The sequence below is a fragment of the Thermus tengchongensis genome, from assembly GCF_021462405.1.
GTDB classification, from domain to species: domain Bacteria; phylum Deinococcota; class Deinococci; order Deinococcales; family Thermaceae; genus Thermus; species Thermus tengchongensis.
The window spans coordinates 274,768-383,617 of sequence record NZ_JAKEDU010000001.1; the positions used below are offsets into that span (position 1 = coordinate 274,768).

Genomic DNA, 108,850 nt, shown 5'->3' on the forward strand with positions numbered 1-108,850 from the left:
GGCCTCGGGAGCCAGGCCCAGCCTGGGAGCCAGGTGCTCCTTCACTCCCACCCGCCGCCAAAGGGCCTCGAGGGCCCTTAGCCCCTCCGCCTGCAGAAGGGCCCTCTGCGCTTCCTTCAGGGCCTCGGGGTCAAAGGCCAGGGCCCGGCGGTCCCCTTCCAGCTGGACAAGCCGGGCGCGCACCCTTTGGAGCTCCCTCTCCGTGGCCGCCAGGGCTTCCTCCTTCCTTCTCAAGTCCTGCCACAGAGGCAGGGCAACCTCCGCCTCCAAGGCCTTCTTGAGCCTTTCCTCCACCTCCGCCATGCGGGAAGCCTCGGCCTCCAGGCGGCCCAGACGGCCTTCCAGCTCTCCCTTGCGAAGGAGAAGCGCCTGAAGGCCCTTGAGCTCCGCAATCCCCTCCTCCAGGCGCTTTTTCTCTCCCTGAAGGCGGGCGATCTCCCGGGTCAGGCCCGCCAGGGCCCTTTCCAACTCCTCCTTGGCCTCGAGGGTCACCCCGAGAAGCCCCGCAAGTTCCCCCTCCAGCCGGCCCTTCTCCTCCAGGAGGGCCGCCCTGCGGGAAGCCGCCTTTTCCCGGGCCCTTTCCAGCCGGGTAAGCTCAAAGAGGTCCAGGAGAATCCTGCGCCTCTCCTTGGCCTCTCCCTTAAGGAAGCGGTCAAACTCCCCCTGGGGAAGGAGGAGGGCCCGGGTGAAGGCCTCGTAGGTGAGGCCCAAAAGCTCCTCCAAGGCCCGGTTCAAGGCGTCCAGGGTCTCCAAGGGTAGAAGCCGCTCTCCCACCGGGCTTAGCTCAAAAAGCCGCCCCTCGCTCCGCTTCCCCCGCACCCGCTCCACCCTGTAGACCCTTCCCCCCACCTGGAAGGTGAGGCGCACCCGGGCCTCGCTGGCCCCCGGGTGGACCAGGCTGGCCACATTCCGCCCCACCCGGGGCACCACCCCATAGAGGGCAAAGGCCATGGCGTCCAGGAGGGTGCTCTTCCCACTGCCCGTGGGCCCGGTGATGGCGAAAAGCTCCACATCGGAGAAGTCCACCCCCTGCCGCTCCCGGTAGGGGCCAAACCCCTCAAGCTCCAGGCGCAAGGGCCTCAAGCTCCACCTCCTTAAGCACCTGGTTAAACCGCTCCAGAAGCCCTTCCTCCTCCCGCCCCCGTTCCTTCAGGTAGCGTTCGTAGGCCTCCACCAGACCCAGCTCTGGGGCCAAGGTCCCATTCCCCCCGTCCTCAGGCCCTCCCGTGGTTTCCACCGCCAGGAGATGGGGGAGCCCCTGGAAGAGCCTCTCCTTCACCGCCGGGGAAAGCCGGCCCTCCACCACCACCCTGAGGTACCCGGGAAAGTGCTCCAGCTCGGAAAGCCTGCCGTCCAGCTCCTCGGGCTTCAGGCGGAGGGTTTTAAGGGGCTTGCCCCAGCGCTCCCTTATGGGGTGGACCCGGACGGGCCCCCTCTCCGGCACCTCCACCAGCAAGGCTCCCCGCTCCGCCTCCTCTCCCTCACCGAAGTCCAGCTGGATGAGGCTTCCCGCATACCAGGCCACGGGGGCCTCGGATACCTGCTGCTGGCGGTGGATGTGGCCCAAGGCCACGTAGCGGGCCCCCAGGGGCAGGGTGGAAGGGGGTACGGCGTAGCTTCCCGTGAGGTGGAAGACGAACTCCCCCGCCCCGGGACGGACCCCCTCCAGGGCAAAGTGCCCCAGCATAAGGGGGCTTTCCAGGTTGGCGAGGATCCGCCGCATGGCCTCCGCGTAGGTGCGGTGGCGCTCCTCGGCCTCCTGCAGAACCTTTTTCACCAGGATGCGCTCGGATACAAAGGGGAGAAGGGCCGCCCTGAGCCCTCCCACCTCCACCACCCCCCCCTCCTCCCGGAAAAGGGGCCTTCCCCGCACCGCCGCCCCCGCCAGGGCGAAGAGGGGGGCAAGGGCCTCGAGGCGCTCCTTGGGGTCGTGGTTGCCGGCGATGACCAAGGCGGGAACCCCAAGCTCCCTAAGGCGCAGGAAAAACTCCACCGCCATGGCCTCGGCCTCGGCGGAAACCTGGGGGCGGTCAAAGAGGTCCCCGGAAACCACCACCAGGTCTACCCCCTCCTTGGCCACCATCTCCAGGAGGGTTTTCAACGCTTCCCCGATCTCGGGGGTGCGGTCCACGCCCTTTAATACCTTGCCCAGATGCCAGTCCGCGGTGTGCAATAAGCGCACGGCTCCCATTATGCCAGCCGCCAGCTCCCCACCTAGTGGGGATGGCCATGGCCCTCAGGAGGCCTGCCCCTTCCCCCCCGGAAGAACCAGGCCGCCATCAGGGTGGTGAGGGGTACCGCCAATAAAAGCCCCAAGGAGCCCAGCACCATGGAGGCGATCTCGGCGGCAAAGGGCTCGGTGTTGAGGAGGAAGCGCAAGGGGGTGGGGTCCTTGGTGAGGAGGAGGAAAAGGGGCAAGGAGCCCGCGGCGTAGGCCAGGACCAGGGTGTTCACCAGGCTGCCGATGTGGTCGTAGCCCACCTCCATCCCCCGGCGGTAGAGCTCCCCAAGGCCAAAGCGGGGGTTGGCGTGGGCCAGGGCCTGGACCACCGCCGCCTGGGTCACGCTCACATCGGTCAAGGCCCCCAGGGTGCCCACCACCACCCCCGCCAGAAAGAGGGAGAGGAGGTCCACACCCCCCCACTGCCGGAGGAGCAGGGCCTCCTCCGAGGCCAGGCCCGTAAACCCCATGCCCCGGGTGAAGAAGAGCGCCAGGAACAGGACGAAGGCCACCGAGGCCAGGGTGCCCAAGAGGGCCGCGGTGGTCTTGCGGTTTACCCCGTGGACCAGGTAGACGGTGAGAAGAAGCACCCCCACGCTTCCCAAGAAGGCGAAGAGAAGGGGATTCCCCCCCGCGGCCACCCGGGGAACCACGAAGTAGACCACCACCAGAAGGCTCAGGAAGGTGCCCAAAAGGCCCCTTACCCCCTTGCCCCGGCCCAGGAGGGCGGCTGATAGGGCGAAAAGGCCCAGAAGGCCTAGGAGCCAGGGGATGCGGTCGGGCTCGGTGACATAGGTCCTGCCGCCCTCTTGGTAGAGGACCACCCGTTGGCCCACGCGGTACCGGCCCCCGTCCACGGGCAGAAGGGCCTCCAGCCTCCTATCCCCCACCTCCACCAAGGCCACACCCCGGTTGGCCTCGAGGGCCAGGATCCTTCCCACCAGGTACCTCCCCTCCCCCTGGGCCAGAGCGGGGAGGAGAAGGAGGCCGAACCATATCCAAAGGCGCATATGGCTACTCTACACATCCCGGATGAAAACTTCTTCTCAAGTTGCTATCCTGGGGGCATGGAGCGCTCCACAAGGCAACGGCGGGCCATCCGGGAGGCCTTTTTGGAGGCGGGCCGCCCCCTTTCCCCCCAGGAGGTCCTGGAACTCGCCCGGAAGAAGGTGCCCTCCCTGGGCCTGGCCACCGTGTACCGCACCCTGAAGGGCCTGGTGGAGGAAGGCTTTCTCACCCCGGTGGCCCTTCCCGGCGAACCCTCCCGCTACGAGCCCGCGGGCCGGGAGCATCACCACCACTTCCTCTGCCGCCTCTGCGGCAGGGTCTTTGAGCTTTCCGGTTGCGACCTGGCCCTGGAAGGCCACCTCCCCCCCGGCTTCCAGGCCGAGGGGCACGAGGTCACGGTCTTCGGCCGCTGCCCGGAATGCGCCTAGGGAGGGCGTCCCCAAACCCCAACCCCCCGTGGGGCAGGACCCTCCCCCCACGGGACCCATCCCCAGGAGCACCGCCCTCAGGCCGGATAAGTACCCCGCCGTGGCCTGCGCCACCCCGGGGACTCCAGCCAGAAAGTCCTTGGGCATCGCCCTCCTCCCCCGCCTATCGCGGCAACCTCCGTGCATCGGCACTCGGTTCTTGCGAACCCCCACCGAAGGCCTACCGCTCCCAGGCGGGGTACAGATGCCAAGGTGCGCTCCAGCGGACCTCCTCGAGGGCCCCGTCAAAGCGCACGATGGCCGCCAGCCGGGCCCGGGAGTAGACCCGGTAAGGCTCCTTGGGGATGAAGGCGGTCACGATGTCCACGTGCCTCGGTGTGGCGTACTCCAGGACCACGTGCAGGGGGAGCTTCAACCGGGGAGGAAAGACCATGTAGCCCAGGACCAACATCCGTTGGTCCTCAGGGTAGATGGCCAGCTCCCGACCCCACTCCAGCGCCCTGAGGACATCCAACTCGGTAAAGCCCTCCTGAAGCATGTGCTTGGCCACGTGGGGCCCCAGGCGGTAGCGGCCTTCCCGGAGGTGGGGGAGAAGGTCGGCTAACCTACGCAGCTTCCTCACGCATACCCACCCCCCTTTGCCCCAGTCTAGGACCAAGGGCAGGGAGAAGTGTGGGCTTTAGCGGTAAGGACCCAGGGCCCCAGGGTCCCGCACCGCCAGGAAGGCCCCGTACACCCGGCCCGCCCCCGCCCTAAGGAGGGCTTCCTTGGCCCTCAAGAAGGTGGCCCCGCTGGTGAGCACATCGTCCACGAGAAGCCAGCCTCCCTCCACCCGCAGCACGGGAGCAAAAAGGTCCTGGGGCAGGTGCCGCCGGGCCCGGCCCCGGCTGGGCTGGCTCGGCGTGTAGCGCTCTCGGCGCAGGACCCTGAGGTAAGGAACCCCCAGGCGGGCCGCCACGGCCCGGCCCAAAAGCTCAGGGGGATTGTAGCCCCTAACCGCCAACCGGGGAAGCAGGGTGGGGACGGCGGTAACCCCGGCAAGCCGCCAACCCTGAGCTGAGACCGCCTCCGCCAAGGGCTCGGCCAGAAGGGGGGCAAGGCCGAACCGCTTGCCGTACTTCAAAGCCCGTACCACTCCCCCCACCCGGCCGTAAAGGCCCAGGTACACCATCTCCCCGGCGGCAAAGGCCCTTAGGCCTTGGCGGCACCCCCGGCAGAGAAGGGGTGCGTCCAACCGATTCCCACACCCGGGACAGGTGTGCCCCAATAGGCCCTCAAGCAATCCCCAAAGCATCCCGTAAGGCCTCGGCAAACGGGGGATAGAGGACCCCCTTCTCCGTGATGATGCCCGTCAGGTAACGGTGGGGGGTGAGGTCAAAGGCGGGGTGGTAGGCGGCTACCCCCATGGGGGCGATGCGCACCCCCCTTAGCTCCAAGACCTCCTCGGGGGAACGTTCCTCTATGGGGATCCCTTGCCCGCTTTCCAGGCTTGGGTCCACGGAGGAAAGGGGTAGGGCGGCATAGAAGGGAATCCCGTGGTGGTGGGCGAGAACCGCCAGGGTATAGGTGCCGATCTTGTTGGCAAAGTCCCCGTTTAAGGCCATGCGGTCCACCCCCACGATGACCGCATCCACCCGGCCCTGGGCCATGAGGAAGCCCGCCATGTTGTCGGTGATGAGGGTGGCGGGAACCCCCGCCTTCTTTAGCTCGTAGGCGGTGAGGCGGGCCCCCTGCAGGTAGGGCCTGGTCTCGTCCACCCAGACGTGGGCCACCCGCCCCTGGCGGTGGGCCTCCACGATGGCCCCCAAGGCGGTGCCGTACCCCCCGGTGGCCAGGGGGCCGGTGTTGCAGTGGGTGAGGACCTGGCCCCTTAGCACCTTGGCCCCATGGAGGCTGATGGCCCTTTCCGTGGCCTCCACCTCCCGCCAAAGGGCCCAGGCCTCCTCCAGGCTCCCCTCCAGGTTCCCCCAGTGGGCCCGCATGCGGTCCAGGGCATGGAAGAGGTTCACCGCCGTGGGCCGGCTCTGCCTTAGAAGGCGGTCCGACTCCTCAGGGTCCTCCCCGCTCAGATGGGCCAGCACCATGCCATAGGCAGCGGAGACCCCAATGGCCGGGGCCCCCCGCACCACCATGGCCCTTATGGCCTCGGCCATCTCCCTTGCGGTGCGCACCGGCACCCAAACTTCCTCCAAAGGGAGCTTTCTCTGGTCCAGGAGCCAGAACACTCCCTCCTTTTCGTCAAAGCGGAAGGGCAGGACGCGCTCCACGGCCACAAGCTTACCGGAGGCGGAGGACCTTGTCGTCATTGGGGCGCACCAGGCCGCGCCCGTCCCGGTTGGAGGTGGTGACCCAAAGGGCCCCGTCCGGGCCCAGCTGCACCTCCCTCAGGCGGCCATAGCCCGAAAGGGCGGTTTCCACCCGCACCACCCGCCAGCGGCCCTTTCCCCCCTCGAGGACCAGGCGCAAAAGAGCCTCGCCCCTCAGGCCCGCCACATAAAGCGCCCCCCGCCAAAAGGCCAGGTTTCCCGGGGGGAAGCCCTGGGGCCAGAGGTAGAGGGGGTCTTGGTAGCGGGGGTCGTTCCCCCGGCCCACCACCCTGGGCCAGCCGTAGTTCCCCCCAGGCAGGATGAGGTTCACCTCGTCGTGGCCGAAGCCCTGCTCCCCGCTCGGCCCGTGCTCGCTGGAAAATAGCTCCCCCGTTTCCGGGTGCCAAGCCAGGCCCTGGGGGTTGCGGTGGCCGTAGCTGTAGATCTCGGGCCGGGCGCCGGACCGCCCCAGGAAGGGGTTCCCGGGGGCTGGGGCCCCTTCGGGGGTGATCCGGAGGATCTTCCCCCCTAAGGAGGCGAGGTCTTGGGCCAGCTCCCGCTCGTACACCTCCCCCGTGGTCACGTAGAGCATGCCGTCGGGGCCGAAGGCGATGCGCCCCCCGGAGTGCAGGCCGTGGGCGCGGGCGGGGATGCCGTCCAGGACCACCCGGTCCAGAACGCCCCTTTCCCCCTGGTGCCTTAGGCGCACCACCTGGTTCCGGAGGCCCCCTTCCTCCACGGTGCGGTAGGCGTAGAGGTAGGGCTCCTGGGGGAAGCGGGGATGGAGGGCAATGCCCAGAAGCCCCGACTCCCCCCGGGCGTAGACGGAAAGCTCCGCATAAAGGGAAGCCCTTCCCCCCCGCACCAGGCGGATGCGCCCAGGCCGCTCGGAAACCAAAAAGCCGCCATCGGGCAGGAAGGCCAGGGCCCAGGGCACCTCGAGGCCCCCCACCACCTCCTCCGCCCTAAGGCCCTGCCCCTGGGCAAGCCCCAAGCCCAAGAGCCCCGCCAGCACCCGCCTCCGCGTGAGCATCCTTTCCCCCTTGCCCCCCAGGCTACCCCAGCTCCAGGCTTCTTCCCGGAATGGAAAGCACATTCGGGCCCCTGGCGGGGCCCGAGGGTGCCCAAGCGGCGTTAGGCCCTGGGGTCCAGGATCACCTTCACCCCCTGGCCGGAGGCAAGGAGGGCGAAAGCCTCCTGGTAGCGGCTCATGGGGAAGCGGTGGGTAATGAGGGGCCTCAGGTCCACCCGGCCCGAGTAGACCAGGGCGGTGCCCTGCATCCAGGTCTGCCAAAGCCTCCGGCCCGCGATGCCGTAGGCGGTGATCCCCCGCATGACCAGCTCCCCCGCCAGGTCAAAGCGAATGGGGTCCGAGGGAATGCCCAAAATCCTCGCCTCCCCCCCAGGGATGAGGGCCTGAAGGCCCTGGTGGATGGCCGTCTCGTTACCGGAAAACTCCAAAAGCACCTCTACCCCGCTCCCCGTGACCTCCCGCACCACCGCGAGCACGTCCTCCTCCCGGGGGTTGATGAGCCGGTCGGCGTAGGGTTTGGCGAAGGCCAGGCGGTAGGGGTTGGGGTCGGAGATGAGGATGGGGCCCGCGCCGCTGGCCCGGGCCACCATGGCCGCCATGAGGCCGATGGGCCCGGCCCCGGTGATGAGGACGCTTTTGCCGGAGACCCCGCTCCCCGCGTACACCGTGTGTACTGCGTTGCCGAAGGGCTCCAGGATGGCCCCCACCTCGAAGGGCAGGTCCACCGGGTTCACCCAAGCGTTCTCCGCGGGCACCACCACGTACTCGGCGAAGCCCCCGTCCCGGTCCACCCCCAGGATCTGGGTGTTCAGGCACACGTGGTAGTTGCCCGTGCGGCAGGCGGGGCAAGTGTGGCAGACGATGTGGCTCTCCAGGCTCACGTGGTCCCCCACCTGGGGCCTTTTGACCCCAGGCCCCACAGCCTCCACCACCCCGCTGAACTCGTGGCCGGTGATGAGGGGGGGGCGGATCCGCCCCTGGGCCCAGGTATCCCACTTCCAGATGTGCAGGTCGGTGCCGCAGATGCTCACCGCCTCCACCCGCACCAGGATCTCCCCCGGGCCCGGCTCGGGCACGGGGCGTTCCACCAGGGTCAGGCCCTCTTCCGGGGCCAGCTTGGCCAGCGCGCGCATACCTGGGCCATGCTACCACCGGTAAAGGGCGCCCACGCTGAAGCGGGTGGTGTCGGCGGCCTCGAGGCTGAAGCTCAAGCCCAAAGCCGGGGTGAGGTCGTACCCCAGGGTGAAGGTGAAGCGGGCAAGCCTGCCATCCCCTGGCAGGAAGGTGGAGCCCAGGGAAAAGGTCAGGCCATCCCGGCGGTACTGGGCGCTGAGGGTCTGCTCCCCTCTTAGGTCCAGCTCATAGCCCAAGAAGAGCTCAGGGCTCAGGTACTTGCCCACGGAAAAACGGGTTTCCTGCAGGTCCCCTCCCTGGAGCACGGGAAGCTGCACCTGGAATCGATCCAAACCCAGGGAACGGGCCAACTCCCTCTCCAGCTGGCCCAGCACCAGGTTCTCCAAAGCGGCCCCCAGGGCCGCCTGGGGCAAGGTTTCCGCTAGCCGGGTAACATCGGGGGTACCCAGGGTGAGGAGGGCGTAGATCTCGGGTTCGGTGAGGGGTGGGTCCGAGGTGAAGTGGGGCTCGAGGCGCACCTTAACCCGGCCGTTTTCCCGCAAAAACTCCCCCGCGGCCTCCAGGAAAACCTTGTGGCCCCGGGTTTCCGCCTGGGCCTTGAGTTGGAACTGAGGCAGGATGCCCCGGTCCGGGGAAAAGCGCAGGAAGCTCCCCGCGGGATCCAGGGCGAAGAGGGAATCCCACAGGCGGAAGTTACCCCATAAGGCCTCCACCTGTCCGGACAGGTAGGGGTCGGCGTAGCTCCCTCCCAGGAACACCTCCCCCTTAAGCTCCCCCTGGGCCAGGCTTTCCTGCACCAAAACCCCCCTTTCCGCATACACCCGCACCCCCTCGAAAACCAGGGGCACCGGGGCAGGCTTCTCCCCCGGGGCCTGCAAGGCCACCCCCTCCCGGGAAAGCTGCCGCGTCTGGGCCTCCGGCAGGGCCAGCCTTGCCCTCAGGACCTCGGCGTTGCCCGTGAGGTGGTAGGTGCCCTTGTCCTCGTAGAGGAAGAAGCTCTTCACGTCCAGAAGACCCTCTTGGAGGTAGTACTGGGGGTAGTAAAGGGGAAGCCGGCCGTAGCCGGCAAGGCGCAAGGGGAAGAGGGTTCCTTGGGCCTGGGCCTCCCCCAGGTGGATCTCCACCCCGTAACCGGGGTAGCGGAAGGCCACCTCCGCCGGGGTAGCCTCCTTGAGGCCGGGAAGGGAAACCTCCCCCTTGGCGGTGACCCGGAAGTCCTCCAGCTGGCCCTCGAGGCCCAGCCGGGCCCGTCCCGGGAAGGGGGCGGAAAGGAGGAGCTCCCCCTCCGCCTTGGCCCCCCCGTTCAGGGAGAGGAGGCCCTGGGGCAGGTACCCCGCCACCGGCCCCAAGCGGAAGCGGAAGTCCTTGAACTCCACTTGGAAGCCCTCCCCCCTAAGCCTCAGGAGGAGGCTCCCCGAACCCTCGGGCCGGTAGGGCTTCAAGGGAGGCACCACCTGGAGCACCGGGGTGAAGACCGTGTCCTTGAGGCTCAGGTAAAGGTCGCTGCCCTCCGGGCTCCAGTACCCTCCGCCCTCCCAGCTTCCCCGGCCCACAAGGCGGAGCCGGTCCACCAGGATCCGGCCTCCCTCCAGGCGGAAGACCGCCTGGCCCTTAAGCTCATCCCCCCCCCCCACGAAGCGCAGGGCCTCCCCCACCAGCACCCCCTCCCCCCGCAAGGGCTGGGAAAGGGGAAGCCTTAGGCGCACCGCCCCCGTCCAGTAGGCCTCCCCTTCCAAGGGCCCCGCCACCGCCATGAGGAGGAGATGGAGGGGAAAACCCCGGAGGGAGGCGGAAAGGTCCAGGCGATCCCCCCCCAGGTCCACCCGAAAGGGGCTTTGCCCAAACCGCCCCTCCCCTCGGACCAGCCCTGGCCCCACGGTGCCAGCAAAGAGGAAGGGCACCTGGACCCCGGCCACCTCCGCCTTCCCCTCCAGCTGGGCTTTGGCCTGCCCCCCCTTCAGGGCCAGCTCCCCGGAGACCTCCCCCTTCAGATAGGGGGCATAACGGCCCAAGAAGTCCTCCAAGCTGGCCCGCTCCAAGCGAAGCCCACCCTCCAGGGGAAGAAGCCTTCCCTCGGCAAGGATACGGCCCACCGCTCCCTCCAGAACGCCCTCCACCCGGTACCCCTCCCCAAAGACCCGGCCCCGAAAGCGGCTTTCCAGGGGAGGAAGGGGAAGGTCCACCCGGAGTTCCCCGGCGGGAGGATAGGAGAGGCTACCGGAAAGGTAGGGGCCCTGGGCCTCCAGGTGGGCCTGGGGTAGCTTCCCGGAAAGCTCCACCACCTGCTCCCCTGCCCGATAGAGAAGCCGGTAGGTTCCCAAAAGGTCCACCTCCCCCTCCAGCCTCCCCGCTCCCGCCACCCACCAGGGGAAGGCGGGGTGCGCCCCCGATAGGCGCACCCGGTCCCCCTCGCCCTGGAAGCGCACCGTCACCCCCAAGAGGTCCAGGGTCAGGGTCCCCTCCACCTTCGCCCCGGCGTAGCGCAGGGCGCCCTCCCCTTGGGGGCTGGTCAGGGTCAAGGCAAGCTCCTTGAGGTCCAGGCTTCCCTCCAGGGGCAGGCCTAGGCCAGGTACCTGGTAACCCAGCTGGAGGCTTTCCCCTTCACCCCGTAGGGCAAGCCCCCCGGGAAGCAAGGCCTTAAGGATCCTTCCCTCCCCTTCCGCCTGGCGGGCCGCCAGGTCCAGGCGCACCTCCCCCACCTGAAGAAGGGGCCAGGCCAGACGCACCCTCTCCCCCAAGACCTCTCCGGAAAGCTCGGGAAAGCCCCTTCCGGAAAGCTGCAGGCTTCCCTCCTTAAAGGCCACCCTCCCCCGCCAGGTTTCCTTCCAGGCCACCTCCCCCTCGAGGTCCCCGCGGAAGGCTAGGGAAAGCCCTTCCTCCCCGTAACGCCCCCGGGCCTGGGCCTGGCGGCCAAAGGCCTGGAGGAAAAGGTCCAGCCCCACCTCCCGCCAGGGGCCTGCTACCTTACCCGAAAGGCTCAGGGGACCGTAGGCAAATCCCTGAAGCACCAGATCCAGTCCCTCAGAGCCCAGCCTCCCCGACACCCCCTTTCCGGAAACCTCCACCTGGAATCCGGGAAGGCCCACCAAGGCAAGCTCCACCTCCCCGGAGCGGTACCGGCCCTGAAGCCACTCCCCGGGATACACCCCTTCGGCCCGAAGCTCCCCCAAGCCCTGGGGCAGGGGCCCGGCGTAGCGGTAGGCCAGGCGGAAGGGAGCGAGGTCCAACCGCCCCGAGAGGGGAAGCCCCTCCCCCACTAGGTCCAGGCCCAGCCCCGCTCCCCGGGCCAGGACCCCCCCATACGGGCTGGAAAGCCTACCCTCCCCCGTGACCCTTCCCCGGTACCCCTCTTCCGCCAGGTAACGGTACTGGCCCTGGAAGGCCACATCCTGGTACGCCAGGCTTCCTGAAACCCAGACCTCGAGGCCCGGGCACCTCCCCAAGGGCCCCGGCAGGCAGAACCCTCCCTCCAAACGCCCCTGCCAGGCCCCCTCCCCCTGGAGCTGGAAGAGACCCGCCCCGAGGTCCACCCTTCCGGCGAGCCCCCCCTGAGGCAAGGGGTAGCGGAGGGTGAGGAGGCCGGAAAGCCCCTTCCGGTAGCGGGCCTCCCCCAGGAGCCTGGGCCCCTGGAAATCCCCCAAAACCTCCCCATCCCGGTACCCCACCGCCACCCTTTCCCCCAATACCTCCCCCGCCAGCTCCGCCCGCAGGGGCCATAGCCACGCCTTTCCGGAAAGCCTTCCCTCGGGGCGCTCCAGGCTTACCCTAAGGGCCTCCTGCCAGGGCCCATCCGCCTGGGCCTTAAGGCGCACGGGGAGGCCAAAGGGGGTAAGGTCCCGGTCCAGCTCTAGAAGAAGGTGCCCCTCCGCTAACCTAAGGCGGTAGCCCTCGGCCTCCCCCGCCAGGAAAAGGGCTTCCACCCCAGGCGGCCCACCCCGGTAGCGGTAGGCGAAGCGGAAGGGCAAGGCTTCCCCCTTCCCCAAGAGGCTTCCCTGGCCCTCCAACTGGCCCAAGGGCTGACCCCGGGGAAGCCCAGACCACCCCGCTTGAAAACTGCCCTGGGCTTCCAGCTGGGCCTGGCCCAGCTCCAGGCGGTATTGGGCCTTTCCGGAAAGGAAGAGGTCCTCCAGGGTCGCTTCCGCCACCACCTCCCCCGGAAGGCCCTTGCCCTCCAGGGTAAGGTGCAAAGGCCCTTCCCCCTCCCCCTTTAGGAGAAGCCCATGCCCCTCCGCCCAAAGCCTTCCCCGGTACCCCTCCGGGCCCCAGGAAAGATCCACCCGAAGGGCCACTCCCTCCACCTCGCCCCCGCCCTGCGCCCAAAGGTGCCAGGCCCCGTCGTACCGGGCCCCCAAGGCCAGGGGCGCCTCCCAGGAGAGCTCCGCCCGGGTTCCTTCCCCCTCGAGGCGCAAGGGGCCCTCCTGCTCCAGGTAGCGGAGGCTCCTAAACCTTCCCTCCCCACGGTAGCGGCTCCCCTCAAAGGACCACGCCATCTCCCCTTCCCCGTAGGGCGAGGCGTGGCGCAGGCTACCCCGCCCCTTGAGGGCCAAGAGGTCCACTTGGCCCAAGAGCTCCGTTTCCCCAAACCCCTCCTGCCGGTAGCGGGCCTCCAAGGCGGCGCCCTCCAACGGGCCCTTCAGCCCAAGCTCCAGGGAGCCGTAGCGGAAGCCCCCCTCCACCACCCCCTGGAGCCCAGGCCCCAGGCGGAGCCTGCCCTCCCCGGCAAGCCCCCCTAGGCCCCAGAGCCTCCCTTCCCGGGGATTCCAGGCCAGGCCCGCATCCCTCTGGGGCAGGAACAGGCGGAGGATCCCTTCCCGGTAGTCCAGGGCCAAGGGCTCCGCTCCGTAGCTCACCCGCACCCAAGCCTCCCCCTCGCCGGAAAGGGTCAGCCTGCCCTCTGCTCTTCCCGAAAGGGGAAGGCCAAAAACCTTGGCCAAGGGAGCCACCTCCTCCAGGGCAAACCGCACCTCCTCCCCCTTTAGCTCCGCCCTCCCCCCCTCCCACCTTAGGGCCAGGAAGGGCCTACCCTGGTATCCCCCCTGGAAGGCGAAGGGCAGGCCGGCAAGGTTCCCCTCCCCTTCCCCTGCCACCCGAAGCCCCTGGCCCTGGAAGCTCCCCGCAATCCTCCCCTCCCTGCCCCAGGCCGTGAAGGGCAAGGCCAGGCTACCCCGGTAGCGAAGCCCCTCCCCCTCGAGGGACAAAGGGCCCTGCAACCGGTAGCGAAGCCCCCCCTCCCCGGTCCACACCCGGCCCGAAAGGGGCAAGGTCCCCAGGTAGGGAAGCCAAGCCTCGCCGGAAAGCCCAAGGTTTAAGGCCTCCCAGGGCCCTCCTCCCTCCACCTGCAGGCGCACCCCCAGCCCATGGGCCTCGTAACTCCCCCACGCCGCCAAGGAAAGCCCTTCCGGGGAGACCTGGCCCTCCCCCCAGAGGTAGGGCCCCAAAAGCTCGGCCCGGGCGGCCAGGAGTCCCTCCCCGCTCAACAGGGCCTCCCCGTAGGGGCTTACCAGCCGTAGCCTCCCTCCCCGGGTACCCCAGGTGCCGCTGACCTTGGCGGCAAGCCCCCAGGGGGAAAGGTCAAAACCCTCTGCCTGGAGCAGGAGGGTTAGACCCCCCTCATACCCCCCCAGGATCCTTAGGCCCGGAGCCTGGCCCTGCAGGCGAAGGTTGGCCCCCTTTCCCTCCAGGCGCACCCCCAATCCGACCCTTTCCGCACGGGCCTGGACCCGATAGGAAAGCCCTGGAAGATCCACTCCCCCCAAAAACCGAAGGCTCCCCAAGAGGGGTACCTCCCCCTGCCCCTCCACGGTCAAGGCCCGCCAGGCCCCCTGGGCCTCGAGGCGGCCGTAGGGGGTAGACAGGCTAAGCCGGCCCCCCTCCAGGGTGCCCTCCGCCTGGAACCTCCCCCTCAGGCCCCGGTAGCTCCAGGGGAGGTCCAGGCGGAAGGGGTACCCCTCGGCGAAGGCCAACCTCCCCACGCCGGGCACCTCTAGGCCTTTCCGGTCCAGGCGGAAGGCCAAGGGGGGCACCTCGAGGCCCTCCGGCAAGGGAGGGGTGAGCCGGCCCGCCACGCTAAGCTCCGGGTACACCTCCCCGCTTCCCCGGGCATACCCCTGAAGATCCGCCAGGAAAAGCCTGCTCCCCTCCCCTTTAAGCACCCCCGCCACCCACGGGCTTTCCACCCGGGCCTGGCCCCAGAACCCCCCGTCCCAGGCCAGGTCGGCCCAAAGGGAGAAGGGCCCCAGGTGGGCTTGTCCCTTCAGGCTTAAGCCCTTTTGGTAGCGCAGGAGAAGATCCTGGGCCTTAAGCCTCAGGCCCGGCTCCGGATCATAGGCCCCGGCAAAGGGGAGCTCCCCCAGTGGGGTCCGAAGCCTCCCCTTGATCTCTGCCCCCAGGCGGCGCAGATCCCCCTCCGCCTGCAGGTAGCGGCCCCTTAGGGCAAGCCTTCCCGAAAGTCCGCCATCCCGGTAAAGGGCCTGCCCGGAAAGGCGGAACTCGTCCAGGGCGCGGATGGGTAGGTCCCGCAGGCGCAGGGCCAAGGCCCCATCCCGGTACTCCCCTTCCCCATAGGGGCTCAGGAAGCGGAAGGCCTGCCCTTCCTGCCGCACCCGCAAGGGGAAGGCCGTGTAGGGAGAGGCGTAGCGCAAGGAGGCCTCCAGCCTCCCCGAGATGAGCCTGCCTCCCCCCTGGAGGCTTCCCACCACCAAGGGCGTGGCGCCCAGCTCCCAGCCCAGGCTGCCCCAGGTGCCCGAAAGGGTCAGGGGGCCAAGCCGCCCCCAGACCCGCTCCCCCTCCCCCGCCACCTGCCCCGAGAGATCCAGAGGCGGAAAGAGGGGCAGGCGCACCCCAGGGCTTTGCACCCGGGCCTGCCAGCGGCTACCCTGGCTTTGGAAGGCCACCTGGGCCCATCCCTCCAGGGGCCTAGGCCAGGCCAGCCGGCCTTGGGCCTCCGTGCGGTTCCCCTCCCCCTTCAGGAAGACCCTGCTTCCCAAAGCGTCCTCGAGGCTTGCCCGGTAGCCCTGCCCCTCCAGGCCAAAGCCCAGCCGGTAGGTGCGGTCCCAAAGCCTTCCCTCCACCTCCGCCTTCAGGGAGAAGACCCGGTCGAAGGCAAGGGTTCCCCGGTGGCGGAAGGGCTCGGAGAGAAACCGCCCCTCCCCCAAAAACCTCCCCTTCACCCGAACCTGGTCCCAGCCCTCCCCCTCAAGCTGCAGTTCCCCATCCCCCTCCACCGGCAGTGAAAGGCGGTAGTGCCGGGCCAGGGCGGGAAGCCGGGGCCGGCCCGTGAGGGAGAAGCGGTAACGCTCCGCCTTCAGATCCACCTCGGCCCTTGCGGAAAGAGGCCCCTCCAGGCCCACCCCCCTTAGCTCCGCCTCCACCCGATCCTCCCTTAGGCGGATGGGCCCCGCCACCTGGGTGAGGGTGAAGCCCACCAGCTCCACCACCCCTCCTTCCACTTGGGCTTCCCCTTCCACGCCGGAGGATAGGAGGCGGAAGACCCCGGAAAGCCTTCCCCCCTTAAGCCCCGGGTAGAAGAAGGAAAGCCCTGCCACCTCGCCCCGATAGCGCACCTCCCAGGCGGAAAGATCCCGGGCCAAAGCATGCGCCTCCCCTTGGAAGCTCCCCCCGGGAAGCCGGGCGATAAAGGTATAGGGGTCTTCCCCGGCCAAGGTGAGTCGCACGGGGGGCAGGAAAAGCCTCCGCCCTTTGGGAAGCTCCACCTGGGTATCCTCCAGGCGGAGCTGCCGGAAGACCACCCGGATGGCGGGGGGCGGCCCAGGCCGTTCCGGGATCAAGGCTTCCCAGGTGGGCTTAAGCCTCGCACCCCTAAGGACCAAGGACACGGGGAGTTCCCTGCGAAGAAGCCCCAGAAGGTCGTAGCCCAGGCGCACCTCCTGGGCCTCGAGGGCCACGCCCTCCCCCCTCAAGGCCACCCCTCTCAGGCGGAGGCCGAAGAGGAGGTGGCCCCGCACCTCCCCCACCTGCCCCTGGAAGCCCGAAAGGGCAAGCCACCGCTCCACGGCAAGCCGCAAAAGGGGCGGCCAAGCCAAAAGGAGAAGGGCCAGGACCAGGCCCAGCAGGAGGAGAAGCGCCCGCCGCATCCCCAACTAGCATAGGCAGCGGAGATGAAAACCGCGTGGCAAGGAGGCTAAAATGCCACCATGCCGCGCCTGGTGGCCTTGGTCAAGGGAAGGGTGCAGGGGGTGGGGTACCGGGCCTTCGCCCAGAAGAAAGCCTTAGAGCTGGGGCTTTCCGGCTATGCGGAGAACCTGCCGGACGGCCGGGTGGAGGTGGTGGCGGAGGGGCCCAAAGAGGACCTCCTCGTCTTCCTCCGGCACCTCCAAGAGGGCCCCCGCCTGGCCCGGGTGGAGGGGGTGGAGGTCCAGTGGGCCGAGGAAACCGGCCTAAAGGGGTTTTACGTGTACTGAGGGGCCTGGGCCCAGGGCTGGGGCCGAACCCCCACCCTTAGGAGGGCCTCCGCCAGGGCCTCCCTGAGCTCCGAAACCCCCGTGCCCTTCAAGGCGGAAACCGGTACCCCGCCCAGCTTCTCCCGCAGGTAGAAGAGGTCATAGGGGGCCGCCCGGTCCGCCTTGGAGAGGGCCAGGACCCGGGGTGCTTCCACCCCCAGCTTCGCCAGAAGCTCCTCCACCACCCGGTACCGCCCCATGGCCCCTTCCTCTGAGGCATCCAGGACGTGGATGAGAAGATCAGCCTCCCGCACCTCCTCGAGGGTGGCCCGGAAGGCGGTGAGGAGTTCCTTGGGCATCTGGCGGATGAAGCCCACGGTGTCCGTGAAGAGCACCTCCCCCACCCCCGGCAGGAAGCCCCGGCGGGTGAGGGGCCTTAGGGTGGCGAAGAGCTTGTCCTCCCCCGGCTCCCCACCCCGGGCGAGGGCGGAGAGGAGGGTGGTCTTGCCGGCGTTGGTGTAGCCCACCACCGCGATGAGGGGCACCCCCCGGCGCTTCCTTTGCCTCCTCGCCTCCTCCCGGCGCCGGGTGAAGGCCTCCAGCTTGTGGCTCAGGTGGACGATGCGCTCCTGGAGCCTTCTCCGGTCCACCTCCAGCTTGGTTTCCCCCGGCCCCCGGGTGCCGATCCCACCCCCCAGGCGGCTCATCTCCTTCCCCTTCCCCACCAGGCGGGGGAGGAGGTAGCGGAGCTGGGCCAGCTCCACCTGGGCCTGGGCCTCGGGGGTTTTGGCGTGCAGGGCGAAGATGTCCAGGATGAGCTGGGTGCGGTCCAGGACCTTGAGGCCCGTGGCCCGCTCGATCTCCCGGGCCTGGGTGGGGGTGAGCTCCAGGCCGAAGATGAGGGTGGAGGCGTTTTCGTGGTAGGCGAGGCTCTTGAGCTCCTCCAGCTTGCCCAGGCCCACCAGATACCGGGGGTCCAGGTGGGGGCGGAAGACCAGGACCTTTTTCACGGGAACCCCGCCGGCGGTGCGGGTGAGCTCGGCAAGCTCCGACAGATAGGCCTCCGCCTCTGGCCCTTCACCCCGGTCCACCCCCACCAGAATGGCCCGCTCCCCGCTCCCGTCCAGAAGCTCCCGCACCCGGGCCTGGCGGGCCAGCTCCTCCTCCAGGGCCTCCACCTCCGCCTTATGGTCAAAATCCAGGTACTGGAAGTAGGGCTTGGGAGGAAGGATGCGCCAGTCCTCCGTAACGTGTTCCCATCTGGAAGCAGCCAGGGCCTTGGGCGGGGAGAGAAAGGCCAGGTGCAGGGTGGTAGGCCTCCCGTCCTCCACCTCCAAGGCCGCCAAACTGTCCAGCCGGTTCAGGAAAAGCACCGAGAGGTCGGGGCGGGAAAGCCCTCCCTTGGCCAGGTGGGTGTGGAGGAGCCGGAAGCCCGATAGCCGCCTCTCCCCCCTGGCCCCCTCGGGGATGGGCAGGTCCTTGGCGTCGCCCACCCCCACCCGCACCACCCGGCCCTCCCGGTCCAGGAGGAGGCTTACGGGCCTCCCGATCTCCTGGGAAAGCCCGGCCAGGGCCTGGGCCAGCTCGGGGGTGAGAACCCGGTCTGCGGGAACCCGCCTGCGGTACAGGTTGGAAAGCCTCTTCAGCTCGCTCTTCTTGAGCCCCTCGGTCTTGCCGAAGATCTTCTCCAATGCCCCCCCAGTATACCAAAAAACCGCCCCTGGCCCTAGATTGAAAAAGGTGCGCTGGCTTGCCCTGGCCCTCCTCCTGGCCCCAGCCGTGGCCCAGCCCGGCTACAGCTGGATCGTGGTCCTGGGGGCGGCCCAGTACGGGGGCAGGCCTTCCCCCGCCCTGGAAAGGCGCCTCGAGGCCGCCCTCGTCCTCTACCGCCAGGGCCTGGCCCCCAGGGTGGCGGTGGCAGGGGGCAGGCTCCCCGGGGACCGGTACAGCGAGGGGGAGGTGGGTTGCCGCTACTTGGGGAGCAAAGGCATACCCCGGGAGGCCCTCCTCTGCGAAACCCAAAGCCAGACCACCTACGAGAACCTCCTCTTCCTCAAGCCCCACCTTTCCGGGCGCATCCTCCTGGTCACCGACGCCCCCCACCTGCCCCGGGCCCTTTTTCTGGCCCGGCTTCTGGGCCTAAAGGCGGAGGGCCACCCGGTGGAGGGATCCTACCCCCTGGGGTACTGGCTGAAGGAGGCCCTTTACCGCCTGTGGCTCTATCTGGGCTTAAAACCCCTCCCCGGAGGGCACGGCCTCAGGAGCCCCCCTCCAGATGCCTCAAGGAATCCAGGTACCCCTGCAAAAGGGCCTTGAACTGCGCTGCGAAAAGGGCTTTCTCCTGCCTAATCCGCTCCACCTCCCCCTTCAAGCGCTTCAGCTCCTCCGCCGCCTCCCTTAGCACCTGGTCCTTGGCCGCCAGGGCTTCCTTCTTGATCAGCTCCGCCTCCCGTTCCGCCTGGGCCTTGAGCTCGCGGGCGATGCGCTCCGCGGCCACCACCGCCCGCTTCAGCTCCCCTTCCGCCTCCTTCAGGCGGGCCACCTCCTCCTCCAGGGCCCTAAGCCTCTCCTTGAGCCCCTCGTTCTCCTGGATGAGGCCCTCCATGACCTCGGCCACCCGGGCCAAATAGCTCCTCACCGCCTCTTTTTGGTAGCCGCGAAGCCCCGTGGGGAACTCCTGGTAGCGCACGTCCAAGGGCGTTAGGTCCATGTGCACCTCAGTCTACAAAAAGGGCCCGGCCCACCCGCACCAGGGTGGCCCCCTCCTCGATGGCGATGGGGAAATCGTCGGACATGCCCATGGAGCGCTCGGGAAGGCCATAGCGGTCGGCGAGCTCCGAAAGCCTCCGGAAGATGGGGCGGACCACAGCCTCAGGACCCACCGGGGGCACGGTCATGAGGCCCAGGACCTCCAAGTGCGCCATCTCCCGCACCCGGGCCAGGGCCTCGGGCAGTTCCTCCTCCAAAAACCCGTGCTTCTGGGGCTCCCGGCCCAGGTTCACCTCCACCAGGACCCTAAGCCTCACCCCCACCTTCTCCCCCACCCGGTCCAGGGCCTCCGCCAGGCGCAGGGAGTCCAGGGAGTGGATAAGGGCGAACCGGGGGGCGAACTTGGCCTTGTTGCGCTGCAGGGGACCGATAAAGTGCCACTCCGCCTCTAGAAGCTCCATCTTCTTCAAGGCCTCCTGCACCCGGCTTTCCCCCAAGGGGAAGGGGCCGTAGCGGAGGACCTTCTCCTGGATCTCCTCCACGCTCCTCCCCTTGGTCACCGCCACCAGGCGCACCCCCTTGGGATCCCGCCCCGCGCGGCGGCAGGCGGCCTCCATGGCTTCGAGGACCTGGGGAAGCCCCATGGCCTAAAGCTCGGCCAGGATGCCCCGCACAAAGCGGCGGAAGATGGGCCCCGTCTTGGCCGCCACCGCCAGCACCTCCTGCTCCGTGGCGTGGTGCTCCCTTTCCGGCACCGCCATGTCCGTGATGGTGGAAAGACCCAAGACCCTGGCCCCTAGGTGCCTTAAGGCGATGACTTCGGGAACCGTGGACATGCCGATGGCATCGGCCCCGAGATCCCTAAGCATCTTCAGCTCGGCCCGGCTGGCGAAGCTGGGCCCCAGGAACCAGGCGTAGACCCCCTCGAGGAGGTGCAGGTCCTGCTTCCGCGCCACCTTGCGGGCCAGCTCGATGAGCTCCGGGTCGTAAGCCTCGAACATCACCGGGAAGCGGGGGCCGAGCCGCTCGTCGTTCTTCCCCCGCAAAGGGTTGACCCCAGCCACGTTGAGGTAGTCCAGGTGGAGCATGATCCCCCCCGCCTGGAACCTGGGGTTAAGCCCCCCCGCCGCCGAGGTGAGGATAAAGGTCTTGGCCCCCAGGAAATACCCCACCCGTACGGGGAAGACCACCTCCTCGGGGCTGTAGCCCTCGTAGTAGTGGACCCGGCCTTGGTACACCAGAACCCGCTTGCCTTCAAGCTCCCCCAGGATTAGCCTCCCCGCATGCCCGGGGGCGGTGGAAAGGGGAAAGTGGGGGATCTCCCCGTAAGGGATCTCCGCCTCCAGGGCCACCTCCTCCGCCAGGGGACCAAGCCCCGAGCCAAGGACGATCCCCACCTCCGGCACAAACCCGGTCTTGGAGCGGATGTAGGCCACGGCCTCCTGGATCTTCTCGTAGACCTCCATGCCCGCCATTCTACTCTCACGCCCCCTTCACCCGCCTCTGGTAAGCTTTCCGCCATGAAGCGGCTTTTTGCCCTGGTGTTCCTGGGCCTTCTGGCCCTGGCGGCCCCCATCCGCGAGGTGGTGGTGGAAGGGAGCGACCCCGTCCTTCAGGCCCTGGCCCGGGCCGCCTTACCTTTCGGGGTGGGGGACGAACCTGGGAACCTGGAAGAAGCCCGGAAAGCCCTCCTGGCCACGGGCTACTTCCAGCAGGTGGAGGTGCGCCTGGAAGGGAATGTCCTTAGGGTCATCCTTACTCCCTACCCCCCCATCGCCGAGGTGAAGGTGGAGGCCAAGGCCTTTCCCCAGGAAGCCCTCCTGCGCTTTCTGGAGCAGAACTTCGCCATCGGCCCGGAGGCCACCTATAACCCCATCCGGGCCGGGGAGGCCGCCCAGGCCCTGGCCCAGGCCTACCGGCAAAACGGCTTCCCCTTCACCCCCAAGGTGGAAGTGGAGGCCAAGGAGCAGGGGGGCAAAATGCTCCTCACCTTCCGGGTGGAGGAAAGCCCGGAGGTGAAGGAGGTTCGCCTGCAAGGGGCAAGCCTCCTCCCCGAGGCCGAGCTCCTGAAACTCTTGGAACCCCTAAAGGGCCCCTTCGACTTCGCCAAGTACCAGGAAGCCCTGAAGGCCATCGCCGCCCGCTACGAGAGGGCCGGTTACCGCTATAGCGGCCCCGATGCCCAGGAAAGCCGCCTCGAGGACGGCCTCCTCACCGTGGCGGTGCGGGAACTTAAGGTGGTGCGCCTGGAGGGGGAAGGCTTGGACCTCGCGGGCTTTCCCCTGAAGCCCGGGGACTACCTGCGCTACGACCTCCTTCTGGAAGGGGTGCAGGCGCTTTCCAAAAAGCTCTCCCGGGTGGTGAACTTCAACCTCACCCCCGAGGGGGAGGGGGTGGTGGTCCAGCTCCAGCTGGGCCCAGAAGGCGGGGTGATCGAGCGGGTGGATCTGAGGGGCAACACCGCCTTCCCCACGGAAACCCTCCTCGCCCTCCTCCGCCTGAAGCCCGGCGACGTCTACACCCCAGCCCTGGCCCAGGAGGACGCGAGGCGCATCGCCAGCTTCTACCAGGAGAAGGGCCTCGAGGTGGCCGACGTGCGCTTCGGCTTCCAGGACGGGACCTTCCGCCTCCAGGTCTTGGAGCTCAAGATCGGGGGCTACCGCCTGGAGTGGCAGGGGCAGCACCGCACCCAGGAGGAGGTCATCCTGCGGGAACTTCCCAAGCCGGGTAGCCTCTTCAGCGTCCAGGCCCTTCGCCAGGGGATCGCCCGCCTCATGGCCACCGGGCTCCTGGCCGAGCCCCCCGGGGTGCGCCTGGCCCCCGGGGAGAAGGAGGACCAGGTGGTGGTGGTCCTTTCCCTGAAGGAGGCCCGCACCGGCCTCTTCCAGCCCGCTTTGGGCTGGAGCTCCCTGGAAGGCTGGTCGGGTAGCGTCTCCTTTAAGGAGACCAACCTCTTCGGCCTGGCCCACCAAGTGGGGGTGGACCTGGCCTTCGTGCAAAACGAGGCCAGGGACAACCTCTCCCTCTCGGTGAGCTACGCCATCCCTTGGCTCTACCTGGACTACCTGGACCTGAAGGAGGTGCGCACCAGCCTTTCCTTCAGCCTCTTCTCCACCCCAATCGGCAACAACAAGCTCCTCCAAGGAAGCACGGACACCGGCTGGGAGTACACGGAACGGCGCACCGGGGGCGGGTTCTCCCTCTCCCGCCCCTTCTCCCAGAACCTGGAGAACCTGCGCCTCTCCCTGGGGCTTTCCGCCCGGCGGTCGACGTATGCCCTCGAGGTCTATGACCCCAACGCCCCCTGCGACTCCGCGGTCACAAACCCCGCCGACCCCAAGTACTGCGACGGCACCGGCTACAAGAACCTCTCCCTGGCGCAAAGCCTCCTCCCCACCCCCGGCTGGACCCTCAGGCTGGACACCGGGGTGAGCTACCTGGAGGTAGACAACCCCCGCTTCCGCACCCAGGGCTATGAGGCAAGCCTCAGCACCGGCCTGGGTCTCTCCCTCCCCGACACGGGGGGGCGGAGCTTCTTCGTGCCCCTGGTGACCACAGGGAAGACCTATATGCCCCTGGATGAGGAACGGCGCCAGGCCCTGGCCTTCCGCCTCTCCGCGGGCACCCTCTTGGGTTTCCCCCCGGAAAGCGAGCGCTTCTTCCTCTCGGGGAGCGGGGCCGAGGCCTTCCTCCTCAGGGGCTACGAGGACCGCAAGTACGGGGGGCTTTCCTTCGCCACGGGGAGCGTGGAGTACCGCTACAACTTCAACCTCTCCCCCCAGGGGGGGACCAACCTCTACGGCATCCTCTTCACCGACCTGGGCATCGCCGACAACACCGGCGGGGTGAAGTGGGGGGCCGGGGTGGGGCTGCAGCTGGACCTGGACGTGCTGGGGGTCCTCCTCCCCTCCTTGCGGCTGGACTACGCCTTCAGCCCGGAAAGCCCCACGGGAAGGCTCCACTTCCGCATCGGGCCCATGTTCTAAGCACCCCGTGGGGGCTTGCGCCCCCACGGGGGCCCCAAAGGCCTTTGGGCATCGGCCCTTTCCCTGCCCATTGCGGCAACCCCCGCGCACGGGCCCTTGGTTGCGCCAAGGCGCGGGCTAACGCAAACTGTTCTTGACGCCGCCCGGCGTTTCTGCCATGAAAGCCTACCTCGGCCTCTACACCGCCAGGCTGGAAACCCCGGCCAGAAGCCTCAAGGAGAAGCGCGCCCTCATCAAGCCCGCCCTGGAAAGGGTAAAAGCCCGCTTCCCCGTCTCCGCCGCCCGGCTCCACGGCCTGGACGCTTGGGGCTTTGAGGTGGTGGGCCTCTCCCTCCTGGGCAACGACCCCGCCTGGGTGGAGGCCACCTTGCGCGAGGCCGCCCGCTTCCTGGCCCGCGAGGGGGATTTTAGGGTGGCCCTCGAGGCCTTCCGCCTCGAGGCCTTCGAGCTGGATGGGTTGGTCTAGGGGCCTGCCCCCGGCAACCAGGCCCTCGGGCTAAGATGGAAGAGGTGGACCTTAGCTCCCTGCCTACCCCCGATCGGGAGCGCCTCCAGGAGCTTTGCCAGCGCTACGGCGTGCGCCGGCTCCTTCTCTTCGGCTCCTTCGCCCGGGGAGAAGCCTCGGAGGCAAGCGACCTGGATCTGTTGGTGGAGTTCTTCCCCGGCCAAGTCCCGGGCCTGGGCTTCGTGCGCCTGCAAGAGGAGCTCTCCCGCCTGTTCGGGAGGCAGGTGGACCTCCACACCGCGAAGAGCCTCAGCCGCTACTTCCGCGAGGAGGCCCTAAGGGAGGCCCATCCCCTTTATGAGGCCGCCTAGGGTTTCGGATAGAATCCGGCTCCTGCACATGCGGGACGCCGCCCGCAGGGCCCTGGAGCTGGGGCAAGGGAAGAACCTGGCCTCCCTCCCCCCAGAGGACACCACCGCCCTCGCCGTGGTGCGCCTCCCCCACCTCCTCACCCGCTTGGAGCAGATTCTAGAGGAGCTGGGCGCCTAAACCAGTTCCACCCCAAAGGCCGTGGACCCCCCGGTGCCGTGGCAGATGGCCGCCAGGCCCCTTTCTTCCCCCTTCTGCCTCAGGGCGTTCAGGAGGGTGACCAGGATCCTGGCCCCGCTGGCCCCGATGGGGTGGCCCAGGGCCACCGCCCCCCCGAAGACGTTGAGGCGCTCGTAGGGCACCCCCAGAAGGCGGCGGAAGAGGACGTTGTTGAGGGCGAAGGCCTCGTTGTTCTCAAAAAGGCCGAAGTCTTCAATCCGCATGCCAAGCCGGTCCAGCAGGCGCTTCACCGCGGGGATGGGGGCCTCGGGGAAGCGCCAGGGCTCCCCCGCCGCCCAGGCCCCGCCCAGCACCCGGGCCAGGGGCTTCAGGCCGTGGGCCTTCACCGCCTCCTCCGAGGCCAAAAGAAGCGCCGCCGCCCCGTCGGAGATCTGGCTGGCGTTCCCCGCGGTGAGGATGCCGTCCTTCCGGAAGGCGGGCCTAAGGGCGGCCAGGGACTCCAAGGTGGTCTCGGGCCTTATCCCCTCGTCCCGGTCCACCACCACCGGCCCCTTCTTCCCGGGAAGCTCCATGGGGGCGATCTCCTGGGCGAAGAACCCCTTCTCCGTGGCCTCCGCCGCCCTCTTATGGGAGAGGAAGGCGGCCTCGTCCACCTCCTCCCGGCCCACCCCATAGTCCTGGGCGAGCCTTTCCGCCTGCTCCCCCATGGCCTCGCCCGAAAAGGGGTCGGAAAGCCCGTCCCGGAGGAGAATATCCTGGAGGTTTTCCGGGGCCCCCATAAGGAACCTGTACCCCCACCTTGCCCGGTGGGAGAGGTAGAAGCCCGCCTGGCTCATGGACTCCATCCCCCCGGCCAGCACCAGGTGCGCCTCCCCCGTGCGCAGGAACTGCACGGCGTTCATGACGGCCATCATCCCCGAGGCGCAGACCATGTCCACCTGGTACCCGTCCACCTCCTTGGGGATGCCCGCCCTTAGGGCCGCCTGCCGGGGAAGGAGCTGCCCGTGCCCAGCCCTTAGCACGTTCCCGAACACGTAGAGGTCCAAATCCTTCCCCTCCACCCCCGCCCGGGCCAAGGCGGCCCGCATGGCGTGGGCCCCAAGCTCCACCGGGCTCACGTCCTTCAGCACCCCCCCGAACCGGCCGATGGGGGTGCGCGCCGCGGAAACGATGTAGACCTCGCCCATGGGCCTATCATACCCGCGCGCCGGGGCACCTGGGGCGAGGGCGGCCCCCTGCTATACTCCAGGCGGATGCCCAGGCAAGGCCTCACCCTCCTGGAGCTCTTGGTGGTGCTGGGCCTCCTGGGGGTCTTGCTGGGCCTGAGCCTTCCCCTCCTCTCCCCGAACCGCCTGGCTCTGGAGGGCGCCGCCCGCTCCCTGGCGGCCCAGGTGACCCGGGCCAGGCTGGAGGCCATCCGGCAGAACGCCTTCGCCGGGCTCCACGTCTTCACCGAGGGGGCTGGGGGCTACGCGGTCTTCGTGGACCGAAACGGGGACCGCCGCTACACCCCGGGGGAGGAGGTGCAGGTGGTGCGCTTTGGGGAGGGAGGCTGGGCCCGGGTACGGCTGGACCCCAACCGAAGCACCCTGGGCAATATGCCCATTCTGTTCGATCCCAGGGGGGTTCCCGCCAAACCCATCACCGGCACCATAACCCTCGCCTCCGGTACCTCCACCCGCAAGGTGGTCATAAGCCAGCAGGGCCGGGCCCGGGTGGAGTAGACCCCCCGTTTGGGGGATGCGAACCCCACCCCTTTCGTCTACCCTTAGAAGGGAATGAGGAAGCCCCGTGGCCTGACCCTTATAGAGCTCGTCATCATCCTCGCCATCCTGGGGATTCTCCTGGCCCTGGGCACGAGCTACCTGCGTTCCGACCGCATCGCCGTGAACCAGGCCGCCCAGTCCCTGGCCGCCCAGGTGACGAGGGCCCGGCTGGAGGCCATCCGGCGGAACGAGTTCGTGGGCATCCACTTCAGCACCCAGGGCTTTGGAGGCTACCTGATCTTCGTAGACGCCAACAGGGACGGGACCTTCAACACGGGGGAAACCGTGGTCCAAGGCGTCACCTTCGGCCAAGGGGACTGGGCCCGGGTACGGCTCACCGCCGTCACGGGAGCCTCCACCCTGGTCTTTGACCCACGCGGCATCCCCACCTCCTTTACCGCTTCCACCGTCACCCTGCGCAACCGGGCGGAAACGTACACCAAGACCGTGCAGATCTCTGGTCAAGGGAGGGCGAGCGTGCAATGAGAAGGAGTGGCCTTACCATCATAGAAGTCCTAATCGCCATGGCTATCCTAGGCATTGCGTTTGGAGCCTTGCTGTTTAATCAGCTTTCTAACTTACGCACCTCCGCACGCATGAGATTGGTCACGGAGATCAAAGCCGCACTTACGCAGGTCTTGGAAGCTAAGAACGCTGAGGTTCTGGCAAAAAGCGGCTCTATCTACGCTTTTGACGATTATTATTGGGGCTGCCCGTCTGCCGTTGCGAACGCTAGCAGCATCATCGGTAGACCCCTCAACTCTGTAGCTTGTTCAGGCAACAGCACGGTGGGGCGCGTCACCGTCTCGTGGAGCGTGAGTGGAGAGAGCGGCATCCAAGGAGAGGGACTCATCCTACTAAGCGCCAGGGGTTCCATAGCCAACATGACCACATCCCCCCAGGTGGCCCTGATCCGTCGCGTCTCTTGCTACGACGTTTATCCATCCCCCACCCGAGATGCCCCTGCCCCCTGTCCCACCCCCACCGCCTCTGGAGGGGGTCGGCCATGAAGCGTCAGGGTTTTTCCCTCCTGGAACTTCTGCTTGCATCAGCCATCCTGGTCGTCCTCGGAGTCTTGGTCACCCGAGCCCTCCTAGACCAAGCCGACTTAGCCCGACGCACGCAAGCCCGAAACGAGGTGCAAGACCGCGTGCGCATGGTTATGGAGCTGGTGAAGCAAGACTTGATGATGGCCGGAAGCAGCCGATACGTGAGTTTCTCCGCCGGTTCAGCAAACTCGTTCATCGCCGGGGTCACGGAAGCCATCTCGGGTTGGCAGGGATGCTCCAGTACCAACCCCTGCCTTTCCGCCGATGCAGGAAACTCTACTAGCTTGCGGGACCGCTTCTCCGTTCGCTACATTACCAGCCTTAGACCAACATCGGAAGCCTGCCGAAAAGTGGAGTATAGCTTTGACTCGTATACCCTTCGCCGAAGCGACGTGGGCTGCTCCCAATCTGCCAGCCCTCAGCCCCTGGCGGACAACATCTTGGTTCTTAACCTGCGTTTTGAGTGCTCGGACGGCAGTTTTGCCGATACGGGCAGCCCGCCTTGCACGGGCAATCGATATGCGCGAGCAGCGTATATCACGGTCGTAGGTTTTTCCTTAACCCCGGCCCCTGGAAACCCGCCTGATGCCTCGTCCTTCAGCGTCGTGTCGGGCAACTCCACTCTGACCGAAAACTGCCCGTTGGGGCGGATATGCTTTGGCACCAGCGAAAGGGTCGAACTACCCAGCCTGAAGGACCAGTAGGAGGTACTCCGTGCGCCGAGAAGGAATTGCCCTGGTAGCCACCCTGGCCGTGGTGGTGGTGATAGCCGTCCTCGTCTTTGGAACTTTCTTCACCACACAGCTGGAAATCTGGACCACCCGAAACGACGTGACCGCTAATCAAGCTTACGCCGTGGCGCAAGCGGGCATCCAGAAGTACAAGACCCTGGCCTTTCAGACCTTTCGCTACTACCTGAACAACATCAATACCTACGGAAGCGAGCTGGCCCGCTATGCCCAGTGTGGCAACCTGCTCACCATTGGTCTGGATCTCGACCGCAACGGGACCATCGCCGCGGGCACTGATTTGCCTAATGGCGGCACTCTTACCGAAACCATCCTGTTTCCCGACGGAAGCCGGGGCACCTACACCGTAAGTCTCTCCGTTTCCGGCTCCTATCTGACCCTGCGCTCCGTCGGCCAGTACGGCGGGGCTCAGGCCACGGTGACCGCCGTGGCGCGGGTCAGTTCCAAAGGCATCTTTTCCAACGCCATCGCCACTGGCCTCGGAGTAGGCACCTTAAACGGCAACCTGGAAATTTGGGGTTCGGTGTATGCACAAGCCACCAACCCGAGCGATTTCGTCATCGGGAGTTCCGGCGCTTTTAAGATGCACAACTACTACACCGCCACCCAGCTGGCCCAGCTCTTTGGCAACAACTTTACTGTAGACCAGATCCGCAACTTTCTCAAGCTCCAGGCAATGGAGCAAAGGGATATGTGCGCTACCCTCAGCGTGACAGGAGGCAAAGTAAAAATCTGGGGGAACTCCCAGATCGGTGATGCCTCTTTGCCCCAGGGCCTTAGTGCCTCGGACGGATGGAACCCAAAGGTAGACGGCATCTATGTGGGAAGCGGCACTCAGGGAACACGGGAAAATGAGTGCAACAATGTAAGCAATGCACCGGATGTCTGCGTGGGCGGAGGGGCCAACCTGTACACTTCGGGGGGCATAGGGGCCTTCCCCTACACCAACCCCCCTGCGATTCCCAGCCTGTCTGGACCGTGTACCAATGCGGGGCAGACCTGGCGCGAGTGCCTGCGCAACCTCGCAGCTACTCAAGGGGTGGTGCTAGAAAAAGGGGCAAGTTCCATCCCCTCGGGTTTGGTCTGCGATCTCAGCACCATCCTTTCGGGGAATACCCTGACCTTTGGGCAAACCCCCATCACCTGTTTGGAGGGCACTCCTCCCAACGCCAAAGGCTTTATCTACACCTATGATGCCATCACGCGGCAGGGAACGCTCACCGTCTACGGCACGGTTAACTTCCGTGGCTACGATCTGAAGTTCGAGGAGGACGTGGTGGTGCGCTACACCAACAAGGCCACCCTGTTCGTGGAGGCTAAACAAAACCAAGGAGGCAACATCACCCTGGAGGGCAATCTCCTTCCCGGACAAAGCTTTCCCGACCGGGATGTGTTGGGCCTCATTGCGGAAAACACCCTGACGATCACGGGCGACACCCAAAATCTTCCCGGCAGCTCACCCCGAAAACAGGTCGTTATGGGGCTTTTTTACGCGGGACAGCGAGCCATCATCCAGCAGAACTCCACTGTCTTCGGCACCGTGGTGGCCAGGGAGGTCTGCACCTCCAACAACTGCAACGCAGGCTCGGGGAATACCAGCATCGTTCAAGTACCCGGGCTGGAGTTCAACCTTCCCCCAGGGTTCAACTTGGCCCCCAACACCACCAGCGCCTTCTTCGGGCAACTAACCTATGAGCGCCGCTAGCTTTCACACCCCTTTCACACCCCCCTGCCATCCTGAGGCTGACCCCCCCAAACGGGGGGGTTGACAAGGGCAGGAGGAGCCCCCGAGAATGCTGGGCGAGAGGAGGTGAGAGCAGGGTTAGAGATAAAGGCAAAGCGGTGAAGGCAGGTCGGCAATAGGCCCAAGGCACTCATGGCCGCGCAATGCATGAAAGCGCGGAAAACTCTAAGGAGATAGAGGTATGCGGAACGCAAAAGGCTTCACCCTGATTGAGCTCCTGATCGTCATCGCCATCATCGGCATCCTGGCGGCGGTGCTGGTGCCCAACTTGCTCAACGCGAGGCGCACAGCTACCCAGCGGGCAGCCGAAGCACATGGCCAGAACGTATACAAGGTTGTGTCAGCTTACCTGGCTGAGGATCCTCAAAGGGCAGCTACTGACATTACCGATACAAACTGCGCTGATGGTTTTACCGCCGGAAGCTTCAGTGTGGGCAATGCTCCTGCCGGCGTTTCGTGTACATATAACGCCACCGGACCTGACGCATTTACCATAACAGTTGGGGCTCCTGGTGGCTTCAGCAAAACGTTCCCCTAAGCTTCGAGGTTAGGAGGACCGAAAAAGCACGCACAGGGACCTGCCCTGTGTGTGCCTTTTATTGAGGCCATCGCAAAATGTCTAGTACCCTTTTCCTTAAGTGCCCTCCCCTTGGAAAACCAACTCCACTCCTCCCAGGGCCCTTAGGGCCAGGCGAACGGCATCCGCCAGCTCGGCCAAATTCCGGTAGTGCCGCCGGGGCATCAGAAACCCCTTCACCCACCGCCACACCCCCTCCATCGGGTTCCAATGCGGACTGTACCGCAGCAGATACCCCACGCTTAACCCTCGCCTGGCCCACCCCTCCAAAGCTTCCCTTATCCACTCCCCCCGGTGAAACGCCGCATTGTCCAAAAAGACCTTCATGGGCCTCTCCAGCCTCTCCACCACGCCCTACAGGTACGCCCGCACCTCCCCCGACCGCACAGGCCCAAACACCAAGGGTGGGCACTTAGGCTAGCCGCCTCTCCAAGGACCCCAGGGAGAAGGTGGGGAAGAGCTTCCCCAGCCCGCATGCCCGGTGCTAAACTCACCTCATGACATCTTGGCGGGAGTGGATCGCCTCCGACCCTGGGGTGCTGGGCGGTAAGCCCGTGGTCCGAGGCACGCGCCTTTCGGTGGCTTTCCTCCTGGGCCTCCTTGCCCAGGGATGGAGCCGGGAGGAGATCCTCGCCAACTACCCCCAACTCCCACCGGAAGGGCTCCAGGCCGCTTTAGCCTTCGCCCAAGAGGTCCTGGAGGAGGAAAGGCTCTTTGCGCTTTCTCGCTGACGAGAACCTTCCCCTGGCCAGCGTACACTTGCTCCGCAACCGCGGCTTTGTGGTTCTTGCCGTGGTAGAAACCTCCCCTGGGATCCCCGACGGAGAAGTATGGGCGCTGGCAGCCAAGCACGACGCTGTCCTGCTCACCCTGGACCTGGACTTCGGACAGCTTTACCAATCCTACAGCGAAAGGCCGGCCGGGTTGGTCCTCTTCCGGCTGACGCCTGCCCACCCCGAGGAACCCGCCCGCCTGCTCCTCCAGGTTATGGCTGAGGGGTTAGTCTTGGAGGGACACCTCACCGTTCTTGGAAGGGATAAGGTGCGCTCGAGGCCCTGGCGCTGAGGCCGCCCTCAGGGAGGCGTGGAAACCCCTTCCTGAGCCCGCTCCACCCCCTGATCACCCGCGCAGGAGGCTACCCCATCGGCAAAAGCTGAAGCGGCTTGCCTGTGCCCCTTTTGAGGCCCCGTTGGGGCATTTAGGCCAGCCGCTCCTCCAAAACCCCTTCCGCCTCCACCCAAAGGGGGCCGAAGGGCTCTTCCTGGCATAGCCGCACCAGGCCCAACCGGTGTGCCTCCAAAAGCGCCGCGAAGCCCACCGCCCTTTCCCCCCAGCCCCGCAGGGGCAGGCGGTGGAAGGCCACCCGCCCCCTCAGGAAGCCCTTCAACCGCTCCCAGGCCTCCTTTAGGCCGAAGCCCTCCCGGGGCAGGGCCAGCACCGCCTTGCGGAAGGGCCGGGCAGCCTCCTTGAGCGCCTTGGGGGAAAGGCGCAGGGCGGGCCGGGGCACCGGGGGCGGGGCCACGGGAAGGAGCCGGGCCCGCCGCTTGAGGCGCTCCTCCAGAAAGGCCACGGTTTCGGAAAGGTCCACCAGCACCCGCACGATGGGGGCCTCCTCCCCCTCCTCCTTGGGGGTGAGGGCCCGTTCCGGGGAAAGCTTCAGCACCAAAAGCTCGGCCAGGAGGGGAAGAAGCTCTGCCCGGGCCCGAAGGTCCTCCGGCACCTGGGCCAGGGCCTGCTCCACCACCAGGAGGACGGGAAGCCCTTTGGGGGAAAGCCTACCCCGCCTCAGGGCCTCCCGGAGCTCCACCGGGGTGCCGGCAAACCCGGGAAACTCCAGCCGAATCACCGGAATACCGGGCGCTTCGTGGGGAGAAGGAGCCCCACCTTCTCCCGCACCTCCTCCATGGTGGCCGCCGCCACCGCCCGTGCCCGCTTGGCCCCTTCCAGGAGGGCGTCCATCACGTAGTCGGGGTCCTTCTTGAGCTCCTCTGCCCGCTCGCGGATGGGGCGCAGGGTCTTCATCAGTTCCTCAAAGAGGATCCGCTTCACCACCAGGGTGCCGATGCCCGCCTTGCGGTACTCTTCCTTCAGGGCCGCCACCAGCTCCTTGGGGGCGAAGTAGGAGAGGTAGGTGAAGACGATGGTGCGCTCCGGGTCCCCGGGGTCGGAAAGGCGGATCCTCTGGGGGTCGTCAGGGAGGTGGCGGATCTTTTCCCAGATGCTCCTTTCGTCCTCCAGAAGCCCGATGGTGTTCCCCAGGGACTTGCTCATCTTGGCCTTGCCGTCGATGCCCGGCACCCTGGGGGCCTCGGGGTTCAGGAGGGCCTTTGGCTCGGGGAAGGTTTCCCCGAAGAGGGCGTTGAAGCGCCTTGCGATCTCCCGGGTGAGCTCGATGTGCTGTACCTGGTCCTCCCCCACGGGGACGGTGTCCGCCTTGTAGATGAGGATGTCCGCCGCCTGGAGCACGGGGTACATGAGGAGGCCTGACCAGACCGCCTCCTGCTTGGCCGCCTTGTCCTTGAACTGGGTCATGCGGGTGAGGTCCCCCAGGGGGGTGAGGGTGGTGAAGACCCAGGAGAGCTCGGTGTGCTCGGGCACGTGGGACTGGACGAAGAGGGTCACCTTTTCCGGGTTGAGGCCAGCGGCCATGTTCACCAGGGCCGCCTCAAAGGTGCGCCGGGCCAGGGTGGCGGGGTCGTAGGCCAGGGGGTTGGTGAGGGCGTGGTAGTCCACGATGCAGAAGAAAGCCTCCCGCCCCAACCTCTCCCCCAGCTCCACCCACTGCTTGATGGCCCCCAGGTAGTTGCCGATGTGGATCTCCCCCGAGGGCTGGATGCCGGAGAGAACCCGCGTCATGGGCTTAAGTGTAGCAAAAGGGCGAGGCCCCCTTGCGGGGGCCTTCCTGGTGCCGGGGGCGGGACTTGAACCCGCACGCCCTCGCGGGCACACGACCCTGAATCGTGCGCGTCTACCAATTCCGCCACCCCGGCAGACGCAAGGGTTATTGTACGGAAGGCCCTTATCCCCGTCAAGCCCTAGCGCCAAAGGGTGAGGAGGGCCAGGATCACCGCCAGGGCACTGAAGTAGAGCATGAGGCGGTTTAGGGCGGTGTTGATGTCCCCCTTTAGCTCCTGGCGCAGGGAAGCCACATCCCCCTTGAGCTCTTGCCGCAAGGACGCCATCTGCTCCCCAAGACGCCCCTCCAAAGCCCCCATCACCGCCTTGAGCTCCTGGCGTAAGGAAGCCATGTCCCCTTTAAACTCCTGGCGTAAAGAAGCCATGTCCCCCTTGAGCTCCTGGCGAAGGGTGGCCATCTCCTCCTTAAGGCGCCCCTCGAGGGCCGCCATGTCCCCCTTGAGGTCTTGGCGTAAAACCGCCATGTCATCCTTGAACTCCTGGCGTAGGGCCACAAGTTCCGCCTTGATCTCCTGGCGCAAAAGATCCATGCGGGTTTCCAAAGCGGTAACCCGTTCAGGGAGGGTGGCCATCACCCCTTCCACAATTCCTTCCAACTTGTAGAGGCGCTCCTCCGTGGTCATCTACCCCCAGGCTAGCACAGCACTTGACCCCGGGGCAAAGGAAGCGTAGGCTATAGGACAATGCGGCGGGGCTTTCTGCTAGACCTAGGCCGGGCAGGCCCGGCTTAGGGAAGCCCTGTTGCCTTCCCCCGGGCCCAAAACCCGGGGGATTTTTGCAAGGGAGGGAGCATGGGAAAAACGCTTTACGAAAAAGTCTGGGAAGCGCACGAGGTAAGGAAGCTCCGAAGCGGGCAAAGCCAGCTTTTCATCGACCTGCACCTCCTCCACGAGGTAACGAGCCCCCAGGCTTTCGGGATGCTGAAGGACCTGGGGCTCAAGGTGCGCTACCCCCACCGCACCTTCGCCACCGTGGACCACATCGTCCCCACCCACGACCGCACCGAGCCCTTCCAGGATCCTCTGGCCCAGAGCATGCTGGAAGCCCTCCGGCAGAACACCAAGGAGCACGGGATCACCTTCTTTGACCTGGGAAGCGGGAACCAGGGGATCGTGCACGTGATCGGCCCCCAGCTGGGCCTCACCCAGCCCGGCATGACCATCGCCTGCGGGGATTCCCACACCTCCACCCACGGGGCCTTCGGGGCGGTGGCCTTCGGCATCGGCACCAGCCAGGTGCGGGACGTGCTCGCCACCCAGACCCTGGCCGCCAGCCGGCTCAAGGTGCGGCGCATCAACGTGGAGGGGAAGCTCGCCCCCGGGGTCTACGCCAAGGACGTGATCCTGCACATCATCCGCCACCTGGGGGTGAAGGGGGGGTTGGGCTACGCCTATGAGTACGGGGGAAGCGCCGTGGAGGCCATGGACATGGAAAGCCGCATGACCCTTTGCAACATGTCCATCGAGGGCGGGGCCCGCATCGGCTACGTGAACCCCGACGAGACCACCTTCGCCTACCTGGAAGGCCGCCCCTATAGCCCCAAGGGGGCGGAGTGGGAGGAGGCCAAAAGGCGCTGGAAAAGTTTCGCCTCCGATCCCGACGCCCATTATGACGACGTGGTCACCTTCCGGGCCGAGGAGATCCCCCCCACGGTCACCTGGGGCATCAACCCCGGGCAGGCGGTGCCCATTGACGGTAGGATCCCCCTCCTGGAGGAGCTTCCCGAGGAAGAGCGCCCCGTGGCGGAAGAGGCCTTGGCCTACATGGGCCTGAAGCCCGGCCAGCCCATCAAGGGGGTGCCCATCCAGGTGGCCTTCATTGGGAGCTGCACCAACGCTAGGCTTTCGGACCTCCGGGAGGTGGCCCGCTTCCTGAAGGGCCACAAGGTCAAGAAGGGGGTTAGGGCCCTGGTGGTGCCGGGCTCGGAGTGGGTGGCCCAGAAGGCCGAGGAGGAGGGCATCGCCGAAGTCTTCCGCGAGGCGGGGTTTGAGTGGCGGAACCCGGGGTGCTCCATGTGCCTGGCCATGAACCCGGACCGCCTGCAAGGGGACGAACTGGCCGCCAGCTCCTCCAACCGCAACTACAAGGGGCGCATGGGAAGCCCCAGGGGGCGCACGGTCCTCATGAGCCCCCTGATGGTGGCGGCGGCGGCGGTGACGGGCGAGATCGCGGACGCCCGCGAGGTGTTTGGCATCTTGGCGCGCTAGCGCTAGATGGGAGGCGAGCATGCTGGAAAAAATCACCCTCATTCGTGGCCGGGCAGTGCCCCTTAGGGGCAAGGACATCGACACCGACCGCATCATCCCCGCCCGCTTCATGAAGGCCCTCACCTTTGAGGGCTTGGGCCAGTACCTCTTCTACGACGAGCGCTTTGACGAAGGGGGCAACCCCAAGCCCCACCCCCTGAACGACCCCCGGTACCGAGGGGCCACCATCCTCCTGGTGGAGGCGGGGTTTGGCTCCGGCTCCAGCCGGGAACACGCCCCCCAGGCCATCAAGCGGGCCGGGTTCAAAGCCCTCATCGGGGAAAGCTTCGCGGAGATCTTCTTCGGCAACGCCACCGCCATCGGCCTCCCCTGCGTGACCCTGGCTCCGGAGGACCTGGAGGTGCTCTTCCAGGCGGTGGAGGAGGACCCGGCCCTCGAGGTGGAGGTGGACCTCCTGGCCAAAGAGGTGCGCTTCGGGGACCGCACCGCCCCCCTCTCCATCCCCGAGGCCGCTCGGGAAGCCCTGGTGGAAGGGCTTTGGGACCCCATCGGGGAGCTTTTGGAAGCCGGGGAGCTCCTGGACGAGTTTGACCGCAGGCTCCCCTACCCCAGGAGGGCGGAATGAAGCTGGCGGTCCTGCCGGGAGACGGCATCGGCCCCGAGGTGACCGAGGCCGCCCTAAAGGTGCTCCAGGCCCTGGACGAGGCCCACGGCTTGGGCCTCGTCTACGAGGTCTACCCCTTCGGCGGGGCGGCCATCGACCGGTTCGGCGAGCCCTTCCCCGAGGTTACCCGCAAGGGGGTGGAAGGGGCGGAGGCGGTGCTCCTGGGGAGCGTGGGGGGGCCCAAGTGGGACAACCTTCCCCGCAAGATCCGCCCGGAAACCGGGCTTCTCGCTTTAAGGAAAAGCCAGGACCTCTTCGCCAACCTGCGCCCCGCCAAGGTCTTCCCCGGCCTGGAAAGGCTTTCCCCTTTGAAGGAGGAAGTGGCCCGGGGGGTGGACTTGCTCATCGTGCGGGAGCTCACCGGGGGCATCTATTTCGGGGAGCCCCGGGGGATGTCGGAGGCCGAGGCCTGGAACACCGAACGCTACTCCCGCCCTGAGGTGGAGCGGGTGGCTAAGGTAGCCTTTGAAGCGGCCAGGAAGCGTAGGAAGCACGTGGTGAGCGTGGACAAGGCCAACGTCTTGGAGGTGGGGGAGTTCTGGCGCAAGACGGTGGAGGAGGTCCACCAAGGCTACCCCGAGGTGGCCCTGGAGCACCAGTACGTGGACGCCATGGCCATGCACCTGGTGAAGAACCCGGGGCGCTTCGACGTGGTGGTCACGGGGAACCTCTTCGGGGACATCCTCTCCGATCTGGCCTCGGTGCTTCCCGGCTCCTTGGGGCTTCTCCCCTCCGCCTCCTTGGGGCGGGGCACCCCGGTTTTTGAACCGGTGCACGGCTCCGCCCCGGATATCGCCGGGAAAGGCATCGCCAACCCCACCGCCGCCATCCTCTCGGCGGCCATGATGCTGGAGCACGCCTTCGGCCTGGTGGAGCTGGCAAGGAGGGTGGAGGACGCCGTGGCCCAGGCCCTCCTGGAGGCCCCCCCGCCGGACCTGGGGGGCAGTGCGGGGACGGAGGCCTTCACCCAGGAGGTGCTCCGCCATCTAAAATAGGGAAAATGCTCCGCCACCGCTTCACCGCCGAGGACTTCCACCGCATGCACGAGGCCGGCATCCTCCCCGAGGACGCCCGGGTGGAACTGGTGAGGGGGGAGATCTTCACCATGAGTCCGGTGGGCAAGCGCCACATGGCGGCAGTCAAACGGCTTATGGATCTCCTTTTTCCCCTGCAGCAGGCGAGGAAAGCCCTTCTGCAGGTGCAAGATCCTCTGAGGCTTTCCCCGGAAAACGAGCCCCAGCCCGACCTCGCCCTCCTCGCCTACCGGGAAGACTTCTACCGCGACAAGGTGCCTGAGGCCCGGGATGCCCTCCTGGTGGTGGAGGTGGCGGACACCTCCTTGGACTACGACCTGAACGTCAAGGTGCCCCTCTACGCCCGGGCTGGGGTGCCGGAGGTCTGGGTGGTGGACCTGGCCCGGGACCGGGTGCACGTCTTCCGCAGGCCCGCCGGGGAGGGCTATGGGGAGCGGGAGGCCCTCGAGGAGGGCGAGCTGGAGGTGCTGGGGCTCAAGGTCCCGGTGAAGGAGGTCCTGCCGTGACCCGCCACAAGATCTCCCTGGAGGAGTTCCACCGCATGGTGGAAGCCGGGGTCTTCCCCGAGGACCTGAGGCTGGAGCTGGTGGAAGGAGAACTTTTGGAGAAGAGCCCCATCGGCAAGCGCCATGCGGCCAAAGTGGCCCGGCTCACCGCCCTCCTCGCCCCCCTGGTCCCAGAAAAGGCCATTCTCTTTGTGCAAAGCCCCTTGGTGGTGGGGGAGTCGGAGCTCTACCCCGACCTCGCCCTCCTGCCACCCCGGCCCGACTTCTACGAGGAAAGGCTACCGGAAGGGAAAGACGCCCTTTTGGTGGTGGAGGTCTCCGACACCTCCCTCCGCCACGACCTGGGGGTGAAGGTGCCCCTCTACGCCCAGGGGGGCGTGCCCGAGGTCTGGGTGGTGGACCTGGAAGGCAGGCGGGTTCTGGTGCATAGGGAGCCCAAGGAGGGAGGCTACAAGGAGGTGAGGGCCCTAGGGCCGGGCGAGTCCCTGAGCTTTATGGGGGTGGGGATCCCCGTGGAGGTCCTGCTATGAGAAAGACCCTGATCCTCACCGGGGCAAGCCGCGGGATTGGAAAGGCCCTGGCCCTGGAGCTGGCCAAGGCGGGCTACCACCTGGTGCTGAACGCCCGCTCGGAGAAGCCCTTGCTGGAGGTTCTGGAGGCGGTGCGGGCCTTAGGGATAAGGGCCGAGGCGGTGGCAGGAAGCGCAGGGAAGGCCGAGGTAGCCGAGGCCCTGGTCAAGAAGGCGGAAGCCCTGGGGAGCTTTTACGGGTACATCCACAACGCCGGGGTCCTGCACCCGGGGCCCTTGGTCTACGAGATCGCCGAGCCCCTCTTCCTGGAAGTGCTGGAGGCCAACCTTCTGGCGGGCTACCAGCTCGCCCGCTTCGCCTACCCCCGCCTGCGGGCCCAGGGGGAAGGTCTGGCGGTCTATGTGGGCTCCGGGGCGGCAGAGTCTAACCTCCCCGGCATCGGGGCCTACGCGGTGGCCAAGGCGGCGGAGGAGCACTTGGCCAAACAGCTTGCCGCCGAGGTGCCGGAAGTGAGCTGTTTCGTCTACCGCCCGGGGGTGGTGGAGACCGAGATGCAACGCCAGGCCCGGGAGGCCCAGGGGAGCGCTGCCCCCGTGCTCCACCGGGTTTTCAGAGGGTACAAGGAGGAGGGCCACCTCCTCACCCCGGAACAGGCCGCCCAGGCCCTGGTGCGCCTCCTGCCTAGGGCGCGCCAGTTCCACGGCAAGATCGCCTCTTGGAGGGACGCATGAGATCCGACCGCATCAAAAAGGGATTGCAGCAGGCCCCCGCCCGCGCCATGCTCCGGGCGGTGGGGGTAGGGGACGAGGATTTCCAGAGGCCCTTTGTGGGGGTGGTGAACACCTTCACCGACGGGATGCCCTGCAACTACCACCTCCGCCAGCTGGCCCTAGACCTGAAGGCGGGGCTCAAGGAGGCCGGGGTCTTCCCCTTTGAGTTCGGGGCCCCCGCCATCTCCGACGGCATCAGCATGGGCACCCCCGGGATGCGGGCGAGCCTTGTAAGCCGCGAGGTCATCGCCGACAGCGTGGAACTGGTGGCCCAGGGCTACCTCTACGACGGGATGGTGGTCCTCTCCGCCTGCGACAAAACCATCCCCGGCGGGGCCATGGGGGTGATCCGGAGCGGGATTCCGGGGATGGTCCTCTACGGGGGGACCATCGCCCCCGGGGAGTGGCAAGGCAGGAAGCTCACCATTGTGGAGGTCTTCGAGGCCGTGGGGCAGCGGGCGGCGGGGAGGATCACGGACGAGGAGCTCCTAGAGATCGAGCGCCGGGCCATCCCCGGCCCCGGGGCCTGCGGCGGCCAGTACACCGCCAACACCATGGCCATGGCCCTCGAGGCCCTGGGCCTCTCCCCCGTGGGCTACAACGCCATCCCCGCCGTGCACCCGGAAAAGGCCAAGGCCACCCGGGAAGCGGGGCGCATCCTGGCCGAGGCCATTGAACGGGACTGGAAGCCCAAGGACTTCCTCACGCGGAGGAGCTTCCTCAACGCCATCGCCGCCGTGGCCGCCACCGGCGGGAGCACCAACGCCGTGCTCCACCTCCTGGCCCTGGCCAAGGAGGCGGGGGTGGAGCTCTCCTTGGACGACTTTGACCGGGTGTCCCGCAACACCCCAGTCATCGCCGACCTCCGCCCTTGGGGCACCTACACCGCCTGGGAGCTCTACGAGGCAGGGGGCACCGCCTTGGTCTTCCGAAACCTCCTGGAAGCAGGGCTTCTTTATGGGGAGGAAAAGACCCTCACCGGCAGGACCCTGGCCGAGGAGGTGGAACGGGCCTACCGGGAAAGCCCAGGCCAGCAGGTGGTCTTCCCCGTGGAGCAGGCCCTCAAGCCCCACGGGGGGCTGGTGGTGCTTAGGGGCAACCTGGCCCCCAGGGGAGCGGTCTTGAAGCTGGCCGGCACCGAGCGCACCTACTTTGAGGGGCCGGCCCGGGTCTTTGACTCCGAGGAGGCGGCCATGGAGAAGGTGCTCAAGGGGGAGATCCGCCCCGGGGACGTGGTGGTGATCCGCTACGTGGGCCCCAAGGGCGCCCCCGGGATGCCCGAGATGCTCTCCGTCACCAGCGCCATCGTGGGGGAGGGCCTGGGCCCCGAAGTGGCCCTCCTCACCGACGGCCGCTTCTCCGGGGGCACCCGGGGCCTCATGATCGGCCACATCGCCCCCGAGGCCTTCGTGGGCGGGCCCATCGCCCTCCTGGAGGAGGGGGACCGGGTGCGGATCGACGTGGAAAACCGGCTTCTGGAGGTCCTCCTTTCCGAGGAGGAACTGCGGAAGCGGCAGGAACGTTGGCAACCCCGTCCTCCGGCGTTCCGCCACGGCCTCTTTGCCCGCTACGCCGCCCTGGTGGAGCAGGCGGACCAGGGAGCGGTGCTGAAGGACCCCAAGGCCTAGGGTTTCCCGGGCCGCTTGACCGCATCGGGGGTGAGGTTCAGGCCCCGCCCCTGGCGTATCTCCTCCGGGGTGAAGGAATCTCCCTTGGCCTGGAGAAGGGCCTTCAGGTGGTTCAATAGGGCAGCAAGCTCCTCGTCCTTGAGCTGGGCAAAGCCGGGCATGAGCCCGGCCTCCCCCTTCTTGCCGTAGAGGACCACCAGGACCAGGTACCGCCGGCCCTCCGGGGTGGCGAAGAAGGGGGCCACCCCTTGGAGTCCCGGGTAAGACCGGTCGCCCTGGGCCTTCTCCCCATGGCAGACGGCGCAGGTCCTGGTCCAAAGCCCCCCCGCCCCCTGGGCCAGGGCCGCCCCCAGGCCCAACAAGAGGAAAAGCGGGAGCAAGGACCGCTTCATGTAACCAGTATAGGGGATCCGAACCCTTAGGGCCTTTAGCGGGCCTTTACCTCGGTCCAGACCCGGTCGTAAAGGGCGATATCCGGGCCCAGGTCCTTGAGGTACTCAAGCTTGGCCCGCACCTCCTCCGGGGGAAAAACCGCAGGGTCCTGGCGCATCTCCTCGGGAAGAAGGGGAAGGGCCTTGGCCACGGGGGTGGCGTAGCGGGTGTATGCCGCCAGGGCGGCGGCGTTTTCCGGTTCCAGCAAAAAGTCGATGAAGCGGTAGGCCAGATCCTGGCTGGGCCCCCGCTTGAGGACCACCAGGGCGTCGGTCCAAAGGGTGCCCCCTTCCTTGGGAATGACATAGTGAAGCCTCTCATCCTCCTGTCTGGCCTGGAGCACATCCCCGGAGTAGGCCAAGGCCAGGGCGGCATCCCCCGCCAGGATGCGGTTCAAGGCCTCCACCCCCCCGGCGAAGCCCACGGAGCGCCGCTTGGCCTCTATGAGGAGCGCCTTGGCCTTCTCTAGGGCCTGGGGGTCCGTGGCGTTCACCGAGTAGCCTAGGTACTTCAAAGCGGCCCCGATGGTCTCCCGCATCTCGTCCAGGAGGAGGAAGGGCCCCACGCTTCGGGCGGGGTCAAAGAGAACGGCGTAGGAGTCCACGCTCCCCTTCACCAAGTCCTCCCTGTAGGCCAGACCCGTGGTGCCCCAGAGGTAGGGGACGGAGTACCGGAGGCCAGGGTCATAGGGAGGGTCCAGGAAGAAGGGGTCCAGGTTGGCCAGGTTCTTAAGTTTTGCCTTCTCCAGGGGAGCGAGGAGCCCCTCCCGGGCCATCTGGAGCACGTAGTAGTCGGGGGCCACCACCAGGGAGAACTCCCGGTCCGCTCCCCCCTTCAGCTTGGCCAGCATGGCCTCAGGGGACTCAAAGGTGTCCAGGACCACCCTGGCCCCGGTTTCCGCCTCAAACTTTTTAAGGAGGTCCTCCGGGATGTAATCCGCCCAGTTCAGAAAGTACAGGGTTCCCCCAGCCTGGGAAGCCGGCTTCGGCCGCAAAAGGAGAAACCCCACGACCACCAGGGCCAGAACCAAAACCAGAATTCCCCAACGCTTCATACCCTCCTCCGGGTTAAAGCATACCCCAAGGCCAGGAAGAAGGCGCTAAGACCGATGATCAGGGTGGAGAGGGCATGCACCTTGGGGCTTACCCCCAGCTTCACACTGGAATAGATGTAAAGGGGCAGGGTGGTAGCCCCGGGGCCGGCGGTGAAGAAGGTGACCACGAAGTCGTCCAGGGAGAGGGTGAGGGCGAGGAGGGCCCCCGCCGCCACCCCTGGCCAGGCCAGGGGCAGGGTCACGTGCCAGAAGGTCTGCCAGCCCCGGGCCCCCAGGTCGCGGGCGGCCTCCTCGAGGGCCGGGTCCAGGAGGAGGAGCCTGGAGCGCACCACCAGGGTCACGAAGGCCACCTGGAAGGTGATGTGCCCCAGGATCACCGTGAGGAGGGAGAGCCGGGGAAACCCCAAAACCTCCCGGGCCAGGGCGAAGAGGAGGAGAAGGGACACCCCCATGACCACATCGGGCACCACCACGGGGATGTAGAGGAGGTAGGAGAGGAAGCCCTTGCCGGGAAAGCGGTAGCGCACCAACCCCACCGCCAGAAGGGTGCCCAAAAGGGTGGCCACCAGGGTGGAGACGAAGGCCACCGTCAAGGTATTCAGGAAATATTCCAGGACTCGGGGATCCTGGAAAAGGGCCCGGTACCAGTCCAGGGTAAAGCCGGTGAAGCGCACCCCCCGGCGGCTTTGGTTGAAGGAAAGGGCCACGATGACCAGGATGGGCAGATAGAGGAAGAGGTAGACCAAAAAGGCGTGGAGGGTAAGGAGCCTTCTCATACCAGGTCCTTTAGCCCCCTTTCTCCCTGCAACCGGGCGTAAAGGTAAAGGGAAAGAAGCACAAACCCCATCAGGAACACGCTTAACGCAGCCCCAAAAGCCCAGTCCCGGGTGATGCCGAACTGCTGCTGAATGAGGTTCCCCATCAAGACCACCCGACCTGCCCCCAAGAGGTCCGCCACCACGAAGGTACCCATGGCGGGGATGAAGACCAGGACGCTTCCCGCAAAAAGCCCGGGGTAGGTCTGAGGCAAGACCGCATGCAAGAAGGCCCTAACGGGCCTCGCCCCCAGGTCGTAGGCCGCCTCCAAGAGCTGCCAGTCCAGGCGCTCCACGCTGGCGTACACCGGCAGGACGAAAAAGGGCAGGAAGGTGTACACCGTGGCCAAGAGCACGGCGAAGAAGGAAGGATATAGGACCAGGGGCCCTAGGCCAAAGGCCCCTAGGAGGGCGTTCACCAGGCCCTCCCGTTGCAACAGCACCAGCCAGGCGTAGACCCGGATCAGGAAGTTGGTGAGAAAGGGAAGGAGGAGAAGGAAAAGGAGGAGGTCCCGCTGGGGATGCCGGGCGATGTAAAAGGCCAGGGGATACCCCAGCAAGGCGGAGATCAGGGTGGCCAGGACCCCCACGAGAAGGCTTTGGGCAAAGGCCTCGAGGTAGACGGGGTGGAAGAGCTTGGCGTAGTTGTGGAAGCCCCAGGGCCCGGTAAGCTCCCCATAGGGCCCCCGGGTGAGGAAGGAGGCCAAGAGGACCAGAAGGGTAGGAAGGAGGACGAAGACCAAAAGCCAAAGGCCCCCAGGGCCCACGGTAACCAGGACCCGGAAGGCGCGCTGCCAAGGGGTAGCCGCCTCATTCATGGACCACCACCAGGTTCTCCGGGGGAAGGTAGCAGAACACCTCCTCCCCGTAGGCGAACTCCTCGGCCCCAGGCTCCTGCAGGTCCTGGTTCAGGGTGTAGGCCAAAAGCCTCACCTCCCCCGCCCGCAGGTAGTACTGGTTCTCCGCTCCCGTGTAGACGATCTCCTCCACCCGGGCCCGCACCAAGTTCTCCCGAGCGGGCACCCCGTTCCCCAAGGGGTAGAGGCGGATCTTCTCCGGACGGATCACCAGGTGGGCCTCCCGGGCTAAGGGTTCCCGAAGGCGCAGGGGGCCCAGGGGGGTCTCCGCCCCCAGGGGATGGGGCCTGGCGGGGAGGAAGTTGGAGCGGCCCAAAAAGTCCGCCACGAAGCGGTTTTTAGGCCGCTCGTAAACCTCGTCGGGCAGGCCCACCTGCTCAATCCTCCCCGAGCGCATCACCGCGATCCGGTCGGACATGACCAGGGCCTCCTCCTGGTCGTGGGTGACGAAGATGAAGGTGGTGCCGAGCCTCCGCTGAAGCTGCATGAGCTCCACCCTAAGCTCCTGGCGGAGCTTGAGGTCCAAGGCGGAAAGGGGCTCGTCCAATAGGAGCACCTCAGGCTCCAGCACCAGGGCCCGGGCCAAGGCCACCCGCTGCTTCTGCCCCCCGGAAAGCTCCCGCGGGTAGCGTTTCTCCAGGCCCAGGAGATCCACCAGCTCCAGGGCCCAGGCCACCTTCCTACGCACCTCCCCTGCGGGAAGCCCCTTCATGCGCAGGCCAAAGGCCACGTTCCCCTCCACGGTCATGTGGGGAAAGAGGGCGTAGTTCTGGAAGACGGTGTTCACGGGGCGGGCATAGGGGGGAACCCCGGTCATGTCCTTTCCGGCGATCTCAATGCGCCCGGCATCTGGGGTGTCAAACCCGGCGAGAAGCCTGAGAAGGGTGGTCTTTCCGCAACCCGAAGGCCCCAAAAGGCTGAAGAACTCTCCCCGCTTGACCTCGAGGTCCACGCCATCCAGGGCCACCACTCCGCCAAAACCCTTGCGCACCCCCAAGAGGCGAACCAGCACTTCCCCGGCCACGGGGCCCAGTTTAGGGGGAGTGGCCCCCGGGCTCAAGCCTCTAGGGAGCCGCCCTATCCCGGTGCACCAAAAGGACCAGGCCCAAGGAGAGCAGGGTGGCCATGAGGCTGGAACCCCCGTAGGAGAAAAGGGGGAGGGTCAACCCGGTCACCGGCATCACCCCCAACGCCACCCCCAGGTTCACCAGCACCTGGAAGCCCAGCATCCCCCCTACCCCGGCCAGGAACAGGCGGTCGGAGGGGCGGGGGCACTCCAGGGCCATGCTAAGAAGGCGCACCAAGAGGAGGGCGTAAAGCCCCAGGAGGGCCACGGAGCCCACAAACCCCCACTCCTCGGCAAAGACGGCGAAGACGAAGTCCGTGTGGCGGAAGGGGACGAAGCCCAGCTGGGTCTGGGTACCCTGGCCATACCCCTTGCCGAAGAGCCCTCCCGAGCCGATGGCGATGGTGGACTGGATCACCTGGAAGCCCTGGCCCAGGGGATCCCGGTAGGGATCCAAAACGATGAGGACCCGCTCCCGCTGGTAGGGCTTGAGGTTGGGCCAGACCACGGTGGGCACCAGGATGGCCAAGGCGAGAAGGCCCACCAAGAGGTGCTTCCAGGGCAGGCCCCGCACGAACAAGACGGCAAAGACGCCGAAGAGCACCACCAGGCTCCCCCCAAGATCCGGTTGGAGGAGGAGGAGGAGGACCACGGGGGCCGTGAGGAGCCCGGGCAGAAGGTAATCCCACACCCGGCGCACCTCCCGGCCCTCGAGGAGCCGGGCCAAGGCCAGGATCAAGCCCAGCTTGGCCAGCTCCAGGGGCTGGAACTGCAAGGAACCCAGCACAAACCAGGCCTTGGCCCCGTTGATCTCCCGGCCGAAGGCCAAGACGGCCACCAAAAGGAGAAGGGAAAGGGCGTAAAGGGGGTAGGCGAAGGCGAAGACGGTGCGGCGGGAAAAGAACTGAACCCCCACGGCCAGGAGGAGGCCCAGGAGGAAGGCCACAAGCTGGCGGTTCAGGAGGCCCGGGTCGGGGGCGGCGCTTCGGAGGTTAAACAAACCTAAAACGGTTATGGCCAGGGTCAGGAGGATTAAACCCCAATCGTAGGCCAGGAGGTTCGGACGCCTCAGAACCATGGAGCCCTACCGCAAGGGGATATCGGCGATCAGAACCATCTTCTCCCCCCGCTCCTCAAAGGCCACGCTAAGCCCTTCCTCCTGGGCGGGGAAGTAGCGGCGGAGCACCTCCAGAAGGTCCCGCTTCAAGCTCTCCACCAGGCCGGGGGAAAGCTTGGCCCGGTCGTAGGCCAAGACCAGCTTGAGCCTTTCCTTGGCCTTTTCCTTGCTCCGTTTGCGCCACCACATCAGCGACCTCCGAAGAGCCTGCGGATCACCGATAGAAGCCCCTGGGCCTCCTCCAGGTTACGGAAGGGCACCTCCTCGCCCCTAAGGCGGCGGGCGGTGTCCATGTAGGCGAGGGCGGCTGGGCTTGTCCCTTTAAGCACCAAGGGCTCCCCTTGGTTGGTGGAGATGAGCACCTGCTCGTCCTCGGGGATGATGCCGATGGGCTTAAGCCCCAGGATCTCCACCACGTCCTCCACGGAGAGCATGTCCCCCCGGGCCACCATCTTGGGCCGCAAGCGGTTGATGATGAGGAAGTTTTCCCGGATCTCCCGGGCCTCGAGGAGGCCGATGATGCGGTCGGCGTCCCGGACGCTAGAGACCTCGGGGTTCACCACCACCAAGGCCCCTTCCGCCGGGGTGGCGGCGGTCTGGAAGCCCTTCTCGATGCCGGCGGGGGAGTCTATGAGCACCCGGTCAAACCCCTCCTCCGTCAAAAGGTACTGCACCAGCTCTCGGAAGCGGGCGGGGTCCAGGGCCTCCTTGTCCTTGGTCTGGGAGGCGGGAAGGAGGAAGAGGTTTTCTACGCGCTTATCCCGGATCAGGGCCTGGCGCACCTTGGCCCGCCCCTCCAGGACGTCGATGAGGTCAAAGACCACCCTCCCCTCGAGGCCCATGACCACATCCAGGTTCCTCAGGCCCACGTCCACGTCCACCACCGCCACCTTCTCCCCCAGCTTGGCCAAGGCCGCCCCCAGGTTGGCGGTGGTGGTGGTCTTTCCCACCCCGCCCTTACCCGATGTCACCACGATGGCTCTCGCTTTCACCGCTTCCCCTCCTGCACCATATCCAATATCTCGTCCAATTCGCTTAGAAAATCCAAAACCCGCTTGCCCCGCGGGGTCAGGAGGTATTCTACCCGGGGGGGAACCTCGGGGTAGGCCTGCCGTTGGACGAACCCCAGGAGGTGGAGCTCCCGAAGCCGCTCCGCCAAGGTTCGGGGAGAAAGGCCCAGGAAGGACTCCAGGTCGGAAAAGCGCGAGGTTCCCCGGCTTAAGGCGAAGAGCACCTCCGGTGCCCCACGCCGCGCCAGCACCTTGAGCACCTTGCGGGTGTTCTTGGACAGGGCCATGGCCCAATGCTAGCAAAAAACGGCATAGCTATGTGCCGGTAAAGCCATGGATGCCGAGGCCAAGGATAGCCTTGGGCCTCTGAGGAGGAATATGCTAAGGCAAGGATGAAGGACGGCATCCCACCCGACTGGAAGGACTTCCTGGCCCTCGTGCTGGCGGTCTACAGCCTCCTGTTGCCGCCCCTTTTCCTGGTGCTCGGGGTGCTCTTCCTCTTCCTCCTCCTGGTCCGCGTTTTCCTGTAAAACTAAGGCATGGAAGGCCTCTTTGAGTCCCTACCCGAAGGCTACCGGGAACGGCTGGGCCGCCCCGGGGAGTACCCCTTTACCCGGGGCATCTACCCTCGGATGTACCTGGACAGGCTCTGGACCATGCGGCAGTATGCGGGCTTCTCCACCGCAGAGGAGTCCAACGCCCGCTACCGATACCTCCTCGCCCAGGGCCAGACGGGCCTGAGCGTGGCCTTCGACCTCCCCACCCAGCTGGGCCTGGACCCCGACCACCCCATGAGCGTGGGGGAGGTGGGCCGGGTGGGGGTGTCCATCGCCACCCTCGAGGACATGCGCAAGCTCTTCGACGGCATCCCCCTGGACCGGGTTTCCACCAGCATGACCATCAACGCTCCAGCCATGATGCTCCTGGCCCTCTACCTCCTGGTGGCGGAGGAACAGGGGGTTTCCTGGGACAAGGTGTCGGGCACCGTGCAGAACGACATCCTCAAGGAGTACTTCGCCCGGGGCACCTACATCTACCCCCCCGGGCCCTCCATGCGCCTGGTCACGGACATCTTCGAGTTCTGCGCCCGCCACGTGCCCAAGTGGAACACCATCTCCATCTCCGGCTACCACATCCGCGAGGCGGGGGCCACGGCGGCCCAGGAGATCGCCTTCACCCTGGCGGACGGCAAGGCCTACGTGCGGGCCGCCCTGGAACGGGGCCTCAAGGTGGACGAGTTCGCCCCCCGGCTTTCCTTCTTTTTCGCCGCCCACGGGGACATCTTTGAGGAGGCCGCCAAGTTCCGGGCCGCCAGGAGGCTTTGGGCCCGCATCATGCGGGAGGAGTTCGGGGCCAAGGACCCCAAGAGCTGGATGCTCCGCTTCCACACCCAGACCGGAGGCTCCACCCTCACCGCCCAGGAGCCCCTCAACAACGTGGTGCGCACCGCCTACCAAGCCCTGGCGGCGGTGCTGGGGGGCACCCAGAGCCTCCACACCAACGCCTACGACGAGGCCTTGGGCCTCCCCACCGAGAAGAGCGCCCTTCTCGCCCTGCGCACCCAGCAGATCCTGGCCTTTGAAAGCGGAGTCACCCGGGCCGTAGACCCCTTAGGGGGAAGCTTCTACGTGGAGCACCTCACGGACCAGCTGGAGAAGGAAGCGGAAAGGCTTATCCAGGAGATCGATGCCCTAGGAGGCGCGGTGGCCGCGGTGGAGGCGGGCTACTTCCAGCGGGCCATTGAGGAGTCCGCTTGGCAGTTCCAGAAGGAGGTGGAGGAGGGCAAGCGGATCATCGTGGGGGTGAACCGCTTCGCTGACCCCAACAGTCCCCTCAACGAGCCCACCCCGGTGCAGCGCATCGACCCCGAGCTCCACGAAAGGCGCAAGCGGGAGCTGGCCGAGTTCAAGGCCAAGCGGGATGGGGAAAGCGTGCGGGTGGGCTTGGAGAACCTGCGGCGGGCCGCCAGGGGAAGCGAGAACCTCTTCCCCTACGTGCTGGAAGCCTTCCGCCGCCGGGCCACCCTGGGGGAGGTCTGCGGGGTGCTTAGGGAGGAGTGGGGGGAGTACCAGCCCGGGAGGTGAGGCATGGAAACCGAGACCCAGCTCTGGGAGTTTTTGGAAAAGCATTTGGCCAGCATCTACCAAGGGGACTGGGCCACCTACGAGGCCACCACCCATCCCGACCTTTCCCTTTACGAGTGGTTTGTGACCCCCCACCGCCTGGATGGCCTGGCCTTCCACCGCTTCATGATCGAGCACGCCTGGGCCACCTCAGGAAGGCCTCACCGTCTGGACCTCTTGGAAAAGCGCCTTCAGCGCTACGGGGAAGTGGCCATCTTCACCTACACCCTGCTCCTCACCGTGGAGGAAGAAGGGGGGCTAAAGCACCGGGCGGTGAACGAAAGCCGGGTGGCGGTGCGCTTTCCCGAGGGCTGGAAGGTGGTGCACGTGCACAAAAGCCCGGCCGGGTAGTTAGGTTCCCGCACTACCCAAACCCACACCTTTCTCGCCGCGCCGCACCCCGCGGAAATCCGAGGCAATGACCCGGGCCAGGGATCTGCCGGAGCCCCCACGCTGGCAAGAGCCAGGGTGGGGTGGCATGACAAGGGACCGGGTTTCCCCGGCCCCTCCCCTTTTCCCAGGGCTAGGCCCCTTGCCTTAGGCGCTCCACCACCGAGCGGTCCTCGAGGGTGGAGGTATCCCCCTTGATCTCCTGCTCCCCGGCGGCGATCTGCCGCAGGAGGCGGCGCATGATCTTGCCGGAGCGGGTCTTGGGCAGGGCATCCGTGAAGCGCACCTCGTCCGGGCGGGCGATGGGCCCGATCACCTTGGCCACGTGGGCCTTGAGCTCGTCCCGCAGGGCCTCCGAGGGCGCATTCCCCTCCTTCAGGGTCACGAAGGCCACAATGGCCTCCCCCTTCAAGGGGTCGGGGCGGCCCACCACCGCCGCCTCAGCCACGGCAGGGTGGGAAACCAAGGCGGACTCGATCTCCATGGTGCCCAGCCGGTGCCCGGCCACGTTCAGAACGTCGTCCACTCGGCCCAGGATGAGATAGTACCCGTCCTTATCCCGCCTAGCCCCATCCCCGGTGAAGTAGTTGCCTGGATGCTGGCTGAAGTACTGTTGCAGGAAGCGGTCGGGATCCCCCCAGACGGTGCGGAGCATGCTGGGCCAGGGGCGGGTGATGCAGAGGTGCCCGCCCTCGTCGGGGTTCTCCACGGGCTTGTGCTCGGAGTCCAGGATCTCGGGCTTCACCCCGAAGAAGGGCTTCCCCGCATGCCCAGGCTTCATGGCGTGGGCCCCGGGCAGGGTGGTGATCATGATGCCCCCCGTTTCCGTCTGCCACCAGGTGTCCACGATGGGGCACCGCCCCTTGCCGATGACGTTGTAGTACCAAAGCCAAGCCTCGGGGTTAATGGGCTCGCCCACGGTGCCGAGAAGGCGCAAGGAGTCCAGGCGGTGCTTCAGGGGCCAGCCCTCCCCCCACTTCATGAAGGCCCGGATGGCGGTGGGGGCGGTGTAGAGAATGTTCACCCCGTACTTGTCCACGATCTGCCAGAAACGGTCGGGCTCGGGCCAGTTGGGGGCCCCCTCGTACATCACCGTGGTGGCCCCGTTCAGGAGGGGCCCATAGACCACGTAGGAGTGGCCGGTGATCCAGCCCACGTCGGCGGTGCACCAGTAGACATCCTCGTCCTTCAGGTCAAAGACCAGCTTGGTGGTGAGGTAGACGTAGATCATGTACCCGCCCAGGGTGTGCAACACCCCCTTGGGCTTCCCCGTGGAGCCCGAGGTGTAGAGGATGAAGAGGGGCTCCTCCGCCTCCATGGGCTCGGCCTCGCAGCGGTCGGAGGCCGCCTCCATGAGCTCGTGCCACCAGTGGTCCCGGCCCGGGGTCCAGGGGACCTCCTCCCCGGTGCGGCGCACCACCACCACGTGCTCCACGGTGGAGACCTCCTTGAGGGCCTCGTCGGCATTCTGTTTCAGGGGTACCACCTGGCCCCGGCGGTAACCCCCGTCGGCGGTGATGAGCACCTTGGCCTCGGCATCCCGGATGCGCTCGGCCAAGGCCCCGCTGGAAAAACCACCGAAGACCACGGAGTGGATGGCCCCGATGCGGGTGCAGGCCAGCATGGCGATGGCCGCCTCGGGGATCATGGGTAAATAGATGGTGACCCTATCCCCCTTCTTCACCCCCAGGCGCTTGAGAACGTTGGCGAACTTCTGCACCTCCCGCCAGAGGTCGTGGTAGGTGAGGACCCGCTCTTCCCCCGGCTCCCCCTCCCAGATGAGGGCCGCCTTATTGCGGCGCCAGGTTTGCACGTGGCGGTCCAGGGCGTTGTAGGCGAGGTTGGTCTTGCCCCCCACGAACCACTTGGCGTGGGGCAGATCCCCCTCCAGGACCTTCTGCCAGGGTTCGAACCAGTGGAGCTCGGAGGCCACCCGTCCCCAGAAGCCCTCGGGGTCTTTGAGGCTTTCCTCATACAGGCGCTGGTACTCCTCCTCGCTCTTGATGTGGGCCTTACTCCGGAACTCCTCGCTGGGGTAGAAGACCCGCTCCTCCTTGAGAACGCCTTTGATCCGGTCCATATACCCTCCCTTGGCCTCTAAGGATAGGCTGGCCCCCGGGTGGGGTCAAGAAAAAGGGGGTTTTTCACCATTTGCCAAACCTCCCTTTTCTTGACAGGAGGTGTCTAACCTACCGAATATGAATATGGACGCAAATGGCCAGGAAGAGAAGCCTCTCCACGGTTCAGGCAGCTTTGCGCATCCTGGCCTACCTGGCCGAGCACCCAGAAGGGGTGGAGGTGAAGGAGGTGGCCCGCCTCCTGGGCAAGAGCCTTTCCACCGCCTACGCCCTCTTGAACAGCCTGGCGGAGGAAGGCTTCGCAGTGAAGACAGAAAGGGGGTACCGCCTGGGCCAGGCCAAGCCCCTCCGGCTGGAGACCACGCCCCTCGAGGAGGCCTTGGAGGAACTTTACCTCCGCACCCGGGAGCGGTGCTACCTGGCCCTTCTGACCCCGGAAGGGATCCGGCTGAAAACCCGGGGGCGGCAAGGCCAACCCCACCCCCTGGGCGATGCCCTGCCAAAAGAGGTCCACGCCCTGGCCCTGGGCAAGGTGCTCCTGGCCTACGGGGCCCTCCCCCCGCCTCCCCTGGTCCCCAAAACCCCCTACACCCTGACGGATCCCTTAGCCCTGGAGGCGGAACTCACCCGGGTCCGGGAATCGGGCCTGGCGGCGGAGATGGAGGAGTATGCCCTGGGCCTTTCGGCCCTGGCGGCTCCCCTTTTCGGCCCGGAAGGGAAGCTTCTGGGGGCTTTAGGGGTGGTGGTGCCCACCCGGCGTTTTCCCTTCGCCTTCAGCCGCCTGGCCCGGGCCCTCTCCGAGGTGGCCCAGGTCTCGGCCCACTTGCGCCCCCCCGAACCCCCCACCCTTCCCCCGCCCCCCCCGCCCAGCCTGTGGGTGGAAACCTTAGAGCCCCCTTCGAAGCTGAGGGAGGAGGCCAACCTCAAGGACTACGCCGAGGCCTACCGGGCGAGCCTCGAGGATCCCGAAAGCTTTTTCGGCAGCTTCGCCCGGGAGTTCCACTGGGAAACCCCCTGGGAAAGGGTCCACGACCCTGCCACCCATACCTGGTTCGGCGGAGGGCGGACCAACGCCGCCTTAAACGCCCTGGACCGCCACCTGCCCGAAAAGGCCCAACAGGTGGCCCTCATCACCCTGGACGGGGATGGGCACCTGGAAAAGTGGACCTACCGGGAACTTTTGGACCTCTCCAGCCGCCTTGCCGGGGTCTTCCAGAACCTGGGGGTGAAGCGGGGGGACCGGGTGGCCCTCTACCTGCCCACAGGGCTGGAGGCGGCCTTGAGCCTCCTGGCCCTGGCGCGGATCGGGGCAGTGCACGTGGCCCTGCCCGTGGGCCTAGGCCCGGAAGCCTTGAGGGAGCGGCTTCTCCAAAGCCAGGTCCGCCTTCTGGTGGCCGCCGACGGCTACTTCCGCCGGGGCCAGCTCATCCCCTTAAGACCAGTGGTGGAGGCAGCCCTTTCGGGCCTGGATCTCCCAGTGCTCTGGCACACCCGGGGCACCACGGAGTTCCTGGAAAGGGCCTCGGAGGGAAAGCCTGCGGACGCCGTACCCGTTCCCGCCCAGCAGCCCCTCTTCATCCTCCACACCTCGGGCTCCACAGGCAGGCCCAAGGGAGTGGTCCACGGCCACGGAGGGTACATGGTGGGGGTAAGCTGGGCCCTCCGCTACCTCTTTGACCTGAAACCGGGAGAGATCTTCCATACCACCGCCGACCTCTTCTGGGTGGTGGGCCACTCCTTCGGCCTGTACGCCCCGCTCTTCCTGGGAGGCACCAGCCTCCTGGTGGAGGACCGGCCGGACCACCCCAACCCCGCCGCCTTCTACGAGAGGCTAAGGCGGTTCGGGGTGGACGTGCTCCTCACCTCCCCCACGGTGCTCCGCACCCTGCGTCGCCACGGGGAAGCCCGGCCCACTTCCTTGCGCCTGGTGGGGAGCGTGGGCGAGGCCCTGGCCCCCGAGGTATGGCGCTGGACCTGGGAGAACCTGGCCTGGCCCTTGGACAACTGGTGGCAAACCGAGCTGGGGGCCCCGGCCCTGGCCACCCCCCTCACCCTCCCCGCCAAGCCGGGCTTCGTGGGCATCCCCTTGCCGGGGGTGGAGGCCCGGGTGGTGGATGGGGAAGGACAGGTCCTGCCTCCAGGGGCCAAGGGCCACCTGGTCCTCCTCAGGGCGGGGCCCGCCCACATGGTGGACCTCCTGGGGGGGGAAAGCCCTTGGCGCGGGGGCCTCTACTGGACGGGGGACCTCGCCACCTGGGACGAGGAGGGCTACTTCCGCATCCTGGGCCGTTCCGAGGAGGTCATCAAGGTGGGGGAGGCCCGGCTCGGCACCGCCGAGGTGGAAGCGGCCGCCCTCACCCACCCCCAGGTGGCGGAAGCAGCCGCCATCGGGATCCCCGGGGAGGAGGGCGAGGAAATCGTGGTCTTTGCCGTCCCCAAGAAGGAGGTGCCCGAGGAGCTCAAGGGCCTCCTGGCCGAGAAGATCAAGGCCCACCTTTTGCGGCACCTGGGGCCGGTTCCCCCGCCCCGGATCGTCTTCGTGGAACGCCTGCCCCGTACCCGAAGCGGCAAGATCTTAAGGCGGCTCCTAAAGGCAGAACTCCTGGGCGTAGACCCTGGGGATGTTTCGGCATTGGAGGAGGAGTATGGCGGTGCAAAAACTTCTTAAGGCGGAAGAGCGGCTTTGGGCCCCGGAAGAGGTGCGCCGCAAGGCGAACCTCCAGAACTTCCCTGAAGTGTACCGGCGAAGCCTCGAGGACCCCGAGGGCTTCTGGGGGGAATGGGCCCGGAGGTTCTACTGGGAGAAGCCCTTTGAAAAGGTGTTGGAGTGGAACCTTCCCGAGCACCGCTGGTTCTTGGGGGGCACCACCAACGCCGTCTACAACGCCCTGGAGCGCAACGTGGAAAGGGGCCTCAGGAACAAGGTGGCCCTTCTCTACCTCTCCGAGGACGGGCGGGAGGAGAAGCTCACCTACGGGGAACTCCTGGACCGGGTGCGGCGCCTGGCCACGGGGCTTAGACGCCTGGGGGTAGAGAAGGGGGACCGGGTGGTCATCTACATGCCCTTAACCCTCGAGGGCGTCCTATCCATGCTGGCCACCGCCTACCTGGGGGCCATCCACAGCGTGGTCTACGCGGGGCTCGGGGTGGCCGCCCTTAGGGAGCGCATCCTGGACGCGGGGGCCAAGCTCCTCATCGCCGGGGACGTGAGCTACCGCCGGGGCAAGGGGGTGGACCTCCGCTCCATCGTGGAGGAGGCCATCCGGGACCTGCCCCTAAAGGTGGTCTGGTTCCAACGGGCCATCCGGGCGGAGCTTCCCGAGGGGCATTATGACTTTCAGGAAATCCTCTGGGGAAGCCCCCCGGAGGCCCGGGCGGAGATGGTGGAAGCGGAGCACCCCCTTTTCATCCTCTACACCTCGGGCTCCACGGGCAAGCCCAAGGGCGTGGTGCACGTGCACGGGGGGTACATGGTGGGCACCACCTACCACCTGCGCACCTTCTTTGACGTGAAAGACGACGACGTCTACTGGGCCACCAGCGACATCGGCTGGATCGTGGGCCACTCCTACATCGTCTACGCCCCCCTTCTGGAAGGGGTGACCAGCGTCCTCAGGGAGGGCGCCCCCGACTACCCCGACCCTGGGGCCTTCTGGAAGGTGGTGGAGCGCCACCGGGTGAACGTGATGTTCACCGCCCCCACGGCGGTGCGCCTCTTCATGAAGTACGGCCCCGAGTGGCCCAAGAAATACGACCTCTCCTCCTTGCGCCTCATCGCCGTGGCCGGGGAACCCTTGAACCCCGAGGCCCTACGCTGGGCCTACACGCACCTGATGGCAGAGGGCCAAAGGGGCTTTGTGGCCGACAACTGGTGGCAGACGGAGCTGGGGGGGCCCACCCTGGGCACGCCCCTGACCCTTCCCGCCAAGCCGGGCTTCGCCGGGGTGGCCCTCCCCGGGGTGGAGGCGGCGGTGGTGGACGAGGACGGGAAGCCGGTACCCCCGGGCCAGGGCGGGCTTTTGGTGCTCAAGCGCCCCTTTCCCCACATGATGCGCACCGTTTGGGGCAACCACGACCGCTACCTCCAGTACTGGCGGGAAGTGCCCGGGAACGTCTACGTGGCAGGCGATGTGGCCAGCGAGGACGAGGAGGGTTACTTCAGCGTCCTGGGCCGGGCGGACGACGTCCTCAACGTGGCGGGCCACCGCATCGGCACCGCGGACGTGGAAAGCGCCCTGGTCTCCCACCCCGCCGTGGCTGAAGCCGCCGTCATCGGGGTGCCCGACCCCCTCAAGGGGGAAGCCATCAAGGCCTTTGTGGTCCTCCGCCTGGGCCAGGCTCCCTCAGAGGAGCTCAAGGAAAACCTGGTGGCCCACGTCCGTCGGGAGCTGGGGCCCATCGCCACCCCCTCGGAGGTGGTTTTCCTGGACAAACTACCAAAGACCCGCTCGGGTAAGATCCTGCGCCGCTTGCTTAAGGCCCAGGAGCTGGGCAGGGATCCAGGGGATCTCTCCACGCTTGAGGAATGATCCAAGATAATCCCCGGTCAGCAACCTGGGAACCCCAAACCGTGGGGCCTAATAAAAACTGCGCATTTGCAGGTATTCGCCAAAGCTTCCTTTTCTTGACGCCCTGGTGGAGGGGAGTTAATATTCGCCCAGCAAGCAGGATGTGGGGTTACGCAAGGGACCAAAGCCCCTGCTTGCCTTTTACTGGGAGGTGAGGCGTATGGACGGAGTTCCGGAAGCGGTCAAGGAGTGGTACTGGCAGGAAGTCAAGCGGCTCACCCTGCGTTCGCTCTTCTACTGGATCCTTATCGCCATCGTCTTGCCGGTGCTCTCCCCCCTTTTCAAGGGGGTTGTCATTGGCCCCCTGCCCTCCTTGCACTGGTATATCAACGGCTTCATCGTGATCGCGCTGGGCGTGATCCTCATCTTCTGGTATGCCGCCCGCATGAACCGCCTGGATCAGGAATTGGAGAGGAAGCTAAAGGAAGGGAGGTAAGACATGGCTCCAGCAAAGGGCATGTCACCCGTGGTGCGCAATCCTTTAATGACTGCTGTTGCGGTGGTCCTCTTGGCCATCCTGGCTTATCCAGTGGGGGGCCAGTACCTGACCTCTCTGGTGCTCATCATCGGCAGCATCCTGGTCTACCTGGTCCTGGCCCTTACCCTTCGCTCCCAGGCAGCCGCCGACTTCTACGTGGCGGGGCGCTCCATTCCCGCCGTGGTGAACGGAGCAGCGACCGCCGCCGACTGGATGTCGGCAGCCAGTTTCCTCTCCATGGCAGGGATCATCGCCTTCCTAGGCTTTGACGCCCTGCCCTACGTGATCGGCTGGACCCTGGGTTACACCCTCATGGCCTTTACCATTGCTCCCTTTGTGCGCAAGTCCGGAACCTACACGGTGCCGGAACTCATAGAGCGCCTGGCGGGCAACTGGTCCACAGCCCGGGTTATCGCTGTGCTCATGGTCTTCATCACCTCGCTCACCTACCTCACGGCCCAGCTAGTGGGGGTGGGCGTGGTCTTCTCCCGTTTCCTGGGCATCCCCGCCACCATCGCCGTGTTCGTGGGCGTATTCGGAGCCTTGGCCTACGCCTGGACCAGCGGTTGGCGCAGCATCACTTGGGTGCAGTTCGTCCAGTACTGGGTGCTCATCTCCATGTACCTCCTGCCGGTACTCATTGCCAGCGCTTCCCTAGGACTTCTCCCCATACCTCACCTGCAGTATGGGCCCCTTCTGACACAAGTGGAGGCACGGGAGGCCGCCGCAGGCGTTAGCCCCTTGTGGACCGAGCCCCTGGCCCGGCCCTTCGCCGGGGGCACGGGGATGCTGAACTGGATCCTAGCCGCCCTGGTCCTCATGCTGGGCACCATGGGCCTGCCCCACATCCTGGTGCGCTTCTACACCGTCACCAACGTGCACGCCGCCCGCCTCAGCGTGGGCTGGGCCCTTCTCTTCATCGGCCTCCTCTACACCACCGCCTCCATCTACGCCGCCATCGCCCGGCTTTCCATCAGCAACCTCTGGAACAAGCCTCTGGATGAGGTGATGAACACCAGCTGGATCCAAAAGTGGCTTCCCACGGGGTTGGTGAAGGTAACCGACGCCAACGGGGACGGGATCGTTCAGCCGGCCGAGCTATCCTTCCATAACGACATCGTGGTGGTGGGAATGCCGGATATGTTCGGCATGCTGTGGCTCATCTCGCCCCTGGTGGCCGTGGGTGGTCTAGCCGCTGCCCTTTCCACCGCAGACGGCCTCCTTCTGGCCATGTCCACCGCCATCTCCCGGGACATCTACAAGCGCTTCATCAACCCCCAGGCCTCGGAAGCCGGCGAGGTGGGCTTCGTGCGGGCCATGCTGGTGGTCATCGGCCTGATTGGCGGCTACCTGGGCTACCTGGCCATCAAGGATCCCGGTTTTAGCCGTTATGTGGCCCTTCTGGTGGGCTGGGCCTTCGTCTTTGCCGCTTCCACCTTTACCCCGGCCATCATGCTGGGCATCTTCTGGAAGCGGCTTAACCGCTATGGGATCGTGGCGGGGATGATCGTGGGTATGGCCGTGGCCCTGCCCTACGTGCTGGCGGTGGGAATCTTCAACACCCAACCCCTGGTGCTCTTCGGCCAAAAAATCGGCACCATCGCCTGGGGAGCCATCTCCTTCCTGGCCAACGCTCTCACCGCCATCGTGGTTTCCCTCCTCACCCCGCCTGAGGGCAAGGAACGGGAGGCCTTTGTGGATCACATGCGCATGCCCGATTAGCGCTGAGCCTTACGGGGAGGCCAGACCACCCTGGCCTCCCTTTTGAACGCCGTAAGGACCAAAAGCCGGAGCCGCCCAAAGCGGAACACTTGGGTGACCGCAAGCCGGAGCCCTTCCCACTCGTCGTAACAAAAAAGCCGCTTCCCCCCTAACAGGCGTTCCAAAGGCCCGGCTGCCTCATCAAAGCAGGTAACCTTCCGCTCCAACCCTCCTCGGGTCCAGACGAAAAGGTGATAGGCAACCCCATCCTCCAAACGCCGCATCCTCCCCGGCAACCGGACAAAGCGGTCCACGTACGCCACCAGCTTGCCGTAGACGATTTCCCTCTCCTCCGCCATGTAGGTTACTATAAGGGCAAGCCGCTCCTCATGGCCTTGGACCTAGTGGCGCAAACACCCCCCTTGGACCGGCTCCCTCGAGAGGAGCTGGAAGAACTGCTCCGCTTGGGCCACACCCTTGATCTAACCCCGGGAACCCGTCTCTTGGAGCAAGGGGGTCACCCCTCCCAAAACCTCTACCTCCTGCTGGAAGGCCAGGTGGCCCTCTTGGATGAGGAAAGGGAAGTGGGCACCCTCGAGGCGGGGGAGTTTTTCGGCTTCCCCTCCCTCCTCTCCGGGGAGCCTCCTTCCCTAAGCGTGGTGGCCAAAACGCCGGTTAAGGTCTTGGCCCTTCCCAAGGAGGCCTTCCAACGGCTACTGGCCTATCCGGAGGTAGCCCGCTTTTTCGGCCAAGGCCTGGTGGAACGGGTCCGGCTCAGGCTGGCCCCAGCCCCCTCCCTCTTCTCGCCCGTGGGCCAGCTGGTGCGCCGCCCTCCTGCCTTCATCCCTCCCTCCGCCACCGTGGAGGAAGCAGCCAGGAAGATGCGCCAGGAAGGCATCTCCAGCCTCCTGGTGGAAGGGGATCCCCTAGGCATCCTCACCGACCGCGACCTGAGGAACCGGGTCCTGGCGGAGGGGCGGCCCCCTTCCACCCCAGTGGGGGCGGTGATGACCACCCCCCTCTTCTCCCTCCCAGCGGAAACCCCCGTCTACGAAGCCTTGGCCGCCATGGTGGAGCGGGGGATCCATCACCTCCCCCTCACGGAAGGGGACCGGGTGGTGGGGGTGGTCACCCACACCGACCTTCTCCTGAACCAGGCGCAAAGCCCCCTTCTCCTCCTGAGGCGCATCGAGAGGCTGGAGATGGAGCGGTATAGCCTCGAGGTGGCCTCCTTGGTGGAAAGCCTCTTCCAGAGGGGCTTGGGCGGGGTGGAGATCGGCCGGGTGGTAGCCTCCCTCAACGACGCCCTCATCCGCCGCCTGGTGCGGGAGGCGGAAGCCGCCCTAGGCCCCCCTCCCGCGGCCTACGCCTTTTTGGTCTTCGGCTCGGAGGGAAGGCGGGAGCAGGCCCTCCTTACGGACCAGGACAACGCCTTAGCCCTGGGGGGAGAAGGCCACGAGGCCTACTTCCGGGCCCTGGCGGAGCACGTGGTGGGGGGGCTGATCCGGGCCGGGATCCCCGAGTGCAAGGGAGGGTACATGGCCACCCGCTGGCGCAAGACCCTATGGGAATGGCAGGAAACCTTCCGCCGCTGGATGGAGGCCCCCGAGCCTCAGGCCCTTCTGGAAACCCAGATCTTTTTCGACCTGCGCCGGGTGGCGGGTAGCCTCTCCCTAAGGCCTTTGGAGGAAACCATCCTAGAGGGAAGCCGGAAGGGGGTCTTCCTCTACCACCTGGCCCGGGCCAGCCTGGAGTTCCGCCCCCCTCTGGGCCTCTTCGGCCGGGTGCGCACCGAGGAGGGTTTTGTGGACCTGAAGCGGCACGCCATCGCCCCCATCGTGGCCCTGGCCCGGCTGTATGCCCTCATGGCGGGAAGCCTGGCCAAGGGCACGGTGGAGAGGTTCAAGGTGGCAGCGGAAGCAGGCACCTTAAGCCTCGAGGGAGCGGAACGCCTCGAGGAGGCCTTCCGCTTCTTCTTCGCCCTGCGCCTGAAACACCAGCTACGGGCCTTGGAAGAGGGTAAGGAGGTGAGCAACCGGGTGCTTTGGTCCAGCCTATCCCCCGGGGAACGGCGGAAGGCCCTCGAGGGCTTCCGGGCCATCGCCGAGATGCAGGAAAGCACCGCAAACCGCTTCCAGCTGCGATGAAGGAGAGAGCTCTTGCCCTTTTCCTCTTGGCCCTTTTCCTTTTTCTCTTCCCCGTAAGCCTGGTCTTCCCTGCGCCCCTTGGGCCCCAGGGGCTTCCTCCCCTCTACCTCTACCTTTACGTCTCCTGGGGGCTGGTGGTCCTCTTGGCCTACCTCCTGTTCCGCCGCCCATGAACCCCCTTGTCCTCTTGCTGAGCCTTTTCCTGTACCTGGGCCTCCTTTTCCTGGTGGCTCTCCTGGGGGAAGGACGGTGGCGTTCCCTGGCCCAAAGCCCCTGGGCGTACACCCTTTCCCTGGCGGTCTACGCCACCGCCTGGACCTTCATGGGAAGCGTGGGCTGGGCGGCCACGGAGGGGGCCAGCTTCCTCCCCATCTACCTGGGGCCCACCCTGGTCCTCCTCCTGTGGCCGTTTCTCCAGGAAAGATTGCTTTCCCTGGCCCGCGCCCACCGCCTCACCTCCTGGGCCGATTTCCTTTACCTGCGCTTCGGCCACGGCCTCCTCGGCCCCCTGGCCGCCGGTTTTCTGGTGGTGGGCCTCCTTCCCTACCTGGCCCTGCAACTCAAGGCCATCGCCCAGGCCTTCCTCTTCCTAAGGGGCGAGGAGGAGCCCCTCACGGACATCGCCCTTCCCACCGCCTTGCTCCTGGCCCTCTTCGCGATCCTCTTCGGCACCCGCCGCCTGGATCCCTCGGAACGGCACCAGGGCCTGGTGCTGGCGGTGGCCTTTGAATCTTTGGTGAAGCTGCTGGCCCTCCTCCTCGTGGGAGGGGTGGTCCTGTGGCAGCTGGGAAGCCCCTTCCCCAAGCTCCAGAACCGCCCTGAGCTCCTCTCCCTCCTCCTCCCCCCGGAAGGCCTTGCCGGTTACCTGGAGTGGGCAAGCCTCGTCCTCCTCTCCGGCCTAGCCTTCCTCTTCCTGCCCCGGCAGTTCCACGTGAGCGTGGTGGAAAACACCGACCCTCAGCACCTTCGCCTGGCGGCCTGGGCCTTCCCCCTGTACCTTCTCCTCATCAACCTCCCCGTCCTGCCCCTGGCCCTCTTTGGCCGCCTTCTCCTGCCCGAGGGAAACCCGGATCTCTACGTGCTGGCCCTGCCCCTGGAGCTCGGGAACGGCCCCTTGGCCCTGCTTGCCTTTCTAGGGGGGGTTTCGGCAGCCACGGCCATGGTGGTGGTGGAAAGCCTGGCCCTTTCCATCCTCATCTCCAACCATCTCCTTTCCCCCCTCCTCCTCCGCTTCCGGGCTCTGGGAAGCCTCCTCCTTTGGCGGAGGATCTCCATTCTGACGGTGATGCTTCTGGCCTACCTCTACTTCCGCCTGGCGGGAGAAGCTTACGCCCTGGTGGCCATGGGCCTCATTTCCTTTGTGGCCGTGGCCCAGCTGGCCCCGGCGGGCCTCCTGGGGCTCTTCTGGAAGGGAGCCACCCCTCAAGGGGCCCTAGCCGGCTTGCTAGGAGGCATAGCCGTTTGGGCCTATACCCTATTTCTCCCGGCGCTGGCCCGCTCGGGGTGGCTCCCTCCCTTCTTTCTGGAAGGCCCCCACCCCCTCTTGCGGCCGGAGGGGCTCCTGGGAGTCCGGGGCCTGGACCCCGTGACCCACGGCTTTCTGGCAAGCCTCACCCTAAATCTGGCCCTCACCCTGGGGGTTTCCCTCTTCACCCGGCGGATGGCCCTGCAGGAGGAACGCACGGGGGAGGTGGAGGAGCTGGCCGCCCTTCTCCGACGGGTCTTGGGGCCGGAGGCGGAGGAAAGCTTCCGCCATCAGGCGCGGGCCCTGCCGGGCCGGGAAGCGGCGGGCCTTGCGGAAACCCTGTTGGCGGGCTCCGTGGGCCCCGCCACCGCCAAGCTCCTCCTCCTCTCCGTTACCCGGGCGGTTCCCCCAGAAGCCCTGCGGGAGGAGGTGGAGGAGGCGGCCCGGGAGTCCCGGGAACTTCGGGCTTACGCTCAGGCCCTCGAGGAGGCCCGGAGGGAGCTCGCCGAGGCCTACGAGCGCCTGAAGGCCCTGGACCAGGCCAAGGACGAGCTCTTGGCTGCGGTCTCCCACGAGCTCAAAACCCCGCTCACCGCCGTGCGGGCCCTGGCGGAGATCCTCGAGGCCAACCCCGACCTTTCCGAGGAGGAGCGTGGGCGCTTCGTGTCCCTTCTGGCCAAGGAAACCGTCCGGCTCTCCCGCCTGGTGGAGGAGATCCTGGCCTACACCCGGCTCCAGGCGGGCGTGCCCCTCGCCCGCAGTCCCACGGACCTCCGGGCCCTGGCCGTGGAAGCCCTGGCCCTGGTGGAGCCCTTGGCCCGGGAAAGGGGGATTACAATGGAGTCGCATCTGGCGGAGGTCCAAACCCTCACGGACCGGGACCGGGTACTCCAGGTGCTTTTGAACCTCCTCCACAATGCCCTGCGCCACGCCCGAAGCCGGGTACGCCTGGAGCTTCTTGCCAATAAGGAAGTCCTCTTCCGCGTATCCGACGACGGCCCTGGGGTACCTCCCCAGGCCAGAACCCTGGTGTTTGAGCCCTTCCAGAGCTTCTCCGGAGGCACGGGCCTAGGCCTTTTCCTGGCCCGGAGGCTGGTGGAAAGCCTGGGAGGACGGATCTGGTTGGAGGAGGGGGAAGGGGCCACCTTCGCCTTCACCCTCCCCTTGGAGGTGGAGCATGAGGATTCTGGTGGTGGACGATGAGGAAAGCATCCTGGTGCCCTTGGAGTTCCTCCTGAAGAAGGCCGGGCACCAGGTGGTCCTGGCCCGCACAGGGGAAGAGGCCCTCGAGGCCCTGTCCCGAGGAACCTTTGACCTCATGGTGCTGGACCTCATGCTTCCGGGCATGGATGGCTTTGCCGTATTGGAGCGGGCTAAGGCCCTATCCCAAAGGCCCAAGGTCCTGGTCCTCACCGCCCGGGGGCGGGAGGCGGACCGGGCCAAGGCCCTGGCCCTGGGGGCCGAGGCCTTCATGGCCAAGCCCTTTGGCATCCAAGACCTCCTTTCCCAGGTGGAGGAGCTGGCAGGGGGAAGATGAGGGAGGTCTTGCGCTTTCTGGGAGCCCTTCTACTGGGCCTTCTCCTGGTAGGAGGAACCGTGGGGCTGGGCCTCTTCCTCCTGGTCCAAGGGGAGGAGGGCCTGGGAAAGGAACTTCTCCGTCTGGCGAGGGAGAAGCTGCCCACCCTTCTCTTCGTGGGACTCCTCTTCACCTTGGTGCTGGCCGCCCTCCTCTACCCGGTCTTCCTGGGCTACCTGGCCGCCACCCGGGCCCTGGGCCAGGAAGCGGAAATCCTCCTGGCCAACCCCGGCCACCGCCTGCGCCTCCGGGGGCCCTTTGAGCTTAGGGCCTTGGCGGACCTCATCAACCGCTTGGCCCAGGAAAAGGAGACCTTGGAAAAGGAGGTGGCGGTGCGCATCGCCGAGGCCAAATCCCTCCTGGAGGAGGAAAGGAAGAAGCTTGCCGCCCTCATCGGCCACCTTCCCCACGGGGTGGTGCTGGCCAACCCCAAGGGCCAGGTCCTCCTCTACAACCAAGGAGCCCGGGAGCTCTTGGGCGAGGGCCTGGGGGTAGGCAAAAGCCTCTTCGGCCTCCTGGACCGGGGACTCATGGTCCACGCCCTGGAACTGCCGGAGGAGCGGTTTTTAACCCAGGGGCCCAAAGGGCCGCTTTGGCTCCAGGTGGTGCCCCTGGAGGGAGAGGAAGGGTTTTTGGTCATCCTGGAGGAAGCCCGGGAAAAGGGCGGGTGGGATGCCGCCCTCCTCCACCGCTTGAAGGACAAGCTGGCGGGGCTCAAGGCCCTGGCGGAGGCCCTGGACCAGGAAGCCAGGGGGACCCCCCTCGAGCCCCTCCTCAAGACCGCCAAGGCCACCGCCGAGGAGCTCGGCCAGCTGGTGGCCTCCTGGGAAGCCCCGGCCCAGGCGGCGGAGGTATTGGCGGAGGACCTGTTAACCCTCCTGGCCCAGGCCCTGGAACGGGAAACAGGGGTTTCCCCGGGGCTCTCCCTGGAGGAGCAAGCCAGGAACCTCCTGGTCCAGGCGGACACCTACGCCTTGGCTTTAGGCCTGGCCGCCGCCTTAAGGGACGAGGAGGAAGCCTTCCTGGAGGGGAGGCGGGAGGGCCGCCTGCTCCACCTCACCCTCACCCTGCCCAGGCCTCCTATAAGCCCAGAAGACGCCCACCCCGACCTTCCCCCTCTTCTCAAGGAGGCGGTGGAAAGGTCCGGCGGGAGCGGCTGGTGGGCGGGATCCCACCTTCACCTCCTCCTCCCCGCCCGGGAAGCCCCTCGGCTTCCCGCCAAGGCAGGCCCTCCCCCCCGGGCCGAGGTCTTCGACCTCTCCCTGCTCCACGCCCCCGAGGAGCTGGAAGAAGCTCCCCTGGAAGGCCTCCTGTACACTGCCTTCGACCTGGAAACCACGGGCCTGGATCCGGAAAAGGACGCCATCATCGCCCTAGGGGCGGTCCACATCCTGGGGAAAACCGTGCTTCGCCACGAAGTCTTCGAGGCCCTGGTCAACCCTGGGCGCCCCATCCCCAAGGCCTCCACCGAGATCCACGGCCTCACCTGGGAGATGCTGAAGGAAAAGCCCAAGCTGGAGGAGGTACTCCCCAGGTTTCGCCTGTTCCTGGAGGACACGGTGCTCCTGGCCCACAACGGAGCCTTTGACATGGCCTTCCTCAGGCGGGTGGGGATTGACCAGCCCCCTTTGGTGGACACCCTGCTCCTTTCCTACCTGCTCTTCCCCGACCTCCAGGACCACCGCCTGGAAACCCTGGCGGAGCGCTTCGGCGTGCCCGTGATCGGCCGGCACACCGCCTTGGGGGATGCCCTCATGACCGCGGAGATCTTTGCGAGCATGGTCCCCCTCCTAAAGGCCAAGGGCTATCGCACCCTGGGGGAGGTGCTCAGGGCCTCGGCCAGGTTGCCCCTGGCCCGGCTCAAGTACTGACCGCCAAGCCCCCTAGCCCAGGCGGAGGGCCTTGTGGCCTATGTCCTTCCGGTACTGGGCCCCGGGGAAGCCCACCTGGGGGATGAAGCCGTAGGCCCGGGAAAGGGCCTCCTCCAGGGTTTTTCCTAGCCCCACTATGTTCAGAACCCGCCCCCCGGCGCTCACCAGGCTGTTCCCCTCCCACCGGGTGCCGGCGTGGAAGACCAGAACCCCTTCCGGCGGCTCTGGGACACGGAGGGGGATTCCCTTCCGCGGGCTTTCCGGATAACCGGGGGCCGCCAGAACCACGCAGGCGGAGGCTCCCTCCCGCCAGAAGAGCTCCGTTCCCCTAAGCCGCCCCTCCGCCACCCTCAGGGCCAAGTCCACCAGGTCATTCTGCAAAAGGGGCAAAAGGGCCTGGGCCTCGGGGTCGCCAAAGCGAGCGTTGAACTCCAGCACCTTGGGACCCTCCCGGGTGAGCATCAAACCGGCATAGACCACCCCCCGGTAGACCACCCCTTCCGCCCTCAGGCCTTGGATCAAGGGTTTCAGGATCTCCTCCTCCACCCGCCTCAGGGTGGCGGCCTCCATGGGGTAAGGGGCCACCGCCCCCATGCCCCCGGTCATGGGCCCTTGGTCCCCATCCAACAGGCGCTTGTGGTCCTGGGAGGGCAGGAGGGGCAGGACGGTTTCGCCATCGGTCAGGGCCAGCACCGTGGCCTCATCCCCCTCCAGGTACTCCTCCACCACCACCTCCCCCCCCTCGGGGCCGGAGAGCAGGTTGAGGATGGCCTGCTTGGCGGTGTGCAGGTCAAAGGCCACGGTCACCCCCTTGCCCGCGGCCAGGCCGGAGTCCTTGATGACGATGGGTACACCCACGCTTTCCACGTACTCCAGGGCCAGGAGGGCATCCTGGAACACGCGGTACCGGGCCGTGGGAATCCCGTAGCGCTCCATGAGCCTCTTGGCAAAGGCCTTGGAACCCTCAATCATGGCGGCCTTCTGGGTGGGGCCAAAAATGAGAAGGCCCCGCTTCTGGAAAGCGTCCGCGATGCCCTCCACCAAGGGGGCCTCAGGACCCACCAGGGTGAGGTCTATCCCCTCGGCCAAAGCCCAATCCGCCAGGACCTCCACGTCCCCATTCCAGGGAACCAGCTCCGCCAAAGCCGCCATCCCGGCGTTGCCGGGGGCGGCGTAGAGCCGGTCCACCAGGGGGCTTTGCGCCGCCTTCCAAAGGAGGGCGTGCTCCCGCCCTCCGGAACCCACCACCAGCACCTTCATAGGGGAGATTCTACCCGCCTCAAGGCCTCCTCGGCCCTCAGGCGGACCTCTTCAGGGAGTTCCGCAAGCTCCCGGCGCAGGGCGGGATGGTCCTCCACCAGGAGGTGGGCGGCGAGGAAGGCCCCCCGGCCCCAGTCCCCCCCTTGGCCCATAAGGGCGGCCGGGACCAGGCCCCCCAGGCCCCAGGCGGAAAGCAGGGCCACAACCCGGAGATAGAGGGGCTTTTCCCGGGGGGAAAGCCCCTGGAAGCGGGGCCAAGCCTCCCCAAGAAGGGCCTTGAGGCCATCCCCTGGGGGGAAGGCGAGCCCGGAAAGGACCAGGCGCACCGCCTTGGGATAAAGGCGGTGCTCCAGGAAAAGCACCCGCCTTTCCAGGGTTTCCGGGGTATCCCCAGGCAGGACGGGCACCCGCCCCTGGAGGACGATGGGCCCCGTGTCCATGCCCTGGTCCACGAAGTGCACCGTGGAGCCCGTTTCCCTTTCCCCCGCCTCCAAGACCCTCCGGTGCACGTGGAGCCCCGGGTAGTCCGGGAGGAGGGAGGGGTGGATGTTCAAAAGACGCCCGTACCAGGGTTCCACAAAACCCGGAGAGAGGAGACGCATGAAGCCAGCCAGGAGCACCAGGTCCACATTCCTGGCCCGCAACAGGTCCAGGGCCTCCCTTTCAAACGCCTTCCTCCCCCGCCAGGGGATGGCCAACGCCTCCACCCCCCGCCTCGAGGCCCGCTTCAAAGCGTAGGCCTCCGGGTTGTCGGAGAGGACCAACACCACCTCCCCCCAGGGGTTTTGGGGGGGAAAAGCCTCCAGGAGGGCTTCTAGATTGGTGCCCCGGCCCGAGGCCATCACCGCCATCCGCGCGGGGCGGCCCAAGGGAAACGGGCTCAGCATAAGCCTATCCCAGAACCTCCGGGTGGTGCTTCTGCCAGTAGCGCAAAAGGCCCTGCAGGTTCATGTAGGGGGGATCGGCGAGCTCGTAGAGGCGCATTCCCTCCTCCTCCACCCCGGCTCGCCTCAGACCCTCCCGCCAGTAGGCCTCAAAGCGCTTGGTCATCTCCTCCAGGGGAAGCCCCTCCTTGAGCCGGTGCAGGACCCAGCCCGCCCACTCCTCCAGGACCCCCCGCAGGGCCAGGAGGTGGGCCTCCACATCCCGGTACGGGCCGAAGTGGGTGAGGTAGAGGACCTCGGGCCTTAGGGTCAGGATGCGATCCAGGGAAGCGGACCAACTTTCCAGGTGGATGTCGGGGGGTGGGGTGGGAGGGAGGACCGGCCCGGGGGCGATGCGCACCCCGGCGATGTCCCCAGCGAAAAGCGCCCCCTCCACCAGGTAGGCGTGGTGGTGGGAGGCGTGGCCCAGGGTTTCCAGGGCCTGGACCCTAAGCCCCCCGAGGTCCACCACCTCCCCGTCCTCCAGGACCCGCACCCGCTCCTGGGGGATCCCCTTGAGCTCCCCCCAGAGGGGTTTCAGCATCGCCCCGTAGATGCGCTCCGCGGAGGCCAGAAGCCTCGAGGGGTCCACCAGGTGCGGGGCCCCCCGGGGATGCACGTACACCGTGGCCCCAAGCTCGGCCAACCGCCAAGCGGCCCCGGCGTGGTCCAGGTGGATGTGGGTCACGAAGACATGGCGGACCTCCTTCGGGTCCACTCCCTCCTGCTTTAAGGCCGCCTCGAGGCGGGCATAGGTGCTCTCCGGCCCCGTTTCGATCAGAACCGGCCCCTCCCCGGAGTCCAGGAGGAAGCTGGCAATCACCCTTTCCACTCCCTGGAAGCGGAGGTCCAAGACCCTCACCATGGGCGCTCCTCCTTAGGGCCGATGCGGGTGTGCAGGGTGCCGATGCCCTCCACCGCCACCTCGATCCGGTCCCCCGGGCTTAGGGCCCCCACCCCCTCGGGGGTGCCGGTGAGGACCACATCCAGGGGCTCGAGGGTCATGAAGCTGGAGATGTAGGAGAGGATCTCGGCCACGCTGAAGATCATGGCGGAGGTGTGCCCCTCCTGGCGGAGCTGGTCGTTCACGTAGGTGCGCACCCAGGTGTTCTGCGGGTCCAGATCGGTTTCAATCCAGGGGCCTAAGGGCAAGAACTTGTCCGCGCTCTTGGCCCGCACCCACTGGAGGTCCTGCCTCTGCGCATCCCGGGCGGTGATGTCCACGGCGATGGTGTACCCCAGCACGTGGTCCAGGGCTTTTTCCGGGGATACATTCCGCATGCGGTCGCCGATGACCACCGCCAGCTCCCCCTCATAGTGAAGCTCCTGGGTGAAGAAGGGGTAGGGCACCGCATCCCCCGTGTTCCAGGGATCCCGCGGGTTTCCGGGGTGGGCCAGGGTGTTGGGGGCCTTCAGGAACAGGCCCGGCTCCTTGGGCAGGTCCTGGCCGAAATCGTGCCCCATCTCCCGGATGTGTTCCCGGTAGTTTCTTCCCACGCACACGATCTTGCTGGGCGTGGCCGGGGCCAGAAGGCGCACCGAGGCCAGGTCGTAGCGCCTCCCCGTGGGGTTTCCCCCTGGACCATCCGTTTCCAGAACCAGCTCCCCTTCCAGTATCCCCCAACGGCCTTCGTTAAAACGTAAGAGCTTCATGCCCTAACGCTACCATCTTCCCGAAAGGATTTGCAGACCCCTTAGGGCCACCACCAAGGCCACCAGCAAGGCCGCGAGCCGCCCCTCCGCAGGGGCCAGGAGCAAAAGCGCCAGGTAGCCGAAGATGGCCCCGAAGGGTATGGGATAAATACCCTTACGCCGCCCCCTCCAGTAAAGGAGGTGGTAGACCCCCGCCACCCCCAGGCCCAAAAAAGCCGCCCCCAGGGTTTCCCCGGGAAGCCAGGCCAGGAAGTAGCCCAGGGAGGGGGCAATCCCACCCCCACCCCGGAAGCGAAAGAAAAGGGGCCAGTTGTGCCCCGCCACCACCGCCCCCGCGGCCCACACCCGCCACTCCGGGGGAACAAGGAGAAGGGTCAAGGCTCCCTTGCCCAGGTCCCACAGCACCACCCCGAGGGCAGCCCAGGGACCCTTCTGACGGAAAACCCCCGAGCCCCCCGGGAGGTCCCTGGCCCGCACCTCGGGAAAGAAGAGGAGCCCCCCCACCAGGGAACCCAGGAAGTACGCCAGAAGCAGGTAGGCCATGCCCACATTCTTGCAAAAACCTCCTCCTTGCCCTATCCTGGTTATGGAAGTTTCCATGAAGCGCTTCCACCGGGAACAGGGAACCAGGCTATGAGCAAGAAGAAACCCACCATCCTCGAGGTGGCCGCCCGGGCCGGGGTCGGCCTGGGCACGGTGAGCCGGGTGCTCAACAACCACAAGGCGGTGCGCCCGGAAACCCGGGCCCGGGTGCTGAAGGCCATGGAGGAACTGGGCTACACCCCGAACCCCCATGCCCGGCGCATCGCGGGAGGGAGAAGCTACACGGTCTCCGTCCTCCTTCCCTTTGTGGCCACGGAGTTCTACCGAAGGCTGGTGGAGGGCATCGAAGGCGTCCTCCTGGAAAAGCGCTACGACTTGGCCCTCTTCCCCATCCTCTCCCAGGCCCGGCTTAAGCGCTATCTGGAAAGCTCCACCCTCGCCTTCCTCACCGACGGCCTCATCCTCGCCTCCTACGACCTGAGCGAGCACTTTGAGGGAGGGCGTCTTCCCACCGACCGCCCCGTGGTGCTGGTGGACGCCAAGAACCCCCGGTACGACTCCGTCTTCCTGGACAACTTCCTGGGGGGCCACCTGGCCGGGGAGTACCTGGCCCGCTTTCCCGGGCCCATCTTCGCCGTGAAGGTGGAGGAGGAACCCGACCGGGCCTTCCACCACACGGTCTTCGCCGAGCGCCTGGCCGGCTTCCGGGAAGCCCTCAAGGCGGCAAGCCGCCCCTTCCCTGAGGAGCACCTCTACACCACCCGGCTCTCCCAGGAAGGGGGGAGGCTCGCCCTCCGGTACTTCCTGGAGAAGGCTTCCCCGCCCATCAACATCTTCGCCGGGGCCGACCAGGTGGCCCTGGGCGTCCTGGAGGAAGCGGAAAGGCTTGGGCTTACCGTGGGCAAGGAGGTACGGGTTCTGGGCTTTGACGGCCATCCCTTCACCGAGGAGGTGGGGCTTTCCACCATCGCCCAGCCGGTGGAGGCCATGGGTGCCCGGGCGGCGCAACTTCTCCTGGAGAGGATGGAAGGCTATGCGGGCCCTCCCCGGGCGGTGCGGTTCGAGCCCCTCCTTATAGAACGGGCCTCCACCCGCACCTCTCCTGCGGTTCCCTACCTGCCTTAGAATCTCCCCATGCGCCCGGAAGCCCTGGTCTACCCGTTGCGTTGGCTCATGCTTTTGCCCGTGGTGGGGATGCTCCTCGGGGCCCTCTACTTCGCCTGGCATGCCCTCGAGGAAACCCTCCTTGCGGTGCAAAAACCCTTGGACGAAGCCCTTCCCATCCTGGTGGGCGCCGTGGACCTGGCCCTTTTAAGCGCCGTTTTCCTCATCTTCAGCCTGGGCCTTTTTGAGCTTTTCATCCGCAAGCTGCAACTTCCCATGGAAAACGTCCTCACGGTGGAAAGCCTGGCAGACCTCAAGGGCAAGCTGGGCCAGGTGATCGTCATGATCCTGGTGGTGAAGTTCTTTGAGAAGGCCTCGGCCTTCAAGCCCCAGACCTCCTTGGACTTCCTCCTTTTCGCCGGGGGCGTGGCCCTTCTGGCCTCCGCCCTTTGGCTGGCCAAGGCCAAAGACTGAGGGACTTGCTGGTCTACCTGGACCAAAACCACGCCAGCCGCATGGCCAAGCACCTCCTGGGCCAGCGGGGGCATGAGGTGTTTGGGGAGCTCTACGGGGCCCTCCGGGGTAAGGCCCTGGCCCCTCCAAGCCCCTTCCACGTGCTGGAGACCCTGTACCCCGTACGAGGCCCCCAGGAAAAGGCGGGCTACCTCCTACCCGCCTTGCAAGGCCTCTTCTCCGAGCTTTCCCAAGGGTACTGGGTGCGCCCCTGGCAGGAGGTGGCCGTGCGCCAGGAGCGGGGGCTTTACCGGGAGGACTTCCTCTGGAGGGGAGGAAGCTGGGACACCCCCGCGGACCTCTCCCCTTTCCAGGGGCTGCCCGAGACCCTGCGGGGCCTGCCCTATCGGGAGGCCCTCGAGGGTGCCCTTAAGGCGATCAAGGCGCGCACCGGCCTCAAGGAGGTGCCCTTCGTGCGCCTCTTGGCCGAGCTCTTCGCCCGCATGGCCTCGGACTTAAACCGCAAACCCCGCCCTTCCGACCTTTTGGATGCGGTCATGGCCGCCACCGTCTACCCCTACGTGGACCTCCTCCTCACCGACCGCTACCTGCGGGGCCTTTTGCCGGGGAAAAGCGTGGGGGGAAGGCGAAGGGAAGTCATGGCCCTAGTCCAAAGGTTCCGGGAAGGGGTAGACTCCTCCTCGTGAAGGGCATCCGGGACCCCAAGCTCTGGCCCATCGCGGAAAAGGTGGAGGCGGGCGAACGCCTCACCTTTGCGGAAGGGCTCATTCTCTACCAAACCCAGGACCTCCCAGGCCTCATGCGCCTGGCCAACCGGGTGCGGGAAAGGAAGCACGGGCACAAGACCTACTTCGTCCACTCCATCCGCGTTTCCCAGACCAACATCTGCTACGTGGGTTGCACCTTCTGCGCCTTCCAACGAAAGTTCGGCGAGGAAGGGGCCTGGGACTGGGAGGTGGAGGAGGTGGTGGCCTGGGTGCGGGAGCGCTACCAGCCCGGCCTCACGGAGATCCACATGACCGCGGGCCACCACCCCAAGAGGCCCTTTGCCTACTACCTGGACCTGGTGCGGACCCTAAAAGCGAGCTTCCCCGGGGTGCAGGTCAAGGCCTGGACCGCGGCGGAGATCCACCACTTCTCCAAGATCGCCCGCCTGCCCTACAAGGAGGTGCTCCAGGCCCTCAAGGAGGCGGGCCTGGACGCCATGCCGGGGGGCGGGGCGGAGATCTTCGCCGAAAGGGTGCGGCGGCAGATCGCCCGGGCCAAGGTTTCCGCGGAGGGCTGGCTGGAAATCCACCGCACCGCCCACGAGCTGGGGATCCCCACCAACGCCACCATGCTCTACGGCCACATCGAGACCCTCGAGGAGCGCCTGGACCACATGGACCGCCTCCGCCAGCTCCAGGACGAAACCGGCGGCTTCATGAGCTTCATCCCCTTGGCCTTCCAGCCGGACGGCAACCTGCTGGCCAGGAAACTCGGGAAACGCGAGTTCACCACCGGACTGGACGACCTCCGCAACCTGGCCGTGGCCCGGCTTTACCTGGACAATATCCCCCACATCAAAGGGTACTGGGCCACCCTCACCCCCGAGCTGGCCCAGGTCTCCCTGGACTGGGGGGTGACGGACATCGACGGCACCCTCATCGAGGAGCGCATCGTCCACATGGCGGGAAGCCCTACCCCCAAGGGGCTATCCAAGAGGGAGCTTGCGGAGATCATCCGCAAAGCGGGGCGGATCCCCGTGGAGCGGGACGCCCTTTACCGGGAGATCCGGGTCTGGAACAGCGTGGCGGCTCCTCTGGCCGAGGGAGGTACCCAAGGAGCCTGATGATCTACTCCTTAGGGGTTCCCCTCTACGCCAACACCGCTCCCCTTTACCATTTCCTGGAGGCCAACGGCTGGGCCCTCCGGTACGGGGTCCCCTCGGAGCTCAACCGCATGGTCCTTTCGGGAGAGGTGGGGCTTTCCCTGGTTTCCAGTTACTTCTACCTGGAACACCAGGAGGAGCTCGGGCTGCTTCCCGACTTCTCCGTGGCCGTGCTGGGGCGGGTGTACTCCGTCAACCTGTTCCATAAAGGAGGGCTTGCAGACCTAAGCCGGATCGCCCTCACCACGGAGAGCGCCACCAGCGTGGAGCTCCTGAAGCTCCTCTTAAGGGAACGGGAGGTCTTCCCCCGGTACGAGAACCGGGAAGGAGGGCTTGAGCTCCTTGACGAATACGACGGGGTCCTGCTGATCGGCGACAGGGCTATAAGGGCCTACGCCAGCCTCCTAGACCACCTCCCCGAAACCCCCCACGCCCTCCCCACCCGCTTCGGGGAGGTGGCGGTGGTGGACCTCTCCATGCTCTGGTTTGAACGCACCAGGCTCCCCTTCGTCTTCGCCGTCTGGGCCTACCGCAAGGAAACCCCTCCCCCCTTGGAGCTGGTGCGGGCCTTAAGGAGGGCCCGGCGCCGGGGGCTGGCCCGGCTGGGAGAGGTGGCGGAGGCCGAGGCCCGGAGGCTGGGCATCCACCCCGCCCTGATGGAGCACTACCTCTGGAACTTCCGGTATCACCTGGAAGAACCGGACCGCTTGGGCCTCCAAGCCTTCGCCGAAGCCCTGGGCCTCACCTTCTCCCCCAGCTACTACCCGGGATAATGCTTGACAGCTTATAGCGCTATGGATACTATACCCTTGGGCCTCGAGCCCAGGGAGGTTGGGAAATGCGTTGGAACCTAGACCCCACCCACACCAGCATCGAGTTCGCCGTGCGCCACATGATGATCGCCACGGTGAAAGGCACCCTGAACCTCAAAGAGGGCTTTGTGGAAACCGACGAGGCAGGAAGGCCCCTCCGGGTGGAGGCACGCCTGGACGCCAGGAGCATCCACACCGGCGTGCCGGACCGGGACAGCCACCTCCGCTCCCCTGACTTCCTGGATGCGGAAAACTTCCCGGAAATCCTCTTTAAAAGTGAGCGGATCACCCCCTTGGGGGAGGGACGGTACCAGGTGGAGGGCCAGCTCACCATCCGGGGCGTCACCCAGCCCCTTGCCTTTGAGGTGGAAACCCATGGCCCCGCCAAGGACCCCTGGGGCAACGAGCGCGTGGCCGCCCACTTCGAGGGCAAGCTGAACCGCAAGGACTTCGGCCTCACCTGGAACGTGCCTCTGGAGCTGGGCGGGGTCTTGGTGGGCGAGGAGGTGCGCTTCAGCGTGGACACCGAGGCGGTGAAGGTCCAGGAGGCGGTGGCCCAGTAATGGCTTTCCCCAGGCGGCTTTCCTCCCTGACCCTAAGGGTGCGGGACCTGGAGGCCGCCTTGGCCTTTTACCGGGACCTTCTGGGCCTAAAGGTGGAGGCGGACCCACCCCGCTACCAACTATTCCCTGAGGGGAAGGGGTTCCATCTGGAGATCCTCCACGACCCCCAGGCCCTCCCAAGACCCTACCCCTCGGTGGGTCTCTACCATTTCGCCCTCCTCCTCCCCGACCGGAAGGCCCTGGCGCAGGTGGCCCGGAAGCTCCTAAGCGCCCCGGTCCACTTTGAGGGCGCGGCGGACCACGGCGTATCCGAGGCCCTGTACTTCCGCGATCCTGAGGGGAATGGCCTCGAGCTCTACCGGGACCGGCCTGAGGGGGAGTGGCCCAAAGGACCCTTGATGTTCACCGCTCCCTTGAACCTGGAAAGGCTTCTTTCCGAGGCTCCAAACCCCAGCCCCCTTCCCCCTGAGACCCTCCTCGGCCACCTGCACCTCCACGTGGAAAGCCTCGAGGAAGCCGAGGCCTTCTTTGCGGGCGAGCTGGGCATGGAGGTCACCCTGCGCACCTACCCCGGGGCCCTCTTCTTCGCCTGGGATGGCTACCACCACCACGTGGGAGCCAACATCTGGGCAGGAAGGCGGAAAGCCCCCCCAGGGTCCACTGGGCTTCTGGGCTACACCCTTCTGGATTCCTGGGGCCGGGAGATGGCCCTCAGGGATCCCACAGGGGCAGAGGTTCGCCTTTCAGCTCCAAGGACCAAGGCCCCTACGCCCTCTTGACAGGGGTTTTCCTCCTAACTAAGCTTAGGGGCAATATGCGGACCCATGGGCGCTACTTCGGCTTTTATCCTCCCGCCGGGGGCGCCCTGCGGTCCGCATAGGGTTTTTCCGCAAAAGGGCGCCCCCAAAAGGGGGCGCCCAAGGCTTTTAGGAGGCCAAGATGCTGATCGTGATGAAGCGGGGACACACGGAAGCGGAGCTGGAAGAGGTTATCCAGGAGATCGAGAAGGTGGGGTACCGGCCCCATGTTTCCCGAGGGGTGGAGACCACCCTGGTGGGGGCCATCGGCAAGGGCCCTACCCCCGAGCTGATGGAGCACTTCCGGGCGCTGCGGGGCGTGGCGGAGGTCATCCCCATCTCCAAGCCGTGGAAGCTGGCAAGCCTCGAGGTCCAGCCCTTCCCCACCGTCTTGGAGTTCCCCACGGGCAAGACGGGGGACGGGCACGTGCTGGTGGCGGCGGGCCCCTGCGGGGTGGAGTCCCGGGAACAGACCCTCAAAGCCGCCCGCTACGTGAAGGCCCACGGGGCCGCCATGCTCCGGGGCGGGGCCTTCAAGCCCAGGACCAGCCCCTACGCCTTCCAGGGCCTGGGGGTGGAGGGCCTCAAGATCCTGGCCGAGGCCAGGAAGGAAACGGGCCTCCCTGTGGTCACCGAGGTCCTTTCCCCCGAGCAGGTGGAGCTGGTGGCCGAGTACGCCGACGCCCTGCAGATCGGAGCCCGCAACGCCCAAAACTTCCCCCTCCTCCAGGCGGTGGGTGAGTCGGGAAAGCCCGTCCTCCTCAAGCGGGGCATGAGCATGACCCTGGAGGAGTTCCTCATGAGCGCCGAGTACATCCTCTCCCGGGGCAACATGCGGGTGATCCTGGTGGAGCGGGGGATCCGCACCTTTGAAAAGGCCACCCGCTTCACCCTGGACGTCTCCGCCGTGCCCGTGCTCAAAAGCTGGACCCACCTCCCGGTCTGGGTGGATCCCTCCCACCCCGCAGGCCGGCGGGAATGGGTCATCCCCCTGGCCCTGGCGGGGTTGGCTGCCGGGGCGGATGGCCTCATCGTGGAAACCCACCCCGAGCCGGAAAAGGCCCTCTCCGACGCCGCCCAGCAGCTCCACGAGCACGAGTTTGCTGACCTCATGGAAAGGGTCCGGCGCCTGGTGGAGGCCTTGGGCAAGACCCTGTCCGCCCCGGCCCAGGGGGCATTCCCGCCGCATCGGGGATGAGGCCGCTTTTCGGCAAGGTGGGCATCTTCGGTGTGGGGCTTTTGGGGGGGAGCGTGGCCCTGGGGCTGAAGGAGCGCTTCCTGGCCGAGGAGGTCCACGCCTACGACCAGGACCCTGAGGCCCTGGAAAAGGCCCTTTTCCTGGGGGTAGCGGACCGGGTGCACCCCACCCTGGGGCCTTGGGTGGGGGAGCTCCAGCTGGGGATCCTGGCCGCCCCCGTGGGGGCCCTGGTGGAGCTGGGGAAGGCCCTAGCCCCCTTGGCAAACCCCGAAAGCCTCTGGACCGATGTGGGGAGCGTGAAGGGCAGGGTGGTGGCGGCCCTCGAGGCCACCCTCCCCCACTTCCTTGGGGGCCACCCCATGGCGGGAAGCGAGCGGGCCGGGGTGGAAAACGCCCACGCTGGCCTGTTGCAAAACGCCATCTGGGTCCTGACGCCCACGGAAAGGACCAGCCCCAAGGCCCAGGAGGGGATTAGAAGGCTGGTGGAGGCCTTGGGAGGCTATCCTTTGGAGATATCCCCGGAACTCCACGACCAGCTGGTGGCCCGCATCTCCCACCTGCCCTACCTCTTGGCGGTGGCCCTGAACCGCCTGGTGGCGCGAAGCCCCCACCGGGACCTCCTGATGTTCTTGGCGGCCGGGGGGTTCCGCGACCTCACCCGGGTGGCCTCGGGGTCTCCCAGGATGAGCCGGGACATGGTGGTGGAGAACAAGGAGGCCCTGAAGGAGGCCATAGAGGAGCTCCGGGCGGTGCTCTTGGAGCTGGAAGACCTTCTGGAGGAGCCGGAAGCGCTTCTCCAGGCGGCCGAGGCCGCCAAGCGCACCCGGGATAGCCTTCCCATCGTGCGCCGAAGCCTTCTTCCCGAGATGCACGACCTGGTGGTCCAGGTGCCGGACCGCCCCGGGGAGATCGCCCGCATCGCCACCGCCTTGGGGGAGGCGGGGGTCAACATCAAGGACATCGAGGTCCTCACCATCCGGGAGGAAGCCGGGGCCATCCGCCTGGGCTTCGCCAGCCGGGAGGAGCGGGAAAGGGCCCGGGAGGTGCTTGCCCAGGCAGGGTACCGCCTGCCCTAAAGACTCCGCTCCACCCGGTCCTTGCCTCTTTCCTTGGCCAGGTAGAGGGCCCGGTCCGCTCTTTGGAACAGATCCTTCAGGTCTCCTTCGTACACCGCCACCCCAAGGCTTCCCGTGATCCCTAGGCCTTTGAGGCCCTGCCGGATCCTCTCCGCCACCTGCATGGCCTCCTCCCCCTGGGTCCTGGGAAGGAGGAGGGCGAACTCCTCCCCGCCCCAGCGGCCCACCAGGTCCCCTTGCCGCACGTGGGCCACCAGGTACTGGGCCACCTCCTTCAGGAGCTGGTCCCCCTCATGGTGGCCCTGGGTATCGTTCACCTTTTTAAAGTCATCCAGGTCCAAGAGCACCAAGCTGAACGGCTTCTCACCCCGTTCCACCCGGGCCGCCTCCCGCTCTAAGGCCATCTCCAGGGCCCTCCGGTTGGGAAGGCCGGTGAGGGGACAGGTGAGGGCCTGCTCCCGCCAGAAGCGCATTTGGCCGTGGAGCTCCCGGAAACGGGCGAGAAGAAAGGTGAGGCTAAAGAGGATGAGCTGGCTTACCGCAAAATGGGGCCAACCCTCCAGGTTCCGGTCCCAGACCAGGGGCGCGAGGACCAAAACCCCACCCCAGAAGGCCCCCAAAAGATACCCCAAGGACCAAGGAGGATAGGCAAACCCAGCCAGCAGGTACAGGGCCGGGACGAAGAACCCAGCCAGGGGCCAGTTCTCCCCCACCCGCCACATCTCAAAAAGCAAGTAGGCCCCCAAGGGGTGGAGGAGAAGGCGAGGCGCCACCTTAGGGCCCCGGCTCATGGCCCAAAGGGCCCAGAGGACCAGCAAAAGGTAGACAAGGACCTCCAGGCTCTGGGGCGGGAAGCGCCCCACCTGCAGCCAAAGGCCCAGGGCCATCCCCGCCCAGCTGGCGAAGTAGAGGACCCGGCCCCGGCCATCCATGCCTCCAGGGTAGACGGGTTCCTGTTAAAACCCCGTGAAAAAAAACCGCGCTAGGGCAGGACCTTTCCCGGATTCAGGAGCCCTTGGGGATCCAAGGTGGCCTTGACCGTGCGGAAGGCCTCGAGGGTGGCCTCGTCCACCGCCTCCCTCATGAACTCCCGCTTCATGAGGCCGATCCCGTGCTCCCCCGAGAGCACCCCCCCGTGGCGCAGGGCCACCCGGGCGATCTCATGGGCCAGCTCCCAAACCTTCTCCTCGGGCTCGCGCCCAGGGTCAAAGAGGATGTTGGGGTGCAGGTTGCCATCCCCGATGTGGCCGAACTGGGCCACGATGAGGCCGTAGGCCTCCCCCAAGGCCTGGATCTCCCGCACCACCTGGGGCAAGGCGGAGCGGGGCACGGCGATGTCCTCGTTCACCCGCTTGGGGCGGATGCGGCCCAGGGCGGGGCTCACCGCCCGCCGGGCCCGCCAAAGGGCCTCTGCCTCCTTCTCGTTCCGGGCCCTTTGCACCCTAGCTCCAAGGCTGGCCGCGGTTTCCTCCACCAGGGAAAGCTCCTCCTGGACCACCTCGAGGTCGTCCCCATCGGTCTCCGCCAGGAGAAGGGCGTGCCCCCGGGGAAGACCCATGCCCAGATAGTCCTCCACGGCGTTCACGCAGGTGGGGTCCAGAAACTCCAGCCGGGCGGGCACCGCCCCCCGGGCGATAGCCTGGGAAACCGCCTGGGCCAGGGCACCCACCTCGGGGAAGGCCGCCATCAAGGTGGCCCGGTACCGGGGCAGGGGAAGGAGGCGCACCCTGGCCCCGGTGAGGAGGCCCAGGGTTCCTTCCGAACCGACGAGGAGGCCGGGCAGGTCGTAGGCCTGGCGACCCAGGCGGTGCACCTCCCCAAAGGCGTCCACGAACTCCAGCTCCAGGACGTAATCCCCCGTGACCCCGTACTTGAAGCAAAGGGGCCCCCCGGCGTTTTCCCCCAGGTTCCCCCCCAGGGTGCTGGTGCGCCAGGAAGCGGGGTCTGGGGGGTAGAAAAGCCCGTAGGGTCTGGCCTCCTCGGAGATCCTGGCCGTGGTCACCCCGGGCTCGACCCAGGCGGTGCGGCCCCTGGTATCCAGCTCCAGCCGGGTCATGCGGGTGAAGGCCACCACCAAAGCCCCTTCCTCCGGAACCGCCCCTCCCGAGAGGCCGCTTCCCGCCCCTCGAGGCACCAGGGGGAGGCCGAAGCGCCGGGCCAGGCGCACCAGGGCCTGCACCTCCTCCCGGCTTTCGGGCAGGACCACCGCCAAGGGCTCCGGCCCCACCAAAATGGCGTCATAGCGGTAAACCCCTTTTTCCGAACGGGAAAGCAGCACTCTGGGCCCAAATAGGGTCCTGAGCTCGGAGCGGACTGCCTCGGCCAGGGAGGGTATCTTCCGGACCCCCATGCCCTAAGGCTACCAGGCAGGGTCGCAGGAGGGAGAGGAGTCCGGGCGGACCCAGTTGGCCGCCCGCACGAAGGGCCCCGCCAGACCCCCGGTATACCCCCTGAGCCAAAGCCTCCGGTCGGGCAGGGGCTCCACGATAACCCCCTGGGGCCTCAGGGAAAGGCTTCCAGGCGAGGTAAGGGATACCGCCAGCACCTCTCCCTCGGGGGTCACCTCCAACCAGCCCTTTACCCGTCCCGCATGGATGGGGCCAGAGAGGGCATACCGCTCCTCGAGGCGGGCCTGGTCCGGGGTCAATCCCTCAGGAATCCAGAAAAACTCCACCTTGTCCAGCCTTCCCTCCAGGTCAAAGGCGAAGTCCACCCGGGTGTTGCCGGCGGTGCAGTAGGTTTCTTGCGTCCTCAAGCCCGTGATCCGGTGGCCTGGGTAGACCACCTCCAGGGTCAGGGTACAGGCGGAAAGGAAAAGGGACACCAGCACAAGGCCCCGCATACCCTTATGCTCCCTCGCCCCCTCAGAAAGGGGCTTTGTCCCCGCTAAAGGCCCCTTTAGACTTGGAGGCATGGCCTACTGGCTCTTGAAATCCGAACCCGAGGTGTACAGCATCCTGGACCTCAAACGGGAGGGAAGGGCCATCTGGGACGGGGTGCGCAACTACCAGGCCCGGAACTACCTGATGCAAATGCAGGTGGGGGATCTTTGCTTCTTCTATCACTCGGGCGCTAACCCGCCGGGCATCGCCGGGCTTTGCCGGGTGGCGCGCACCCTTCTCCCCGACCCCACCCAGTTCGACCCGGAAAGCCCCTACTTCGACCCCAAGGCCACCCGGGAAAAGCCCCGGTGGTACACGGTGGAGGTGGAGTTCCTGGAGGCTTGGCCCCTGGTGCCCCTCGCCGAGCTCAAGGCCTGCTTCCCCAAAGACCACCCCCTGGTGAGGAGGGGGAACCGGCTTTCCGTGATGCCGGTTCCCCCGGAGGTGGCCGGGAGGCTTATTGCGCGGAAAGGGTGCCGATGATCTTGAAGAGGGGCAGGAACATCCCCGCCACGATCATGCCCACGATCACCCCCAGGAAGATGATCATGAGGGGCTCAATGGCCGCGGTGAGGCTGGCCACCGCCTCGTCCACCTCCCGCTCGTAGAAGTCGGCGATCTTGGAGAGGAGGGTGTCCAGGGCTCCCGTCTCCTCCCCAATGGCCACCATGGAGCTCACCATGGGGGGGAAGACGAAGGGATGCTGGGCTAGGGTGAGGTTTAAAGGCTCCCCTTGCTGGACCCTGAGCTTGGCCGTGTCCACGATCCCCTCCACCACGCTGTTGCCCGCGGTGCCCTTGGTGATGTCCAAGGACTCCACGATGTTCACCCCGCTCTGGAGCAAAAGGGCCAGGGTGCGGGAGAAGCGGGCCACGGCGGTCTTGCGGTTCAGGTTGCCGAAGACGGGCATGCGGAGCTTGATGCGGTCGATGATCTTCCTTCCCTGAGGGGTGCCGTAGTACCAGCGGTAGGCGAAGACGAGGACCACCGCCAAAAGCACGAGGGGCAACGTGGCCGCCCGCAGGAAGTTGGAAACGGCGATGAGGAACCGGGTAAGGAGGGGGAGCTCTGAGCCCAGGTCCGTGAGGATCTGGGCGAACTGGGGCACGATGCCGGTAAGGAGGAAGTAGGCCACGCCCACGGCGAAGATGAAGACGATCACGGGATAGGTCATGGCGCTACGGATCTTGCCCCGGAGCTCCAGCTCCTTCTCTAGGAAGGTGGCCAGGCGGTCCAGGATCACGTCCAGCCCGCCCGAGGTCTCCCCGGCCCGCACCAGGTTCACGTAAAGCCGGGAGAAGAGCTTGTGCTTGGCCAGGGCCTCGGAAAAGGCCATGCCCCCTTCGATGTCGGTGCGGACCTTCTTGATGATCTCCCGGAATTTCTTGTTCTCGGTCTGCCTTTCCAGGATGGAGAGGGACTGCAAAAGCGTGAGCCCCGCCCCCAGCATGGTGGCCAGCTGCCGGGAGAAGATGGCCAGGTCCTTCAGGCCAGGGCCCCTCTCCAGGGCAGGAAGGCGTACCTCGGCCTGCAGGCCCCTCCCCGGCTCCTTGATCTCGGCCACGAAAAGCCCCCGGTCCCGGAGGAGCCGGGCGGCGGTGCGCAGGTCCTCCGCCTCGATGGTGGCCTCCACCAGGCGGCCCTGGCGGTCGCGGGCCTTATACTGGTAGACTGGCATGGTAGAAGTATACCAGAAGGAGCTGGAAGAGGCGGCCAGGACCCTGAAGGAGGGAGGCTTGGTGGCCTTTCCCACGGACACCGTCTGGGGGGTGCTGGCCCGGATGGAGGACGAGGCCGCCTGCCGACGCATCTACGAGCTTAAGGGGCGGGAAGAGGAAAAGCCCCTCCAGGTGCTGGTGGCGGACCTGGAAAGCGCCCTCAGGCTTGCGGACCTCGGGAAGCTACGGGAAAAGTTCCTGCGCCTGGCGGAGGCCTTCTGGCCCGGGGGCCTCACCGTGGTGGTACCGGGGCAAGATATCCCCCCCTGGATCAGCCGGGATGGTTCCGTGGGGCTGAGGATGCCGGACCATGTCCTGCTTCGGGAGCTTCTCCGCCGGGTAGGGGGGTATGCCGCGGCCACCAGCCTCAACAAAAGCGGTGAACCTCCGGTGCGCTCGGAGGCCGAGGCCCGGGCCTTTGCCGTGGACTACGTCTTCCCGGGGGAGGCCATGGGCTTGGCCTCCAGCGTGGTGGACCTGCGCACGGGAAAGGTCCTGCGGGAAGGGGCCATCCCCAAGGAAGCCCTTCTGCCCTACCTCCAGGATGCCTAGCCTGAAGGCGGAGCTTCTTGCGGTCCTCTTCGCCGCCGGCAGGCCCGTGGGCCTGAAGGAGCTCAGGGCCCTGGGCCACCCGCAGGAAACCCTCCTGAGGACGCTCCAGGCCCTTGAGGTGGAGCTGCAAGAGGGAGACCTGGGGGTGGCCCTGGAGCGGGTGGCGGGGGGATGGCGGCTCGTGGTGCACGAAAAGGCCCTCCCGGCGGTGGAGCGGGTGCTGAAGCCCTCTCCGCCCCGCCTCTCCAAGGCGGCCCTCGAGGTCCTGGCCCTCATCGCCTACCATCAGCCCGTGGCCCGGGCGGAGCTGGAGGCCATGCGGGGGAAGAGCGTGGAGGGCGTCTTGGAAAGCCTTTTGGAGAGAGGCCTCGTCCGGGTGGTGGGGGAAAAGGAGGCCCCAGGCCGACCCAAGCTCTACGGCACCACGGAGCGCTTCCTGGAGGTCTTCGGCCTGGAAAGCCTAGCCGACCTCCCGCCCCTCGAGGACGGCCCACCCCTCCTCCTCCGGGGCTAGGGCCTCCCGGGCGGGGATGGGAAGGGGGCTATAGAGCTCGTTCTGCCGCACAAAGGCCAAAAGAAACCGGCCGAGAAGGCGCATCTGGCTTTTGTGAGCGCGGATGGCCTTTTCCTTTAGCCTAACCTCCTCCTCGGTGAGGGGAAAGCGCCGCCAGGGAAGGCCCCTTCCCCGAGGGGGCGGGTAGAGGGGAAGGCGGGGATGAAGCCCTTTGGGCAAGGGGTACTGGTACCCCCCGTGGATGAGGTAGTATTCCAGCCTTGCCTCCATCCCCAGGGAAGCCGCCGCCTGCATGCCAAAGTACGCCGTGGCCTGGTGGTCCCGGTGGGCATCCAGGGGGCTTGGCAGGAGGATGCGGGTGGGTTTGAGGGAGGAAAGGAGTTCCACCAGGGTGGCCTCCAAAGCCTTCCCCGTATAGGGAAGCCCCAAGCGGTAAGACCCACGGTAAGCCACCGCCTTAAGCCCCGTGTAGGGGCTTTCGTAGGGCAGGTAGTAGTGGGTGGTGAAGAGGGCGAAAAGCCCCTGGTCGGGAAAGCCCAAAAAGTAGGCGCTCTCCCGGGGAAGGCCCAGGGCCTCGAGGCCCCGCCAGGCCTCCACCATGCGCCTTAAGGCCAGGCGGCGCATGGCCTCCCGGGAAGCCAGGGGGCTTCCCGCCGCCAGGTCAAAGGCATCCCCCGAGGTGAGGTAGACCACGCTCACCCGCCCCCCTGCCTCCAGGGTGCGGCGCATCAGGCCCGCTGCCGCCAGCACCTCGTCATCGGGATGGGGGGCCAGGACCAAAAGGTGCTCCCCAGGCCCCGGCCCCGGGGCTACGGGTAGCCTTCGCACCCGCAAGGAAGTGGCGAGGGCGTGGTAGTAGGCGAAGATGAAGCGCCCGTTGATGAAGGCCCACACCCCCAGGGCCGCAAGGACAAGCCCCACCCGCTCCGCCCAGAGGAGGCCGAGCCAAAGCCGGAGGGCCTCCGCCAGAAGCAGGTAGAGGGCCAGAAGGAGGAGAAGCCACTGCCAGGGGGCCAGGCGGCGCACGAAGGGCATTTTACGGGCTAGAGTGGTCCTGTGGTCCTGCGCCCCGCCAAGGAAAAGGACCTCTCCGCCATCACCCGGCTTTCCCACGGCACCCTCCTCCTGGGCCGGGCAGGGCCTTCGGTCTTTCCCAGCCGGGAGCTTTGGGGGGAGCTGTTCGTGGCCCCCTACCTGCGGCGGGGGTGCTGCAACCGGGTAGCCGAGGAGGAAGGAGAGATCCTGGGCTACATCCTGGGCGCCTGCTCGGACCTTTCCCTTACCCTCTACCTCCTTCCCCGAGCGCCCTTCCTCCTCCTGAAACTCCTCCTCGGCCGCTATGGCCCACCCCTACCCCACCTCTACTACCTTCTCAGGCTCCTCCTGTACCGGGGCCCCAGGGCCCCGAAGGGGCTTTATCCCGCCCACCTGCACATCGCCGTGGACCCAAAAGCCCAGGGCAGGGGTATAGGCAAGGCCCTGCTGACCGAGTTCCTGGAATGCCTCAAAGAAAAAGGGATAAGGGGCGTACAGCTTTCCACCACCCGGGCCAACGCCGCCGCCAGGAGGCTTTACCAGAGCCTGGGCTTCCGCCTTTACGCCAAGCGGGCCAGCCCCTTTTGGGCCCCTTACCACGGCCACCCCGTAGTCCACGAGGTCTGGGTCAGGGAACTTTAGAAAAGGCCATAATGAAAGGGTGCTGCCCGAGGCCCTAAGGGGGTGGGAAAGCTACCGGGACTGGCTGGAGGCCAACCCGGAGTTCCGGGGGCGGATCGTTTTCGCCCGCCTCCTCCCCCAGACCCCCCCCAGGATGGCTCCCTACCAGGGGGTCTTTGCCGGGGTCCTCGAGGCCCTAGGGCTCAAGCCCTTCGCCCACCAGAGGGAGGCCCTTCTTTTGGTGGAGGAAGGGAAGAACGTGGTCATGGCCTACTCCACCGCCGCCGGAAAAAGCCTGGTCTTCCAAGCCCCGGTGCTCAAGGCGGCCCTGGAAGGGGAAACAAGCCTCCTCCTCTTCCCCACCAAGGCCCTGGCCCATGACCAGCTGAGGCGGCTTAAGGCCATGGCGGAAGCCCTGGGGGTAAAGGGCATCTACCCCTACGACGGGGACAGCCGGGGGGAGGTAAGGCGGAAGGCCAAGCAAGAGGGCCTCATCCTCCTCAGCAACCCCGACATGCTCCACTTCGGCCTCCTCCCCCGGCACGGGGAGTTCGCCTCCTTCCTCTCCCGGCTCCGCTACCTGGTCCTGGACGAGCTTCACGCCTACCGGGGGGTCTTCGGGACCCACGTGGCCCTGGTCCTCTTCCGCCTCCTGCGCCTGGCCCGCCACTACGGGGCCAACCCCCAGGTGATCGCCGCCAGCGCCACCATAGGGAACGCCAAGGAGCATGCGGAGAACCTGACGGGCCTGCCCTTCGTGGAGCTCCGGGAGGAGGTGGCCCGCTCGGAACGGGAGCTTCTGGTGCTCCTTCCTAAGCCTTTGGACGCTAAGGGAGAAAGGCGGCGAAGCCCCCTCCTGGAGGCCGCCTATCTGGCCCGGACCTGGGCGGAAGGGGGCATAAGGGGGCTCATCTTCACCAACGCCAGGAAAAGCGCCGAGCTCATCGCCCGCTACGCCGCCCACCCCGGGGTGCGCCCCTACCGGGCGGGGTACACCGCCAAGGAAAGGCGCCGCCTGGAGGAGGGCTTGAAGTCTGGAGAGGTGCGGGTCCTGGTCTCCACCAGCGCCCTGGAGCTAGGGGTGGACATCGGGGACCTGGACGCCGTGGCCCTGGTGGGGTACCCGGGATCCGTGTCCGCCTTCTGGCAAAGGGCGGGCAGGGCAGGTAGGGGAAGGCGAAGGGCCCTGGTGGTCTACATCCCCCGCGAGGACCCCTTGGACGAGTACTTCCTCCACCGGCCTGAACTCCTCCTAAGAACCCCTCCCGAGGCGGCGGTGGCCGACCCCAAAAACCCCGTCCTCTGCCCTTTGCACCTGCACGCCGCCGCCTGGGAAAAACCCCTTTTGCAGGAGGAGGTGCTCTGCCCAGAGGCCCTGGCCGAGCTCAAGGAAAAGGACGGCCGCTACTACACCCCAAAGCGCCGCCCCCACCGGGACTTAAGCCTCCGGGGCCTGGGGGCCACCTTCACCCTGCGGGGACCGGAAGGAGAGGTCCTGGGCTATCTGGACGAACGCCAGGCCTACTGGGAGGCCCACCCCGGGGCGGTCTACCTGCACGGGGGGGAGAGCTACCTGGTGCGGAACATCGACCACGGAAAGCGGGAGATCTGGCTTCTTCCCGCCCTCGAGGACTACTACACCGAGCCCAGGGTGGAAACCGACCTGGAGGTCCTTTCGGGGGAAGCGGTGGGCCACGGGGTCTGGGTGGGCAAGGTGGTGCTGCGGGAAAGGGTGGTGGCCTATGCCAAGAAGCGCTTCTACACCGGCAGCGTCCTGGAGGAAATCCCCTTGGAACTCCCCGAGATCTCCTTCCCCACCGAGGCCCTTTGGTTCCACCCCCCCCTGGTGGTCCCTCCCCACCAGATCCCAGGAGGCATCCATGCCCTGGAACACGCCATGATCGGCCTCCTGCCCCTCTTCGTCCTGGCCGAAAGGCAGGACATCGGAGGCCTTTCCTACCCCTTCTACCCAAGGCCCCTGCCCTCAGGGCAAGGCCCCACCATCTTCATCTACGACGGCTACCCGGGGGGTGTGGGCTACGTCCGGCAGGCGGCCCGTCGCTTCCCCGAGTGGGTCCGGTCCGCCCTGGAGCTTCTCAAGGGCTGCCCCTGCGAGGAGGGTTGCCCCCGTTGCGTCCTCTCCCCCAAGTGCGGAAACGGCAACCAGTACCTGGACAAAGGGGCGGCCCTTATCCTGGCGGCCAACCTCACCCTCTCCCTTCCCCAAAGGACCCTGCATTAAACTCTTCCCATGGTCCCCCAGGACCCCCCGACTCCGGTGTCGCATTCCCTGGGCCAGCCGAAAGGCCCCGCCATTGAGGAAAGCCCCGAAACCTTCTTCGCCCGCTTCCGGGCCTATACCGTGGAGGCCCACCTCTTCCCGGAGCCTTGGGGAAGCCCGGTGCTGGAGGCCATGGTCCAGGGCCAGATCCTCTACGCCTTTGACCGGGGAGCCCCCCCGGCACCCACAGGGGTGGTGCCCATGCTACTCCACGGGGTGGTACGCCAGGCCAAGCCCCTGGAGGGAGAGGCCTTCTTGAAGCGGGAAGGGGCCAGCTACCGCTTAGGAGGCAGAACCACCCCTTTGGGGGAAGGGTTTTACCTGCTCCAGGCCCCCGTGCCCGTGGTGGTCTACGCGGAAGTTCCCCTACCCGAGGAGGCGGAGGTCCTCCTCTGGCCCCCCCTGATGCTCTTCCGGGAGTGAGATGCGCTGCGAGTGCGGGCAGAAGAACCCTCCCGAGGCCCGTTTCTGCATGGCCTGCGGCCGGGCCCTGGGGGCCCTTCTGCCCGAGGAGCGACGGTATGTGAGCGTCCTCTTCTACGACCTGGTGGACTCCAGCCAGCACTTCCAGTCCGGCCTTCAAGCTGCCTACCACCACCTGCAGGAGGCCCTGGAGGAAGCCGCCCGGGTGGCCCGGGCCAAAGGGGGATTCGTCCACCGCTTCCTGGGGGATGGAATCCTGGTCCTCTTCGGAGCCCCCGGGGCTCGAGGAAAGGAACCCTGGCGGGCCCTGGAGGCCGCCTTGGAGATGGTGCGCACCTCCCGCCTACCCGCCCGGGCAGGGGTAGCCAGCGGGGAGGTGCTCTGGGCTCCCCTGGGAAGCGGCCAGGCGGGGGAGCCCACCGCGGTGGGCCCTGCGGTGGTCCTGGCCGAAAGGCTCAGCAAGCTGGCCTCCCCCGGGGAGGTGCTCACCGAACCCCAGACCCTGGCCCCGGGGGTGGAGGCGGAAGGGCTGGGCTTTCGGGAGGCCAAGGGCCTGGGAGCGGTGGAGGTTTCCCGGGTGAAGGCGGTCCGGGTGGAACTGGACCCGGAAGGCGAGACCCTCCTTCGCCTTCTCCGGGAAACCTTCCATCGCCCCCCCGCCCGCCTTAACCTGGTGGGGCCACCAGGAAGCGGGAAGAGCCTTCTCCTGGAGAAGTTTCTGGAAAACCCTCCTTACCCCGTGGTGGTCCTGGAGCGCATGGGGCCCGAAACCCCCTTGCGCACCACCCTGCGCCAGGCGGTGGAACGAACCTTCGGCCAGGTGAATGCTTTTCTGGCCCTGGCGGAGCTTTCCCCAGAACTTTCCCTGGCCCTCCGGTACAGCCTGGGCCTCGAGGCCCGCCCCCCCTGGGACCGGCCTACCCTGGAGAAGGCCATCCTGGAAGCCTGGAAAGAAGTCCTCCACCGCCTGCCCCATCCCCTGCTCCTAGTGGCCAAAAACCTCCACGCCCCCGACCGCACCCTGCGGGAACTCCTGAAGCATTCCTTCCCCCACCTCATGCTCCTAGTGGAAAGCCGAAAGCCCCTCTTCTCCCCCACCCTGGAGGCCAGGGGGTTGAAGGCACCCCCTCTTCTTGCCCTGCAACCCGCCTTGGACGCCCTCCCCCCAGCGGAACGGCAGGCCCTTCTGATCCTGGGGGTCATGGAGGAAGCCTTGGCCAGCCTCCCCGAGGAAGAACGGCACGAGGAGCACCTTAGGGAACTCCTGGGGGAGCTGGCGGGTACCTTCTCCGCCCAGCGCCTGGAGGAGGAGGGTCTCACCCAAGGGGGTAGGCCCCTATCCGAGGTGGTCCAGGCGGCCCGAGCCCTGGTGCCTGAGGAGCAGGCCAGAGCGTGGCACCGGGTAGCCGCCCGGTTTTATCGGGAAAAGGGAGCCATCTGGCCCATGGCCCTTCACTTAAGAAGGGCCATGCAGGAGCGGGAAGCCGCCCAGGCCTTCCGGCTTCTAGCCCAGGAGGCCTGGCGGCAAGGCCAGCCGGAGCGGGCCATACCCCTTTACCAAAAGGCCCTCGAGGCCGCCCCCCCATCCTGGCGGGAAGCCTTGGGGAAGGAACTCCAGGACGCCCAAGCCTCCCTGGGCCTGGCCGAGGACGCCCCCGGAGGCCCCAGATCCCAAGACCCCATCCTGCAAGCCTCCCGAGAGGCTCAAAACCCCCTTGCCCTCCTGCCCCTGCTCCCGGGCCTCAAGCCCTACCCCCTGGAGGAAGCCCAGGCCCGCCTCCAGGCGGCGGCGGCCTTATGGCGGGCCTTCCAGCCCCGGCAGGCCCTCGAGGTCCTCAGCGAGTTCCATCCCCTGGTGCCCGCCTCCTTAAGGCTCCACGGGCAAAGCCTGAGGGCAGGCCTTCTCATGGACCTGGGCCGCTATCTGGAGGCGGAATCCCTCCTCCGGGGAGAACCCCATCCCCCACCCGCCTACCGGAAAGCGGACCTAGAGGCCAAGACTCGCTACCACGCCACCCGCCTCCGCCTTCTCCTGGAAACCGGCCGCCTTGGGCAGGCCCTGGAGGAAGGGGAACGGGCCTACCGGGAAGCCCCACATCCTTGGCTTGCAGCCGCCCTTCTTTCCGCCTGGACCCTCAAGGGGCGCTTCCGGGAGGACCTCTTCCAAGAAGCCCTCAGGCACCCTGACGGCAAGGGCCTCGGCATCTTGGCCTTAGCCCACCACCGCTGGCAGAGGAGCCTGGACCCCACTCCCCTCCTCAAGGAGGCCCTGCGGGAGTCTCGCCGGCTTTCCAACCCCTACGTCTACCATCTGGCCCTTACCTCCCTGGCCCTCTACCTGTGGCCCAAGGCCCCCAGGAAGGCCAAGGCCCTCTCCCAGCACCTCCTCTACCAGACCCACCGCACGGGGTTTGCCGTGCACCTGGAGGTGGCGAGGCTCCTAAGGGCCCAACTCCTCCTGGAGGAGGGGGAAAAGGTGGAGCACCTCCTGGGTTTCACCCCCTCTGTACCCCTGACCCGCGCCTGGCAGGCGGTTCTGGCTGGGGAAAACCCCGGAGAGAACCTTGGGGGGTACGGTATCCTGGGAAGGTGGGTTAGAGAGCTCTGGCGTAGGCGGGGGGCAGGATGGATGCGGCACAGGCGGTAGAGGTCATCAAAAGCCGCCTCTCCTTGAGGGAGGTGGTGTCCCGCTATGTGGCGCTGAAGCCCGCAGGCCGGGGGCGCTGGAAGGGCCTCTGCCCCTTCCACCAGGAGAAGACCCCCTCCTTCTACGTGGACGAGGAAAAGGGCCTCTTCCACTGCTTCGGGTGCAAGGCGGGGGGCGACCTCTTCGCCTTCGTGGAAAGGATCGAGGGCCTGGACTTCATGGGGGCCTTGGAGCGCTTGGCGGAGGAAGCCGGGGTGGAGATCACCCACCGGGGTGCCCCCCAAAACCGCCGGGAGCTCTTGGACGTCCTCAAGCTGGCCCAGGCCTACTTCCTGGAAGGACTATCCGCCTCCCTCGAGGCCCAGGAGTACCTCAAGAAGCGGGGGCTTTCCCCAGAGAGCATCGCCCGCTTCGGGCTAGGCTACGCTCCCCCCAAGGCGGAAGGCCTCCTCACCCACCTGAGCCGCCACGGGGTGAGCCCCGAGGAAGGCCTAAAGGCAGGCGTCTTGGCGGAGCGGGACGGGCGCTTCTACGACCGCTTCCGTCACCGCATCACCTTCCCCATCAAGGACCACCTGGGCAGGATCGTGGCCTTCACGGGAAGGGCCCTGGGGGAGGAAACCCCCAAGTACCTGAACTCCCCGGAAACCCCCCTCTTCCGCAAGCGGGAGGTGCTTTTCGCCTACCCTGAGGCCAAGGCCAAGCTGCGCCAGGGACGGGCCATCGTGGTGGAAGGGCTTTTCGACGCCATCGCCCTGCACCAAATGGGCTTCGACGAGGCGGTGGCCGTCCTGGGCTCGGGGCTTTCCGAGGAGCAAGCCCGCCTTCTGGAGATGCAGGAGGTGCGGGAGGTCTACCTGGCCTTTGATGCCGACGAGGCTGGGCAGAGGGCCACCCTGCAAAGCTTGGACCTCTCCTTGGCCCGGAAGTTCCTCTTCTATGCGGTGCGCCTGCCCAGCAAGGACCCGGGCGACCTCCTTCTTCTGCCCGAGGGCCCGGCCCTATTCCAGAAAGCCTTAGAGGAAGCCCTTCCCGAGGTGGAGTTCCGCTTCCAGGAGGCCACCCGGGGCCTGGACCTGACCCGCCCCGAGCACAAACGGAAAGTCCTGGAAGCCCTCACCCCCAGGATGCTCTCCCCTGAGCCCTTTGACCCAGTAGCCGAGCGCCTAAAGGCCCTGGTGGTGGAGCGCCTGGGCCTCACCCCCCGCCAGCTGGAGGAGTACCTGCAAAGCCGCAAACAGGGAAAGCCCCCACCCCCCCCGCCCGCCAAGGCCGAGCCCAAAAACCGCACCCTCCTCCTGGAGCTGGACGTGATCGCCCTCCTCCTCTCCGTGGACGAGGCCCGCTTCCCCGAATGGATCCTTTACGTGGCTGACCACGTTTGGCCTCCGGAGGGCTCGGTGCTGGCGGAGTTCCTGGACCTAGCCCGGAAGGAACCCCGCCGGGACTACCTGCGCCAGGTCTTCGGGCGCAAGGAAGCGGGGGGCATCCTCTTTGAACGCCTGATGATGGCCCCTAGCGTGGAGGAGCCCAGACTCCCGGAGGTGATGGAAAAAACCCTGGCCCGCCTGCGGGAAGCCTACTACCTGGAACGGCGGGCCAAGCTCAAGGAAGCCCTAAACCAGAACCCCAGCCTGGAGATCCTGCGGGAAATCCAGGAGCTGGACCAGGCCATCGAGGCGGAGCGGCGCATCTACCGCAGGCTCTAGGGGTAGAATGCCCCTGGGCGGAAGCCCAAGGGAGGTAGAACCATGAAAAGCCCTGTTCGCGTGGCGGTAACCGGCGCCGCAGGCCAGATCGGCTACAGCCTCCTCTTCCGCATCGCCGCAGGCGAGATGCTGGGAAAGGACCAGCCCGTGATCCTCCAGCTCCTGGAGATCCCCCAGGCCCTGAGAGCCCTGGAGGGCGTCATCATGGAGCTCGAGGACTGCGCCTTCCCCCTTTTGTCGGGGATCGTGGCCACGGACGACCCCAGGGTAGCCTTCAAAGACGCTGACTATGCCCTTTTGGTGGGGGCCGCCCCCAGGAAGGCGGGCATGGAGCGCCGCGACCTCCTGGAGATAAACGGCAAGATCTTCACGGAGCAGGGCCGGGCCCTGGCGGAGGTGGCCAAGCGGGACGTCAAGGTCCTGGTGGTGGGCAACCCCGCCAACACCAACGCCCTCATCGCCTACAAGAACGCAGAAGGCCTTGACCCCAAAAATTTCACCGCCATGACCCGGTTGGACCACAACCGGGCCAAGGCCCAGCTGGCCAAGAAGGTCGGGGTGGGCGTGGAGAAGATCCGCCGCATCGCCGTCTGGGGCAACCACTCCTCCACCATGTTCCCCGACCTCTTCCATGCAGAAGTTGAGGGGAAGCCCGCCTTGGAGCTGGTGGACATGGACTGGTACGAGAAGGCGTTCATCCCCACCGTGGCCCAAAGGGGAGCGGCCATCATCCAAGCCCGGGGCGCCTCCAGCGCCGCCAGCGCCGCCAACGCCGCCATCGAGCACATCCGCGACTGGGCCCTGGGCACCCCGGAGGGGGACTGGGTTTCCATGGCCATCCCCTCGGACGGCTCCTACGGCGTCCCCGAGGGCATCGTCTACTCCTTCCCCGTGACCGCCAAGGACGGACGCTACCAGATCGTCCAGGGCCTGGAGATCAACGAGTTCGCCAGGAAGCGGATGGAGATCACCGCAAAGGAGCTCCTGGACGAGATGGAGCAGGTAAAGGCCTTGGGCCTCATCTAAGGGCCCTTGGGCTCTGCCCTGGCTTGCGCCAGGGCAGAGCTAAGTAGCCGCACGGAATGGTTGCCTCATCGGCCAAAGCCAAAGCGGCGTACTCATGGCCTCTTTGGGGCCCCCGTCGTGGCGCAAGCCACGACGGGGTACTCATTCCAGCCAGACCTCGGGGGCCCAAGGGTAGACCACCCAGGCCTCCGTGGCCTCGGCGTAGAAGTCGGGCCGGTCGGGTACCTGGTTCCTCCCCGGCTTGAAGTGCAGGGTAGCCACCAGAGGAAAGCCCCCCGCCTGGCGCACCCGGGCCTTCACCGCGAAGGCCGTACGCCCCGAGTCCCAAACGTCGTCCACCACCAAAACCCGCTTCCCGAAGAGCAGGGGATCTGGGGGAAACTGGAGGAAAACAGGCTCGGGAAGGGTTCCTTCCCCCTCGTAGAACATCACCGCCGCGGTGAGGAGGTCCCGCATCCCCAGGGCCTGGGCCAAAAGGGCCGTGGGGATGAGACCGCCCCGGGCAATGCCCAGGAGGAGGTCCACCTCCTCCTCCCTAAGCCCCTCCGCTAGCCGCCGCACCAGGCCAAGGAGCTCTTCCCAGGAAACGCGGTGGCGCTCCATCAGGGCTTGTCGAGCTCAAAGGCCTGGTGGACAGCCCTAAGCGCCGCCTCCGCGTACTGGGCAGGGATGATCACCGAGATGCGCACCTCGCTGGTGGCGATCATCTCGATGTTGGCCCCAGTGGAGGCCACCGCTTGGAACATCTTGGCGGGGATCTCCGGGGCCGAGGCCAGCCCCACCCCCACGATGGACACCTTGGCGATGTCCGGGCGGAGGACCGCTTCACCCCCGATCTCAGCGAGCACCGGCTCCAAGGCCTCGAGGGCCTCCTGGGCGAAGTCCTTCTTCACGGTAAAGGCCATCTGCTGCCGCGAGGGGTCGTGCCCGGGCACCCCCTGGATGATCATGTCCACGGCGATGCCCCGCTCGGCCAGGGCTTGGAAGACCTTGGCGGCAATCCCCGGCTGGTCGGGGATCCCGATAAGCCCGATCTGGGCGTGGTCCAGATCCAGGGCCGCACCCGTCACCACCTTGCCCATTTCCATGTTGACCTCCTTCACCAGGGTACCGGGGTTATAGGAAAAGCTACTGCGCACGTGGAGCACCACCCCGTAACGCTTGGCATAGTACACCGCCCGGGGGTGGAGGACCCTGGCCCCCAAAGCGGCCATCTCCAGCATCTGGTCGTAGCCAATCACCTCAAGCTTCCGGGCCTCAGGAATCAGGTGGGGGTCGGTGGTGTAGACCCCCTCCGTGTCCGTGTAGATCTCGCACTCCTTAGCCCCCAAGGCGGCGGCGATGGCCACGGCGGTGGTGTCCGATCCTCCCCGGCCCAGGGTGGTGATCTCCCCCTCCGCCGTGGTGCCCATGAACCCGGCGATCACCGCCACATACCCCTGGTCCAGGGCCTCCTGGATGCGGTTTGGGTTCACCTCGAGGATCCGGGCATCACCAAAGCGCCCATCCGTGACGATGCCGATCTGGTGCTGCACGAAACCCCTGGCCGGGATGCCCATGGCCCAGAGTTGCATGGAAAGGAGGGCCACGGAAACCTGCTCCCCCGTGGTGGTGAGGAGGTCCAACTCCCGAAAGGGAGGTCTCGGATTCACCCGCTTGGCCAGGGCGATGAGCTCGTCCGTGGTGTGGCCCATGGCCGAAACCACCACCGCAAGTTTATGCCCCTTCTCCCGGTAGTGGGCGATGCGCTGGGCCACCTTGTGGATGCGCTCCAGGTCGCCCACGGAGGTACCGCCATATTTTTGCACGACCAGGGACACGCTTGCCTCCTTTCCGCCCAAGGGGCGGCTTGAAAAGGAATATTATCACATTTGCCCCTTCACCCCAAGCCCCGTATCCTTGGCGTGTGGGCATGACCCTAGCGGAGTACCACCGCCTCACCCCCCTGCCCCGGCCCGGGGGGGTGCTTTACGTGAAGCCGGGGGCCCGGGGGTACCGGGACCCCATCTACGACCTCCTGCAGAAGACCGTGGCCCCCTTTGGGGAAAGGGCCTTGGACCTGAACCCAGGGGTGGGGTGGGGAAGCCTCCCCTTGGAGGGGAGGATGAACGTGGAGCGGCTGGAAACCTCGAGGGCCGCCTTCCGCTGCCTTTCGGCTAGCGGCCTAAGCGCCCGCCTGGCCCCTCCCTGGGACGCGGAGGAGGGCGCCTACGACCTCGTGGTCCTGGCCCTCCCCGCGGGCCGGGGCACCGCCTACGTAGAGGCCTCCTTGGTGGCCGCCGCCCGGGCCCTAAGGATGGGCGGCCGGGTCTACCTGGCGGGGGACAAGAACAAGGGCTTTGAGCGCTACTTCAAGGAGTTCAAGGACCTCCTGGGCTACGGGGAGGTGTTGCGGCGGGAGGGCCCGGTGCGGGTGGCCCTTCTGGAAAAGGAAAAGGAGGCCCCGCCCCTTCCCCCCCTCTGGCAGGCCTTCCGCGCCCGCCTCCTGGGGGAGGAATACGCCTTCTTCCACCTCCCCGGGGTCTTCTCCGCGGGCAAGGTGGACAAGGCCTCCCTCCTCCTCCTGGAGGCCCTCCTGGGGGAGATGGGCAAGGAGGGGGTGCGGGGCAAGGCCGTCTTGGACCTGGGAGCGGGCTACGGGGCCCTCACCCTGCCCCTGGCCCGCCTGGGCGCCGAGGTGACCGCGGTGGAGGACGACCTGGTCTCGGTGCTTTCCCTCCAGAGGAGCCTGGAGGCCAACGGCCTCGCCGCCAGGGTGCTTCACTCCGACGTGGACGAGGCCTTGACGAAGGAAGAGCGGTTTGACATGATAGTTACGAACCCCCCTTTTCACGTGGGGGGTGCGGTCATCCTGGATGTGGCCCAGGCCTTCGTGGAAGCGGCGGCGGCCCGGCTGAAGCCGGGCGGTGGGTTTTTCCTGGTGGCAAACCCCTTTCTCAAGTACGAGCCCCTACTGGAAGAGCGCTTCGGCGCTTTTAGGACGCTTTTGGTGAGGGAGTACAAGGTGCTTTTCGCTGAGAAGGCCAGACGGGGATAGCAACCCCAAGGAGGGAGGTCCGCGTTGAAGAAGACCAAGCCCAAGGTGAAGCAGGTTACTGCCAGGGAAGAGGAAAAGATGGCCCTCCAAACCCAAGAACCCGTGACCGCCACGGAAAAAGCCCCCAAGGGGGGCTCCAGGGGAGGCACCTCGAAAAACCGGGAGAAGGCCCCACCGGCCCCCCTGGAGGCACAAGAGGAAACCTCCCACAAGGAGGAAATGGCGCCCCTGGTCCAGGATCCCCTTCAGGGAAGCTACCTGGAGGAGGCTCCGGAAGACCCCCCCCTCGAGGGGGAGGAGCCCGACCTCGCCCCCGAGATCTTCCCGGACGAGCCCTTGGATCCCATGGCGGACGAGAGCTACCTGGAAGCCGATGACCTCCTCCTTCCCGAGGAAGGCCCCTCCCCGGACTACCTGGGCGAGGAGCTCTTCGAGGAAGAGGAGGAGCTGGCCTTGCCAAAGGTTTCCACCTCCGATCCCGTGCGCCAGTACCTGCACGAGATCGGCCAGGTCCCCCTCCTCACCCTGGAGGAGGAGATCGAGCTGGCCAGGAAGGTGGAGGAGGGGATGGAGGCCATCAAAAAGCTCTCCGAGGCCACGGGGCTGGACCAGGACTTGATCCGGGAGGTGGTGCGGGCCAAGATCCTGGGCACGGCCCGCATCGCCCAGATCCCTGGCCTCAGGGACAAGCTGGATCCCAAGACGGTGGACGAGGTGGACGCCAAGCTGAAGAGCCTCCCCAAGGAGCTTAAGCGCTACCTGCACATCGCCCGGGAAGGGGAGGCCGCAAGGCAGCACCTCATTGAGGCCAACCTGAGGCTGGTGGTATCCATCGCCAAGAAGTACACCGGCCGCGGGCTCTCCTTCCTGGATCTGATCCAGGAGGGCAACCAGGGCCTCATACGGGCGGTGGAGAAGTTCGAGTACAAGCGCCGCTTCAAGTTCTCCACCTACGCCACCTGGTGGATCCGCCAGGCCATCAACCGGGCCATCGCCGACCAGGCCCGCACCATCCGCATCCCGGTGCACATGGTGGAGACCATCAACAAGCTCTCCCGCACCGCTCGCCAGCTCCAGCAGGAGCTGGGCCGCGAGCCCACCTACGAGGAGATCGCCGAAGCCATGGGCCCGGGCTGGGACGCCAAGCGGGTGGAGGAAACCCTGAAGATCGCCCAGGAGCCCGTCTCCCTGGAAACTCCCATCGGGGACGAGAAGGACAGCTTCTACGGGGACTTCATCCCCGACGAGAATCTTCCCTCCCCCGTGGACGCCGCCGCCCAGAGCCTCCTGGCGGAAGAGCTGGAAAAGGCCCTCTCTAAGCTCTCCGAGCGCGAGGCCATGGTGCTGAAGCTCCGCAAGGGTCTGATCGACGGGCGGGAGCACACCCTCGAGGAGGTGGGGGCCTACTTCGGCGTGACCCGGGAGCGCATCCGCCAGATTGAGAACAAGGCCTTAAGGAAGCTCAAGTACCACGAGTCCCGCACCCGCAAGCTCAGGGACTTCCTGGACTAGTTTTCGCTTATTCCCAAGGGAAAGCGGGCCACCTCCTGGAGGTGGCCCTCCTCTTCATCCCGCACCAAGGCCACTTCCTTCACCAAGAAGGAGCGCCTTGGGGGCGCAGGAAGCTCCTGCGCCAACCTCCTTGCCTCCTCCTCAGATAGCCCCAGGGCCAGGGTGATGTGGGGCAGGTAGCTGGGCCCTTCGATCTCCTTCAGGGGCGGGGCCAAGGGTTCCAGGGCGTGGTAGAGGCGCCGGAAGGGGGTGCCCCCGTAGGCCCTCAGGTAGACCACCCCCTGGGGAAAATACCCCCACCCCCCGAGGCGCAGGCGAAAGGGTGCGTGCCCCCGAAGAATGCCCGCAAGGGCAATCCTCAAGGCCTCCTCCTCATAGGGCCAGTCAAAGGGCTGGCGCAGGTTAAGGTGCGGAGGGCCGAAGCCCCTGATCCCGTGAAGAGCCTGAAGGTCCTCCAGGAAACGCCTCATGTCTTCCGGGGGCCACACCAACACCCCATACACGCCGCCAGTATACCGGGGGTTCACGAAAAGAGCTCCAACCTTCCCCGATACACCCGGCCCACGGGCCTTCCACCCTCCCACAAGGTGAGGTCGGCCCGCATCCCCGGCTCCAGGCGGCCGTAGTCCCCCCAGCCCGCTGCCCTCGAGGCCCCTTCCGTATGGGCCCAAAGCACCTCCTCGGGGGTCAGGCTCTCCTCCGGGGCAAGGGGGTGGCGGGTGGCCGCGAGAAGGTTCCGGCCGTAATCCGGCTTGGCCACGGGGGCATCGGAGCCAAAGGCCAAGGGCAACCCCGTGGCCCAGAGGCTCCGAAAGCGGAAGGCCTCCCCTGGGGGAAACCCATAAGCCCGCACTAGGGCAGCGTCCTCCAGGAGGTGGAGGGGCTGCATGGAGAGGGCCAGGGGGAGGCCGGAAAAGAGGGAAAGGGCCCCGTCGCGCACGTGCTGCACATGCTCCATCCTCAAGGTAAGGCCCTTCCGCCAGGCCACGGGGGCAAGCTTGTGAAACACCCCCAGCACCGCTTCCACCGCCCGGGTACCGATGGCGTGCACCGCCAGGGTGAAGCCTGCCCTTAAGGCCTCCTCCCCTTCCTCCAAGATCTCCCCCTCCCGGTCCAGGGGCATCCCCAAAGAGCCGTCGGGATAGGAACGGTGCATCCAGGCGGTGCGGCTCCCCAGGGCCCCATCAGCAAAGAACTTCACCCCAGCCAGGTGGAGGTCCCCATACCAGCCGGGCGCGCGTCCCCGCCAGGCCCCCCGGGGCAAAGCCCACCAGAGGCGCACGGGAAGCTCCATGGCCAAGGCCCAGTCCAGGGCCTCGGGCGGCTCATACCCCAGGGCGTGCACCGCGGTGTACCCCCGCCGGGCGAAGTCCTGGAGGCCCCGGGCCAGGTCCTGGGGCGAGGGCGGGGGCAGGTGGGGAACGAGGATCTCCTGGGCCCGCTCCAGGAGGTAGTAGGGCATCCCCTCGCTGTCCCGGAGGAAGCCGCCCCCCTGGGGGGCTTCCGTGCCCGGGCCCAGATCCGCCACCTCCGCCGCCTTGCGGTTGATCCAGGCGGAGTGGTGGTCCCGGCTGCGGAGGAAGACGGGGTTCTCCGGGGCCGCCCGGTCCAGAAGCCCCGGGGGTGGGGCCTTGGGAAAGAGAAACCCCGCCCCTTCCAGCCAGGCCCCGGGAGGCAGGCCCCGCGCCGCCTCCACCACCCTGGCCGCCACCCTTTCCGGCTCCGTGAGCCCCGAAAGGTCCAGACCCCGGAGGGCCATTCCCCAGTAAAGGGGGTGGGCGTGGGCGTCCTGGAGGCCGGGGGTGAGGGCCTCAAAGCGCAGGCCCTTGGCCCCCACCTCCACCCGGGCAATCCACTCCCCCTCCACCAGGAGGCTTCTCCGGCCATCGGTAAGCCACATGGTTCCAGCTTACTGGGACATATTACCCTTGACTACGCTTGTGTTGGGGGTGTTGACTGAGGGTTGTAGGGAGGTGGCTTTATGAAGAAAGCGCTGCTGGCCCTCCTAGCCCTCGGCCTCATGATGGCCCTCTCCAGCAAAGAGGCCATCCAAAGGGAGTGGGAGCAAAGCGCCCACAACAACGGGGTCATGGGGGCCAAAACCCTGAGCGTGGCCACGGTGGAAGCCCGTGGCGATGCGGCTGCCCACTGCGCCCGCTGCCACAGCGAGCAGGGCTTTGTGGCCTGGCTGGACCAGCTCAAGAAGGGCAACCCCGGCAACCTGGTGGGCCCGGACGGCAAGCCCGCCACCGTGGAGTACCTGAAGGGCCTCGGCCTCACCAAGGACCAGGTCAAGCCCATCACCTGCCAGACCTGCCACGACGAGGATGGCGATCTGCGCCTGGTCCACGACACCCCCATGCTCCCCTCGGGCTTCCGGGCGGTAGGGGTGGGTAGCGGGGCCCTCTGCATGGCCTGCCACAACACCCGCAACGGCCGCATCACCTGGGATGCCCAAGACGCTGGGCGCTACACTTCCCCCCACTACTCTGCCGAGGCCGACCTCCTTTTGGGCAAGAACGCCTACTTCGTGGACGATACCCGGGAATGGAACAACGGACACGCCTTCTTCACAGGCGGTTCCTGCTCCACCTGCCACATGAGCCTGGCCGGGCAAGAGGACTACACCAGCCACACCTTCAAGACGCCCGATAACCTTTGCGCCTCCTGCCACGGGGCCAAGTACACCAAGGAGATGGTTCAGGAGAACACCGAGCACCTCATGTCCCTGGTGCGCACCATGGTGAACACCAGGGTGCTGGCGGTGCGGGACCGCATCAAGACCGTGCGGGCCTACAACCCCGAAAACGGCCAGTTCACCCCCAACACCCCGGTGAAGGCCCCCGTCTACCGGGTGGACATCACCTCCATCGGCGGGCAAATCGCCTTCAAAATGGACCTCACCGACGGCACAGTGCTTTACAGCCAGCTGGGGGACATCCGGGACGAAAAAGGCCAGCCGGTCTTCTCCACCAAGGACCCTGTAGTACGGGCCGCCTGGAACTACTTGCTGGTAAAGTACGACGGCTCCAAGGGCGTGCACAACCCAAGCTACACCAGGAGCATCCTCCTGGGAGCCATGGAGGCCCTGCGGTAGCCCCTGGGCAACCCCTCCCGGGCCACGGGAGGCCCGGGAGGATTCCCTTAACATGGGGGCGTGGAGCGCACCTACCTGTACCGGGGCCGCATCCTCAACCTGGCCCTGGAAGGCCGTTACGAAATCGTGGAGCACAAGCCTGCGGTGGCTGTCATCGCCGTCCAGGACGGGAAGATGCTCTTTGTGCGCCAGCACCGCCCAGCGGTGGGGCTCGCCCCCTTGGAGATCCCCGCGGGGCTTATTGAACCCGGGGAAGATCCCCTAGAAGCCGCTAGGCGGGAGCTGGCCGAGGAAACGGGCCTTTCCGGGGACCTCACTCCCCTCTTCAGCTACTACGTCTCCCCCGGCTTCACCGACGAGAAGACCTACGTCTTTTTGGCAGAAAACCTCAAGGAGGTTCCCGCCGACCCGGACGAGGACGAGGCCATCGAGGTGGTATGGCTGGAGCCGGAAAAGGCCCTGGAACTTCATCGGAAAGGCGAAGCCGAGTTCTCCGCCACCGGGATCGTGGGCATTCTCTACTACCATGCTTTTCTCCGAGGTCGCTGACGTCCCTAAGGGGCCCAAGGTGGTGGCCGTGGGCTCCTTTGACGGGGTACACCTCGGCCACCAGCACCTCCTAAGGCAGGCCCTAGCCGAGGCCAAGGCCCTGCGGATGCCCCTCTTGGTCTACACCTTTGACCCTCCCACCAAGGTCTTCACCCGGGGAGAGGGGTTCCTCATGGACCTCACGGAAAAGGTGGAGGCCCTGAAGGCTTTGGGGGTGGAGCTCATCTTAGCGGTGCCCTTCAACGAAACCTTCGCCCGCAGGGGGGCGGGGGAGTTCCTGGAGGATCTAAGGGCTTTGCAGGCCAGCCGCATCTACGTGGGGGAAGACTTCCGCTTCGGCCAGGGGCGGGGGGGAAGCCCCGAGGACCTGGCCCAGGTAGCCCCGGTACGGGTGGTGCCCCTCCTCAGCCTCGGGGGAGAGCCGGTGAAGTCCAGCCGCATCCGCACCATCCTCCTTGAAGGCAAGGTGGAGGAGGCCCGCCACCTCCTGGGCCGCCCCTACGGGGCCTACGGGGTGGTGGTGGAAGGGGACAGGCTGGGGAGAAGGCTAGGCTTCCCCACCGCCAACCTGGCGGTTCACCCAAAGAAGGTGCTCCCTCCCGGGGTGTTCGCGGTGGAGGCCAGCGGCGCCTTCGGGCGCTACAAGGGCGTGGCCAACGTGGGCACCAGGCCCACCCTCGGGGGAAGCGAGCGGCGCCTCGAGGTCCACCTCCTGGGTTTCGCCGGGGAGCTCTATGGGGAGGAGGTGCGCCTTACCTTCCTGAAGCGCCTCCGGGAGGAAAGGCGCTTCCCAAGCCTGGAGGCCCTGAAGGCCCAGATCGCCGAGGACGTGGCGGCCGCCCGGGCCTACTTCGGGCTCTAGGGACACCCCTCCCCCGCTTGGGCGCATAAGCTGAAGGCATGGACTGCCTGCGCCTGGCCGAGGCGCTCTTGGAGGCCAGGGGGAGGCAGGAGGTCTTCCGCCGGGCCCTGGCCGCTCTGGAGGAAGCTGGGGTCATCCGCTGCGGCGAGGCCTATTGGGTGGGCGAGGGCTTAAGCCTCTTCCAGATGCAGGCCTGCCGCACCACCTGCCCCCTGGTGGCCCACTCCCGCACCCTGGCGGAGGAGGCCCTAAGGCGGGGGGAAAGGGTAGAGGAAGGGCCTTTCGTGGCCTTACCCGTGCGCCAGGGAGCGAAGACCCTGGCGGTGGTGGTCCTGAGCTTGAAAGAGGGGCAGAAGCCCCCCGAGGCCCTCCCCGCCCTCCTCCTCCTAGCCCTAAAGCGCCCGGGGTTGGAGCTGGCGGGCAGGCTCCTCACCGCCCAGGAAGAGGAGCGGCGCCGGGTGGGCCGGGAGCTCCACGACGGGGTGGGAAGCCTCCTCACCGCCGCCCTCCTCACCCTGAAGGTGGCGGAGAAGCGCCCCGAGAAGCTCCCTGAGGCCCGGAAGCGGGTAGCGGAGGCCCTGGAGGAGGTGCGGCGGCTTTCCCGGGAGCTGCGCATACCCCTCCTGGACGACCTGGGCTTGAAGGAAGCCCTGGCCCGCTACCTGGAAACCTACGCCAAGAACGGCCTGAAAGTGGAGGCTCACCTGGAGGTGCCCCCGCTGCCCAAGGAGAAAGAGGTGGCTCTCTTCCGGGTGGTGCAGGAAGCCCTCACCAACGTCCTCCGCCACGCCAAGGCCCAGAGGGTGCGGGTGCGCCTTTGGCGGGAAGGGGACCGGCTGTTCGGGGTGGTGGAGGACGACGGGGTGGGCTTTGACCCGGAGAAGACCCCAGCCTCCGTGGGGCTTTTGGGCATGCAGGAGCGGGTCCAGGGCCTGGGGGGAAGCCTCCTGGTCCGGTCCGCCCCCGGCCAGGGCACGCGGGTGGAGTTCGGGGTGCCGCTATGAGGGTGGTGCTGGTGGAGGACCACCACCTGGTGCGCAAGGGCTTAAGGCTTCTCCTGGAGGAAGGCGGCCACCAGGTGGCGGCGGAGTTCGCCACCGCCGAGGAGGCCATGGCCGCCCCCTGGGAAGCGGAGGTGGTGCTTTTAGACCTGAGCCTCCCGGGGATGGGGGGTCTAGAGGCCCTCCCCCACCTCGCCCGTCGGGCCAGGGTCCTGGTGGTTTCCATGCACGACGAGCCCGCCTATGTGGCCCGGGCCTTCCAGCTGGGGGCCAAGGGGTACCTGCCCAAGCACGCCCTGGACCAGGAGCTCCTGGAAGCCCTGGACCGCCTGGCCAGGGGCCTCCGCTACCTGCACCCGAGCCTCACCGAGGCCCTCTTGGAGGGCCAGGCCACCCCTGGACCCGAGGTTCTTTCCGAAAGGGAAAAGGCTGTGGTGGCCCTTCTGGCCCAAGGCTACTCTCTCTCCCAAGCGGCGGAGCGCCTGGGGGTTTCCGTGAAGACGGCCTCCACCTACAAAGGGCGGGCCCTGAACAAGCTGGGCCTGATGGACACCCCCGACCTGGTGCGCTGGGCCCGGGAACACGGGCTGGCCTGAACCGTTCGGGACATTTTTCCCAAGGACATTTGTCTTAGGAAGAATTCGCACGGGAACGGGAAAAATCCGCCGTCTTGTGAAAGGGAGGACGCGCTCTACCCTGGGGCCAGGAGGTGGAGGATGGAACTCCTGGGCTGGGTCACCGCAAGCCTCTTCGCTCCCCCGGGCGAAGCCCTCTTCCGGGAGCTGGCCGCGGGCACCCTCGAGGAGGCCCTGGAGGAGCTCACCGGCCACCCCGTGGCCCTGCCCCGGGTGCCGCAGGGCGAGCTCCAGGCCACCTATACCGCCCTCTTCGTCACCCACCCTGAGGGCCTTCCTGCCCCGCCCTATGCAGGCTATGCCCTGGACGGGGAGCTTTTCGGGCCCTCGTACCACCGCCTCCTGGAGTTTTACCGGGAAGGGGGCCTCGAGGTGCAGGAGTCTTGGCGCGACCTCCCCGACCACCTGGCGGCGGTGGGGGAAGCCATCGCCTTCCTGAGCACCAAGCGCCCCGACCTGGCCAAGCGGCTGGTGCAGGAGTTCCTCTCCCCCTGGCTCAAGCGGTTCGGGCAAGCGGTGAAGACCCACGACCCCACCGGGTTCTACGCCGCACTGGTGGACCTGCTGGAGGAGGCCATCCATGCAAAGACGGGAGTTTCTGAAGCTTAGCGCCCTCAGCGCAGGAGCCCTAGCCCTAAAAGGCAGCGGGCCTGCAAAGGCCCTTGGCACCCCCTGGCACGCCAAAGAGGTGCGGAGCGTCTACCAGATCTGCGAGGGCTGCTTCTGGCGCTGCGGCATCGTGGCCCATGCGGTGGGCAACCGGGTCTACAAGGTGGAAGGGTACGAGGCCAACCCCAAAAGCCGGGGCCGCCTCTGCCCCCGGGGCCAGGGCGCGCCCCAGACCACCTACGACCCCGACCGCCTGAAGCGGCCCCTCATCCGGGTGGAGGGCACCGAGCGGGGTGAGGGCAAGTACCGGGTGGCCACCTGGGAGGAGGCGTTGGACCACGTGGCCGAGAAGATGCTGGCGATCCGGGAAAAGTATGGCCCCGAGGCCATCGCCTTCTTCGGTCACGGCACCGGGGACACCTGGTTCGTGGACTTCCTCCCCGCCGCCTGGGGCAGCCCCAACGCCGCTAAACCCTCCGTGGCCATCTGCACCGCTCCCCGGGAGGTAGCCTCCCAGTGGGTCTTCGGAAGGCCCATCGGCGGCCACGAGCCCGTGGACTGGGAAAACGCCCGCTACATCGTCCTCATCGGCCACCACATCGGCGAGGACACCCACAACACCCAGCTGCAGGACTTCGCCTTGGCCTTGAAGAACGGGGCCAAGCTGGTGGTGGTGGACCCCCGCTTCTCCACCGCCGCCGCCAAGGCCCACCTGTGGCTTCCCATCAAGCCCGGCACCGACACCGCCTTGCTCCTCGCCTGGATCCACGTGCTTATCTACGAGAACCTTTACGACAAAGACTATGTGGAGAAGTACACCACAGGCTTCGAGGAGCTCAAGGCCCACGTGAAGGACTTCACCCCTGAATGGGCCGAAAAGCACACGGAAATCCCCGCGGCGACCATCCGCCAGGTGGCCCGGGAGATGGCGGCCCACAAGCCCCGGGCGGTCCTGCCCCCCACCCGGCACAACACCTGGTACGGGGACGACACCTACCGGGTGATGGCCCTCCTCTACGTCAACATCCTCCTGGGCAACTACGGGCGGCCGGGCGGCTTTTACATCGCCCAAAGCCCCTTCCTCCCCGAGTACCCCCTGCCCCCCCTACCCCTCAGGCCCGCCGCCGGGGGGGGCGCGGGGCCTGCGGCCGTCGACGCCGAGCCTGAGGGCTTCCGTCCCAAAGCGGACAAGGACAAGTTCTTCGCCCGCACCACCGCCATCCAGGAGCTCATCGAGCCCATGATCACGGGGAAGCCCTACCCCATCCGGGGGCTCATCGCCTACGGCATCAACCTGTTCCACTCCATCCCCAACGTCCCCCGCACCAAGGAGGCCCTGAAGGGCTTAGACCTCTACGTGGCCATCGACGTCCTGCCCCAGGAGCACGTGATGTGGGCGGACGTGATCCTGCCCGAGGCCACCTACCTGGAGCGCTACGACGATTTCGTGACCGTGGCGCACAAAACCCCCTTCATCCAGCTCCGCGTCCCCGCGCATGAACCCCTCTTCGACACCAAGCCCGGCTGGTGGATCGCCCGGGAGCTGGGCCTCAGGCTGGGCCTGGAGGAGTTCTTCCCCTGGAAGACCATCGAGGAGTACCTGGACACCCGCCTGCAGGCCATCGGCTTCGACCTGGAAACCATGAAGGCCATGGGCACCCTGGTGCAGCGGGGCCGGCCCTGGCTGGAGGACTGGGAGCGGGAAGGCCGCCTCCCCTTCGGCACCCCCTCGGGGAAGATCGAGCTCTACTGCCGGGCTTTCAAGGAGGCGGGGCACTCCCCCCTCCCCGTCTTCACCCCGCCGGAGGAGCCCCCGGAGGGTTACTACCGCCTCCTCTACGGCCGCAGCCCCGTGCACACCTTCGCCCGCACCCAGAACAACTGGGTCCTCATGGAGATGGACCCGGAAAACGAGGTCTGGATCCACCGGGAGGAGGCCAAGAAGCTGGGCCTGAAGGACGGGGACTATGTGATCCTGGTGAACCAGGACGGGGTGCGGGAAGGCCCGGTGCGGGTCAAGGCCACGGAGAGGATCCGCAAGGACTGCGTCTACATCGTCCACGGCTTCGGGCACAAGGCCCCTCTCATGAAGATCGCCCACGGCCGGGGAGCCTCCGACAACTACCTGCAGACCCGCTACCGGCTGGACCCCATCTCCGGCGGGGCGGGCCTCCGGGTGAACTTCGTGAAGCTGGAAAAAGCCCAAAGGCCCAGGCTACCCTCCCTCACCACCCTGGCCAAGCGGCCCTTTGACGAAAAAAGGAGGATGTGATGCCCCGGTACGCCATGGCCATCGACCTCAGCCTCTGCGTGGGCTGCGCCGCCTGCGCGGTGGCCTGCAAGATGGAGAACGAGGTACCCCCCGGCGTTTTCAACCTTTGGATCCGGGAGCGGGAGGTGGGGGTCTACCCGGACCTCCTGGTGGAGTTCCGCCCCGAGCAGTGCCTGCACTGCGAAAACCCGCCCTGCGTGCCCGTCTGCCCCACGGGGGCCAGCTACCAGACCCAAGACGGCCTGGTCCTGGTGGACCCCAGGCGGTGCATCGCCTGCGGGGCCTGCATCGCCGCCTGCCCCTACGACGCCCGCTACCTGCACCCGGCAGGCTACGTGAGCAAGTGCACCTTCTGCGCCCACCGGCTGGAAAAGGGGCGCGTTCCCGCCTGCGTGGAAACCTGTCCCACGTACTGTCGCACCTTTGGGGATCTGGACGATCCGGAAAGCCCCGTGTCCCAGGCCCTAAGGGCAGCGGAACGGGTGGACGTGCTCCGGCCCGAGCAGGGCACCAGGCCCAAGCTCTTCTACCTGAACGCCCCCTCCAAGAAGGGGCTTACCCAGGAAAGGGAGGTGCGCCATGACTGAGTTCTACGGCCTCCCCAACGCGGGGGAGTTCTGGCACTGGACCAACGCCCTCCACTTCGTGTTGGTGGGGTTGGCGGGAGGCATAGCCCTCCTTGCGGCCCTCCTCCAGCTTAGGGGGCACGAGGAAGCCCGGCGCTACACCCTCTTGGCCCTGCTCTTCATCGCCTTGGACCTCTTCGTCCTCTGGGCGGAATCCCCCGCCCGCTTCCGCTTCACCCACGTCTGGCTCTTCCTCTCCTTCCGCCCGCAAAGCCCCATCTGGTGGGGCGCTTGGGGGCTGGCCCTGGCCTTCCTCTCCTCCGGGCTCCTCTACCTGGAGAAAGGGCCCAGGAAGCCTCTGGCGTGGATCCTCCTGCTGTTCAGCCTGGTAGCCCTTTCCTATCCGGGAATGGCCTTAGCGGTGAACGGAAACCGTCCTCTCTGGAACGCCCTCTTGGCTGGTCTCTTCCCCCTCACCGCCCTGGTCTTGGCCCTGGGGGTGGCGGCCCTTCTCCGAAGCGGGTGGGCCCTTTACCCCTTGCGCCTCCTGGCGGGAGCCTCCCTCCTCTTGGCCCTCCTCTACCCCCTCACCCTCTCTCCGGAGGCCCGGGAGCACCTTTGGGAGGAAGGCGGCCTCCTCTACGGCCTCCTCCTCCTCCTGGGCCTAGGGGTCTTCTGGCGGGAACGCCTGGCCCCCTGGGCGGGGCTCCTGGCGGCGGCAGGGCTCAGGGCCCTGCTGGTGGCGGTGGGGCAGTGGCAAGGTTTTGGCCTTTAGGGGCTGGTGCCCCTAGGGAATCCAAAGGAGGTGTGCGATGAAAGGCATGAAGAAGCTCGCTTGGCTAGGTCTCTTGCTGGTCCTTCCGGTTTTGGCCCAGGCCACCACGACCACCTTCTCCGCCCTCACGGTACGGGAGCTGGGCAACTTCCTCACCACCCTGCCCGCGGACTTCTACGGCATCCAGCCCGCCGCGGCCAAGCAGATGATGGACACCCTGGACGTCTTCGTCTTGGACGTGCGGGAGCCCTCGGAGTACAAGGATGGCCGCATCCCGGGGGCGGTGAACATCCCCATCCGCGACCTGCCCAAGAAGGTGGGCGAGCTCCCTAAGGGTAAGCCCATCATCGTCTACTGCGGCATCGGGCACCGCGGGGCCATGGCCTTGGTCTTCCTGAAGGGCCAGGGCTACAACGTGAAGAGCATCCTGGGCGGGTACAAGGCCTGGACCGGGGCTAACCTGCCCGTGGAGAAGTAGGGCTTGAAGCCAAGGGCGGGGCCTTAGGGCCCCGCCCTGAACCCTTTACCCCCTAGCCTTCATCAAAGTAGGTGAGCCTGGGGTGCTTGTTGGCCAAAAGCTCGTCCAAGCGGCGCACGGGGGTGGAGTAGGGCGCGTGCTCCAGCCACTCTTTAGGCTTTTTCAGGAGCTCTCCCAGGGCCTCGGCGAAGGCCTCGAGGGTCTCCTTGCTCTCGGTCTCCGTGGGCTCCACCATGAGGGCCTCCTTGACGATCAGGGGGAAGTAGACCGTGGGCGGGTGGAAGCCAAGCTCCAAAAGCCCTTTGGCCAGGTCCAAGGCGCGGAAGCCCTGGGGGGGCTGGGCCACGAACTCGTGCATGCAAGGCCCGTCGTAGGGCACCCGGTAGCCCTTTGCCTTCAGGAGCTCCTTCAGGTAACGGGCGTTGAGGACGGAAAGGGCCGCGGCCTTCTTGAGGCCAGGAAGCCCCAGGGTGCGGATGTAGGCCCAGGCCCGCACCAGGGCCAGAAAGTTGCCGTGGAAGCTCCGCACCCGGCCGATGCTCTTGGGCAGGTCAAAGTTCAGGTAGAAGCCCTCCTCGCCCCGTTCCACCGTGGGCACGGGCAGGTAGGGGGCCAGGTGGGCCTTCACCCCCACGGGACCCGAGCCCGGCCCCCCGCCCCCGTGGGGCAC

The 108,850-nt window shown here is 66.7% G+C and carries 107 protein-coding genes, 1 tRNA gene and 1 pseudogene (2 of these 109 running past the window's edge); 64 read left to right on the forward strand and 45 right to left on the reverse strand.

Annotation, left to right across the window (positions count from 1 at the left end):
* The 3 genes in view from L1087_RS01400 to L1087_RS01410 are tightly spaced (at most 32 nt apart) and all read right to left on the reverse strand, a layout consistent with a single transcriptional unit that may run on beyond the window.
* On the reverse strand, nt 1–1,083 hold the beginning of the coding sequence (locus tag L1087_RS01400; RefSeq protein WP_234557289.1) for an AAA family ATPase. Its footprint begins 1,851 nt before the window's first position; only the first 1,083 of its 2,934 coding nucleotides appear in the window; the start codon lies at nt 1,081–1,083; its stop codon lies beyond the left edge, outside the window.
* Complete coding sequence (locus L1087_RS01405) at nt 1,058–2,182, reverse strand: metallophosphoesterase family protein (RefSeq protein WP_234557290.1); 1,125 nt, start codon at nt 2,180–2,182, stop codon at nt 1,058–1,060. Before L1087_RS01405 ends, L1087_RS01400 begins: the two co-directional genes overlap by 26 nt.
* Before the next feature lie 32 nt (nt 2,183–2,214).
* Nucleotides 2,215–3,231, reverse strand: a complete 1,017-nt coding sequence (locus L1087_RS01410) for a YibE/F family protein (protein WP_234557291.1) — start codon at nt 3,229–3,231, stop codon at nt 2,215–2,217.
* 57 nt (nt 3,232–3,288) lie between these two features.
* Between L1087_RS01410 and L1087_RS01415 the strand changes: the two genes are divergently transcribed.
* Nucleotides 3,289–3,657: a zinc uptake transcriptional regulator gene (locus L1087_RS01415; protein ID WP_038042874.1), complete on the forward strand. Its 369-nt coding sequence runs from the start codon at nt 3,289–3,291 to the stop codon at nt 3,655–3,657.
* Between the two features lie 220 nt (nt 3,658–3,877).
* Here the strand turns inward: L1087_RS01415 and L1087_RS01420 are convergent, their stop codons facing one another.
* The 6 genes from L1087_RS01420 to L1087_RS01445 form a co-directional block, all read right to left on the reverse strand.
* The gene (locus tag L1087_RS01420; protein ID WP_038042875.1) at nt 3,878–4,279 is read right to left on the reverse strand and encodes a DUF4258 domain-containing protein; all 402 of its coding nucleotides are present in this window, start codon (nt 4,277–4,279) and stop codon (nt 3,878–3,880) included.
* A gap of 57 nt (nt 4,280–4,336) precedes the next feature.
* A complete protein-coding gene (locus L1087_RS01425; protein WP_234557292.1) occupies nt 4,337–4,951 on the reverse strand; it encodes a ComF family protein in 615 nt (204 codons plus the stop codon).
* Nucleotides 4,932–5,924 carry an S-methyl-5-thioribose-1-phosphate isomerase gene (gene mtnA, locus L1087_RS01430; RefSeq protein WP_234557293.1) on the reverse strand — a complete coding sequence of 331 codons (993 nt, stop codon included), beginning with the start codon at nt 5,922–5,924 and terminating at the stop codon, nt 4,932–4,934. The genes L1087_RS01425 and mtnA overlap by 20 nt, the downstream gene beginning before the upstream one ends.
* A 10-nt stretch (nt 5,925–5,934) precedes the next feature.
* Nucleotides 5,935–6,996, reverse strand: a complete 1,062-nt coding sequence (locus tag L1087_RS01435; RefSeq protein ID WP_234557295.1) for a PQQ-dependent sugar dehydrogenase — start codon at nt 6,994–6,996, stop codon at nt 5,935–5,937.
* A gap of 101 nt (nt 6,997–7,097) precedes the next feature.
* Nucleotides 7,098–8,129, reverse strand: a complete 1,032-nt coding sequence (gene tdh / locus L1087_RS01440) for an L-threonine 3-dehydrogenase (protein WP_234557296.1) — start codon at nt 8,127–8,129, stop codon at nt 7,098–7,100.
* A gap of 12 nt (nt 8,130–8,141) precedes the next feature.
* Entirely contained in the window at nt 8,142–16,223 is an 8,082-nt protein-coding gene (locus tag L1087_RS01445) for a translocation/assembly module TamB domain-containing protein (RefSeq protein WP_234557298.1), read from the reverse strand.
* A 60-nt stretch (nt 16,224–16,283) separates the two neighbouring features.
* Between L1087_RS01445 and L1087_RS01450 the strand changes: the two genes are divergently transcribed.
* Entirely contained in the window at nt 16,284–16,550 is a 267-nt protein-coding gene (locus L1087_RS01450) for an acylphosphatase (RefSeq protein ID WP_135261156.1), read from the forward strand.
* On the opposite strand, the gene hflX is transcribed toward L1087_RS01450, so the two are convergent.
* Nucleotides 16,538–18,220, reverse strand: coding sequence for a GTPase HflX (gene hflX / locus L1087_RS01455; protein ID WP_234557300.1), 1,683 nt, complete (start codon nt 18,218–18,220; stop codon nt 16,538–16,540). The genes L1087_RS01450 and hflX overlap by 13 nt on opposite strands.
* A 40-nt stretch (nt 18,221–18,260) precedes the next feature.
* Here hflX and L1087_RS01460 point away from each other — a divergent pair, with 40 nt between their 5' ends.
* Entirely contained in the window at nt 18,261–18,845 is a 585-nt protein-coding gene (locus L1087_RS01460) for a YdcF family protein (RefSeq protein WP_135260045.1), read from the forward strand.
* Here L1087_RS01460 and L1087_RS01465 read toward each other — a convergent pair.
* The 3 genes from L1087_RS01465 to L1087_RS01475 are packed head-to-tail and all read right to left on the reverse strand — an operon-like array spanning nt 18,787 to nt 20,713.
* Complete coding sequence (locus tag L1087_RS01465; RefSeq protein ID WP_038042885.1) at nt 18,787–19,239, reverse strand: DivIVA domain-containing protein; 453 nt, start codon at nt 19,237–19,239, stop codon at nt 18,787–18,789. The two genes, L1087_RS01460 and L1087_RS01465, sit on opposite strands and share 59 nt — an antisense overlap.
* A gap of 7 nt (nt 19,240–19,246) precedes the next feature.
* A complete protein-coding gene (locus L1087_RS01470) occupies nt 19,247–19,882 on the reverse strand; it encodes a YggS family pyridoxal phosphate-dependent enzyme (protein WP_234557301.1) in 636 nt (211 codons plus the stop codon).
* A gap of 3 nt (nt 19,883–19,885) precedes the next feature.
* Nucleotides 19,886–20,713, reverse strand: a complete 828-nt coding sequence (locus tag L1087_RS01475) for a purine-nucleoside phosphorylase (RefSeq protein WP_135260044.1) — start codon at nt 20,711–20,713, stop codon at nt 19,886–19,888.
* A gap of 45 nt (nt 20,714–20,758) precedes the next feature.
* On the opposite strand from L1087_RS01475, the gene L1087_RS01480 reads away from it, so the two are divergent.
* From L1087_RS01480 to L1087_RS01495, 4 genes are all read left to right on the forward strand, one after another.
* Nucleotides 20,759–23,224, forward strand: coding sequence for a BamA/OMP85 family outer membrane protein (locus L1087_RS01480; protein WP_234557302.1), 2,466 nt, complete (start codon nt 20,759–20,761; stop codon nt 23,222–23,224).
* A 157-nt stretch (nt 23,225–23,381) separates the two neighbouring features.
* Nucleotides 23,382–23,690, forward strand: coding sequence for a DUF503 domain-containing protein (locus L1087_RS01485; RefSeq protein ID WP_234557303.1), 309 nt, complete (start codon nt 23,382–23,384; stop codon nt 23,688–23,690).
* A 44-nt stretch (nt 23,691–23,734) separates the two neighbouring features.
* Nucleotides 23,735–24,040 (forward strand): nucleotidyltransferase family protein, encoded by a 306-nt coding sequence (locus tag L1087_RS01490; RefSeq protein WP_234557304.1) that lies wholly within the window; start codon nt 23,735–23,737, stop codon nt 24,038–24,040.
* Nucleotides 24,027–24,218, forward strand: a complete 192-nt coding sequence (locus L1087_RS01495; protein WP_234557305.1) for a hypothetical protein — start codon at nt 24,027–24,029, stop codon at nt 24,216–24,218. The genes L1087_RS01490 and L1087_RS01495 overlap by 14 nt, the downstream gene beginning before the upstream one ends.
* Here the strand turns inward: L1087_RS01495 and L1087_RS01500 are convergent.
* On the reverse strand, nt 24,215–25,405 hold the full coding sequence (locus tag L1087_RS01500; RefSeq protein ID WP_234557307.1) for a thiolase family protein: 1,191 nt from the start codon (nt 25,403–25,405) through the stop codon (nt 24,215–24,217). The genes L1087_RS01495 and L1087_RS01500 overlap by 4 nt on opposite strands.
* Before the next feature lie 66 nt (nt 25,406–25,471).
* On the opposite strand from L1087_RS01500, the gene L1087_RS01505 reads away from it, so the two are divergent.
* The 6 genes from L1087_RS01505 to L1087_RS13285 all read left to right on the forward strand — a co-directional run bounded on the left by L1087_RS01505 (nt 25,472) and on the right by L1087_RS13285 (nt 30,064).
* Nucleotides 25,472–25,942, forward strand: a complete 471-nt coding sequence (locus L1087_RS01505; RefSeq protein WP_130842413.1) for a GspH/FimT family protein — start codon at nt 25,472–25,474, stop codon at nt 25,940–25,942.
* A gap of 54 nt (nt 25,943–25,996) precedes the next feature.
* Nucleotides 25,997–26,470 carry a GspH/FimT family protein gene (locus L1087_RS01510; RefSeq protein ID WP_234557308.1) on the forward strand — a complete coding sequence of 158 codons (474 nt, stop codon included), beginning with the start codon at nt 25,997–25,999 and terminating at the stop codon, nt 26,468–26,470.
* Nucleotides 26,467–26,994, forward strand: a complete 528-nt coding sequence (locus L1087_RS01515) for a type II secretion system protein (protein ID WP_084584786.1) — start codon at nt 26,467–26,469, stop codon at nt 26,992–26,994. The genes L1087_RS01510 and L1087_RS01515 overlap by 4 nt, the downstream gene beginning before the upstream one ends.
* Entirely contained in the window at nt 26,991–27,737 is a 747-nt protein-coding gene (locus tag L1087_RS01520) for a prepilin-type N-terminal cleavage/methylation domain-containing protein (protein WP_234557309.1), read from the forward strand. The genes L1087_RS01515 and L1087_RS01520 overlap by 4 nt, the downstream gene beginning before the upstream one ends.
* Nucleotides 27,738–27,747: 10 nt before the next feature.
* A complete protein-coding gene (locus L1087_RS01525; protein WP_234557310.1) occupies nt 27,748–29,487 on the forward strand; it encodes a hypothetical protein in 1,740 nt (579 codons plus the stop codon).
* Nucleotides 29,488–29,707: 220 nt separating this feature from the next.
* Nucleotides 29,708–30,064 carry a type II secretion system protein gene (locus L1087_RS13285; protein ID WP_326490691.1) on the forward strand — a complete coding sequence of 119 codons (357 nt, stop codon included), beginning with the start codon at nt 29,708–29,710 and terminating at the stop codon, nt 30,062–30,064.
* A 96-nt stretch (nt 30,065–30,160) separates the two neighbouring features.
* Here L1087_RS13285 and L1087_RS01535 read toward each other — a convergent pair.
* Nucleotides 30,161–30,505: pseudogene (locus tag L1087_RS01535) on the reverse strand (transposase); the annotation flags it as partial.
* 95 nt (nt 30,506–30,600) lie between these two features.
* Between L1087_RS01535 and L1087_RS01540 the strand changes: the two are divergent.
* Both L1087_RS01540 and L1087_RS01545 read left to right on the forward strand, forming a co-directional pair.
* A complete protein-coding gene (locus L1087_RS01540) occupies nt 30,601–30,834 on the forward strand; it encodes a DUF433 domain-containing protein (RefSeq protein WP_038047221.1) in 234 nt (77 codons plus the stop codon).
* Nucleotides 30,818–31,168, forward strand: a complete 351-nt coding sequence (locus tag L1087_RS01545; RefSeq protein WP_234557311.1) for a DUF5615 family PIN-like protein — start codon at nt 30,818–30,820, stop codon at nt 31,166–31,168. The genes L1087_RS01540 and L1087_RS01545 overlap by 17 nt, the downstream gene beginning before the upstream one ends.
* A gap of 133 nt (nt 31,169–31,301) precedes the next feature.
* Here the strand turns inward: L1087_RS01545 and L1087_RS01550 are convergent, their stop codons facing one another.
* From L1087_RS01550 to L1087_RS01565, 4 genes are all read right to left on the reverse strand, one after another.
* Complete coding sequence (locus L1087_RS01550; protein WP_234557312.1) at nt 31,302–31,949, reverse strand: chromosome segregation protein ScpA; 648 nt, start codon at nt 31,947–31,949, stop codon at nt 31,302–31,304.
* Nucleotides 31,946–32,959 carry a tryptophan--tRNA ligase gene (gene trpS / locus L1087_RS01555; RefSeq protein WP_234557313.1) on the reverse strand — a complete coding sequence of 338 codons (1,014 nt, stop codon included), beginning with the start codon at nt 32,957–32,959 and terminating at the stop codon, nt 31,946–31,948. The genes L1087_RS01550 and trpS overlap by 4 nt, the downstream gene beginning before the upstream one ends.
* A 47-nt stretch (nt 32,960–33,006) precedes the next feature.
* Nucleotides 33,007–33,093 (reverse strand) — tRNA-Leu (locus L1087_RS01560).
* A gap of 45 nt (nt 33,094–33,138) precedes the next feature.
* Nucleotides 33,139–33,642 (reverse strand): apolipoprotein A1/A4/E family protein, encoded by a 504-nt coding sequence (locus tag L1087_RS01565; protein ID WP_234557314.1) that lies wholly within the window; start codon nt 33,640–33,642, stop codon nt 33,139–33,141.
* Nucleotides 33,643–33,810: 168 nt separating this feature from the next.
* Between L1087_RS01565 and leuC the strand changes: the two genes are divergently transcribed.
* The 7 genes from leuC to ilvD are packed head-to-tail and all read left to right on the forward strand — an operon-like array spanning nt 33,811 to nt 40,358.
* Nucleotides 33,811–35,226 carry a 3-isopropylmalate dehydratase large subunit gene (gene leuC, locus L1087_RS01570; RefSeq protein WP_234557316.1) on the forward strand — a complete coding sequence of 472 codons (1,416 nt, stop codon included), beginning with the start codon at nt 33,811–33,813 and terminating at the stop codon, nt 35,224–35,226.
* Between the two features lie 19 nt (nt 35,227–35,245).
* Complete coding sequence (leuD, locus tag L1087_RS01575; protein ID WP_234557317.1) at nt 35,246–35,851, forward strand: 3-isopropylmalate dehydratase small subunit; 606 nt, start codon at nt 35,246–35,248, stop codon at nt 35,849–35,851.
* Nucleotides 35,848–36,885 (forward strand): 3-isopropylmalate dehydrogenase, encoded by a 1,038-nt coding sequence (gene leuB / locus L1087_RS01580; protein WP_234557318.1) that lies wholly within the window; start codon nt 35,848–35,850, stop codon nt 36,883–36,885. The genes leuD and leuB overlap by 4 nt, the downstream gene beginning before the upstream one ends.
* A gap of 5 nt (nt 36,886–36,890) precedes the next feature.
* A complete protein-coding gene (locus tag L1087_RS01585) occupies nt 36,891–37,430 on the forward strand; it encodes a Uma2 family endonuclease (RefSeq protein WP_234557319.1) in 540 nt (179 codons plus the stop codon).
* Nucleotides 37,427–37,960 (forward strand): Uma2 family endonuclease, encoded by a 534-nt coding sequence (locus L1087_RS01590; protein WP_234557320.1) that lies wholly within the window; start codon nt 37,427–37,429, stop codon nt 37,958–37,960. Before L1087_RS01585 ends, L1087_RS01590 begins: the two co-directional genes overlap by 4 nt.
* Complete coding sequence (locus L1087_RS01595; RefSeq protein WP_234557321.1) at nt 37,957–38,691, forward strand: SDR family NAD(P)-dependent oxidoreductase; 735 nt, start codon at nt 37,957–37,959, stop codon at nt 38,689–38,691. Before L1087_RS01590 ends, L1087_RS01595 begins: the two co-directional genes overlap by 4 nt.
* Nucleotides 38,688–40,358: a dihydroxy-acid dehydratase gene (gene ilvD, locus L1087_RS01600; RefSeq protein WP_234557322.1), complete on the forward strand. Its 1,671-nt coding sequence runs from the start codon at nt 38,688–38,690 to the stop codon at nt 40,356–40,358. Before L1087_RS01595 ends, ilvD begins: the two co-directional genes overlap by 4 nt.
* On the opposite strand, the gene L1087_RS01605 is transcribed toward ilvD, so the two are convergent.
* The 9 genes from L1087_RS01605 to L1087_RS01645 are packed head-to-tail and all read right to left on the reverse strand — an operon-like array spanning nt 40,355 to nt 46,996.
* On the reverse strand, nt 40,355–40,750 hold the full coding sequence (locus L1087_RS01605; protein ID WP_038042938.1) for a c-type cytochrome: 396 nt from the start codon (nt 40,748–40,750) through the stop codon (nt 40,355–40,357). The genes ilvD and L1087_RS01605 overlap by 4 nt on opposite strands.
* 35 nt (nt 40,751–40,785) lie before the next feature.
* Nucleotides 40,786–41,844: a polyamine ABC transporter substrate-binding protein gene (locus L1087_RS01610; RefSeq protein WP_135260023.1), complete on the reverse strand. Its 1,059-nt coding sequence runs from the start codon at nt 41,842–41,844 to the stop codon at nt 40,786–40,788.
* Complete coding sequence (locus L1087_RS01615; RefSeq protein ID WP_135260022.1) at nt 41,841–42,620, reverse strand: ABC transporter permease; 780 nt, start codon at nt 42,618–42,620, stop codon at nt 41,841–41,843. Before L1087_RS01615 ends, L1087_RS01610 begins: the two co-directional genes overlap by 4 nt.
* Nucleotides 42,617–43,477, reverse strand: a complete 861-nt coding sequence (locus L1087_RS01620) for an ABC transporter permease (RefSeq protein ID WP_038042942.1) — start codon at nt 43,475–43,477, stop codon at nt 42,617–42,619. Before L1087_RS01620 ends, L1087_RS01615 begins: the two co-directional genes overlap by 4 nt.
* Nucleotides 43,470–44,540, reverse strand: a complete 1,071-nt coding sequence (locus L1087_RS01625; RefSeq protein WP_038043651.1) for an ABC transporter ATP-binding protein — start codon at nt 44,538–44,540, stop codon at nt 43,470–43,472. Before L1087_RS01625 ends, L1087_RS01620 begins: the two co-directional genes overlap by 8 nt.
* A gap of 40 nt (nt 44,541–44,580) precedes the next feature.
* Nucleotides 44,581–45,660, reverse strand: coding sequence for a rod shape-determining protein RodA (gene rodA, locus L1087_RS01630; protein ID WP_234557323.1), 1,080 nt, complete (start codon nt 45,658–45,660; stop codon nt 44,581–44,583).
* A 6-nt stretch (nt 45,661–45,666) separates the two neighbouring features.
* Nucleotides 45,667–45,888 (reverse strand): cell division topological specificity factor MinE, encoded by a 222-nt coding sequence (gene minE, locus L1087_RS01635; protein ID WP_038042944.1) that lies wholly within the window; start codon nt 45,886–45,888, stop codon nt 45,667–45,669.
* Nucleotides 45,888–46,691, reverse strand: a complete 804-nt coding sequence (gene minD, locus L1087_RS01640) for a septum site-determining protein MinD (RefSeq protein ID WP_038042945.1) — start codon at nt 46,689–46,691, stop codon at nt 45,888–45,890. The genes minE and minD overlap by 1 nt, the downstream gene beginning before the upstream one ends.
* Nucleotides 46,688–46,996: a winged helix-turn-helix transcriptional regulator gene (locus L1087_RS01645; RefSeq protein ID WP_038042947.1), complete on the reverse strand. Its 309-nt coding sequence runs from the start codon at nt 46,994–46,996 to the stop codon at nt 46,688–46,690. The genes minD and L1087_RS01645 overlap by 4 nt, the downstream gene beginning before the upstream one ends.
* 105 nt (nt 46,997–47,101) lie before the next feature.
* On the opposite strand from L1087_RS01645, the gene L1087_RS01650 reads away from it, so the two are divergent.
* The 3 genes from L1087_RS01650 to L1087_RS01660 are packed head-to-tail and all read left to right on the forward strand — an operon-like array spanning nt 47,102 to nt 49,183.
* Complete coding sequence (locus L1087_RS01650) at nt 47,102–47,239, forward strand: hypothetical protein (protein ID WP_167764517.1); 138 nt, start codon at nt 47,102–47,104, stop codon at nt 47,237–47,239.
* A 9-nt stretch (nt 47,240–47,248) separates the two neighbouring features.
* Complete coding sequence (locus L1087_RS01655; protein WP_038042948.1) at nt 47,249–48,793, forward strand: acyl-CoA mutase large subunit family protein; 1,545 nt, start codon at nt 47,249–47,251, stop codon at nt 48,791–48,793.
* A gap of 3 nt (nt 48,794–48,796) precedes the next feature.
* The gene (locus L1087_RS01660) at nt 48,797–49,183 is read left to right on the forward strand and encodes a nuclear transport factor 2 family protein (protein ID WP_038042949.1); all 387 of its coding nucleotides are present in this window, start codon (nt 48,797–48,799) and stop codon (nt 49,181–49,183) included.
* A gap of 172 nt (nt 49,184–49,355) precedes the next feature.
* Here L1087_RS01660 and acs read toward each other — a convergent pair whose 3' ends face one another.
* Nucleotides 49,356–51,302 carry an acetate--CoA ligase gene (gene acs / locus L1087_RS01665; RefSeq protein ID WP_234557324.1) on the reverse strand — a complete coding sequence of 649 codons (1,947 nt, stop codon included), beginning with the start codon at nt 51,300–51,302 and terminating at the stop codon, nt 49,356–49,358.
* Nucleotides 51,303–51,436: 134 nt separating this feature from the next.
* On the opposite strand from acs, the gene L1087_RS01670 reads away from it, so the two are divergent.
* The 4 genes from L1087_RS01670 (at nt 51,437) to L1087_RS01685 (ending at nt 58,068) form a co-directional block, all read left to right on the forward strand.
* Entirely contained in the window at nt 51,437–53,968 is a 2,532-nt protein-coding gene (locus L1087_RS01670; RefSeq protein WP_234557325.1) for an AMP-binding protein, read from the forward strand.
* A complete protein-coding gene (locus L1087_RS01675; protein WP_234557326.1) occupies nt 53,946–55,829 on the forward strand; it encodes an acetate--CoA ligase in 1,884 nt (627 codons plus the stop codon). Before L1087_RS01670 ends, L1087_RS01675 begins: the two co-directional genes overlap by 23 nt.
* Nucleotides 55,830–56,028: 199 nt before the next feature.
* Entirely contained in the window at nt 56,029–56,304 is a 276-nt protein-coding gene (locus L1087_RS01680) for a DUF4212 domain-containing protein (RefSeq protein ID WP_135342826.1), read from the forward strand.
* Nucleotides 56,305–56,352: 48 nt separating this feature from the next.
* Nucleotides 56,353–58,068, forward strand: a complete 1,716-nt coding sequence (locus tag L1087_RS01685; RefSeq protein WP_234557327.1) for a VC_2705 family sodium/solute symporter — start codon at nt 56,353–56,355, stop codon at nt 58,066–58,068.
* Here the strand turns inward: L1087_RS01685 and L1087_RS01690 are convergent.
* A complete protein-coding gene (locus tag L1087_RS01690) occupies nt 58,065–58,406 on the reverse strand; it encodes a hypothetical protein (protein WP_135342828.1) in 342 nt (113 codons plus the stop codon). The two genes, L1087_RS01685 and L1087_RS01690, sit on opposite strands and share 4 nt — an antisense overlap.
* A gap of 30 nt (nt 58,407–58,436) precedes the next feature.
* On the opposite strand from L1087_RS01690, the gene L1087_RS01695 reads away from it, so the two are divergent.
* Genes L1087_RS01695 through L1087_RS01715 form a run of 5 tightly spaced genes read left to right on the forward strand, consistent with a single transcriptional unit; the run spans nt 58,437 to nt 65,106 of the window.
* On the forward strand, nt 58,437–60,194 hold the full coding sequence (locus tag L1087_RS01695) for a putative nucleotidyltransferase substrate binding domain-containing protein (RefSeq protein WP_234557328.1): 1,758 nt from the start codon (nt 58,437–58,439) through the stop codon (nt 60,192–60,194).
* Nucleotides 60,191–60,367 carry a hypothetical protein gene (locus tag L1087_RS01700; RefSeq protein WP_234557329.1) on the forward strand — a complete coding sequence of 59 codons (177 nt, stop codon included), beginning with the start codon at nt 60,191–60,193 and terminating at the stop codon, nt 60,365–60,367. Before L1087_RS01695 ends, L1087_RS01700 begins: the two co-directional genes overlap by 4 nt.
* The gene (locus L1087_RS01705) at nt 60,364–62,862 is read left to right on the forward strand and encodes an ATP-binding protein (protein WP_234557330.1); all 2,499 of its coding nucleotides are present in this window, start codon (nt 60,364–60,366) and stop codon (nt 62,860–62,862) included. Before L1087_RS01700 ends, L1087_RS01705 begins: the two co-directional genes overlap by 4 nt.
* Nucleotides 62,837–63,196 (forward strand): response regulator transcription factor, encoded by a 360-nt coding sequence (locus L1087_RS01710; RefSeq protein ID WP_135260008.1) that lies wholly within the window; start codon nt 62,837–62,839, stop codon nt 63,194–63,196. The genes L1087_RS01705 and L1087_RS01710 overlap by 26 nt, the downstream gene beginning before the upstream one ends.
* On the forward strand, nt 63,193–65,106 hold the full coding sequence (locus L1087_RS01715) for a 3'-5' exonuclease (RefSeq protein ID WP_234557331.1): 1,914 nt from the start codon (nt 63,193–63,195) through the stop codon (nt 65,104–65,106). The genes L1087_RS01710 and L1087_RS01715 overlap by 4 nt, the downstream gene beginning before the upstream one ends.
* Before the next feature lie 12 nt (nt 65,107–65,118).
* On the opposite strand, the gene purD is transcribed toward L1087_RS01715, so the two are convergent.
* The 5 genes from purD to L1087_RS01740 are packed head-to-tail and all read right to left on the reverse strand — an operon-like array spanning nt 65,119 to nt 69,485.
* Entirely contained in the window at nt 65,119–66,366 is a 1,248-nt protein-coding gene (gene purD, locus L1087_RS01720; RefSeq protein WP_135260006.1) for a phosphoribosylamine--glycine ligase, read from the reverse strand.
* A complete protein-coding gene (gene purN, locus L1087_RS01725) occupies nt 66,363–67,253 on the reverse strand; it encodes a phosphoribosylglycinamide formyltransferase (RefSeq protein WP_234557332.1) in 891 nt (296 codons plus the stop codon). The genes purD and purN overlap by 4 nt, the downstream gene beginning before the upstream one ends.
* 4 nt (nt 67,254–67,257) lie before the next feature.
* A complete protein-coding gene (locus tag L1087_RS01730) occupies nt 67,258–68,154 on the reverse strand; it encodes an MBL fold metallo-hydrolase (protein ID WP_234557333.1) in 897 nt (298 codons plus the stop codon).
* The gene (locus L1087_RS01735) at nt 68,148–68,942 is read right to left on the reverse strand and encodes a fumarylacetoacetate hydrolase family protein (protein WP_234557334.1); all 795 of its coding nucleotides are present in this window, start codon (nt 68,940–68,942) and stop codon (nt 68,148–68,150) included. The genes L1087_RS01730 and L1087_RS01735 overlap by 7 nt, the downstream gene beginning before the upstream one ends.
* 9 nt (nt 68,943–68,951) lie before the next feature.
* Nucleotides 68,952–69,485 (reverse strand): glycerol-3-phosphate acyltransferase, encoded by a 534-nt coding sequence (locus tag L1087_RS01740; RefSeq protein WP_038043654.1) that lies wholly within the window; start codon nt 69,483–69,485, stop codon nt 68,952–68,954.
* A 90-nt stretch (nt 69,486–69,575) separates the two neighbouring features.
* Between L1087_RS01740 and L1087_RS01745 the strand changes: the two genes are divergently transcribed.
* The 9 genes from L1087_RS01745 to L1087_RS01785 all read left to right on the forward strand — a co-directional run bounded on the left by L1087_RS01745 (nt 69,576) and on the right by L1087_RS01785 (nt 77,379).
* On the forward strand, nt 69,576–70,610 hold the full coding sequence (locus L1087_RS01745; RefSeq protein WP_038042973.1) for a substrate-binding domain-containing protein: 1,035 nt from the start codon (nt 69,576–69,578) through the stop codon (nt 70,608–70,610).
* A 9-nt stretch (nt 70,611–70,619) separates the two neighbouring features.
* Nucleotides 70,620–71,063 (forward strand): YqhA family protein, encoded by a 444-nt coding sequence (locus tag L1087_RS01750; RefSeq protein WP_135342835.1) that lies wholly within the window; start codon nt 70,620–70,622, stop codon nt 71,061–71,063.
* Nucleotides 71,064–71,068: 5 nt separating this feature from the next.
* Entirely contained in the window at nt 71,069–71,749 is a 681-nt protein-coding gene (locus L1087_RS01755; RefSeq protein ID WP_135260002.1) for a hypothetical protein, read from the forward strand.
* A complete protein-coding gene (gene mqnE / locus L1087_RS01760; RefSeq protein ID WP_234557335.1) occupies nt 71,746–72,894 on the forward strand; it encodes an aminofutalosine synthase MqnE in 1,149 nt (382 codons plus the stop codon). Before L1087_RS01755 ends, mqnE begins: the two co-directional genes overlap by 4 nt.
* Nucleotides 72,894–73,706: a menaquinone biosynthetic enzyme MqnA/MqnD family protein gene (locus tag L1087_RS01765; RefSeq protein WP_038042981.1), complete on the forward strand. Its 813-nt coding sequence runs from the start codon at nt 72,894–72,896 to the stop codon at nt 73,704–73,706. Before mqnE ends, L1087_RS01765 begins: the two co-directional genes overlap by 1 nt.
* Before the next feature lie 65 nt (nt 73,707–73,771).
* Nucleotides 73,772–74,308 carry a YceI family protein gene (locus L1087_RS01770; RefSeq protein WP_234557337.1) on the forward strand — a complete coding sequence of 179 codons (537 nt, stop codon included), beginning with the start codon at nt 73,772–73,774 and terminating at the stop codon, nt 74,306–74,308.
* Complete coding sequence (locus L1087_RS01775) at nt 74,308–75,087, forward strand: VOC family protein (RefSeq protein ID WP_234557339.1); 780 nt, start codon at nt 74,308–74,310, stop codon at nt 75,085–75,087. Before L1087_RS01770 ends, L1087_RS01775 begins: the two co-directional genes overlap by 1 nt.
* Nucleotides 75,088–75,247: 160 nt before the next feature.
* Nucleotides 75,248–76,303: a 3-deoxy-7-phosphoheptulonate synthase gene (gene aroF, locus L1087_RS01780; RefSeq protein ID WP_234557341.1), complete on the forward strand. Its 1,056-nt coding sequence runs from the start codon at nt 75,248–75,250 to the stop codon at nt 76,301–76,303.
* Nucleotides 76,300–77,379 carry a prephenate dehydrogenase/arogenate dehydrogenase family protein gene (locus L1087_RS01785; protein ID WP_234557343.1) on the forward strand — a complete coding sequence of 360 codons (1,080 nt, stop codon included), beginning with the start codon at nt 76,300–76,302 and terminating at the stop codon, nt 77,377–77,379. Before aroF ends, L1087_RS01785 begins: the two co-directional genes overlap by 4 nt.
* Here L1087_RS01785 and L1087_RS01790 read toward each other — a convergent pair.
* From L1087_RS01790 to L1087_RS01800, 3 genes are read right to left on the reverse strand one after another with little or no spacing between them, the layout of a single operon-like run.
* Nucleotides 77,376–78,311 (reverse strand): GGDEF domain-containing protein, encoded by a 936-nt coding sequence (locus L1087_RS01790; RefSeq protein WP_234557344.1) that lies wholly within the window; start codon nt 78,309–78,311, stop codon nt 77,376–77,378. The two genes, L1087_RS01785 and L1087_RS01790, sit on opposite strands and share 4 nt — an antisense overlap.
* 50 nt (nt 78,312–78,361) lie before the next feature.
* Complete coding sequence (locus L1087_RS01795) at nt 78,362–79,729, reverse strand: FAD-binding oxidoreductase (protein WP_234557345.1); 1,368 nt, start codon at nt 79,727–79,729, stop codon at nt 78,362–78,364.
* 9 nt (nt 79,730–79,738) lie between these two features.
* Complete coding sequence (locus L1087_RS01800) at nt 79,739–80,221, reverse strand: hypothetical protein (RefSeq protein WP_234557346.1); 483 nt, start codon at nt 80,219–80,221, stop codon at nt 79,739–79,741.
* A gap of 70 nt (nt 80,222–80,291) precedes the next feature.
* Between L1087_RS01800 and L1087_RS01805 the strand changes: the two genes are divergently transcribed.
* Nucleotides 80,292–80,744: an EVE domain-containing protein gene (locus tag L1087_RS01805; protein WP_135259993.1), complete on the forward strand. Its 453-nt coding sequence runs from the start codon at nt 80,292–80,294 to the stop codon at nt 80,742–80,744.
* Here the strand turns inward: L1087_RS01805 and L1087_RS01810 are convergent.
* Nucleotides 80,719–81,939: a type II secretion system F family protein gene (locus L1087_RS01810; RefSeq protein ID WP_234557347.1), complete on the reverse strand. Its 1,221-nt coding sequence runs from the start codon at nt 81,937–81,939 to the stop codon at nt 80,719–80,721. The two genes, L1087_RS01805 and L1087_RS01810, sit on opposite strands and share 26 nt — an antisense overlap.
* On the opposite strand from L1087_RS01810, the gene L1087_RS01815 reads away from it, so the two are divergent.
* Both L1087_RS01815 and scpB read left to right on the forward strand, forming a co-directional pair.
* On the forward strand, nt 81,938–82,531 hold the full coding sequence (locus L1087_RS01815) for an L-threonylcarbamoyladenylate synthase (protein ID WP_234557348.1): 594 nt from the start codon (nt 81,938–81,940) through the stop codon (nt 82,529–82,531). The genes L1087_RS01810 and L1087_RS01815 overlap by 2 nt on opposite strands.
* A complete protein-coding gene (scpB, locus tag L1087_RS01820) occupies nt 82,524–83,045 on the forward strand; it encodes an SMC-Scp complex subunit ScpB (protein ID WP_234557349.1) in 522 nt (173 codons plus the stop codon). Before L1087_RS01815 ends, scpB begins: the two co-directional genes overlap by 8 nt.
* Here scpB and L1087_RS01825 read toward each other — a convergent pair.
* Nucleotides 82,992–84,071: a PIG-L deacetylase family protein gene (locus tag L1087_RS01825; RefSeq protein ID WP_234557350.1), complete on the reverse strand. Its 1,080-nt coding sequence runs from the start codon at nt 84,069–84,071 to the stop codon at nt 82,992–82,994. The two genes, scpB and L1087_RS01825, sit on opposite strands and share 54 nt — an antisense overlap.
* Before the next feature lie 36 nt (nt 84,072–84,107).
* On the opposite strand from L1087_RS01825, the gene L1087_RS01830 reads away from it, so the two are divergent.
* From L1087_RS01830 to L1087_RS01855, 6 genes are read left to right on the forward strand one after another with little or no spacing between them, the layout of a single operon-like run.
* On the forward strand, nt 84,108–84,722 hold the full coding sequence (locus L1087_RS01830; RefSeq protein WP_206201731.1) for a GNAT family N-acetyltransferase: 615 nt from the start codon (nt 84,108–84,110) through the stop codon (nt 84,720–84,722).
* Between the two features lie 19 nt (nt 84,723–84,741).
* Entirely contained in the window at nt 84,742–86,943 is a 2,202-nt protein-coding gene (locus tag L1087_RS01835; protein WP_234557351.1) for a DEAD/DEAH box helicase, read from the forward strand.
* Nucleotides 86,944–86,952: 9 nt separating this feature from the next.
* A complete protein-coding gene (locus L1087_RS01840) occupies nt 86,953–87,405 on the forward strand; it encodes a hypothetical protein (RefSeq protein WP_234557352.1) in 453 nt (150 codons plus the stop codon).
* A 1-nt stretch (nt 87,406) separates the two neighbouring features.
* Nucleotides 87,407–90,052: an AAA family ATPase gene (locus tag L1087_RS01845; protein ID WP_234557353.1), complete on the forward strand. Its 2,646-nt coding sequence runs from the start codon at nt 87,407–87,409 to the stop codon at nt 90,050–90,052.
* Entirely contained in the window at nt 90,031–91,761 is a 1,731-nt protein-coding gene (gene dnaG, locus L1087_RS01850; protein WP_135259986.1) for a DNA primase, read from the forward strand. Before L1087_RS01845 ends, dnaG begins: the two co-directional genes overlap by 22 nt.
* Nucleotides 91,762–91,803: 42 nt before the next feature.
* Entirely contained in the window at nt 91,804–92,787 is a 984-nt protein-coding gene (locus L1087_RS01855; RefSeq protein ID WP_234557355.1) for a malate dehydrogenase, read from the forward strand.
* 141 nt (nt 92,788–92,928) lie between these two features.
* Here L1087_RS01855 and L1087_RS01860 read toward each other — a convergent pair whose 3' ends face one another.
* Complete coding sequence (locus L1087_RS01860) at nt 92,929–93,390, reverse strand: phosphoribosyltransferase (protein ID WP_234557356.1); 462 nt, start codon at nt 93,388–93,390, stop codon at nt 92,929–92,931.
* Nucleotides 93,390–94,607, reverse strand: coding sequence for an aspartate kinase (locus tag L1087_RS01865; protein WP_234557357.1), 1,218 nt, complete (start codon nt 94,605–94,607; stop codon nt 93,390–93,392). The genes L1087_RS01860 and L1087_RS01865 overlap by 1 nt, the downstream gene beginning before the upstream one ends.
* A 92-nt stretch (nt 94,608–94,699) precedes the next feature.
* Here L1087_RS01865 and L1087_RS01870 point away from each other — a divergent pair, with 92 nt between their 5' ends.
* Both L1087_RS01870 and rpoD read left to right on the forward strand, forming a co-directional pair.
* Nucleotides 94,700–95,824: a class I SAM-dependent methyltransferase gene (locus L1087_RS01870; protein ID WP_234557459.1), complete on the forward strand. Its 1,125-nt coding sequence runs from the start codon at nt 94,700–94,702 to the stop codon at nt 95,822–95,824.
* 219 nt (nt 95,825–96,043) lie between these two features.
* Complete coding sequence (gene rpoD / locus L1087_RS01875) at nt 96,044–97,336, forward strand: RNA polymerase sigma factor RpoD (RefSeq protein ID WP_386083168.1); 1,293 nt, start codon at nt 96,044–96,046, stop codon at nt 97,334–97,336.
* Here the strand turns inward: rpoD and L1087_RS01880 are convergent.
* Nucleotides 97,333–97,839, reverse strand: coding sequence for a 2'-5' RNA ligase family protein (locus L1087_RS01880; protein WP_038043020.1), 507 nt, complete (start codon nt 97,837–97,839; stop codon nt 97,333–97,335). The two genes, rpoD and L1087_RS01880, sit on opposite strands and share 4 nt — an antisense overlap.
* A 20-nt stretch (nt 97,840–97,859) precedes the next feature.
* The gene (locus tag L1087_RS01885) at nt 97,860–99,236 is read right to left on the reverse strand and encodes an amidohydrolase (RefSeq protein WP_234557359.1); all 1,377 of its coding nucleotides are present in this window, start codon (nt 99,234–99,236) and stop codon (nt 97,860–97,862) included.
* 81 nt (nt 99,237–99,317) lie between these two features.
* On the opposite strand from L1087_RS01885, the gene L1087_RS01890 reads away from it, so the two are divergent.
* The 10 genes from L1087_RS01890 to L1087_RS01945 all read left to right on the forward strand — a co-directional run bounded on the left by L1087_RS01890 (nt 99,318) and on the right by L1087_RS01945 (nt 108,180).
* Complete coding sequence (locus L1087_RS01890; protein ID WP_135259982.1) at nt 99,318–100,433, forward strand: cytochrome c3 family protein; 1,116 nt, start codon at nt 99,318–99,320, stop codon at nt 100,431–100,433.
* Nucleotides 100,434–100,493: 60 nt separating this feature from the next.
* Nucleotides 100,494–100,982, forward strand: a complete 489-nt coding sequence (locus tag L1087_RS01895) for an NUDIX domain-containing protein (protein WP_234557360.1) — start codon at nt 100,494–100,496, stop codon at nt 100,980–100,982.
* Entirely contained in the window at nt 100,960–101,844 is an 885-nt protein-coding gene (ribF, locus tag L1087_RS01900) for a riboflavin biosynthesis protein RibF (protein ID WP_135259980.1), read from the forward strand. The genes L1087_RS01895 and ribF overlap by 23 nt, the downstream gene beginning before the upstream one ends.
* A 38-nt stretch (nt 101,845–101,882) precedes the next feature.
* On the forward strand, nt 101,883–102,848 hold the full coding sequence (locus tag L1087_RS13115) for a sensor histidine kinase (RefSeq protein ID WP_267964613.1): 966 nt from the start codon (nt 101,883–101,885) through the stop codon (nt 102,846–102,848).
* The gene (locus tag L1087_RS13120; protein WP_135259978.1) at nt 102,845–103,441 is read left to right on the forward strand and encodes a response regulator; all 597 of its coding nucleotides are present in this window, start codon (nt 102,845–102,847) and stop codon (nt 103,439–103,441) included. The genes L1087_RS13115 and L1087_RS13120 overlap by 4 nt, the downstream gene beginning before the upstream one ends.
* Nucleotides 103,442–103,561: 120 nt before the next feature.
* The gene (locus tag L1087_RS01925; RefSeq protein ID WP_267964614.1) at nt 103,562–104,089 is read left to right on the forward strand and encodes a TorD/DmsD family molecular chaperone; all 528 of its coding nucleotides are present in this window, start codon (nt 103,562–103,564) and stop codon (nt 104,087–104,089) included.
* Nucleotides 104,061–106,361, forward strand: coding sequence for a molybdopterin-dependent oxidoreductase (locus L1087_RS01930; protein WP_234557362.1), 2,301 nt, complete (start codon nt 104,061–104,063; stop codon nt 106,359–106,361). Before L1087_RS01925 ends, L1087_RS01930 begins: the two co-directional genes overlap by 29 nt.
* Complete coding sequence (locus L1087_RS01935) at nt 106,361–106,948, forward strand: 4Fe-4S dicluster domain-containing protein (protein WP_234557363.1); 588 nt, start codon at nt 106,361–106,363, stop codon at nt 106,946–106,948. The genes L1087_RS01930 and L1087_RS01935 overlap by 1 nt, the downstream gene beginning before the upstream one ends.
* On the forward strand, nt 106,941–107,702 hold the full coding sequence (locus tag L1087_RS01940) for a polysulfide reductase NrfD family protein (RefSeq protein ID WP_234557365.1): 762 nt from the start codon (nt 106,941–106,943) through the stop codon (nt 107,700–107,702). The genes L1087_RS01935 and L1087_RS01940 overlap by 8 nt, the downstream gene beginning before the upstream one ends.
* A gap of 37 nt (nt 107,703–107,739) precedes the next feature.
* Nucleotides 107,740–108,180 carry a rhodanese-like domain-containing protein gene (locus L1087_RS01945; RefSeq protein ID WP_038047360.1) on the forward strand — a complete coding sequence of 147 codons (441 nt, stop codon included), beginning with the start codon at nt 107,740–107,742 and terminating at the stop codon, nt 108,178–108,180.
* Nucleotides 108,181–108,232: 52 nt separating this feature from the next.
* On the opposite strand, the gene gcvPB is transcribed toward L1087_RS01945, so the two are convergent.
* Nucleotides 108,233–108,850, reverse strand: partial view of an aminomethyl-transferring glycine dehydrogenase subunit GcvPB gene (gene gcvPB / locus L1087_RS01950; protein WP_234557366.1) — the end only. It continues 807 nt past the right edge of the window; only the last 618 of its 1,425 coding nucleotides appear in the window; its start codon lies beyond the right edge, outside the window; its stop codon occupies nt 108,233–108,235.

Excerpts from the sequence above, each read along its gene's own strand:
- L1087_RS01410 (WP_234557291.1), bottom strand. The coding sequence starts at position 3,231 with ATGCGCCTTTGGATATGGTTCGGCCTCCTTCTCCTCCCCGCTCTGGCC.
- L1087_RS01415 (WP_038042874.1), top strand. The coding sequence starts at position 3,289 with ATGGAGCGCTCCACAAGGCAACGGCGGGCCATCCGGGAGGCCTTTTTG.
- L1087_RS01425 (WP_234557292.1), bottom strand. The coding sequence starts at position 4,951 with ATGCTTTGGGGATTGCTTGAGGGCCTATTGGGGCACACCTGTCCCGGG.
- L1087_RS01435 (WP_234557295.1), bottom strand. The coding sequence starts at position 6,996 with ATGCTCACGCGGAGGCGGGTGCTGGCGGGGCTCTTGGGCTTGGGGCTT.
- tdh (WP_234557296.1), bottom strand. The coding sequence starts at position 8,129 with ATGCGCGCGCTGGCCAAGCTGGCCCCGGAAGAGGGCCTGACCCTGGTG.
- L1087_RS01445 (WP_234557298.1), bottom strand. The coding sequence starts at position 16,223 with ATGCGGCGGGCGCTTCTCCTCCTGCTGGGCCTGGTCCTGGCCCTTCTC.
- L1087_RS01450 (WP_135261156.1), top strand. The coding sequence starts at position 16,284 with ATGCCGCGCCTGGTGGCCTTGGTCAAGGGAAGGGTGCAGGGGGTGGGG.
- L1087_RS01465 (WP_038042885.1), bottom strand. The coding sequence starts at position 19,239 with ATGGACCTAACGCCCTTGGACGTGCGCTACCAGGAGTTCCCCACGGGG.
- L1087_RS01470 (WP_234557301.1), bottom strand. The coding sequence starts at position 19,882 with ATGGGGCTTCCCCAGGTCCTCGAAGCCATGGAGGCCGCCTGCCGCCGC.
- L1087_RS01475 (WP_135260044.1), bottom strand. The coding sequence starts at position 20,713 with ATGGCGGGCATGGAGGTCTACGAGAAGATCCAGGAGGCCGTGGCCTAC.
- L1087_RS01480 (WP_234557302.1), top strand. The coding sequence starts at position 20,759 with ATGAAGCGGCTTTTTGCCCTGGTGTTCCTGGGCCTTCTGGCCCTGGCG.
- L1087_RS01485 (WP_234557303.1), top strand. The coding sequence starts at position 23,382 with ATGAAAGCCTACCTCGGCCTCTACACCGCCAGGCTGGAAACCCCGGCC.
- L1087_RS01495 (WP_234557305.1), top strand. The coding sequence starts at position 24,027 with ATGAGGCCGCCTAGGGTTTCGGATAGAATCCGGCTCCTGCACATGCGG.
- L1087_RS01500 (WP_234557307.1), bottom strand. The coding sequence starts at position 25,405 with ATGGGCGAGGTCTACATCGTTTCCGCGGCGCGCACCCCCATCGGCCGG.
- L1087_RS01505 (WP_130842413.1), top strand. The coding sequence starts at position 25,472 with ATGCCCAGGCAAGGCCTCACCCTCCTGGAGCTCTTGGTGGTGCTGGGC.
- L1087_RS01510 (WP_234557308.1), top strand. The coding sequence starts at position 25,997 with ATGAGGAAGCCCCGTGGCCTGACCCTTATAGAGCTCGTCATCATCCTC.
- L1087_RS01515 (WP_084584786.1), top strand. The coding sequence starts at position 26,467 with ATGAGAAGGAGTGGCCTTACCATCATAGAAGTCCTAATCGCCATGGCT.
- L1087_RS01520 (WP_234557309.1), top strand. The coding sequence starts at position 26,991 with ATGAAGCGTCAGGGTTTTTCCCTCCTGGAACTTCTGCTTGCATCAGCC.
- L1087_RS13285 (WP_326490691.1), top strand. The coding sequence starts at position 29,708 with ATGCGGAACGCAAAAGGCTTCACCCTGATTGAGCTCCTGATCGTCATC.
- L1087_RS01540 (WP_038047221.1), top strand. The coding sequence starts at position 30,601 with ATGACATCTTGGCGGGAGTGGATCGCCTCCGACCCTGGGGTGCTGGGC.
- trpS (WP_234557313.1), bottom strand. The coding sequence starts at position 32,959 with ATGACGCGGGTTCTCTCCGGCATCCAGCCCTCGGGGGAGATCCACATC.
- L1087_RS01565 (WP_234557314.1), bottom strand. The coding sequence starts at position 33,642 with ATGACCACGGAGGAGCGCCTCTACAAGTTGGAAGGAATTGTGGAAGGG.
- leuC (WP_234557316.1), top strand. The coding sequence starts at position 33,811 with ATGGGAAAAACGCTTTACGAAAAAGTCTGGGAAGCGCACGAGGTAAGG.
- leuD (WP_234557317.1), top strand. The coding sequence starts at position 35,246 with ATGCTGGAAAAAATCACCCTCATTCGTGGCCGGGCAGTGCCCCTTAGG.
- leuB (WP_234557318.1), top strand. The coding sequence starts at position 35,848 with ATGAAGCTGGCGGTCCTGCCGGGAGACGGCATCGGCCCCGAGGTGACC.
- L1087_RS01585 (WP_234557319.1), top strand. The coding sequence starts at position 36,891 with ATGCTCCGCCACCGCTTCACCGCCGAGGACTTCCACCGCATGCACGAG.
- L1087_RS01595 (WP_234557321.1), top strand. The coding sequence starts at position 37,957 with ATGAGAAAGACCCTGATCCTCACCGGGGCAAGCCGCGGGATTGGAAAG.
- ilvD (WP_234557322.1), top strand. The coding sequence starts at position 38,688 with ATGAGATCCGACCGCATCAAAAAGGGATTGCAGCAGGCCCCCGCCCGC.
- L1087_RS01605 (WP_038042938.1), bottom strand. The coding sequence starts at position 40,750 with ATGAAGCGGTCCTTGCTCCCGCTTTTCCTCTTGTTGGGCCTGGGGGCG.
- L1087_RS01610 (WP_135260023.1), bottom strand. The coding sequence starts at position 41,844 with ATGAAGCGTTGGGGAATTCTGGTTTTGGTTCTGGCCCTGGTGGTCGTG.
- L1087_RS01615 (WP_135260022.1), bottom strand. The coding sequence starts at position 42,620 with ATGAGAAGGCTCCTTACCCTCCACGCCTTTTTGGTCTACCTCTTCCTC.
- L1087_RS01620 (WP_038042942.1), bottom strand. The coding sequence starts at position 43,477 with ATGAATGAGGCGGCTACCCCTTGGCAGCGCGCCTTCCGGGTCCTGGTT.
- rodA (WP_234557323.1), bottom strand. The coding sequence starts at position 45,660 with ATGGTTCTGAGGCGTCCGAACCTCCTGGCCTACGATTGGGGTTTAATC.
- minE (WP_038042944.1), bottom strand. The coding sequence starts at position 45,888 with ATGTGGTGGCGCAAACGGAGCAAGGAAAAGGCCAAGGAAAGGCTCAAG.
- L1087_RS01645 (WP_038042947.1), bottom strand. The coding sequence starts at position 46,996 with ATGGCCCTGTCCAAGAACACCCGCAAGGTGCTCAAGGTGCTGGCGCGG.
- L1087_RS01650 (WP_167764517.1), top strand. The coding sequence starts at position 47,102 with ATGAAGGACGGCATCCCACCCGACTGGAAGGACTTCCTGGCCCTCGTG.
- L1087_RS01655 (WP_038042948.1), top strand. The coding sequence starts at position 47,249 with ATGGAAGGCCTCTTTGAGTCCCTACCCGAAGGCTACCGGGAACGGCTG.
- L1087_RS01660 (WP_038042949.1), top strand. The coding sequence starts at position 48,797 with ATGGAAACCGAGACCCAGCTCTGGGAGTTTTTGGAAAAGCATTTGGCC.
- acs (WP_234557324.1), bottom strand. The coding sequence starts at position 51,302 with ATGGACCGGATCAAAGGCGTTCTCAAGGAGGAGCGGGTCTTCTACCCC.
- L1087_RS01670 (WP_234557325.1), top strand. The coding sequence starts at position 51,437 with ATGGCCAGGAAGAGAAGCCTCTCCACGGTTCAGGCAGCTTTGCGCATC.
- L1087_RS01675 (WP_234557326.1), top strand. The coding sequence starts at position 53,946 with ATGGCGGTGCAAAAACTTCTTAAGGCGGAAGAGCGGCTTTGGGCCCCG.
- L1087_RS01680 (WP_135342826.1), top strand. The coding sequence starts at position 56,029 with ATGGACGGAGTTCCGGAAGCGGTCAAGGAGTGGTACTGGCAGGAAGTC.
- L1087_RS01685 (WP_234557327.1), top strand. The coding sequence starts at position 56,353 with ATGACTGCTGTTGCGGTGGTCCTCTTGGCCATCCTGGCTTATCCAGTG.
- L1087_RS01690 (WP_135342828.1), bottom strand. The coding sequence starts at position 58,406 with ATGGCGGAGGAGAGGGAAATCGTCTACGGCAAGCTGGTGGCGTACGTG.
- L1087_RS01695 (WP_234557328.1), top strand. The coding sequence starts at position 58,437 with ATGGCCTTGGACCTAGTGGCGCAAACACCCCCCTTGGACCGGCTCCCT.
- L1087_RS01700 (WP_234557329.1), top strand. The coding sequence starts at position 60,191 with ATGAAGGAGAGAGCTCTTGCCCTTTTCCTCTTGGCCCTTTTCCTTTTT.
- L1087_RS01705 (WP_234557330.1), top strand. The coding sequence starts at position 60,364 with ATGAACCCCCTTGTCCTCTTGCTGAGCCTTTTCCTGTACCTGGGCCTC.
- L1087_RS01710 (WP_135260008.1), top strand. The coding sequence starts at position 62,837 with ATGAGGATTCTGGTGGTGGACGATGAGGAAAGCATCCTGGTGCCCTTG.
- L1087_RS01715 (WP_234557331.1), top strand. The coding sequence starts at position 63,193 with ATGAGGGAGGTCTTGCGCTTTCTGGGAGCCCTTCTACTGGGCCTTCTC.
- purD (WP_135260006.1), bottom strand. The coding sequence starts at position 66,366 with ATGAAGGTGCTGGTGGTGGGTTCCGGAGGGCGGGAGCACGCCCTCCTT.
- purN (WP_234557332.1), bottom strand. The coding sequence starts at position 67,253 with ATGCTGAGCCCGTTTCCCTTGGGCCGCCCCGCGCGGATGGCGGTGATG.
- L1087_RS01730 (WP_234557333.1), bottom strand. The coding sequence starts at position 68,154 with ATGGTGAGGGTCTTGGACCTCCGCTTCCAGGGAGTGGAAAGGGTGATT.
- L1087_RS01735 (WP_234557334.1), bottom strand. The coding sequence starts at position 68,942 with ATGAAGCTCTTACGTTTTAACGAAGGCCGTTGGGGGATACTGGAAGGG.
- L1087_RS01740 (WP_038043654.1), bottom strand. The coding sequence starts at position 69,485 with ATGGCCTACCTGCTTCTGGCGTACTTCCTGGGTTCCCTGGTGGGGGGG.
- L1087_RS01745 (WP_038042973.1), top strand. The coding sequence starts at position 69,576 with ATGAGCAAGAAGAAACCCACCATCCTCGAGGTGGCCGCCCGGGCCGGG.
- L1087_RS01750 (WP_135342835.1), top strand. The coding sequence starts at position 70,620 with ATGCGCCCGGAAGCCCTGGTCTACCCGTTGCGTTGGCTCATGCTTTTG.
- L1087_RS01765 (WP_038042981.1), top strand. The coding sequence starts at position 72,894 with ATGATCTACTCCTTAGGGGTTCCCCTCTACGCCAACACCGCTCCCCTT.
- L1087_RS01770 (WP_234557337.1), top strand. The coding sequence starts at position 73,772 with ATGCGTTGGAACCTAGACCCCACCCACACCAGCATCGAGTTCGCCGTG.
- L1087_RS01775 (WP_234557339.1), top strand. The coding sequence starts at position 74,308 with ATGGCTTTCCCCAGGCGGCTTTCCTCCCTGACCCTAAGGGTGCGGGAC.
- aroF (WP_234557341.1), top strand. The coding sequence starts at position 75,248 with ATGCTGATCGTGATGAAGCGGGGACACACGGAAGCGGAGCTGGAAGAG.
- L1087_RS01785 (WP_234557343.1), top strand. The coding sequence starts at position 76,300 with ATGAGGCCGCTTTTCGGCAAGGTGGGCATCTTCGGTGTGGGGCTTTTG.
- L1087_RS01790 (WP_234557344.1), bottom strand. The coding sequence starts at position 78,311 with ATGGATGGCCGGGGCCGGGTCCTCTACTTCGCCAGCTGGGCGGGGATG.
- L1087_RS01795 (WP_234557345.1), bottom strand. The coding sequence starts at position 79,729 with ATGGGGGTCCGGAAGATACCCTCCCTGGCCGAGGCAGTCCGCTCCGAG.
- L1087_RS01800 (WP_234557346.1), bottom strand. The coding sequence starts at position 80,221 with ATGCGGGGCCTTGTGCTGGTGTCCCTTTTCCTTTCCGCCTGTACCCTG.
- L1087_RS01805 (WP_135259993.1), top strand. The coding sequence starts at position 80,292 with ATGGCCTACTGGCTCTTGAAATCCGAACCCGAGGTGTACAGCATCCTG.
- L1087_RS01815 (WP_234557348.1), top strand. The coding sequence starts at position 81,938 with ATGGTAGAAGTATACCAGAAGGAGCTGGAAGAGGCGGCCAGGACCCTG.
- L1087_RS01810 (WP_234557347.1), bottom strand. The coding sequence starts at position 81,939 with ATGCCAGTCTACCAGTATAAGGCCCGCGACCGCCAGGGCCGCCTGGTG.
- scpB (WP_234557349.1), top strand. The coding sequence starts at position 82,524 with ATGCCTAGCCTGAAGGCGGAGCTTCTTGCGGTCCTCTTCGCCGCCGGC.
- L1087_RS01840 (WP_234557352.1), top strand. The coding sequence starts at position 86,953 with ATGGTCCCCCAGGACCCCCCGACTCCGGTGTCGCATTCCCTGGGCCAG.
- L1087_RS01845 (WP_234557353.1), top strand. The coding sequence starts at position 87,407 with ATGCGCTGCGAGTGCGGGCAGAAGAACCCTCCCGAGGCCCGTTTCTGC.
- dnaG (WP_135259986.1), top strand. The coding sequence starts at position 90,031 with ATGGATGCGGCACAGGCGGTAGAGGTCATCAAAAGCCGCCTCTCCTTG.
- L1087_RS01855 (WP_234557355.1), top strand. The coding sequence starts at position 91,804 with ATGAAAAGCCCTGTTCGCGTGGCGGTAACCGGCGCCGCAGGCCAGATC.
- L1087_RS01860 (WP_234557356.1), bottom strand. The coding sequence starts at position 93,390 with ATGGAGCGCCACCGCGTTTCCTGGGAAGAGCTCCTTGGCCTGGTGCGG.
- L1087_RS01870 (WP_234557459.1), top strand. The coding sequence starts at position 94,700 with ATGACCCTAGCGGAGTACCACCGCCTCACCCCCCTGCCCCGGCCCGGG.
- rpoD (WP_386083168.1), top strand. The coding sequence starts at position 96,044 with ATGGCGCCCCTGGTCCAGGATCCCCTTCAGGGAAGCTACCTGGAGGAG.
- L1087_RS01885 (WP_234557359.1), bottom strand. The coding sequence starts at position 99,236 with ATGTGGCTTACCGATGGCCGGAGAAGCCTCCTGGTGGAGGGGGAGTGG.
- L1087_RS01890 (WP_135259982.1), top strand. The coding sequence starts at position 99,318 with ATGAAGAAAGCGCTGCTGGCCCTCCTAGCCCTCGGCCTCATGATGGCC.
- ribF (WP_135259980.1), top strand. The coding sequence starts at position 100,960 with ATGCTTTTCTCCGAGGTCGCTGACGTCCCTAAGGGGCCCAAGGTGGTG.
- L1087_RS13115 (WP_267964613.1), top strand. The coding sequence starts at position 101,883 with ATGGACTGCCTGCGCCTGGCCGAGGCGCTCTTGGAGGCCAGGGGGAGG.
- L1087_RS13120 (WP_135259978.1), top strand. The coding sequence starts at position 102,845 with ATGAGGGTGGTGCTGGTGGAGGACCACCACCTGGTGCGCAAGGGCTTA.
- L1087_RS01925 (WP_267964614.1), top strand. The coding sequence starts at position 103,562 with ATGGAACTCCTGGGCTGGGTCACCGCAAGCCTCTTCGCTCCCCCGGGC.
- L1087_RS01930 (WP_234557362.1), top strand. The coding sequence starts at position 104,061 with ATGCAAAGACGGGAGTTTCTGAAGCTTAGCGCCCTCAGCGCAGGAGCC.
- L1087_RS01935 (WP_234557363.1), top strand. The coding sequence starts at position 106,361 with ATGCCCCGGTACGCCATGGCCATCGACCTCAGCCTCTGCGTGGGCTGC.
- L1087_RS01940 (WP_234557365.1), top strand. The coding sequence starts at position 106,941 with ATGACTGAGTTCTACGGCCTCCCCAACGCGGGGGAGTTCTGGCACTGG.
- L1087_RS01945 (WP_038047360.1), top strand. The coding sequence starts at position 107,740 with ATGAAAGGCATGAAGAAGCTCGCTTGGCTAGGTCTCTTGCTGGTCCTT.